This is a genomic window from Paraburkholderia sp. HC6.4b, assembly GCF_014200875.1.
Classification (GTDB): Bacteria; Pseudomonadota; Gammaproteobacteria; order Burkholderiales; family Burkholderiaceae; genus Paraburkholderia; species Paraburkholderia tuberum.
This window is the reverse complement of record NZ_JACHDC010000007.1, coordinates 1-87737: the sequence shown is the minus strand read 5'-3', so window position 1 is coordinate 87737 and position 87737 is coordinate 1. Positions and strand designations below refer to the sequence as shown.

At 62.5% G+C, this 87737-nt stretch carries 88 protein-coding genes and 5 pseudogenes; 29 read left to right on the top strand and 64 right to left on the bottom strand.

The features are described 5' to 3' along the window. The coding region (locus HDG34_RS12640; RefSeq protein WP_184060471.1) for a YadA family autotransporter adhesin at positions 1-1363 on the top strand (1363 nt) is incomplete at its 5' end. Between the two features lie 47 nt (positions 1364-1410). Here HDG34_RS12640 and HDG34_RS12635 read toward each other — a convergent pair. After that, positions 1411-1706, bottom strand: a pseudogene (locus tag HDG34_RS12635) (IS6 family transposase); the annotation flags it as partial. 373 nt (positions 1707-2079) lie between these two features. Between HDG34_RS12635 and HDG34_RS12630 the strand changes: the two are divergent. Next, positions 2080-3204: an acyltransferase gene (locus HDG34_RS12630; protein WP_184060469.1), complete on the top strand. Its 1125-nt coding sequence runs from the start codon at positions 2080-2082 to the stop codon at positions 3202-3204. Between the two features lie 200 nt (positions 3205-3404). Here HDG34_RS12630 and HDG34_RS12625 read toward each other — a convergent pair whose 3' ends face one another. Beyond that, complete coding sequence (locus HDG34_RS12625) at positions 3405-5303, bottom strand: ATP-dependent metallopeptidase FtsH/Yme1/Tma family protein (RefSeq protein WP_184060467.1); 1899 nt, start codon at positions 5301-5303, stop codon at positions 3405-3407. 604 nt (positions 5304-5907) lie between these two features. Between HDG34_RS12625 and HDG34_RS12620 the strand changes: the two genes are divergently transcribed. After that, positions 5908-6756: a shikimate dehydrogenase gene (locus HDG34_RS12620; protein WP_184060465.1), complete on the top strand. Its 849-nt coding sequence runs from the start codon at positions 5908-5910 to the stop codon at positions 6754-6756. 128 nt (positions 6757-6884) lie between these two features. Beyond that, positions 6885-7508, top strand: coding sequence for an ABC transporter ATP-binding protein (locus HDG34_RS12615; RefSeq protein ID WP_184060463.1), 624 nt, complete (start codon positions 6885-6887; stop codon positions 7506-7508). A gap of 232 nt (positions 7509-7740) precedes the next feature. Here the strand turns inward: HDG34_RS12615 and HDG34_RS12610 are convergent, their stop codons facing one another. Beyond that, entirely contained in the window at positions 7741-8748 is a 1008-nt protein-coding gene (locus HDG34_RS12610; RefSeq protein WP_184060461.1) for an NAD(P)-dependent alcohol dehydrogenase, read from the bottom strand. Positions 8749-8847: 99 nt separating this feature from the next. Beyond that, positions 8848-9162 (bottom strand): antibiotic biosynthesis monooxygenase, encoded by a 315-nt coding sequence (locus tag HDG34_RS12605; protein ID WP_184060459.1) that lies wholly within the window; start codon positions 9160-9162, stop codon positions 8848-8850. 190 nt (positions 9163-9352) lie between these two features. Here HDG34_RS12605 and HDG34_RS12600 point away from each other — a divergent pair, with 190 nt between their 5' ends. Next, positions 9353-9748 (top strand): DUF305 domain-containing protein, encoded by a 396-nt coding sequence (locus HDG34_RS12600; protein WP_184060457.1) that lies wholly within the window; start codon positions 9353-9355, stop codon positions 9746-9748. 13 nt (positions 9749-9761) lie between these two features. On the opposite strand, the gene HDG34_RS12595 is transcribed toward HDG34_RS12600, so the two are convergent. From HDG34_RS12595 to prpC, 4 genes are all read right to left on the bottom strand, one after another. After that, on the bottom strand, positions 9762-11003 hold the full coding sequence (locus HDG34_RS12595; protein ID WP_090809240.1) for an MFS transporter: 1242 nt from the start codon (positions 11001-11003) through the stop codon (positions 9762-9764). Between the two features lie 221 nt (positions 11004-11224). Continuing rightward, on the bottom strand, positions 11225-12412 hold the full coding sequence (gene prpF, locus HDG34_RS12590; protein WP_184060455.1) for a 2-methylaconitate cis-trans isomerase PrpF: 1188 nt from the start codon (positions 12410-12412) through the stop codon (positions 11225-11227). Between the two features lie 106 nt (positions 12413-12518). After that, the gene (gene acnD / locus HDG34_RS12585; protein ID WP_184060453.1) at positions 12519-15116 is read right to left on the bottom strand and encodes a Fe/S-dependent 2-methylisocitrate dehydratase AcnD; all 2598 of its coding nucleotides are present in this window, start codon (positions 15114-15116) and stop codon (positions 12519-12521) included. 112 nt (positions 15117-15228) lie between these two features. Beyond that, the gene (prpC, locus tag HDG34_RS12580) at positions 15229-16398 is read right to left on the bottom strand and encodes a 2-methylcitrate synthase (RefSeq protein ID WP_184060451.1); all 1170 of its coding nucleotides are present in this window, start codon (positions 16396-16398) and stop codon (positions 15229-15231) included. A 237-nt stretch (positions 16399-16635) separates the two neighbouring features. Between prpC and prpR the strand changes: the two genes are divergently transcribed. Continuing rightward, on the top strand, positions 16636-18594 hold the full coding sequence (gene prpR / locus HDG34_RS12575; RefSeq protein WP_184060449.1) for a propionate catabolism operon regulatory protein PrpR: 1959 nt from the start codon (positions 16636-16638) through the stop codon (positions 18592-18594). A gap of 495 nt (positions 18595-19089) precedes the next feature. Here prpR and HDG34_RS12570 read toward each other — a convergent pair whose 3' ends face one another. Continuing rightward, positions 19090-19440, bottom strand: a complete 351-nt coding sequence (locus tag HDG34_RS12570) for a hypothetical protein (protein WP_221309120.1) — start codon at positions 19438-19440, stop codon at positions 19090-19092. A 12-nt stretch (positions 19441-19452) separates the two neighbouring features. Continuing rightward, positions 19453-20283 (bottom strand): hypothetical protein, encoded by an 831-nt coding sequence (locus HDG34_RS39080; protein ID WP_260321141.1) that lies wholly within the window; start codon positions 20281-20283, stop codon positions 19453-19455. A gap of 139 nt (positions 20284-20422) precedes the next feature. On the opposite strand from HDG34_RS39080, the pseudogene HDG34_RS12560 reads away from it, so the two are divergent. Beyond that, positions 20423-21193, top strand: a pseudogene (locus HDG34_RS12560) (isocitrate/isopropylmalate dehydrogenase family protein); the annotation flags it as partial. Between the two features lie 96 nt (positions 21194-21289). Here HDG34_RS12560 and HDG34_RS12555 read toward each other — a convergent pair. Next, the gene (locus HDG34_RS12555; RefSeq protein WP_184060448.1) at positions 21290-22912 is read right to left on the bottom strand and encodes a hypothetical protein; all 1623 of its coding nucleotides are present in this window, start codon (positions 22910-22912) and stop codon (positions 21290-21292) included. Beyond that, entirely contained in the window at positions 22909-23844 is a 936-nt protein-coding gene (locus HDG34_RS12550; protein ID WP_184060446.1) for a glycosyltransferase family 2 protein, read from the bottom strand. The genes HDG34_RS12555 and HDG34_RS12550 overlap by 4 nt, the downstream gene beginning before the upstream one ends. A gap of 366 nt (positions 23845-24210) precedes the next feature. Here HDG34_RS12550 and HDG34_RS12545 point away from each other — a divergent pair, with 366 nt between their 5' ends. The 5 genes from HDG34_RS12545 (at position 24211) to HDG34_RS12520 (ending at position 28943) form a co-directional block, all read left to right on the top strand. Next, positions 24211-24906, top strand: coding sequence for a class I SAM-dependent methyltransferase (locus HDG34_RS12545; RefSeq protein WP_184060444.1), 696 nt, complete (start codon positions 24211-24213; stop codon positions 24904-24906). 13 nt (positions 24907-24919) lie between these two features. Beyond that, positions 24920-25327, top strand: a complete 408-nt coding sequence (locus HDG34_RS12540; RefSeq protein WP_184039660.1) for a GtrA family protein — start codon at positions 24920-24922, stop codon at positions 25325-25327. 168 nt (positions 25328-25495) lie between these two features. Further along, a complete protein-coding gene (locus HDG34_RS12535; RefSeq protein ID WP_184060442.1) occupies positions 25496-26482 on the top strand; it encodes a succinylglutamate desuccinylase/aspartoacylase family protein in 987 nt (328 codons plus the stop codon). Between the two features lie 384 nt (positions 26483-26866). Next, positions 26867-28225, top strand: a complete 1359-nt coding sequence (locus HDG34_RS12530; protein ID WP_184039656.1) for an MFS transporter — start codon at positions 26867-26869, stop codon at positions 28223-28225. Positions 28226-28610: 385 nt separating this feature from the next. After that, positions 28611-28943: a hypothetical protein gene (locus HDG34_RS12520; protein ID WP_184039654.1), complete on the top strand. Its 333-nt coding sequence runs from the start codon at positions 28611-28613 to the stop codon at positions 28941-28943. 24 nt (positions 28944-28967) lie between these two features. On the opposite strand, the pseudogene HDG34_RS12515 reads toward HDG34_RS12520, so the two are convergent. From HDG34_RS12515 to HDG34_RS39075, 4 genes and pseudogenes are all read right to left on the bottom strand, one after another. Further along, a pseudogene (locus HDG34_RS12515) lies at positions 28968-29090 on the bottom strand (glycosyl hydrolase 53 family protein); the annotation flags it as partial. Positions 29091-29127: 37 nt separating this feature from the next. Further along, the gene (locus HDG34_RS12510) at positions 29128-31092 is read right to left on the bottom strand and encodes a beta-galactosidase (RefSeq protein WP_184060440.1); all 1965 of its coding nucleotides are present in this window, start codon (positions 31090-31092) and stop codon (positions 29128-29130) included. Between the two features lie 60 nt (positions 31093-31152). Next, the gene (locus HDG34_RS12505; protein ID WP_018424689.1) at positions 31153-32004 is read right to left on the bottom strand and encodes a carbohydrate ABC transporter permease; all 852 of its coding nucleotides are present in this window, start codon (positions 32002-32004) and stop codon (positions 31153-31155) included. 27 nt (positions 32005-32031) lie between these two features. Next, a pseudogene (locus HDG34_RS39075) lies at positions 32032-32151 on the bottom strand (sugar ABC transporter permease); the annotation flags it as partial. A gap of 101 nt (positions 32152-32252) precedes the next feature. Here HDG34_RS39075 and HDG34_RS12500 point away from each other — a divergent pair. Further along, positions 32253-32669 carry a hypothetical protein gene (locus tag HDG34_RS12500; RefSeq protein WP_184060438.1) on the top strand — a complete coding sequence of 139 codons (417 nt, stop codon included), beginning with the start codon at positions 32253-32255 and terminating at the stop codon, positions 32667-32669. Positions 32670-32793: 124 nt separating this feature from the next. On the opposite strand, the gene HDG34_RS12495 is transcribed toward HDG34_RS12500, so the two are convergent. The 14 genes from HDG34_RS12495 to HDG34_RS12430 all read right to left on the bottom strand — a co-directional run bounded on the left by HDG34_RS12495 (position 32794) and on the right by HDG34_RS12430 (position 46369). Beyond that, entirely contained in the window at positions 32794-33393 is a 600-nt protein-coding gene (locus HDG34_RS12495; RefSeq protein WP_260321162.1) for a hypothetical protein, read from the bottom strand. Positions 33394-33509: 116 nt separating this feature from the next. Further along, positions 33510-34202 carry a hypothetical protein gene (locus HDG34_RS12490; RefSeq protein ID WP_184060434.1) on the bottom strand — a complete coding sequence of 231 codons (693 nt, stop codon included), beginning with the start codon at positions 34200-34202 and terminating at the stop codon, positions 33510-33512. Then, positions 34186-35619, bottom strand: coding sequence for an N-acetylmuramidase family protein (locus HDG34_RS12485; protein ID WP_184060432.1), 1434 nt, complete (start codon positions 35617-35619; stop codon positions 34186-34188). The genes HDG34_RS12490 and HDG34_RS12485 overlap by 17 nt, the downstream gene beginning before the upstream one ends. A 41-nt stretch (positions 35620-35660) precedes the next feature. Beyond that, positions 35661-38084 (bottom strand): type VI secretion system tip protein VgrG, encoded by a 2424-nt coding sequence (locus HDG34_RS12480; RefSeq protein ID WP_221309119.1) that lies wholly within the window; start codon positions 38082-38084, stop codon positions 35661-35663. 341 nt (positions 38085-38425) lie between these two features. Continuing rightward, positions 38426-38827 (bottom strand): hypothetical protein, encoded by a 402-nt coding sequence (locus HDG34_RS39070; RefSeq protein WP_260321140.1) that lies wholly within the window; start codon positions 38825-38827, stop codon positions 38426-38428. Positions 38828-39087: 260 nt separating this feature from the next. After that, a complete protein-coding gene (locus tag HDG34_RS12470; protein WP_184060430.1) occupies positions 39088-39261 on the bottom strand; it encodes a hypothetical protein in 174 nt (57 codons plus the stop codon). A 52-nt stretch (positions 39262-39313) separates the two neighbouring features. Beyond that, entirely contained in the window at positions 39314-41554 is a 2241-nt protein-coding gene (locus HDG34_RS12465) for a hypothetical protein (RefSeq protein WP_184060428.1), read from the bottom strand. A gap of 1 nt (position 41555) precedes the next feature. Then, the gene (locus tag HDG34_RS12460) at positions 41556-41765 is read right to left on the bottom strand and encodes a hypothetical protein (RefSeq protein WP_184060426.1); all 210 of its coding nucleotides are present in this window, start codon (positions 41763-41765) and stop codon (positions 41556-41558) included. After that, positions 41765-42478: a hypothetical protein gene (locus HDG34_RS12455; protein WP_184060424.1), complete on the bottom strand. Its 714-nt coding sequence runs from the start codon at positions 42476-42478 to the stop codon at positions 41765-41767. Before HDG34_RS12455 ends, HDG34_RS12460 begins: the two co-directional genes overlap by 1 nt. A gap of 12 nt (positions 42479-42490) precedes the next feature. Then, entirely contained in the window at positions 42491-43111 is a 621-nt protein-coding gene (locus HDG34_RS12450) for a YmfQ family protein (RefSeq protein WP_184060422.1), read from the bottom strand. Then, positions 43102-44214, bottom strand: coding sequence for a baseplate J/gp47 family protein (locus HDG34_RS12445; RefSeq protein WP_184060420.1), 1113 nt, complete (start codon positions 44212-44214; stop codon positions 43102-43104). Before HDG34_RS12445 ends, HDG34_RS12450 begins: the two co-directional genes overlap by 10 nt. A 17-nt stretch (positions 44215-44231) precedes the next feature. Next, positions 44232-44690: a phage GP46 family protein gene (locus HDG34_RS12440; RefSeq protein ID WP_184060418.1), complete on the bottom strand. Its 459-nt coding sequence runs from the start codon at positions 44688-44690 to the stop codon at positions 44232-44234. 10 nt (positions 44691-44700) lie between these two features. After that, positions 44701-45288: a phage baseplate assembly protein V gene (locus HDG34_RS12435; protein WP_311734756.1), complete on the bottom strand. Its 588-nt coding sequence runs from the start codon at positions 45286-45288 to the stop codon at positions 44701-44703. A gap of 19 nt (positions 45289-45307) precedes the next feature. After that, positions 45308-46369: a phage baseplate assembly protein gene (locus HDG34_RS12430; RefSeq protein WP_184060416.1), complete on the bottom strand. Its 1062-nt coding sequence runs from the start codon at positions 46367-46369 to the stop codon at positions 45308-45310. Between the two features lie 101 nt (positions 46370-46470). Between HDG34_RS12430 and HDG34_RS12425 the strand changes: the two genes are divergently transcribed. Beyond that, positions 46471-47409, top strand: a complete 939-nt coding sequence (locus tag HDG34_RS12425; RefSeq protein ID WP_184060414.1) for a helix-turn-helix domain-containing protein — start codon at positions 46471-46473, stop codon at positions 47407-47409. A gap of 22 nt (positions 47410-47431) precedes the next feature. Here HDG34_RS12425 and HDG34_RS12420 read toward each other — a convergent pair whose 3' ends face one another. The 12 genes from HDG34_RS12420 to HDG34_RS12365 form a co-directional block, all read right to left on the bottom strand. Beyond that, complete coding sequence (locus tag HDG34_RS12420) at positions 47432-48772, bottom strand: DNA circularization protein (RefSeq protein ID WP_184060412.1); 1341 nt, start codon at positions 48770-48772, stop codon at positions 47432-47434. A gap of 5 nt (positions 48773-48777) precedes the next feature. Continuing rightward, complete coding sequence (locus HDG34_RS12415; protein WP_184060410.1) at positions 48778-50835, bottom strand: lytic transglycosylase domain-containing protein; 2058 nt, start codon at positions 50833-50835, stop codon at positions 48778-48780. Between the two features lie 4 nt (positions 50836-50839). After that, a complete protein-coding gene (locus tag HDG34_RS12410; RefSeq protein WP_184060408.1) occupies positions 50840-51007 on the bottom strand; it encodes a GpE family phage tail protein in 168 nt (55 codons plus the stop codon). After that, positions 51007-51243 carry a phage tail assembly protein gene (locus tag HDG34_RS12405; protein ID WP_184060406.1) on the bottom strand — a complete coding sequence of 79 codons (237 nt, stop codon included), beginning with the start codon at positions 51241-51243 and terminating at the stop codon, positions 51007-51009. The genes HDG34_RS12410 and HDG34_RS12405 overlap by 1 nt, the downstream gene beginning before the upstream one ends. A gap of 21 nt (positions 51244-51264) precedes the next feature. Next, a complete protein-coding gene (locus HDG34_RS12400; protein ID WP_184060404.1) occupies positions 51265-51639 on the bottom strand; it encodes a phage tail tube protein in 375 nt (124 codons plus the stop codon). An 81-nt stretch (positions 51640-51720) separates the two neighbouring features. Then, complete coding sequence (locus HDG34_RS12395; protein WP_184060402.1) at positions 51721-53211, bottom strand: phage tail sheath subtilisin-like domain-containing protein; 1491 nt, start codon at positions 53209-53211, stop codon at positions 51721-51723. 149 nt (positions 53212-53360) lie between these two features. After that, positions 53361-53597, bottom strand: coding sequence for a DUF2635 domain-containing protein (locus HDG34_RS12390; protein WP_184060400.1), 237 nt, complete (start codon positions 53595-53597; stop codon positions 53361-53363). Position 53598: 1 nt separating this feature from the next. After that, a complete protein-coding gene (locus HDG34_RS12385; protein WP_184060398.1) occupies positions 53599-54285 on the bottom strand; it encodes a hypothetical protein in 687 nt (228 codons plus the stop codon). A 21-nt stretch (positions 54286-54306) separates the two neighbouring features. Then, the gene (locus tag HDG34_RS12380; protein WP_184060396.1) at positions 54307-54642 is read right to left on the bottom strand and encodes a hypothetical protein; all 336 of its coding nucleotides are present in this window, start codon (positions 54640-54642) and stop codon (positions 54307-54309) included. 12 nt (positions 54643-54654) lie between these two features. Then, entirely contained in the window at positions 54655-55806 is a 1152-nt protein-coding gene (locus HDG34_RS12375; RefSeq protein ID WP_184060394.1) for a major capsid protein, read from the bottom strand. Between the two features lie 73 nt (positions 55807-55879). Next, positions 55880-56605, bottom strand: a complete 726-nt coding sequence (locus tag HDG34_RS12370; RefSeq protein ID WP_184060392.1) for a head decoration protein — start codon at positions 56603-56605, stop codon at positions 55880-55882. A 46-nt stretch (positions 56606-56651) separates the two neighbouring features. Beyond that, the gene (locus HDG34_RS12365) at positions 56652-56960 is read right to left on the bottom strand and encodes a hypothetical protein (protein ID WP_184060390.1); all 309 of its coding nucleotides are present in this window, start codon (positions 56958-56960) and stop codon (positions 56652-56654) included. Between HDG34_RS12365 and HDG34_RS12360 the strand changes: the two genes are divergently transcribed. Beyond that, positions 56955-57260 (top strand): hypothetical protein, encoded by a 306-nt coding sequence (locus HDG34_RS12360; RefSeq protein ID WP_184060388.1) that lies wholly within the window; start codon positions 56955-56957, stop codon positions 57258-57260. The genes HDG34_RS12365 and HDG34_RS12360 overlap by 6 nt on opposite strands. Positions 57261-57376: 116 nt before the next feature. Here the strand turns inward: HDG34_RS12360 and HDG34_RS12355 are convergent, their stop codons facing one another. Further along, positions 57377-58258: a S49 family peptidase gene (locus tag HDG34_RS12355; protein ID WP_184060386.1), complete on the bottom strand. Its 882-nt coding sequence runs from the start codon at positions 58256-58258 to the stop codon at positions 57377-57379. 178 nt (positions 58259-58436) lie between these two features. Here HDG34_RS12355 and HDG34_RS12350 point away from each other — a divergent pair, with 178 nt between their 5' ends. Together HDG34_RS12350 and HDG34_RS12345 are read left to right on the top strand one after the other, a co-directional pair. Beyond that, entirely contained in the window at positions 58437-59456 is a 1020-nt protein-coding gene (locus HDG34_RS12350) for a hypothetical protein (RefSeq protein ID WP_184060384.1), read from the top strand. 648 nt (positions 59457-60104) lie between these two features. Then, complete coding sequence (locus tag HDG34_RS12345) at positions 60105-60242, top strand: hypothetical protein (protein WP_184060382.1); 138 nt, start codon at positions 60105-60107, stop codon at positions 60240-60242. A gap of 32 nt (positions 60243-60274) precedes the next feature. On the opposite strand, the gene HDG34_RS12340 is transcribed toward HDG34_RS12345, so the two are convergent. From HDG34_RS12340 to HDG34_RS12325, 4 genes are read right to left on the bottom strand one after another with little or no spacing between them, the layout of a single operon-like run. Next, positions 60275-61969, bottom strand: coding sequence for a phage portal protein (locus HDG34_RS12340; RefSeq protein WP_184060380.1), 1695 nt, complete (start codon positions 61967-61969; stop codon positions 60275-60277). 7 nt (positions 61970-61976) lie between these two features. Next, positions 61977-62249: a gpW family head-tail joining protein gene (gene gpW / locus HDG34_RS12335; RefSeq protein WP_184060378.1), complete on the bottom strand. Its 273-nt coding sequence runs from the start codon at positions 62247-62249 to the stop codon at positions 61977-61979. An 8-nt stretch (positions 62250-62257) separates the two neighbouring features. Continuing rightward, positions 62258-64375 carry a terminase gpA endonuclease subunit gene (locus HDG34_RS12330; RefSeq protein ID WP_184060376.1) on the bottom strand — a complete coding sequence of 706 codons (2118 nt, stop codon included), beginning with the start codon at positions 64373-64375 and terminating at the stop codon, positions 62258-62260. Next, positions 64308-64832, bottom strand: a complete 525-nt coding sequence (locus HDG34_RS12325; protein WP_184060375.1) for a hypothetical protein — start codon at positions 64830-64832, stop codon at positions 64308-64310. The genes HDG34_RS12330 and HDG34_RS12325 overlap by 68 nt, the downstream gene beginning before the upstream one ends. 179 nt (positions 64833-65011) lie before the next feature. On the opposite strand from HDG34_RS12325, the gene HDG34_RS12320 reads away from it, so the two are divergent. Then, the gene (locus HDG34_RS12320) at positions 65012-65782 is read left to right on the top strand and encodes a TIR domain-containing protein (RefSeq protein ID WP_184060373.1); all 771 of its coding nucleotides are present in this window, start codon (positions 65012-65014) and stop codon (positions 65780-65782) included. Positions 65783-65807: 25 nt separating this feature from the next. On the opposite strand, the gene HDG34_RS12315 is transcribed toward HDG34_RS12320, so the two are convergent. The 13 genes from HDG34_RS12315 to HDG34_RS12255 form a co-directional block, all read right to left on the bottom strand. Beyond that, positions 65808-66539, bottom strand: coding sequence for a hypothetical protein (locus HDG34_RS12315; protein WP_184060371.1), 732 nt, complete (start codon positions 66537-66539; stop codon positions 65808-65810). Then, positions 66524-67090: a ParB/RepB/Spo0J family partition protein gene (locus HDG34_RS12310; protein WP_184060369.1), complete on the bottom strand. Its 567-nt coding sequence runs from the start codon at positions 67088-67090 to the stop codon at positions 66524-66526. The genes HDG34_RS12315 and HDG34_RS12310 overlap by 16 nt, the downstream gene beginning before the upstream one ends. Next, complete coding sequence (locus tag HDG34_RS12305) at positions 67074-68276, bottom strand: phosphoadenosine phosphosulfate reductase family protein (RefSeq protein ID WP_184060367.1); 1203 nt, start codon at positions 68274-68276, stop codon at positions 67074-67076. The genes HDG34_RS12310 and HDG34_RS12305 overlap by 17 nt, the downstream gene beginning before the upstream one ends. Then, on the bottom strand, positions 68273-68935 hold the full coding sequence (locus HDG34_RS12300) for a cupin domain-containing protein (protein ID WP_221309118.1): 663 nt from the start codon (positions 68933-68935) through the stop codon (positions 68273-68275). The genes HDG34_RS12305 and HDG34_RS12300 overlap by 4 nt, the downstream gene beginning before the upstream one ends. A 77-nt stretch (positions 68936-69012) precedes the next feature. Continuing rightward, positions 69013-69762 carry a ParB/Srx family N-terminal domain-containing protein gene (locus HDG34_RS12295; protein WP_184060363.1) on the bottom strand — a complete coding sequence of 250 codons (750 nt, stop codon included), beginning with the start codon at positions 69760-69762 and terminating at the stop codon, positions 69013-69015. Beyond that, positions 69710-70351 carry a hypothetical protein gene (locus tag HDG34_RS12290; protein WP_184060361.1) on the bottom strand — a complete coding sequence of 214 codons (642 nt, stop codon included), beginning with the start codon at positions 70349-70351 and terminating at the stop codon, positions 69710-69712. The genes HDG34_RS12295 and HDG34_RS12290 overlap by 53 nt, the downstream gene beginning before the upstream one ends. Positions 70352-70556: 205 nt before the next feature. Continuing rightward, a complete protein-coding gene (locus HDG34_RS12285; protein WP_184060359.1) occupies positions 70557-70991 on the bottom strand; it encodes an antirestriction protein in 435 nt (144 codons plus the stop codon). A 1-nt stretch (position 70992) separates the two neighbouring features. Then, complete coding sequence (locus tag HDG34_RS39065) at positions 70993-71553, bottom strand: HigA family addiction module antitoxin (RefSeq protein ID WP_260321139.1); 561 nt, start codon at positions 71551-71553, stop codon at positions 70993-70995. A 684-nt stretch (positions 71554-72237) separates the two neighbouring features. Then, positions 72238-72438, bottom strand: a complete 201-nt coding sequence (locus HDG34_RS12275; RefSeq protein ID WP_184060356.1) for a hypothetical protein — start codon at positions 72436-72438, stop codon at positions 72238-72240. Next, the gene (locus HDG34_RS12270) at positions 72398-72880 is read right to left on the bottom strand and encodes a RusA family crossover junction endodeoxyribonuclease (protein WP_260321138.1); all 483 of its coding nucleotides are present in this window, start codon (positions 72878-72880) and stop codon (positions 72398-72400) included. The genes HDG34_RS12275 and HDG34_RS12270 overlap by 41 nt, the downstream gene beginning before the upstream one ends. Before the next feature lie 62 nt (positions 72881-72942). Next, positions 72943-73569 (bottom strand): hypothetical protein, encoded by a 627-nt coding sequence (locus HDG34_RS12265; protein WP_184060355.1) that lies wholly within the window; start codon positions 73567-73569, stop codon positions 72943-72945. Next, positions 73544-74431 carry a hypothetical protein gene (locus tag HDG34_RS12260; RefSeq protein ID WP_184060353.1) on the bottom strand — a complete coding sequence of 296 codons (888 nt, stop codon included), beginning with the start codon at positions 74429-74431 and terminating at the stop codon, positions 73544-73546. Before HDG34_RS12260 ends, HDG34_RS12265 begins: the two co-directional genes overlap by 26 nt. 85 nt (positions 74432-74516) lie before the next feature. Beyond that, a complete protein-coding gene (locus HDG34_RS12255; protein ID WP_184060350.1) occupies positions 74517-74837 on the bottom strand; it encodes a YdaS family helix-turn-helix protein in 321 nt (106 codons plus the stop codon). Positions 74838-75112: 275 nt separating this feature from the next. On the opposite strand from HDG34_RS12255, the gene HDG34_RS12250 reads away from it, so the two are divergent. The 10 genes from HDG34_RS12250 to HDG34_RS12205 all read left to right on the top strand — a co-directional run bounded on the left by HDG34_RS12250 (position 75113) and on the right by HDG34_RS12205 (position 81120). Then, positions 75113-75463, top strand: a complete 351-nt coding sequence (locus tag HDG34_RS12250; protein ID WP_184060348.1) for a hypothetical protein — start codon at positions 75113-75115, stop codon at positions 75461-75463. Next, positions 75438-76286: a ParB/RepB/Spo0J family partition protein gene (locus HDG34_RS12245; RefSeq protein ID WP_184060346.1), complete on the top strand. Its 849-nt coding sequence runs from the start codon at positions 75438-75440 to the stop codon at positions 76284-76286. The genes HDG34_RS12250 and HDG34_RS12245 overlap by 26 nt, the downstream gene beginning before the upstream one ends. Then, entirely contained in the window at positions 76283-76816 is a 534-nt protein-coding gene (locus tag HDG34_RS12240; RefSeq protein ID WP_184060344.1) for a hypothetical protein, read from the top strand. The genes HDG34_RS12245 and HDG34_RS12240 overlap by 4 nt, the downstream gene beginning before the upstream one ends. Next, the gene (locus tag HDG34_RS12235; protein WP_260321137.1) at positions 76782-77705 is read left to right on the top strand and encodes a YqaJ viral recombinase family protein; all 924 of its coding nucleotides are present in this window, start codon (positions 76782-76784) and stop codon (positions 77703-77705) included. Before HDG34_RS12240 ends, HDG34_RS12235 begins: the two co-directional genes overlap by 35 nt. After that, complete coding sequence (locus HDG34_RS12230) at positions 77702-78883, top strand: hypothetical protein (protein ID WP_184060342.1); 1182 nt, start codon at positions 77702-77704, stop codon at positions 78881-78883. Before HDG34_RS12235 ends, HDG34_RS12230 begins: the two co-directional genes overlap by 4 nt. Next, complete coding sequence (locus HDG34_RS12225; protein ID WP_184146047.1) at positions 78870-79130, top strand: hypothetical protein; 261 nt, start codon at positions 78870-78872, stop codon at positions 79128-79130. The genes HDG34_RS12230 and HDG34_RS12225 overlap by 14 nt, the downstream gene beginning before the upstream one ends. After that, the gene (locus HDG34_RS12220; RefSeq protein ID WP_184060338.1) at positions 79123-79629 is read left to right on the top strand and encodes a hypothetical protein; all 507 of its coding nucleotides are present in this window, start codon (positions 79123-79125) and stop codon (positions 79627-79629) included. The genes HDG34_RS12225 and HDG34_RS12220 overlap by 8 nt, the downstream gene beginning before the upstream one ends. Before the next feature lie 38 nt (positions 79630-79667). Beyond that, positions 79668-80363: a hypothetical protein gene (locus HDG34_RS12215; RefSeq protein ID WP_184060336.1), complete on the top strand. Its 696-nt coding sequence runs from the start codon at positions 79668-79670 to the stop codon at positions 80361-80363. A 197-nt stretch (positions 80364-80560) separates the two neighbouring features. Further along, entirely contained in the window at positions 80561-80815 is a 255-nt protein-coding gene (locus HDG34_RS12210; RefSeq protein WP_184060335.1) for a hypothetical protein, read from the top strand. Positions 80816-80817: 2 nt separating this feature from the next. After that, positions 80818-81120, top strand: a complete 303-nt coding sequence (locus HDG34_RS12205; protein WP_184146044.1) for a hypothetical protein — start codon at positions 80818-80820, stop codon at positions 81118-81120. A 4-nt stretch (positions 81121-81124) separates the two neighbouring features. Here the strand turns inward: HDG34_RS12205 and HDG34_RS12200 are convergent, their stop codons facing one another. The 4 genes and pseudogenes from HDG34_RS12200 to HDG34_RS12185 form a co-directional block, all read right to left on the bottom strand. Next, entirely contained in the window at positions 81125-82960 is a 1836-nt protein-coding gene (locus HDG34_RS12200; protein ID WP_184060331.1) for a recombinase family protein, read from the bottom strand. Between the two features lie 63 nt (positions 82961-83023). Continuing rightward, positions 83024-83815 (bottom strand): annotated as a pseudogene (locus HDG34_RS12195) (carbohydrate ABC transporter permease); the annotation flags it as partial. A gap of 90 nt (positions 83816-83905) precedes the next feature. Next, positions 83906-85105, bottom strand: coding sequence for an ABC transporter substrate-binding protein (locus HDG34_RS12190; protein WP_260321158.1), 1200 nt, complete (start codon positions 85103-85105; stop codon positions 83906-83908). Between the two features lie 171 nt (positions 85106-85276). Continuing rightward, positions 85277-86416: an ABC transporter ATP-binding protein gene (locus tag HDG34_RS12185; RefSeq protein ID WP_184060327.1), complete on the bottom strand. Its 1140-nt coding sequence runs from the start codon at positions 86414-86416 to the stop codon at positions 85277-85279. Between the two features lie 204 nt (positions 86417-86620). On the opposite strand from HDG34_RS12185, the gene HDG34_RS12180 reads away from it, so the two are divergent. Beyond that, positions 86621-87637, top strand: coding sequence for a LacI family DNA-binding transcriptional regulator (locus HDG34_RS12180; RefSeq protein WP_090809209.1), 1017 nt, complete (start codon positions 86621-86623; stop codon positions 87635-87637). The last annotated feature ends 100 nt before the right edge of the window (positions 87638-87737 follow it).

Sequence of the window (87737 nt, the reverse complement as noted above, 5' to 3'; positions counted from 1 at the left end):
CATTGCGGCCAACACGACGGCGATCACCACCATCGACGGCCGCGTGACCAACGTGGAAGGCTCGGTCACGAACCTGACGCAGCAGCTGGACGGCGGCAGCGTCGGCCTGGTGCAGCAGGACGCGACCAGCAAGGCCATCACGGTGGCCAGGGACCTGGACGGCACGACGGTGGACTTCGGTGGCACCGATGGCGCGCGCTCGCTGAGCGGCGTTGCCGACGGTGCGATTGCAGCGGGCAGCAAGGAAGCCGTCAACGGCAGCCAGCTGTATGCGAACTCGGCGAGCGTGGCCGCTGGTCTGGGTGGCGGCTCGACCGTGAACGCGGACGGCACGATCAGCGCACCGAGCTACAGCGTGGGCGGTACGACCGTGCATAGCGTAGGCGATGCCGTCACCAACCTGGATGACCGGGTCACGCAGAACACCACGGACATCACGAAGCTGCAGAACCAGGTGGGCGATGTCGGCACGCAACTGTCGGGCGCGGTGCAGTACGACCGTAACGGTGACGGTTCGGTGAACTTCGGTTCCGTGACGCTGGGTGGAGGCCAGAGCGCAGGTCCGGTGATCCTGACCAATGTGGCGAACGGCACGAGCCAGTATGACGCGGTAAACTACGGCCAGCTGTCGGCGTTGCAGGACCAGGTGACGGATCTCAACGGCCAGGTGAAGGATCTCGGTTCCCAGGTGTCGAACATCCAGCCGGTCACCCCGGATGTTTCGTCGTCGGACCGCAACAGTGAAGCAGTGGCTAACGCGGCGATGCCGGGTACCGGTGCGGGCAGCACGGTGGTTGGGGCAAACGCCAGCGCCGCAGCAGAGAACGCGGTGGCAGTGGGCACCAATGCGGCGGCGACCGGCGTCAACTCGACGGCGATCGGCACGGGCTCGCAGGCTGGCAATGCGAACTCGGTGGCGTTGGGTCAGGGCTCGGTGACGGATCGCGATAACTCGGTATCGGTGGGTTCAGCGGGTCACGAACGCCAGATCACCAACGTCGCAGCGGGTACGGCGGACACGGATGCAGTCAATGTCGGTCAGATGAACAGCTCGGTCGCACAAGGCGTTCAGCAGGCCAACAACTACACCGATCAGCGTATCAACGCGACCAACCAGGCGGTCAACAATCTCGCCAGGAACGCCTACTCGGGAATCGCCGCCGCTACCGCGCTGACGATGATTCCAGAAGTCGATCAAGGCAAGAAACTGTCGTTCGGTATCGCGGCAGCGACTTACAACGGTTATCAGGCGATCGCACTGGGCGGTACTGCTCGTATCAAGGACAACATCAAGGTGAAAGCGGGTGTTGGGATGTCCGCGGGTGGCACGACTGCCGGGATTGGTGCCTCGTATCAGTGGTAAGCGGTCGGCGGGAAAGGGTGCGTGTGCCCTCTCCCGCTTTTTCACGATTGATCAACAGCGCGCCACAGCAGGTAAGGCTCGCCGCGCAACGTCACAAATACTTCGTCAAGGTGCCATGTCGTGCCGGTCTTGCGACGCGCCGCTTTCACACGGTGGGCGAAACGGGCACCGAATTTATCGCACCAGCGTCGGACTGTTTCGTAGCTGACGATAACCCCCGCTCGAATAGCAGCTCTTCGATATCACGCAGGCTGAGCTGAAACCTGAAATACCAGCGGACCGCGGAACTGATGACCGCCGCTGGAAAGCGATGACCGTGGTAAAGCGATTTTTCATTCTTCATCACGCGATCTTACTCGGACATCTCAGCAACGTGACAGTGCCCATCAGCGTGCCGACCTGTGCGAACAACAAAAGACTCGATCGTTCAATGCATCACCTATGACGCAGGCGAAGGCGCTGACGATGCGCCTCTAATGTTCGCTTTCACAACGGCTTTCTGACATGGAGTCGTTGGCGACTGGTAATACTCGGCGCGTCTTTAGCGAACACGCGGAAAGTTTTGCGGCTTTTCATGCACGAAACAGGGACACCCGTCTTCATGGACGGAACGCGAGCCTCGAAAATAAATCATCGAACGCGCGCTGCGATTTTTTTCGCATTTTTTCCCCGTACGATGTTTTCGTGCTTTTCCGCCGCTTTGCGAATAGAGGTTTATGAAAAACAGAATTGCCGGATTCGATGGATTGCGCGCGATCGCTGTGCTGATGGTGTTTCTGCAGCATCGACTCTTCGGCGACATCGGCGAAATCGGGCATCTCGGCGTGTGGATCTTCTTCGCACTGAGCGGCTTTCTGATCATCGGCATCCTGTCGTCGCGGCGCGCGCGCATCGAAGAGGGCGACAGCTGTTTCCGCACCGAACTCGGGCGCTTTCTGTTTCGTCGCACGGTGCGCATCTTTCCGATCTATTACCTGATGCTCGTCGTGATGTGCGTGCTGATGGCATTCGGCCTCGCGAATCCGGAACTGGCGAGCGGCATGCCGTTTCACTTCGCGTATCTGTCCAACTTCTGGATCGGCTCGGTGCTGCGTTACTGGCCGGGCCGCTATTCGCACTTGTGGAGCCTCGCGATCGAGGAGCAGTTCTATCTCGTCGTTGCGCCGTTTTTGCTGCTGCTCGCGACGCGGCGACATCGAGCGGCATGTTGGGCGATCGTGGCGCTCGGCCTTGCCGCGCTGTTCGCGATGCGCGCCGCGCATTGGGATGAGATCACGATCTATACGCACCCGTTGAGCAATGTCTGGTTGCTCGCGTTGGGCGGCATCGGTGGTCTGGTGATCGAGGACGATCGCGGCCGCGTGCGTGCCTGGCTCGGTCATGGCCTGACGCTGTTCGCGCTGAGTCTGGTCGTGATCGGTTTGTGCGCGGCCGAGCCGAAGTGGAACATGCTCGACGATCCCTTGCTGTTTACCGCGATCAGCGCAACGTACGGGATCGGTATCGCGGCGCTGGTGGCTTCGATCGCGTGTTGCCGCAATGCTGCCGTGATGGGTCTGCTACAGACGCGTTGGCTCGCCGGTCTTGGGCGTATCAGTTACGGCTTCTATCTGTATCACAACCTGATCCCCGATCTGACGCGTAACCGTCACGCCGAGGCGTTGTTTGGCGGCAGCGTGCCGATGTGGGCACACATGCTTGGCATCGTCGCGTCGTTTGCGATTTCGCTTGGCATTGCGGTGCTGTCGTGGCGGTTGATCGAGGCGCCGATTTTGCGAGTGAAGACGCGCGGCGAATCGGTATTGAAAGCGGCGGAGAACGTCGCTTCCGACGTAGCCTGACAGATCGAACCAGGTCGCCGATCTATCCGGCTACGCGCCTCACGCTATCATTCGGCCTCACCACCCGACCGCCCTTCATCTGACGCACTCCACGGGACCGAACCGGCCAAACGAAAGAAGAACACGATGCGCGCGGCGCTTTCCCGCGATGCCGACCGACCCGGGATCGTCGGACTTCGCGTAGCGCATCATCAGGCCCGTCAAGCCGCCGCAGGCTCCTGCACGATCTTCAGCGTGCTCTTGTGCTCGGCGATGAACCGATAAACGGTGTCCCCGGGTACGGTCTCGTGCTCGAGCAACTGGTCCGAAATGTCGCGCAGTACCGGCTCGTACGCGTGCAGTAGCCCGTAGCAAAGTTCGTTGAGCTCCTTGAGCAGCACGTTCGCATGCTCGATTGCGCTCTTCATTTGCAGGCCCGCATACTGCGACGGCAGCGCCGCGAGACTGAACAGATCGCCGTCGCTGTTGAAGCCGAACTTCGACACCATGTCGAGGCTGATACGCGAGGCCTCCTGCAAGTCCGACGCGGCGCCGCTCGATGCTTCGGAGAACATCAGAATCTCCGCGTTGCGTCCGCCGAGCAGCACCTGGATCTCGTTGCGGATTTCCGTTTCGCGGTACAGGTGCTTGTCCTGCGCCTTCGTGATCAGCGCGACGCCAAGCGCGCCGCCACGCGGCAGAATCGTCACTTCCTCGAGCACGCCGGTGCCAAGCAGCGCCGCGACCAGACCATGACCCGCCTCATGCACCGCGATGCGCCTGCGCTCGTCCTCGGTGAGCGCGCGCTCGGCGCCGCTCACGTCGCCGATGCGCGCGATCTTGATCGCTTCCATGAAGTGCTTCGCGGCGATTTCGTTATCGCCCGCCTTGCGCGCGATCAGCCCCGCCTGATTCACGACCATCGCGACGGTGGCCGGCGACAGTCCAGTCGTCAAACGCGCGAGCTGGTCGTAGTCGATATCCGCCGCCTTCGATTTCAGCCGCTGCGCGTAGAAACGGAAAATCTTGGCGCGGTCTTCGCGATCCGGCAGACGCACCTGCACCGTGCGATCGAAACGGCCGGGACGGCGCAATGCTTCGTCGAGATTGTCGGGATGGTTGGTCGCGGCCACGACGATCACGCCCTCGTTCGACTCGAAGCCGTCCATCTCCGCGAGCAGCTGGTTGATGATCCGGTTGCTTTCGGCTTCGACCGGACCACCGCCGGTGTCGGTTCGTTTCGCGAGACCGTCCGCTTCGTCGATGAAGATGACCGTCGGCGCGTTCTTGCGCGCGAGTTCGAACAGGTGCCGCACCTTCTGGATACCGACACCGTAGTACTTCGCGCTGAAATAGCTGCCCGTGATCGAAATGAAGTTCGCACCGCATTCGCCGGCCAGCGCCTGAGCGAGCCGCGTCTTGCCGACGCCGGGCGCGCCGACCATCAGGATGCCGCACGGCGCGCGCACGCCCAGCGACGAGAACTGCTTCGGATCGGACAGGTAACCGCGAATGTCGGCGAGCGCGGCCTTCGCTTCGTTCGCGCCGATCACGTCGTCGAAACGCAGCGTCGGCGTTTCGCTGAGCAGCTTCGCGCCGCCCTTCATCTCGCGTCGCATGAACCACGCCATGCCGCCGATCAGCACGAGCGGCAGCAGCACGCTCAGCGCGTCGCGGAACTGGTCGAACAGCTGGGTCCAGCGTGCGCCGTCGCTGTGGATGTCGACGTCGGGCAGCCACACGAGCTGATACGCGGCGGCGTCGGAGCGCTCGCCCAGCAGCAGCGCGTGCGAGAAGGTTGCGTTGTGATCGGTGACGAAGTACTTCGAGCCGTCACGCAGCGACACCAGAATCGCGTTGGGACTCACGCCGATCGCCGCGACGTTGGTGTCGTGAATGTCGCGCAGCATCGTCGACGCATCCTTCTCCGCATGCGTCCACGCGGATGCATCGTGACGCATCTGGCTCGCAATGCCGCTCAGCGCCGGCGCCTGCGGCTCGGCGCGATGCTGGATATACCAGACGCCCCAACCGACCAACACCGCGATCAGCACCGCCACAGCCGCCACCGCAATTTTGCGTGCGCGCTTTTTCCCAAGCGAATTATTTCCCGGCTTCATGAGTCATTTCCAAAATGCGGACTTGAACAAGCCCTTACTTAATCAAGCTTTCTGTCAAACTTACCTGTCGAAATCGGAAGGCGGAGTCTGCGGAAAATCGGCTGGGGGCGAAGCGCCACACGGCGAGGCTCAAAGGACAATTCAGAAGGACGACGATCTGTGCGTCCCGGTGAGCCGCGTTAGCCGAAGGTAGTATGCCGGCGGTACGCGTCTGTCAAAGCCGCGGAAAGGGCCTATTTGTACCATCTATCCGGCCATCGACACGCCGGAAGGGGACGCGGCAAGCGTGCGTAGGGCGTCGCCGCCTTGGCTCCGCGCACAGTTTATCAGCGTAAAAAGCAGCGCGTGTTTTTAATGTCTATATCTAACCGCACCCCAATTAAAATCAGTCACAATCACTGACAAAGCGTAATTAGACGGACCTAAATGATCTGAAAATAGGCCACGATTAAGTCAGGATTTTGGAATCAGCTGGCAGGATGAGCAACGGCTCTCTACGGACCCGTTCCCGTCATCGCCACTTTTCTCTCAGGTTCTGCTTTTGGGTGCCGGCGCCGAGCGGCATCGACAGTTCTTTCCTACGCTGCACTCAGGAGGTTCGACTATGCAGCGGGCTGAAACCCCTTCCTTCGCGGCGTCGCTCGACGCGGGTCTGAGCGGCGCGACGCGCGTGTATTTCATCGTCGGCGATCCGATTGCGCAGGTGCGCTCGCCGTCCGGCGTGACCGCCGCGATGCGTTCGGCCGGCCGCGATGCGCTGGTGGTGCCCGCGCACGTCGCGCCAGCCGATCTGCCGGCTTTTTTCGCGGGCATCGCGCCGATGCGCAACGTCGACGGCGTGATCATCACGGTGCCGCACAAATTCACCGCGGCGAGCTATTGCGCGACGCTCGCCGAAGAAGCCGCGTTCCTTGGCGCGGTCAACACGCTGCGCCGCAACGCCGATGGCGGCTGGCATGGCGGCATGTTCGACGGCACCGGCTTCGTTGCGGCGCTCGTCGCGGCGGGCTGCGAACTACGGGGCAAGCGCGCGCTGCTGGTCGGCGCGGGCGGCGCGGGCTCGGCGATCGGCCATGCGCTGATTCAGCGCGGCGTCGGCTCGCTCGACGTGCGCGACAACGACGTCGAACGCACCGGCTCGCTGACCGCACGGCTCAATGCGCTCGGCCGAGGCAGGGCGCGCGGTGCGGCGGCCGACCTCGACCCGAGTCCGTATGACGTGGTCGTCAACGCGTCGCCGCTCGGCATGCGCGCGGGCGATTCGTTGCCGATCGACGTCGCGCGCTTGCCGGCCACGACTTTTGTCGGCGATGTCGTAACGAAACCGCCACTTACGCCGCTGATCGAAGCGGCACGCGCGCGCGGTTGCCCGACCGTGACGGGCACGCAGATGTTCGAACGCGTGTGTGATCGGATGGTGGAGTTCTTGCTGGAGACGCCGACGTCTGCGTAACGGCGCGAAGGAACCAGGCGCGCGCTGCTACACTGGCGCGAAATTGCCGTGGCGCAGATCCCGCACGGCATGCACGAGGCGTGGCGCAATCCTGCGCCGCGTTCACATCGCCCTCTGCGCGCCAACCCATGCTTCGATTCGACAACCTCAGCAAGCGCTATAGCGACCGCGTCCTGTTTGAAGGACTGCACTTCGACGCGACGTCCGGCTGCGTCGCGTTGAACGATGAATCCGGCAGCGGCAAATCGACGTTGCTCGCCATCCTCGCCGGCGCGCTCGAACCCGACACCGGCGACGTATGGCTCGGCGGTCATTCGCTGCGCGCCGCGCCGCATGCCGCGCAAGCGCTGCTCACGTATGTGCCGGAAGACAGCATGAGCTGGCCCGATCAGACCGGCCGCGATTATCTGCGGCAGGTTGCGGCGGCGCGGCATACCGCGCTGACCGACGACGTGCTCGCGCTCGCCGAACGCTTCGGCCTCGCGCCGCATCTGGACAAACGTTTCGAGCAGATGTCGTATGGCAGCCGCAAAAAGGTGTTTCTGACGGCGGCCGCGCTCGGCGAAACCCGCGTGCTGATCGCCGACGAACCGGCCGGCGGACTCGACGCGTCAGCGCGCGCGGTGCTCGCCGAGCTGTTCAGAACGCTCGGCACGACGCGCACGCTGTTTTTCACGAGTTACGACGAAGGGTTCACGCAGGCCTGCGAGGCGACGGGTGTCTGTTTCGCGGACCTCGCGAGGGGAATTTGAGCTAGGGCCTGTTCACGCTAATAACGGGCTTGCGCTGGCCGCCAGAAGGGCCGAGCGCAAGGATTGCGACGCAACGAATACTCGACGTATTCACAAGGAGCATGACGCGGCGATCGGCCCTTCTGGCGGCCAGCCCCTTGAAGGTTTTTTTAAAACAGGGGAACCCGTTATTAGCGTGAACAGGCCCTAGCGATCCCGCGGGTCATGCGGGCCGGGCGCGAGCGTTGAATCCTCAGATCGCCACACAAATCTTGCCGAAGTGCGCACCCGATGCCTCGTGCCGGAACGCGTCGGCGAGCTTGTCCAGCGCGAACGTGCTGTCGATCACCGGCTTGATGCCCGTGGTCTCCAGCGCGCGCACCATGTCGATCTGATCCTGCCGGCTGCCGACGATCAGCCCTTGCAGACGCTGTTGCCGCGCCATCAGATGCGCGGTCGGCACCGGACCCGCGCGGCCGGTCAGCACGCCGATCAGCGCGATGTGCCCGCCGATGCGGCATGCGGTGATCGACTGCGGCAGCGTGCCGGGACCACCCACTTCGATCACGTGATCGACGCCGCGCCCGTTGGTGATGTGACGCACTTCTTTGCCCCATTCGGGATTGTCGCGATAGTTGATCGTATGGTCGGCACCCAGTTCGCGCAGCTTCGCGAGCTTCGCATTCGACGACGACGTCGCAATCACCGATGCCCCCATCGCCCTCGCCATCTGCAAGCCGAAGATCGACACGCCGCCGGTGCCGAGCACGAGCACGCTGCTGCCTGCCTTCAACTGACCATCGACGACCAGCGCGCGCCACGCGGTCAGCCCCGCCGTGGTCAGCGTCGCCGCTTCGGCGTGGCTGTAGCCGGCCGGCGCGCGCGTGAAGTAGTGGCTCGGCAGCACGACGACTTCGCGCGCGTAGCCGTCGACGCCGTCGCCGGGGGTGGTCGCAAAATCGCCGATCGCGGGCGAACCGTTTTCCCAGTGTGGGAAGAAGCAGGACACGACGTGATCGCCGGCCGTGAATTCGCGCACGCCTGCGCCGACCGCTTCGACGACGCCCGCGCCATCGGCCATCGGGATGCGGCCCGCTTCGGCCGGCAGATTGCCGCTGACGACGCCGTAGTCGTGGTAGTTCAACGAACTAGCGCGAATGCGCACGCGAATCTGCCCGGCCTCGGGCTGACCGGGATCGGCGAGATCGACGACCTGCAGGCTATCGACTGTGGCGGGAGAACCGATTCTGACGGCTTTCATGTTTTCGATCCTTGGTGAGTGGTGCGCTGCCGTGAGCAGCTCGATGTCCACGCGCGATGCGCGTCGGATGTGCATGCGCCATGCCCGCGCGAGACCGCGTTATTTGACGGTCTGGATGACTTCGAAGCCTTCGAATTCCGGGTGGCCGAGATACAGCACGCGGCTTTCGTTACCGGCACTGCGATGCGCGGCACGAAACGCGTCGGACTTCGTCCATGTCTCGAACGATGCATGGTCGCGCCAGATCGTATGGCTCGAATAGAGGACGTGATCGTCCTTGCGCGGTCCCTTCAGCAAATGAAATTCGACGAAGCCCGGCACCTCTTTCAGATGGGTGTCGCGGGTGGTCCACAGATGTTCGAAGGCGTCCTCGGAGCCGGGCGCCACCTTGAAGCGGTTCATCGCGATGTACATGCTGTCAGCCTCGTTGAGTGAGTGATGCTGCCAATGATGCTGGCTTGGTCATCCAGTCGCGTTTCATTATAGGCGTGCGTTGCTTTGCCTCCGCTTGACCTTACCACGGTAGGAAGATCCACGATGTCCGACGTGACCGTTAGAATCGCGCGGATCACGTCGCCACACTCTTCAACAACGGAAAACCAATATGAAAAACCTTCGCGCGTTGCGCGCTCTCTGTGTGTTCGGCGGTTTGGCATTCGCGGCGGCGGCTCTGCCCGCTCACGCGCAACATCAGGGCATGCCCGGCATGGACATGCCGGATTCGGCGCATACCGACGCGGGCGCATCGACGCAAGCCTTCAAGGCCGCCGACGAACGCATGATGCATGACATGAGCGCCCCCGAATACACCGGCGACGCCGACCGGGATTTCGTCGCGCACATGATCCCGCATCACCAGGGCGCGATCGAGATGGCGCAGGCGGAGTTGAAATACGGCAAGGACCCGGAGATCAAGCGGCTCGCGCGCAACATCATCAAGGCGCAGCATGACGAGATCGCGTTCATGCGGCGCTGGCAGGAAAAGCACGGCGGCAAGTAACGCAGCGCGAGCATCACCAGCGTGGCTGCTTGCGCAACAGCGGCGTCATCGCGATCAGACCGATGATCGGCCCAGGCAGCAGCAGCCATGCGACGCGCACGTCGAGCGCGTGAAATACGCTGGTCGACCACAGGATCGAGCAGGCGGACAGGAAAAAGCCGAAGCTGTTCTGCAGCGTCAGCGCGCCGCCGATCTTGTCGGCGGGACAGGCCTTCACGGACAGCGCCGAAAACTGCGGCGAATCGGCGATCACGCTGATGCCCCACACGAGTAGTAACCCGAGCTGCGCGGCGGTGCCGAGCCCCGTGGTCAGCGGATAAATCGCGCACAGCGTGCCCGAGATCGTCAGCGCGAGAGCGGCGGTACGCGCGCTGCCGACCACCTGGCTGAGTCTGCCGCCGAACAGGCAGCCGAGCGCGCCGATCGCGATGATCAGGAACGACCACAACGCGACGGTGCCCGGCGCCGCCGGCGCCCCGCTCGCGAACGCGCGCTGCACGAGCAGCGGCGTCAGCGTCCAGAACGCGTACAACTCCCACATGTGACCGAAATAGCCGAGCGCGGCCGAGCGAAACTCGCTGATGCGCACGACCTGCCCGACGCCCGCCGACAAACCGAAGCGTCGGCTGCCCGAGCGCCGCGCGTGCGGCCCTTCTCCGAGCACGAACACCAGCAGTGCGCCGATCACCGCGAGTCCTGACGAAGTGAGCACCACGGTTTGCCACGGCACGCTCGACAGCAACGCACGAATCGCATGCACCGACGCCGTGCCGAGCGTCAGCATCGCAACGAGCAACGCGAGCGTCTGCGCGGCGCGGCGCGGGTCCCACGTAACGAGCAGCTTCATGCCGAGCGGATAGATGCCGGCAAGCGCGACGCCCACGCCGAAGCGAAACACGAGCGCCGACGCGAGCCCGCTGCTGCACAGCGCGAACAGCGCATTCAAGGTCGCGCCGAGCACGCCGCAGACGGCGAACACCTTGCTCGCCGACACGCGATCCGCGAGTCCGGTGGTCGCCGACAGCAAGGTCCCGACGATAAAGCCAGCCTGCACCGCATTCGTCAGCCAGCCGATACCGGACGCGCTCAGATGCCAGGCGATCTGCAGATCGCGCATCGCGCCGTTCGCGCTGAACCACAACGACGTACCGAGCAATTGCGCAATCGCGATCACGAGCACCGCGCGTCTCGCGCGCGCGATGTCGTGCGCCGCGTCGCCGGACTTCGTTGCGTCGGCGTCCAGCCTGTTCTGCATCGTGGCTCCTCTGCGTCGGGACTGAGTCGGCCGCTGGGGAGTGGTTATGGGAGCGCGGCCGAAGCGGCCATTGTAGACGACGCGAAGGTTTGCATCGGCCGCGTTGCGCAATGCGTCGTCCGGTTCGACCGCGAGCACCGTATGCCCCCATCGCCGCGAGCGCGACGGCCTGCCCTACGTAGCCTTCCGTGCCGCTGACGTTGGCCGACACCGGCGCCGCCTCAGCCCTGCTGCGGTACCCTGACCCACCCCTCCATCAACACGCGCGCGCTGCGGCTCATGATCGCCTTCGTGACGACCCACTCGCCGTCCTGCAGACTCGCCTGCGCGCCGACGCGCAACGTGCCCGACGGATGCCCGAAGCGCACCGACTCACGCTCGCCGCCGCCCGCCGCCTGATTGACGAGCGTGCCCGCGATCGCCGCCGCGGTGCCGATCGCGACCGCCGCCGTGCCCATCATCGCGTGATGCAGCTTGCCCATCGACATCGCGCGCACCAACAGGTCGACGTCGCCCGCGCGCACCGGCTTGCCGCTCGACGCCACGTAATCGACCGGCTTCGCGACGAATGCGACCTTCGGCGTGTGCTGCCGCGTCGCGATCTCGTCGAGATGCTTGATGAGCCCCATGCGCAGCGCGCCATGCGCGCGAATCGTCTCGAACATCGCGAGCGCCTTCGCGTCGCTGTTGATTGCGTCCTGCAACTCGGTGCCCTTGTAGCCGATCGCCTCGGCGTCGACGAAGATCGTCGGGATGCCCGCGTTGATCATCGTCGCCTTCAACGTGCCGACGCCCGGCACTTCCAGGTCGTCGACGAGGTTGCCGGTCGGGAACATCGCGCCGCCCGCGCCTTCTTCGTCGGCGGCCGGGTCCATGAATTCGAGCGGCACTTCGGCGGCCGGAAAGGTCACGCCGTCGAGTTCGAAGTCGCCGGTTTCCTGCACCGCGCCATCGCTCATCGGCACGTGCGCGATGATCGTCTTGCCGATATTGGCCTGCCAGATGCGCACGATCGCGACGCCGTCACGCGGCACGCGGCCCGCCTCGACGAGGCCCGCGCTGATCGCGAACGGTCCCACCGCGGCCGACAGGTTGCCGCAATTACCGCTCCAGTCGACGAACGCCTTGTCGATCGACACCTGCCCGAACAGATAGTCGACGTCGTGACCGGGCCGGCTGCTGCGCGAAATGATCACGGTCTTGCTGGTGCTCGACGTCGCGCCGCCCATGCCGTCGATCTGCTTGCTGTACGGATCGGGACTGCCGATCACGCGCATCAGCAGCGCGTCGCGCGCGGCGCCCGGTCGCTGCGCGGCCTCGGGCAGATCCTGCAGACGGAAAAACACGCCCTTGCTGGTGCCGCCGCGCATATAGGTGGCCGGAATCTTGATCTGGGGAAGGTGGGCCATGAAGGTGTCCTGAGGTGACATGTTCTTTGATGAAGGGCGATGCGGCTCGTCAAGCCGCATCGCCCTGGTCTGTTGCGACGTTCACTGCAAAACGCGCGTCTACCCGTCAAGCCGCCGCTCTGGTCGACTCGAGAAAGTCCTGCGCGAAACGCTGCAGCACGCCACCGGCTTCGTAGATCGACCCCTCTTCGGCCGTATCGAGCCGGCACGTCACCAGCACTTCGACGCGCTCGCCGTTGCGGCGATGAATCACCAGCGTCAGATCGGCGCGCGGCTTGCGCTCGCCGATCACATCGAACGTCTCCGTGCCGTCGATGCCGAGCGTCAGGCGATTCACGCCGGGCTTGAATTCGAGCGGGAGCACGCCCATGCCGACGAGGTTCGTGCGGTGAATCCGCTCGAAGCCTTCCGCGACGATCGCTTCGGTGCCGGCCAGCCGCACGCCCTTCGCGGCCCAGTCGCGCGACGACCCCTGGCCATAGTCGGCGCCCGCGATCACGATCAGCGGCTGCTTGCGCTCCATATACGTTTCGATCGCTTCCCACATGCGCGTGACCTTGCCCTCGGGCTCGATGCGCGCGAGCGAACCGGCCTTCACCTGGCCATTCTCCAGCACCATCTCGTTCTTCAGCGTCGGGTTCGCGAAGGTCGCGCGCTGCGCGGTCAAGTGATCGCCGCGGTGCGTCGCGTACGAATTGAAGTCCTCCTCGGGCAGGCCCATTTTCGTCAGGTATTCGCCGGCCGCGCTGTCGGGCAGAATCGCGTTCGACGGCGACAGGTGGTCCGTCGTGATGTTGTCGCCGAGCACGGCCAACGCTCGCATGCCCTTCAGCGTGCGCTCGCCGGCGAGCGCGCCTTCCCAGTACGGCGGACGGCGAATATAGGTGCTTTCTTCGCGCCAGTCGTACAGCGGGTCGGCCTTCGCGCCGGTGTCGGGGGAGACCGCGAACATCGGTTCATACACTTTGCGGAATTGCTCGGGCTTCACGCTCGCGGCGACGATCGCATCGATCTCCGCATCCGACGGCCACAGATCTTTCAGCGTGACCGCATGACCGTCCGCATCGACGCCGAGCACGTCCTTCTCGATGTCGAAGCGGATCGTGCCCGCGATCGCATAGGCGACGACCAGCGGCGGCGACGCGAGAAATGCCTGCTTCGCGTAGGGGTGGATCCGGCCGTCGAAGTTGCGGTTGCCCGACAGCACGGCGGTCGCATATAGATCGCGCTCGATCACTTCCTTCTGAATCACCGGGTCCAACGCGCCGGACATGCCGTTGCACGACGTGCACGCATACGCGACCACGCCGAAGCCGAGCTGTTCGAGTTCAGGCAAGAGGCCTGCCTCTTCCAGATACAGCGTGACCGCCTTCGAGCCCGGCGCGAGCGAGCTCTTGACCCACGGCTTGCGCACGAGTCCACGCCGGTTCGCGTTGCGTGCGACGAGGCCCGCCGCGATCATGTTGCGCGGATTGTTCGTGTTGGTACAGCTCGTGATCGCGGCGATGATCACCGCGCCGTCCGGCATCAGACCGGGCTCGTTCTCGACCTTGCCGCTGACGCCGCGCGCGGCCAGCTCCGACACCGGCAAGCGGCGATGCGGATTCGACGGCCCCGCGAGCGTGCGCACCACGCTCGACAGATCGAACTCGAGCACGCGCTCGTAGTCGGCGTGCTTCAGCGTATCGGCCCACAAGCCGGTTTGCTTCGCATACGTTTCCACGAGTTTGACGAGTTCGTCGTCGCGGCCGGTCAGCTTCAGATAGCGGATCGTCTGCTCGTCGATGTAGAACATCGCGGCAGTCGCGCCGAACTCGGGCGCCATGTTCGCGATCGTCGCGCGATCGCCCAAGGTCAAATTCGCCGCGCCCTCGCCGTAAAACTCGAGGTACGCGCCGACCACCTTCTCTTTGCGCAAGAACTCGGTCAACGACAGAACCACGTCGGTCGCGGTGATGCCCTCGCCCGGCTTGCCGCTCAGCTCCACGCCGACGATATCGGGCAGCCGCATGTACGACGCGCGGCCGAGCATCACGCTCTCCGCTTCGAGGCCGCCGACGCCGATCGCGATCACGCCGAGCGCATCGACCATCGGCGTATGCGAGTCGGTGCCGACCAGCGTGTCGGGAAACGCTACACCGTCCTTCACCTGCACGACCGGGCTCATGCGTTCGAGGTTGATCTGATGCAGGATGCCGTTGCCCGGCGGAATCACGTCGACGTTGCGGAACGCGCGCTTGGTCCAGTTGATGAAATGGAAGCGGTCTTCGTTGCGGCGATCTTCGATCGCGCGATTCTTCGCGAACGCGTCCGGATCGAAACCGCCGCACTCAACGGCCAGCGAGTGATCGACGACCAGTTGCGTCGGCACCACCGGATTCACGAGCGCCGGATCGCCGCCTTGCGCGGCGATCGCATCGCGCAGACCCGCCAGATCGACGAGCGCGGTCTGGCCGAGAATGTCGTGGCACACGACGCGCGCCGGGAACCACGGAAAATCGAGCTCGCGCTTGCGTTCGATGATCTGTTTCAGCGAAGCGGTCAGCGTCACCGGATCGCAGCGGCGCACCAGGTTTTCGGCGAGCACGCGCGACGTGTACGGCAGCTTGTCGTAGGCGCCGGATTTGATTGCGTCGACCGCGGCACGCGTATCGAAGAAGTCGAGCTTGGTGCCCGGAAGGCGTTTGCGGTTGGCAGTATTCATGGCGTAGGGACAGGACGGTTATCGGCCGCCGGACAGGATGCCGGCGGCGTCCGGCGGCGCTTCTCGCGCGCGGCCGGTTGGACAGTGCAGGCAGTTTAGCTCGCTGCTCGCGTCAAACGCGCTTCGCCAGCGGCACGAACGGCAGATCGTCCGGACCGGTGTAATTCGCGCTTGGGCGGATGATCTTGTTGTCGACGCGCTGCTCGATGATGTGCGCGCTCCATCCTGCCGTACGCGAGATCACGAACAGCGGCGTGAACATCGCGGTCGGCACGCCCATCATGTGATACGACACCGCGCTGAACCAGTCGAGATTCGGGAACATCTTCTTCGCGTCCCACATCACCGATTCGAGCCGTTCGGCGATCGAGAACAGTTTCGTGTTGCCCGCTTCCTTCGACAGCTTCTTCGCGACTTCCTTGATGATCTTGTTGCGCGGGTCCGAGATCGTGTACACCGGATGGCCAAAGCCGATCACGACTTCCTTGTTCTCGACGCGGCGGCGGATGTCGGCTTCGGCTTCGTCAGGCGTCTGGTAGCGCGACTGGATTTCGAACGCGGCTTCATTGGCGCCGCCGTGTTTCGGGCCGCGCAGCGCGCCGATCGCGCCGGTGACCGCCGAGTACATGTCCGAGCCCGTGCCCGCGATCACGCGGCCGGTGAACGTCGACGCGTTGAACTCGTGCTCCGCGTACAGGTTCAGCGACACGTGCATCGCATCGACCCACGCCTTCGACGGCTCGACGCCATGCAGCAGATGCAGGAAATGCCCGCCGATCGAATCGTCGTCGGTTTCGACCTCGATGCGCTTGCCGTTGTGCGAGTAGTGATACCAGTACAGCAGCATCGAGCCGAGCGAGGCCATCAGCTTGTCGGCGATATCGCGCGCGCCGGGCAGGTTGTGATCGTCTTTCTCGGGCAGCACGGTGCCGAGCACCGACACGCCGGTGCGCATCACGTCCATCGGATGCGCGGCGGCCGGAATCCATTCGAGCGCGGCTTTCACGTTGGCGGGCAGGCCGCGCATCGACTTCAGCCTGGTCTTGTACGCGGTCAGTTCGGCCTGGGTCGGCAGCTTGCCGTGGACCAGCAGATACGCGATCTCCTCGAATTCGCACGCCTCGGCGATGTCGAGAATGTCATAGCCGCGATAGTGCAGATCGTTGCCGGTCTTGCCGACCGTGCACAGCGCGGTGTTGCCCGCGGTCACGCCCGACAGCGCGACGGATTTTTTCGGTTTGAAAGCGCCTGCGTTCGGCGTGCTGTTGTCTGCTTCGCTCATCGATTGTCTCCAGAAAGGGTTGGAATTTGGCCATTGCTTCGACTGGGCTGCCTTGTACGCAAAGAACGGGCCAGCCCGCTCACCACCAGCTAAGTACCTGATTTGGCGGGAGTCCGGCGAAGCGATGACGCGACCCCGTCCGACGCTCGATTTCATTAATGAAACTCCGGATTTCAAATCGGCAATGAATGCTCGCATAATGGAGGTCCCGAACCATCCCGTTGCGAGCCGTCCGCCTTGAGCACGCCTCTTTATGAACCGCCGCAGCGTCCGCGCGTCTGGGCGCTCAGCATTAGCCGCCTGCGCGATCTGTTCTTCGACATCGCCGGCGAATACGTGGAACGCGCGGATGTTCGCATCGTGTCGCACGCCTTCGAAGACGCGGTGCGCGAAATCGAGGCCGCGGGCGCCGCGCGGCCCGACGTCGTGCTCGCGGGCGGCTCGAACGGCGCGTATCTGAAGACGCGCGTGTCGGTGCCGGTCGTGCGGATCAGTCCGACCGGCTACGACGTCATGCATGCGCTCGCCCGCGCGCGTCGGGAAGGCGCGCGCGTCGCGCTCGTCACGCACGGCGACACGCCCGACGAAGTGCGGCGGTTCGCCGCCGCGTACGCGCTCGATGTCACGTTCGCGTCGTATCAGTCGGCGCAGGACGCGGAGAGCGTCGTGCTCGATCTCAGCGATCGTGGCATCGACGTCGTGGTCGGCCCAGGCATGGTCACCGACCTCGCCGCGAACGCCGGCATGGGCGCGGTGTTTCTTTACTCGCGCGCGTCGGTGCGGGCCGGTTTCGACACCGCGCTCGAAGTCGCGCAGGCGACGCGCCGCGAAACCGTGCGACGTCAGCGGCTCGACACGCTGCTGCAGCACCTGCGCGACGGCGTGGTCGCGCTCGATGCGCAAGGCCGCGTCGAACTGATGAACCAGCGGCTCGCGAGCGTGCTCGGTATCGATGCCGCGAAGGCCGTCGGCCGCGCGCTGCTCGAACTCGCGCCCGACCTCGCGGGCAGTCTGCCGGACGCGGAGGGCGACAGCTTCTGCACGGTGCGCGGCGCCAGCTATGTCGTGCATCGCGGGCCGCTCGCAAGCAGCGGCGCGGCGCCGGGCACCGTACTGACGTTTCAGGAATCGCGCGCGGTCGAACGGCTCGATCGGACGCTGCGCGCGCGTCAACGCGTGCAGCAGTTCACCGCGCGCTACCGGCTCGACGATATCGTCGGCGCGTCGGAATCGATCGAACGGGTGCGCGCGCTCGTCGTGCGTTATGCGAGGTCGGACGCGACCGTGCTGATTCTCGGCGAAAGCGGCACCGGCAAGGAAATGGTCGCGCAGAGCATGCATCAACTGAGCGCGCGACGCGACTTCGCGTTCGTCGCGATCAATTGCGGCGCGTTTCCGGAGGCGCTGCTCGAAAGCGAACTGTTCGGCTACGAGGAAGGCGCGTTCACCGGCGCGCGCAAGGGCGGCAAGGCGGGGCTGATCGAGGTCGCGCATCGCGGCACGCTGTTTCTCGACGAGATCGGCGAGATGCCGTTGCCGTTGCAGAGCCGCCTGTTGCGCGTGTTGCAGGAGCGCGAGGTGGTGCGGCTCGGATCGACGGAGCCGATGCGCGTCGATATCCGCATCGTCGCGGCGACGCATCGCGCGCTGACCGACGCCGTCGCAGAGGGCAGTTTCCGTGCCGATCTGTACTACCGGCTCAACATCCTCAGCATCGCGCTACCGCCGCTGCGCGAGCGGCCGAACGACCTGCTGCCGCTCGCCGCCGAACTGTTGCGCCAGGCGGCCGCGCGCGAGCCGAGGCTGGCGGCGCGCGTGCCCGACGCGCCGACCGCCGCTCGCATGCTGGAGGGTTTGGGCGCGGCGTTGCGGCGCTATGCGTGGCCGGGCAATGTGCGCGAGTTGCAGAACGTGATCGAGCGGATCGCGGTTGAACTCGCCGATGGCGATGCGGACACGGATGCGAGTGCGGCGCTCGTCACGCGCGACATGCTGCGCGCGATCGCGCCGGAAGTCGTCGAGCCCATCGCGCGCGCGAAGCCGGCGGCGCTGACGCTGCGCGAGCGCAGCCGTCATGTCGAGGCCGATGAAATCCGCGCGGTGCTCGCGGTTCACGACGGTGATCGCGATGCGGCTTGCGCCGCGTTGGGCATCAGCAAGACGACGCTGTGGCGCAAGCTGAATTCGGGGCGGTAGAGATGGTTACGGTTTCACTGCCCGCACGATCACGCCGTTCCAACCGAATACGACGCGATGCGCATCCATGCGGAATACGGCCGCGCAATTGTCGCTGTCCAGCAGTAGGGTCTTCGGCGGCAAGCCCGTATCTTCGAGGTTGATACCGTAATAGTCCTTGAGCTTCGGCGCGGTCTCGACGGTTCGGACGTTGAAACCGCCGTGCGGACGACAGCGCTCGCCTGCGAATTCGATCTGCCCCAGTCGATATGCTCAGCACCTTGCCGAGCAGTCGTTTTGCCTCAGGTATTCCGCCCGAAACATCGCTGTATCCGACCACCTCGGTGACGGTCCATTTTCCGTTGAATGATGGCGGGGTGGCCGTGAGCCCGGCGGCAGAGCAGGTGGTCGCAATCAGGCAAATTACTAGCGCCGGGTACAGTGGTTTTAGCATCACGGCGACTGCTTCCCGAAAGGCGCCGATTCCCGTAGTCGCAGATTCACGAGTCGAATCGCCTACTCAGCGTCGATCTCGAGCGTCTCAAATTCCACAGCTAGCTCCGCGCCGGCCGTTGCGAGGACTAGCGCTACTTGAGGCCCCGGCGTCTTCGAAAACCGCTCGCTTTTAGAGAGCATGGCACGGGCGAGATCGTAATTCGTGTCCCCCGGCGTGAGGATCTTCATCTCAAAGACGATGTTATTGGACACGCTGAAATGTTCAACGGTGCAGCGACTGGTTCCGCTAAAAGTTGCCGCTGCTCGCTTCCCTTCATCCTCCAACATGACAATAAGTTTATGCTTATCCCGAACCACGAGAGCGTTGATATACCAGTCGTGGAAGTAACCAAATTCCTTGAGTTTGTCCATCAAACAAATCCTTTACCAAGGTAGCAGCGAAAATGCATTTCCCTTATCTCTAACGCCATTTTCCCAATTATGGGAGTGTGGAACGCCAAACCCGTGATCGTGACCGAAATCAATATCGACGGCCGCGTTACCGTCTCCGTCATATAAGCGCCATTGTTTCTTGCCCGATGTGTTTTCGACCCATTGGTTAGGTAACCCTCCTTCTGAGGGAAGCCATGCCGTTTGCATTTCACCGCCCGTGGGAATGTCCTCGCTGTACTCAAACGGCTGAGCTTCGCCTAACGAACCAACACGGGGAGAATACGACGGCGTACCGGCATTCTGCGGCACCCGGGGGCTGTTGCCAAAGAGGGACCAGAGCCTGTCTGCGTCGTTCGGTTGCCGCGCGCACACGGGGCTTGACCGGGACGCCTTTTCCCGCTGCTCCCGTATCGCCTGCACGCACTTGAGCATCTCGTCCCGCTCAGGGACGAAGATCAGGCTACCGTCTTTCACTTCGTTGTACAGGGCTTTGGCAACCTCTTCGTCTTTCATTCTGTACATATGAAAGCGGTTGTCACTCCGGCCGAGCATATCGCGTAACTCGTATGGCTGGTGCGACAGCAGCATGGATGGGCTATATCGCAGCCACGCTGCGCGCGCTTCCTCCATGCCCTGCACAATGTCGTCGTGTGACTCGCGCGGCACGCTCGCCGGCCATGCAAAATGGAACCACCGATCCACGTCAAACAGCCAGCGAGACCTGATGTGAAGGTTGAACGATCTGTAAAGGCTGACCGAGAACAGATGTCCGTGCCGCCTTTCACGGACCTCATGGTAAGAACCCAGGGAAAGTGAAGTCATCGTGCCTCACAGTCAATAAAGGAGGCCCGATTGTGCATCAAGGTACCATCCCAAAAAACCCCTGGTTAAGCCTTGCAGGAGGGGCACGCCGCGCCTGGCACGGCATGAACGAATGCACCACGAATAAAATAACCACCACCATCTGCGGCCCGCACGGCTCTTTGCGGGCGTTCCCTCGCCGCTCGCGGGACGCAAGGCCGGCGACATCGACTTCTGGATCGTGCGCGAGAACACCGAGGGCGAGTATTCGTCGGTGGGCGGCGTGATGTTCGAAGGCACCGAGCGCGAGTTCGTGCTGCAGGAGTCGGTGTTTACGCGGCATGGCAGCGAGCGCGTGCTGAAGTTCGCGTTCGATCTCGCGCAGCGCCGCGCGCGCAAGAAAATCACCGTCGCAACGAAGAGCAACGGCATCGCGATCAGCATGCCGCGGTGGGACAAATGCGCGGCCGGCGTCGCCGCGCAGTATCCGGACGTCACGTGGGACAAGCAGCACATCGACATCCTGTGCGCGCGTTTCGTCCTGAACCCGGACCGTTTCGACGTGGTCGTCGCGACCAATCTGTTCGGCGACATCCTGTCCGATCTCGGCCCCGCGTGCACGGGTACGATCGGCCTCGCGCCGTCGGGCAACCTGAATCCGGACCGCAAGTTTCCGTCGCTGTTCGAGCCGGTGCACGGCTCGGCACCCGATATCGCCGGCAAGCACATCGCGAATCCGATCGCGATGATCTGGTCGGCCGCGATGATGCTCGACTTCCTCGGTCATTCGAGCGGCAAGGAGCGCGAAGCGCACGACGCGATCCTGAAGGCGATCGAGGCGACGCTGATCGAGGGTCCGCACACCGGCGACCTCGGCGGCAAAGCAAGCACGAGCGAAGTCGGCGAGGCGATCGCGGCAAAACTAGCCTGATATGAACGACGCGCCAGGCCCATCAAAGCGCGCTGCGAATGCCTGGCCGCCGATCGTTCCACATGAAGGGATGACGGCGCAACGCCGGACGCGCCGTTATCGACAGTTGCGCCGCTCGTAGAGCGACCATTCGCCCTCGTGCGTCACCAGGGCGACATCGCATTCGCCATTGGCGAAGAAATCTTTCGGCAACGGCCCCTCCTTGCGAACGAAGAAATAGCGGTACAGACGGCCATTGTCCTTATTCCATTCGAAACCCGCCGGATCGTGTTCGAGCGTCAGCGGGGCCATAGGCATCATGCCCGGCCTGAAGCGCGCGATCTGCGGCACGTAAGTCGCGAAGTTCGGATCGACGAAACCGTGTTTCTCCGCCTGATACCACAGCGACTGGTGCTCGTACGCGGCCGGGCTCCTGTACGCAGGACTCGCGCGATCGAATATCAGACTTAGCGCGCGTTGATCCGGTTCGGTCCGTGACAGCAGCGCGTCCAGCGGCGCGTTCTCGACGGCGAAACGATGCAGACGAACCGTCTGGTCAGCAAAGAAGATCCAGCATCCGGCGATGATCAACGCTTGTACGGCGACGCCGGGCAGCGCACCCCGGTTCGAACCGGACGACGCACGGCGAGCGCCGTTCGCCGGCGTTTGCGGCGCGCAGAACATCAACGCGTACGCGGGCAACAGAAATAGCGCGAAACGGTGATACAGGTACGCAGTCTTCAGCGCCGTGCCGGGCACGACGAACCACACGAACGCCACGGCGAGCATCGGCACGATGACCGAGCGATCGGGATTGATCCTGTTGCGCCACAGCCACGGCGCGGCGAACATCAGCGCGACGAGCGGCAAATACACGGCCGCGCTTTTGTTCATGCCCCACACGTAGACGGGCAGCGAGAGCACCCGCTGCAAGTCGAAGCCCCATTTGAATACGTCTACGCCGGGCACCGTCTGCCCGAGCAGCGGATCGGTCGCGCGGCTCCACAACATATACGCGATGCACAGCACACCGAGCGGCACGAACGGCGCGAGCGCGAGGATCTTGCGGACGAACGTCTTCTGTTTGAACAGCACGAAGCCGACGCCTACCGCCATCGCAAGCAGAAACACGAGCCCGTGACAGAAGAACAGCGCCGTGCCCGCAACCAACATCCATACCCCCTTCCTGACGGAAGTCGCCTTCGCATAGTCGTGCGAGAGCCACATGAACAGAATGCCCAACGGGGTCGCGACCAGAAACGTATAGAAGCCCCACATGAAGGCGAAGCCGAAAAATCCCGGCACGAACAGCCAGTCGAGCCGTGGATCGCCGCCCAGATACCTGCGAAAGCCCACGCATGACGCCACGAACGCGAAATACGCGAGCATCAGCACGCAATTGAGCGCGGCGCCGATCGGCATCAGATACGTGAGCGGCAGCGCGAGGCCGTAGCCGACGAGATACGGCGTCAGCAGATTGAGCTGCACGAGGTTTTGCCACGGCGACGTATGCTCGAGCAGATCGCGCAGCAACATCACCTGTCCCGCGTGTTGCGGCAAGTCCACCAAGGGCGGACGCGGCGCGATCCAGAACAACGCTCCGCCATACAGCACGGTGACGATGAAAAGCACGCGCGGAAGAATGGTGGCGAGCCGGCCGAAGCGCGAAAACAGCGCGTCTGCGGACACCACGTCGGCGCCCGGGGTCGCCGGCGCCGAACGATCGACGGGAAAATTCATAACGTTTGCTCAATGATGAAACGAGGACGCTGCTTGGTTTCGGCGTACGTCTTCGAGATGTAGCCGCCGATCACACCGAGGAAGAGCAACTGGATACCGCCGAGAAAGTACATTGGGATTACCGTCGAAGCCCAGCCGGGCACCGTGAGGTTGGTGAAGATGCGCGCATAGGCGGCCCATGCGCCGAAGCACAGCGAGCCGATCGCCAGCAATGCGCCGATGCGCGTACTCCATTGCAAGGGAACGGCGGAGAACGACGTGATGCCGTCCAGCGCGAGGACGATCATTTTGCTGAGCGGGTATTTGCTCTCGCCCGCAAAGCGCGCGGCGCGCTCGTACTCGACGATCGCAGTCTTGAACCCGAGCAGCGGAATGATGCCGCGCAGGAAAAGATTGACCTCCTGAAACTGACGCAACGCTTCCACTGTCTTGCGGCTCATCAGGCGAAAATCCGCGTGGCCCGGCAGGATATCGACGCCGAACGTCCGGAGCAACTTGTAGTAGTTGCGAGCGGTGAAGCGCTTGAAGAATGTGTCCGTCGTACGTTTGTGACGCACGCCGAAGACGATTTCCGCACCCGACTGATATTCCGCGAGCATGCGTGGAATGGCTTCGATATCGTCCTGAAGATCCGCGTCGAGGCTCACGAGTACATCGCCTTGAGCCGTCATCAGACCGGCGAGCAGCGCATTCTGATGACCGCGATTGCGCGAGAGTTTGATGCCGCCGCAGCGGGCATTCTGCGCGTGCAGCACTTCGATGATCGACCAGGTACGGTCGCGGGAACCATCGTCAATGAAAGTGATGCGGCTTTCGTTGCTCACCTCGCCGGCTTCGATCAATCGCTCCAGAAGTGCGAGCAGCCGCTTGCTTGTCTCGGTGATAACCTCTTCTTCGTTGTAGCACGGTACGACGAGATTCATCGTCGTCATAGGCAACTCCCCATTCTGAAGCTGGCTCGACCCAGAGTCAGGCACAGAGTCCGGCGTTTAACCTAGTTGGACATTAGTACGCATCGCCGACCACAGGCAAGCATACGGACCTCTTTGTCCGAAATGTACTAAGGCATCGGAAAAAACGTCGAATTAGAGCCGCAACGGAATTACCACATCGGAATACGAACAACCACTTTTTACTGGCACTGGTCTGCATCAGCATGCCGATACGCGCAAGGCCATGCGATTGTTCGCGTGGTCCCGTATGATTGGGTCTGGAGACAATGGAGAATGCATGAACCGTCACGCCAGATCGCTTTCCAATTGCCTTTGGAACGGATGTTCACGGAAAGGATGAATAGCATGGACAAGGCCGAGTTCGACAGCTTTGCTGACGAGTATCTTTCGCTGCACGCCCGTAACATCGCGGCATCGGGAGAAGGTCCGGAGTTTTTCGCCGAGTACAAGATCCGCGACATCGCCGAGGAGATGACGCGACGCGATGCGCTGCCCGCGCGCATGCTCGATTTCGGATCGGGCGTGGGCACGTCGATTCCATGGGTGAAGCGCTATTTGCCGGACGCACAGCTCACGTGCGCGGATGTATCGGAGCGTTCACTGGAAGTCGCGCACAGCCGCTTTCCCGATTCCTCGCGCTTCGTCCACTTCGATGGTCACACGCTGCCTTTCGAGCAGGGCGAATTCAATCTCGCCTATGCGATGTGCGTGTTCCATCATATCGATCACGCCGAGCATGTTCATTTGTTGGGCGAACTGAAACGCGTCGTGGGTCCGCGGGGCACGGTCGTCATCTTCGAGCATAATCCGCTGAACCCGCTGACCGTCAGGGCGGTCAACACCTGCGAGTTCGATGTGAACGCCAAACTGATCACCGCGCGCAACATGAAGCGGGCGTGCCTCGATGCGGGCTTTTCCGACGTTGTCGTGCGCTTCCGGATTTTCTTTCCTCACATGCTGGCCAAACTGCGTCCACTCGAAAAATATCTGACCCATGTTCCGCTCGGCGCCCAATATGCCGTCTACGCGAGCGCCGCATGAAGGCGGCCATTCGATGAACAGTCTACGCACGACAGCATCGCGTACCGAACCTCTTCGCCAGTTCATCAAGTATCTTCTGGTTGGCGGCCTCAATACGGTGATCTCGGCCGCCATCATCTTTATCGTGCAGGCGGCGGGCGCGATTCCTGTAGTTGCGAACATAGTCGGCTACGCGATGGGTGTGGGACTGAGCTTCGCGCTCAACAGCAGGTTCACGTTCAGGACGGAGGCCACGCGGCACACCGCCATCCGCTTTCTGATCGTCGTGCTGATCTCGTACCTGGCCAATCTCGCGACGATGGTTTCGGTGTTGCATCTCACGCACGCGCCCTATCTCGCGCAACTGTGCGGCATTCCCGTCTACGTGATCGTGGGCTTTCTCGGCAACCGGTATTGGGCGATGCGCGGGCGCGCACGCTGAAGATGCGCCTCGCATCCGCACGTCATTGATATCCGTTCACGATTTTGTCGACGTGGCGGGATACGGTAAGCACATGTCGGAAGAACATTTACTATCTTTTGCGGAAGGCGCCAGGAATAACAACGTCTTACGAAAAGATTACCAATGCCATTCACCGAGGACACCGCCATGAGCCGAGAAGCCTATCCGATCGAAGTCGAATTCCCCGATATCGCGCCGCACGAGCCATCGTCATCGCGCATTGCATACGTCCACACGTTCGATTCGGGCGTGCCCGGCCCGCACGTGATGATCAACGCGCTCACGCACGGCAACGAAGTGTGCGGCGCGATCGTCGTCGACGAACTGCTGCGTCGCGCGTTGCGGCCGCGACGCGGACAGCTCACGCTGTCGTTCGCGAACGTCGCCGCGTACCGGCGCTTCGATCCGGCGAATCCGGACGCCGCGCGCTTCGTCGATCAGGACTTCAACCGCGTGTGGACGGCGGCGGTGCTCGACGACACGTCGCGCAGGTCGAGCGAACTGCAGCGCGCGCGTGCGATGCGCCCGGTGATCGATACGGTCGACGTGCTGCTCGACCTGCATTCGATGCACGAGCGGTGCAAGCCGCTGATCGTCGCGGGACCGCTGCAAAAAGGCATCGACCTCGCGGTGCGGCTCGGTACGCCCGCCGCGGTGATCTGCGACGAAGGGCATCCCGAAGGCCGCCGCATGCGCGACTACGAAGGGTTCGGCGATGCCGCGAGCCCGAAGAACGCGCTGCTGATCGAATGCGGCCAGCATTGGGAGCGCCGTGCGGTGGCGGTCGCGCGCGATACGACCGCGCGCTTCCTGCTGCTGGCCGGCGTGATCGACGAAGCGGATCTGCCGCCTGGATGGCTCGCGCCATTGCCGCCCGAGCAGAACATCGTGCGCGTGACACAGCCGGTCGTCGCGACCAGCATGGACTTCAGCTTCGCCGCGGCGTACACCGGCCTCGAAGTTTTCGCCGAGGCGGGCGCCGTGATCGGCTGGTCGAACGGCGAAGAGGTGCGCACCCCCTACGACAACTGCATGCTCGTGATGCCGTCGCTGCGGCAGTTACGCCCCGGTGTGACGGTGGTCCGGCTGGGGCGAATCGAGCGGACGGTGGCCAATCCCGGGGTGACGGCCTGACGGGCAGATGTCTCGACGCCGTTCGCCGGTTGCTTTGGCGCGTTGAGCTTGGCGCGCCTCGTCCTTTCTGCGGCCCGATTGCAGCGCGCCGCCTGCCACGCATCGGCGGGCACGTCCGCCACTGCGAAGCTCGGGTATTCCCCCGTTGACCGCATCGAATTCATTCCTTACAGTGGCGCGCGTTCGCATAGAGAATCACAGTTCTTTATTCGAACAAATTCCCTCGCCCGGCGCGATTCCGTCAAACCGATCCGTCCGGGATGATTCATTGCCGATGAACGGCCAGTTGGCCCGCCGCAGGCATCGTACGCCGTTGCCAGACGGCGTACAGTCTTAGAGAAGAATAGCTCGTCGTGTCGGGCCTTTCGCTGCCAGGAGACCATCATGAACCGCAGCCCCGCTGTGAACGTTCAAACCTTCATCAACGAGCATCCGTTTTCGCCGTTCCAATGGCTGATCTTTTTCATGTGCTTCATCATCGTCCTGCTGGACGGTTTTGACACTGCTGCAATCGGCTTCATCGCGCCTTCACTGATCACCGAATGGGGTATCGACAAGCCCGCGCTCGCGCCGGTGCTGAGCGCCGCGCTGTTCGGCCTCGCGTGCGGCGCGCTCGGCTCGGGTCCGTTGTCCGACCGCCTCGGGCGTCGCTCGATGCTGGTCGGCTCGGTGCTGCTGTTCGGCGTCGCCTGCCTCGCGTCGGCGTTCTCGACCGGCATCGACCAACTGACCGTGCTGCGCTTCGTCACCGGCGTCGGCCTCGGCGCCGCGATGCCGAACGCGGTCACGATGATGGGCGAGTACTGCCCGGACAACCGCCGCGCCACCATGATCAACCTGATGTTCTGTGGCTTCCCGCTCGGCGCCGCGTTCGGCGGCTTCCTCGCCGCGTGGATGATTCCGCATCTGGGCTGGCGCAGTGTGCTGATCCTCGGCGGCGTCACGCCGCTGCTGCTGTTGCTGCTGGTGCTCGCGAAGATGCCGGAGTCGGTCCGCTACATGGTCGCGAATAACAAGCCGGCCGAGCGGATTCGCGCGGCTCTCGCGCGCATTTCCGGCGACGCGGTGCAGGCCGCCGGTTTCACGATGACCGAAACCGCGCCGCAAACCGGCGGCAAGGGTCTCGGCGTCGTGCTGTCGCGCTCGTACATCGTCGGTTCGGTGATGCTGTGGGTCGCGTACTTCATGGGCCTCGTGATCTTCTACGCATCGATCAACTGGATGCCGATCCTGCTGAAGGACGCCGGCCTCACGCCGCAACGCGCGACGCTGATCTCCGCGCTGTTCCCGCTCGGCGGCGTCGGCGCGGTACTGGCCGGCGTGCTGATGGACCGCTTCAACGCGAACCGCGTCATTGCGGTGTGCTATGCACTAACCGCCGTCAGCGTGTACTTCATCGGTCAGGCGGCCGGCAACGTCGGCGCGCTCGTGCTGATCGTGTTCATCGCCGGCGTGCTGATGAACACCGCGCAATCGTCGATGCCGGCGCTCGCCGCCGCGTTCTACCCGACCGTGGGCCGCGGCACGGGCGTCGCGTGGATGCTTGGCGTCGGCCGCTTCGGCGGCATTGCGGGTTCGTTCCTCGTAGCCGAGCTGGCGCGCCGCCACTTCTCGTTCGGCGGCATCTTCGCGACGATCGCGGTGGCGGGTCTGCTATCGTGCGTCGCGCTGCTGATCAAGCAGGCGGCACGGCCGCAGGCGGCGGAAGCGGGTGCGTCGAAGACGGAGTCGTTCGGCCATTGAGCCTGCAATGAAATGTGCGCGCCGGCGGACCGGTGACGGTTCGATCGAGTGGTGACCCAGAAGCCGCCCTGCGAATCGCAGGGCGGCTTTTTATTTCGCTGAACGCCTGGAATCTCTCGCTTACCTGAACGCGAGCAGTTGCTCGACACACAGCAGCACGGCAATCAGAACCATCGCCGCGCCTGAAACCTGGCTAAAGGATCGGCCGCTGCCGCTGTGATGCATCGACGTCACGCCCGTTCGCCTGCGGCATTGCGATCCACGGCGGCGAAAAGCGCCCCGGCCTACTTCCCGATACACTACGCAACAATTTTTCCGCGCGCGGCCAGGCGCGGCGATCACCGCCGCTGCCGCGCCGCCGCCGTCTCATGTCAGGACTCCAGTAATGAAACGCGTAGTCGTATCCGCGCTCGTCGCGCTGTGCATCGCGCAGCCGGCCGCTCAGGCCGTCGCGCAGACCGTCAGCGATCAATGTTTCGCGCTCGGCGATATCGCCGGCCAGGTCGCGTCGTGGCGCGCACACAAAAAGACCAAAGCTCAGGCGCTCGAGCAGGCCGCCCACTACTACAAAGACCCGTCCGACCGCGCGGCCGTCGACGCGATCATCGAAAAGATCTACAGCCCCGACGCGCCACACATGACGCCCGATCAGGCGAGCATGGCGATCACGTCGGAGTGTGTGAACCAGCACAAGGGGCAGGCATCGCCGGCACAGTGATGCCGGCGTGTCACCCGCGATGCGCTAGCGCCGCCGGAACGCATCCAGCGACGACAGTGCGTTGCCGTGGAAATCGAACAGCGTGTTGTTGTCCCACTGGTCGCCGGCGCCGACTTTCCACCCGACGTTCGGCGTCGGAATCCACTCGGTTGACTTCCTGCCGTGACGTGACAACCACACCACGTCACGCGTCTTTCCACGCGCAGACGTCGCCGGTATTCAGGCGCGGCTCGCCGAGCACGAACGTCGCATTGCGCGGTGCTGGCGCCTGCACCGGTTGCGCGCCGAAATTGAATGCGAAGGTCAAGCCGCCGCGGCGGCGCAGCCTCAGTCCATCGGCGAGTATCTGCGTATCGAGGCCCGCATCGCGCGCCGCCTGCCGCAACAGCGTGCGATGCAGTTCATGCGACAGCCAGCCGGCCACATAGCGCACGTTGCCGTGCGTCAGCAGCGCGGGCCAGGCATCGTCGAAGCGCGCGGCAATGCGTGTCTCGCCATTGGCGCGCACATGCTCGCGCCAGTGCAGCGCGTAACCCTCGGTGCCGTCGATCGACAGCGCGGGCGCCAGCGTCGAGCGCAGCGTTTCGACTTCGAGCACCTGGATCGGCAGCGCGCGCTGCAACGCGCCGGGCGGCAGATTGCCGGGAATCGCGAACGCGTCGGTTTTCGAGCCGCTGCGTGGGCCGAACACCCATTGCGCGTTCGAACGCGCGATCTGCTCGACGAGCGCGGCGTCGATCACCGCGAGACTCGGCAACACGACTAGCTGGTAGCGCGAAAGATCTGCCCGGCTCGACACGATATCGACATCGAGCCCGAGTTCGCGCAGCGACTCGTAGTAGTCGAACGCGAGCGTCTGGTAGTCGAAGCCCTTGCCGTGACGTTGGATTTCGAACATCCACTGCGTCTCGTAGTCGAATACCAGCGCGGTGGCCGCGCGCGCGGGCGCGGCGAGCGTCGACAGCGCCGTACTGCCCGCGATCTCACGCGCGGCCCGTTGCACCTCGAGACCGCCCGGCGACAGTTCGTCGTTCGGCAGATTGAGCCCGGAATGCATCTGCTCCTGCGCATACGGGCACTGACGCCAACGGAAATACGACACCAGCTCCGCGCCATGCGCGAACGCCTCGTACGCCCATAGCCGCACCATGCCCGGCGCCGGAATCGGATTGCACGACGCCCAGTTCACCGGACCGGCCTGCTGCTCCATCACCCAGAAGCGCCCGCCGCCAATGCCCCGGTAGCGGTCGTGATCGAACGCGGACACATCGGGATGTCCGGTACGCGCGAAGCGCGCCTTCTGCTCCTGCGGCAACGCGATTGACTCAGTGCGCGCAATCGGATAGCTGTCCCATGCGGCGACGTCGATCGCGTTGTCGGCGGCGAAGCGATAGTGATCGAAGGTCGTGAAAAAGCCCATGAAGTTGTGCAGCAGATCCGCGTTCGGCGCATGCTCGCGCAACACCTCGATCTGCTCGCGATGGAAGCTCGCCACCTCGTCGGACATGAAGCGGCGGAAGTCGAGCAGATGGATCGGATTGGCGTCGGTGGGTGTCAGCGTCGGCAGCCCGATCGCGTCGAACGACGGGTACGCCATGCTCCAGAACACGTTGCCCCACGCGTCGTTCAACGCGCCGATCGTTGCGTAGCGCCGCTGCAGCCACGCGTGAAAGCGCTGCAACGCCGCGGCCGAATAGCTCGGCACCGTGTCGTGGCAGCCGAGTTCGTTATCGGTCTGCCATGCGACGATCGACGGATGCCGGCCATAGCGCTTCGCCATGGCGGTGACGATGCGCACGCATTCGCGCCGGTACGTGTCGCTCGAAATATCGTAGTGACGCCGCGAGCCGAAACTCCAGCGCGCGCCGTCCGCGCGCACCGGCAACACGTCCGGGTGGGCGTCGACGAGCCACTTCGGCGGCGAAGCGGTCGGCGTGCCGAGCACGAGTTTCAGGCCCGCTTTCGCGAGCGTTTCGACCGCTTCGTCGAGCCATTGCCAGTCGAATTCGCCGGCGCGCGGCTCCATACGGCTCCACGCGAATTCAGCGATCCGCACATGCGTGATGCCGAGTTCGACCATACGTTGCGCGTCGTCGGCCCACATCGCGCGCGGCCATTGTTCCGGGTAGTAGCAGACACCAAGTTGCATGTGAAAGTCTCGTGGTGAGTTGACGTCGAGCCGTCGTTTCAATCGTGTTTCAAGCGCCCTTTATCCCTTGCTCGCCCCGAAGGTCAGTCCGGCGACGAAGTGCCTTTGCATGCCGAAGAACATCAGCACCGAGGGCAACGCGGCCAGCACCGAGCCCGCCGCGACGAGGTTCCACGCGGTCGTCCACTGCCCTTTCAGCGCGGCGACGCCCACCGTGATCGGCGCGGCGTCGTCGCCTTGCGTGAGGCACAGCGCCCAGAAGTAGTCGTTCCACACGAACGTGAACACGAGGATCGCGAGCGCGGCGAGCGCGGGGCGGATCAGCGGCAGCACGATGCGCAGATAGATCGTCCACTCGCCCGCGCCTTCGACGCGCGCGGCCTCGATCATCTCGAACGGCAGTTGCTTGATGAAGTTGCGCAGAAACAAGGTGCAGAAGCCGGTCTGAAACGACACATGAAAGATCACCAGCGCCCACACGGTGTTGAACAGGCCGAACTTCAGCGCCATGTCGCGCACTGGAATCATCAGGATCTGGATCGGCACGAAATTGCCGGCGACGAACGCGAACAGCACGGCCGTGTTGCCCGGAAAGCGATACGTCGCCAATGCGAAGCCCGCCATCGACGCGAGCACGATCGCGCCGATCACCGACGGCACCGTGATCAGCACGCTATTGGCGAAGTAATGCAGCATCGGCGTTTGCGTGAGCGCGGTGCCGTAGTTCTCGAGCAACGCGAAGTGTTTCGGCCACGTCCAGTAGTCGCCTTGCGACAACTCGTCCGTCGAGCGGATCGAGGTCAGCAGCACGGCGAGCATCGGCAGCAGCCAGATAAACAGCGCCAGCGGCAGCGAGGCCTTGTAAAGCGTGCGATTCAGCGGTTTCCAGCGTTCGACGGGAAGCGGATACATGACCGGGTACTCCTGAGGTTCAGAGAATCAGCGTTCCTCGCGCAACATGCGGCGCAGATGGAACACGATATAGACGAGCATGATCGCGAACAGCACGACCGCAATCGCGGCGGAATAGCCTTCGCGGTAGTACTTGATCGCTTGGGCGAAACATTTACAACTTAAACTGATGCTTTGCCCTGATGCTGCTCGAAGAGGTTAATAATGACATGGAGACACCACCATCGGCACTCAGGCCATGAACACTTATGCCAGGCACACCCTTGTTCATCGGTGAGCACGAGCGCACCGAGCTGCAGCGCATCCGCCTGCTCGCCAATGCGCGCCCGGTCGATATGCGCACGCTGCCCGATCTGCTGCTCACACCCGAGGGCAAGGCCGCGCATCGTGATCGCATGACGGGGCAAACGATTGCGATACCTGCGGCCTATCTTGTCACGTTCAGCGTCGAGACAAATCAGCCACATGGCACCGCGCGGCACATGAGCATGAGCGTGCAGCGTGAGGGCCGTTTGCCCAATGGGTACGCGGCGTGGCTGGTGGCGCAGGAACTGGGCTTTACGGGCTCACTCGATGAATGCACTACGTGGCTCGAAGATTTGCACGGCCACGGCAAGGCCGTGAATGTGGTGCAGTACATCACCGGCAGTGAGGCACGCGCATGAACACGCGCGAAGTGACACAGATCGATATTGCTTTTTGCAGCGAGGGATTCAATGCCGAATTTCAACGGGGTCTACGACCTCGGCCCCGAGGAAGCGCCCGCGCTGCCCGAGGCAGCGTAACGGGTCAGGACGGCAGGCAGTGCGCCATCACGTCAAGCGCGGACACGAAGTGCCACTGCCTCGCCTCCGGGTCATACACGGCGAACTGGTCGAAATCTGGCTCGGGACCATCCGAGTCCATCACCGGCACGCTTTGCCATGCCTGTTCTGCCAACGCCCGTAGCTCATACCCGCGCCACGTGTCGAAAGTCCGCGCGGTTTCCCTCCACGCATACAGCCCCGCCCGCTCATGAACTTCGTCAACCACACGGGCAAGCACAGCGGGCAGTTCCAGCACGGTATTACCAGACTCCAGTTCGGGAGTCGTGGACAGGACCGCATCGGGCGAACCGTCCGGGCGAATCAGCACCCTTCCCGAACGCGCGCGCCACGCGAGATGGACGCAGGCGACCATCGGCTGATTGCCTGGCGTCGTCACTGTCCCCGGCCTGAGCGCATCGACCGGATACACGCGGGCTGATTCCCCCGGCTCCACGAACGCTGCCGGATTGCGGGATACATCGATCAGCGCATCGAAAGGCGTCATGTAATAACGCAGCGCCGCTTTTCCGTCGTACATCGAACTGCCGTGGTAGGTGCGCGTGCCGTCGTCCTTCTCGAACATGATCACGTAGGCAACCGGGTCCCGCGTGCGGAATGCGCCCATTCACTGCCCCCTCAGCATCGACACTCTTCTCGGCTTTGTTATGTCGGTGGTGTCACCGAGACGGATGAGATCGATCATGGTTTGCTCGCTGGCGGGAACGGGTTAACAAGATCAGAGGTATGAACCCACCCGGTTGTCACACGTCCGTAGGATTCAACGTTCAATCTTGGATCAGCAAAGCGGACCAACGAAAACTGGTTATGTGTCTCTAGAATAACAACCACGTTCCACTTCGTCAGATAACTTTTTTTGGCGAGAAATTTCCCATCACGATAATCATATAGAGATGACTTGCCATTTACAAGGCGAATACCAATTGCGGGAATTTTCTTTACTGCATAATACTTAGCCGCCTCCATACTCCCAAGATCAAAAATAAATCCGCCCGTTGCATTTTCACAACCAGCTTGGCCACTTGATGTTTTAATAACCCACTCATTTCCGTTTCGATATAAATCCCCTCTTATGTCGAACGATTTATCTCTATTTGAAAATTTGAAGGAACCATTACCCGGAACGAATGTTAGTAATTTTGTATCTGTGTATCCGTCAATGTCCAAGGAATGACTCCCTTTATCATCTTGGAAGAAAAGAAACGAACATGAAAATTTTTCGTTCTCCGCATCGTAAAATCCATAAATACGCCCACCTTCACGATACCCAACCAAGCTTGGATCATCAAATAGGATTGCCTCACCCGCAAATCCAGGTGCAGCCCCCCCCAGTATGATCGCCACACCTATAAGGAACTTACTTAAATTGATCATAAAATTTGCCCAAATTACTGGCATAATCGGGATTGTGGGTTTGCCAATTTTTGCCATTATATCCAGCGGCCACTTTTTCCCAATCATGGTTTTTTAGGCCAACAACCGCAACCGCCTTCATATTTTTCATAAAAGAAACAAAAATTTTCGCCTGTCCGTCCGTGCCCGACATGAATTTGTTGGCGAATTCGAACACCGTAGAACAGTCACAACCTGCATAATATTCCCCGAGTATTTGAAAGCCGCCCCAAGAACAGGCTTTCAACGCAATTTCGAAATCCAACGCTGCCGCACGCACAAGCTTCTCGTATTGATGCAGACCATCCGGACCATAATCATCTGCACCTTTAAAGCATAAATCTGGATAAGCGGGATACGGATTCTTCGGCCGCGCCTTCTTTTTAGGCGGTGCCTTAGCTCCTTTTACATTGGTGTTCGATTCCTTTTCGGCAACAGACTGCTTCTCTACTGCGAGATCAAAAAAATGCCGCCTCTCGTACAGAATGGGAGGAAGTCCGTTCTTCAGAAACGGATGCCCCTGCGATTCCTGCTGGACAATCGCCTTGATAGCCGCGACCTCCACGCCGAGCTGCGCCGCCATATACGTGTACTGGTCCTCTGAGAACGTCTCAGGTTTCGGATAATTCAGACGCGAACCAAGGACATTCAACACAATTGTCCGTGGCTTCCCATTGTCCACTACCTTGTAGTGATGTTCGATTGTGATATTGGGTTTCTTCTTGTGGGTCCGTTCATCTTCCGTCACCTCCTTCTTGCGCGTCGGAAAATCTTTTTTGACCTGCCCCTGCTCTGTAACCTTCTGCGACCAGCCAATGTATGGGCCAAAATCCTTAACCAGGCGTTCGATGGTCATGACCTCGCCTTCTTTCACAACAGGTAAATCCAGCTCCTGCTCAAGTTCATCCTTCGGCGTCAGCTTCGTCGTCGCTTCCAGGTGATACTCGGGACTGACAATGGTGAACGCGCTGATATCCTTTTTTGGCGTCACTGTCGCCTTCAACACGTACTTCCCACTCCGGTTCTTTACCCAGACAGCAATCGGCTGGTTACGCGCGGCGTTCTGGATTGTGACGGCATATCCGTTAGCGTCTGTAACCACTTCCGTCCTGTTGCTTACCGTTGGCGCCGAAGCCGATGCTCCACCAGAGGCCGACGCTGGCCCCGCTGCAGATGCTCCACCCGGTGCAGATGCCGGATTCACGGCTGGCGGATCGTCACTGTCCTGTCCACATTTCCATTCAGGCGCTTGCGGTGCGCCCGCGCCTGCCTTAACCAGTACCGAGAGGCCTTCAATCGGCTTTTGCAGGGTATCCCTGAACACGATTGTCACTTCCACAAAGGGCGACGGTGCAGCCTTAGCAGGGGCAGAAGCGGGAGCGTGATGCGGATGTGCCATTTATTCGCCTTGACAAGTCACTTTAAAAGAAAAGGTAGATATCAAACCTGCGCCGGATCGTTTTCAGGTTCTTCATGGTCATAGTCGTCTTCGACCACCCTCCAATCCCCGGCTCCAATTTCACACCTGACCTTGACCGGTTCCGTCGTGCTGACGCTAAACGTTGAACCTTCGACCAACACGCCTTGCTGCTGGATCGTGCCGTCTGGCAGATAGACCCGGTACGGCCGGCTATCGACGGCCAGTCCGTCCCCCTGGTTTGCGGCCACCGTATTGACATCAAACGTCTGCATGTATAACGCGCCAGGGTCCTGCTCAATCGGCACAGGTGGAAGCGAGGCGGGAATGCGCATCGATGCCTTGCCCTGCTTTTGGACCGTAATGGTCTTGATGAACAGGTCAAACGGACCGCCAAGCGTGATGCTCCCGTCCTTCATGTGGATAAACGCGCCGCCCGATTCAAGGATAATTTCCTTCGCTGCGGAAAGAGTGACCTTCCCGTTGACGCTCGCAACTGTTACGTCCTTGTCCGCAGTGAGCGACATCGGACCACTCTGGGCCTGAAAGTCAACCGGACCTTTGGCCGCAAAAATCCTGATGCCGAACTTCTGCGCGAACAGCGAAATCCTTTCACCCGCCGCGACCGTGAACCGTTTCAGCACGCTCCAGTCCGCGTTCTTCCCGGCAACAGTCGAGATGCTGTCCTGCGCCGCGAACTGCACGCCGCCGCCCGCGACAAGCGCCGCCGAGGCGGGGGTGCTCATCAGCAGCCCCGGCTTTTTCAGGCCGTCCAGATCGTCCTTGATCTGCTGCTGCGCGTCGGTGTCGGCAGGCTCCGCCTTCGCGCTGCTGGCGGACGCGGCGAGCGCCTTCGCGGTCGCCAGCGCGCTTTCAAGCTGCGCAATGGTCTCCTGCATGTCGAGCTGCTTGCCAGTGGCGCCGGGACGGTCATACGCCGTGACCATCATGCCCTTACCCGCGCGATTCACCCCGTAACCGGATGTGCGAAGCTCATGCCCTTCGCCCCGGTATTCGAGCTTGTTATTGACGAGGTAGCCGAGATTCAGTTGCGACTTGCCCGAGTGTTCGGTGCTGAGCTTGACGCCTTCCTGGCCCTCCCAATCCTCCATGCGCAGCTTGTTGTTCTTCTGCGTACGGATCATGTTGCGCGAGAGCCAGCGACGGTCGTTCGTCACCAGGTCGCGTGCCTGGCTGTGGTGATGAAACGCGACAATCTCAGGCTTGTCCGGGTCGCCGTCCCGGAAGGAAATGACCGCCTCGTCATTGTCCAGCGCGACGAAATGCATGCCAGTCTGAAGCTTGCCCGCGAACGGCTTGGCCAGGCGCAACGGCACGCTCTCGCCGCCCTTGGGCCAGGTGCCAAAGTCGGCATCGAGCCGAACCACGTAGTAGCCCGCCGCGCTCAGGTAGCCATAGGTGTACTTGTCCGGACTGCAAATGCGAGCGGAGAGCGTGCCCGGAATTTTTGCCCAGGTTTCGGGCTTCAGTTCCAGCCGGAAACGCCGGTCGGCAGGGATCGCCTTGTAGCTGTTGGTGTAAGACGCGTCGCGCGCGCCGCTGTGCGTGACCCCGATCACGACCTGACCTTTGGGCGCATCGGGCAGCACGATATCCGTTTCGAGTACGCTCGCGCACTGCAACGCCAGCACATTGCTCTCGCCCTCGTACACGACCTGGCGGGCGATGGCCGCTTCGTGGCGGAGCTGCGCCTCCCACTTCGCGCCCGCCTGGTCGAGGTGGTTCGTGCCATAGAGGTAGGGCTGGCCGTAGGTGGTCGGATCGGCAGGCGCGACATTCGCCGTGTCGCGCAAACGCTCCCAGGCGGCGTCCGGGTTGTAGTCCGCCACGATGAACGATTGCGGCACCGTCACGGTATGGGTCCTGATGGCCGTGACGGCTTCCACCCCGTCCGCTTCGAGTCCCGCCGACTCGCGGTAAGGCACAATGCGTTGCGGCTCGTCGTAGAGGTAGTGGTCGATGTCATCGGCAAAAACGGTCATGTCGCCATGTTCCGTTTCCATGATGTAGCTGTAGATGCCGGCCTTCTGCATCAGCATCTGGACATAGGCCAGATCATTCACCTGGTACTGGAAGCGCCACGCATGAACCGGATACTGGCGGCGCAGACGGAACGCCACCAGGTGATCCGGGATACCGTGCCGGCGCAGGATCGCCTGGATGATCTGCGGTGTCGTGAGGTGCTGGTACGGCTGAGTGTTCGTGACGGCGGCGAGCCGCCCGAAGTGCGACCTCAGCGTGATCGCATACTTCGTAAAATCCTTCGTTGTCTGAATGGTCGAGAAGCGCTCGATATAGCCCGAGAACTTCCGTACGGTCCCGTCCACGGCCACGATGGTGAACACCGCGTCGAGGTTGAGATAGTCCGAGCGCAGCAGTTGCTGCGGGTGGGTCAACTCGATATGGACGACGTTGGGTTCGCCCATCGTCTCGGTGGCCGTGAACGAAACGACCGATAAGGCTGACGCGCTGTCTGTGCCTGGCACTGACAGGTGGCACGCCTGGCGCCCCGTGATACCCCGGCTTAACGGATCAAACTCTGCCACTCCCTGCTCCCTGAAAAGGCCAGCGACGCAGCGTTATAGCTGCCAAATCTGTTAACTGACCATTTAAATTTCAGCCGGTCAACGAAATTAAATCGAGATAACCTAGAATTAACAATCGTTAACAGATGCACGATGCAATCGATTCATGATGCATGGTTCTGCATCGACACCCAGAAAAAAGGCGGCATTGAGCCGCCTTCTCCGTAAGTGATCGACGCCGGTTAGTGCTTTGTCCATGAGGCGTCTATAGCCGCCAGTTTCCCGTTCGCGCCCTGCGCAGCGTCAGCGAGAATCGCTGCCGCGTCCGCAGGTGTCAGTTGGCGGTTAGGAAGCCCCTTGGCGTCGAGTGCAAGCACCGTGAACAGTTCCTGATCGCAGCGGTTGGTCGCGTGGTAGTTCTCGCCGATCTGGATCATCAGCTCCAGCAGGTTGCGGTGTTCGTGTCTTTCCTCGACAGTCACAGCAGGACTCCTGAACATCGAAGTCGCAAGTGTAATCAGATGGCGGAGTTGCTGCCCCTGCCGGTCGCAAAGATGGAAGGCGGCAAGCGCGAGGCGCTCATACTGGAGAGCGTCTACGGGGGGACGGGTGGGAGATTGCTGCTTTCTGGTGGGTTTGGTCATGCGCGGTCCTGGTTATCGTGAAGGATCGCCCGGACACATAGGGAGGTGGTGAGCGGGCACGATGACAAGGTTGGAAGACCGGAGTTCTGACGAACCGGCGAGCCGAGCGGCTCCCTCGCCACGGCCCGCCCATAGGCGTGCAGAAGCAAGCGCACGACCTGCCGAGGCAGGCTGTGCGGTCAGAACTAGCGGGCTTCCAAACCCGGCCGTCATTGTCTCGACGGCATTCCGATTATAAGCGGATGCTGGAGAATTCGCGATTATTGGGATTGTGCGCTGTCGCGAAGGCTCGATGGGACTTTCACCGTGCCCGTATGACCTTCAATGCCGCTCACAGTGTTTGCGTTGCCTTCGATGTAAATCACCGTGCAGGATGCAAGCAGGCAGGCGACCAGCGCGCACAGCGCCGCTCTCAGGACGGTCTGGATACCCATGACATTCCCCGGAATCGCGATCAGGATTGAACCGGCCGGTGCGACTGCGGATTCACGTCTGCACAGGCGCATCCGTTGAAAACACCCGCCATTGACCACCGGAGTAATAGACGGGAACGCCCGTTCCTGCGCCTGCTGCCTGTCCGACCTTGCGGCCGTCGCTGGCGTAGGCGAATGGAATACCCGAGGGCGAGACGGGCAGCGTGGCAACGGTGTAGGCGCGCAGGCCAATTGCGCCCTCCATCTGCAACGCGTTGCCGTCATCGGTCGCATTCGAGCCGATGCGGACATGTCCGGACGCGAACAGCGTCATGGCGCGCGAGCCACCTGGACGCATGATGAGCGGCCCGCCGGAAGCCGTCACGAACAGGCCGCCCGTGTTCGCGCCACTGGCATGCACGAAGGCCGACAACGGTACGCCGAGCGCGCCGGAATAGAGGCTGCTGGTCGTGCCGGCAAGGAGCTGGTTACCGCCATTCGATTGCGCCTGGAAGCCCGCGACCGCATTGGCACCGATATAGGTGTTTCTTACCTGTCGGTAGAAGGTCGCATCCTGGCTGTGAAAAACCATGTCCGACGTGGCGTTCACATTGCCCGGTCCGTCCGAGAAGGTCACGTTCACGGGCGGAAACGCCACGTTGTTCAGGTTGCCATTGAACACGATGACGGGCTTTCCCCCATCGACCGTGCAGTTCAGGGCAAAAATGTTCGTCGGCACGCCACCCGTATCCGGTCCATACCGGGCAAGCTGGATCGGGCCGCCTGCCACGGCGAGGTCCTGATTCTGGTTGGTGTGGATAATGGTGCAGCTGTTCGCTGACGAGTCATGGATGCACACGGGCGGAAGCTCGAAGCTGTTGAAATTCGTGCCGTAGATGCCATCCTGATCCGTACCATCGATGAACGAGAAGTCGGCACTGACGTTCGATGAAATCCGCAGACCGCGATTCAGCAGCCCCGGCACGGGTTGCCCGTTCGCATCTTTTGCCGAAGTCATCCGGGCTCCGCGCACGTCGAGCGTGTAATTGCCGACAAAGGGAAAGAGCGCCGATGCGTCGCCCGTCATCGCATAGGCCACCATACCGTCGGGCTGCGCGTCACCCGGCCGTACACGATCCTGATAACCGATATTGCCCCGGTTGTGGCCTTCACAGATTTCAAACCAGATATGCGCCGGATAGAACGGCCCGTTCGTGTCGCGTCCATAGCCTACGTTGTATGAACGGTTGCTGCCCCCCGAGAGGCCCATGATGGCGCGCCCGAAAATTGTCTCGACGCCGCATTCTTCACCGTAGTTTTCCGTGAAACCCACAAAGCGGTTGATGCCGCCATGAGCAAACTCCCCCGAGGTCATGCAAGGAATACCCTCGGAGTCCGTGGTAAAGGTGTTCGCGAATTCCCGCACCTGGATCAGCGCGCGGTCGCCGGTCTGCTGCATCGAGCCGAACATCGACGTATCGCCGCACCGGTAGCCATTGTTCCGGAAGAACTGGACATTGCGCAGACCGGCACCGCAGGCGCCGTTCCATGTGCTGTCGCGAAACGTATTGCCCGCAATCCACGCATCGCGAACCTGCCATAACACCAGCCCATTGAGGTAGGCATTCAGGAAGGCCGAATTGTGCACATATACGTGCTGTGATGGCCGGGTGCCGGTTGCATCCGGACAGACTTCGACAAGCCCGTTATGGCGGAACGGATTGCTGCCGCGTCCTGGCCGGCTTGCTGTCGCCGGATAGACCTGACCCTCACGGTTGCCATCGAAGGTGCATTCACTGATATCAATCCATGACATACCCTGCAACCGGAAAAGTGGCGTGAAATGGGTTTCATCGTCGTCCGTATTGACGATCTGGTTATCCGTCAGCCTGAACGTTCCATGACCGCGCAGGATGAAGACACCTCCCTCAACGACAGCAGTCTGACGCATCAGATAAACGGCATTCGTGCGTGTAATGATCGGCCTGCCCGTTGCCACCGCCCTGGCTATCGCATCGTCATCGGGCGTCACGCCATCACCGGCGGCGCCAAACGTCTCCAGCGAAACGCCTGCGGCATAGGCGGCTGCGGTGATCGCGTTCGCAAGCTGGTCCGTCTGGGTGTAGTCCGGTGATACGCCGAGCGCGACGATCGCGTTGCGCAATTCTTCGGTAATCGCGTGGTACCACCATTCGCCAGGCACGGTGCCGGTAATGCCCGCAGCCGGATTGCCATTGGCCGGAAAGCCCGCCGGATTATCAGCGGGTATTTCGGGCGCGTCCCCGACCGCATTAGCCTGCCAATAACGGTCCATATCATTCCCCGTCGCCCGGTACAAAGTCAGCGATATCGCCGAAGTCCCCCGCGAGGCACGCCTCGTATATGCCGCGGCCGTGCTCGTGCGGATCGTCGGGCATGGCGATAAACGGCAGGAAGTAGTCGAAGCGCTCGAAGTGGACCTCGCAACGAATGCCGGTGTGTTCCGCGTCGGCCCATGCGGGATTCCTGACAGCAATAATGTCCATCACGCAATCCTCGTCCAGACGCCCCAATAATCGGATGCAGCGGACGCATTGCCGCTGCTAAGCCACGTTCCGGGGCGCCCCGGCAGCGCTGCGACCGTGCCTTCCGGCGCGGACTGGCTGCTATCGCCTGCACGCACAATGAACGCTACCCACCCGATTCCATTTCCGCTGAGCGGTTGCAGGTTGGCCGGTGTCCATGCGCCGCCCACCTGGCCCCGCAGATCGTTCACCGCGTTGTTCACGTTGTTGATGTTGTTCTGCAGGTTATTGACGGTGCCCTGCAGTTCAGCCTCGAAGACCACGTTGCCCTCGTCGGTCTGGTCAACTGTCACACCCAGCCCGCTCCCGTTGGTTCGCCATCCGATATGTACCTTGTTCACGCCCTGGCTCACGCCGCCGCCCTGCTCGACAGGCGTAAATCCGAGCGGTACAGGCGTGCCGATGACGTCTTCATAGCGGATCGATACGGCGAGATGCGCGAGCGCCGCGAGCAGCGCCTGCGCGAGTTGATCGACCTGCGTATAGTCCGGCGACGCGCCGAGCGCCACGATGGCATGGCGTAGTTCCTCGGTGATCGAATGAAACCACCACGCACCTGGCGTCGTCGGCGCGATTGCCGCAGGCAGACTGCCGTCTGTCGGAAAGCCGCCCGCGTTATCAACGGGCACGGCTGGCGCCTGAGCGGCGCTATTCGCTTCCCAATAGCGATCCACGTTGATTCCCTCTCAGTGATGGGAGAACGCCACAACCGACTGTGCGGGCGCGTAGCGACGCAGCAGACATTCGATCATCGTCAGCGTCGGCGACGTACCCCAATCGGAGAGGGGATTGTCTACGGTGTCGGCAACCGTGTTCCACCGAGGCGGCGGCGCGCTGATGACATCGACCAGCCAGCCATGCGCCCAGTCGGTATCGGCAAGCGGTGCGGTGACGGTGCGCATGACATGGTGAACGGCAAATTCCGTAATCGTGATCGTGTAGCCGAGCGTCGCGGCGAGCGAGACGAAGTACGCGATGGACTGGCCGCCTGTGCCGATCAGGCGGGCGACGATCTGTAGCCGGTTCTCGTCGTCCGAGTCGAACGGCCCGAAGCACGGATCAGGCAGAGCCAGCGAAGCGTTCCATTCCGGCAGCAGCGCGTCCGCTGTCGCCGGGAACGATCCCGCGATCAGCGTCAGTGCGTTACTGTCAAGCGTCGCGGGTGTGTTCGCGAGCGCATCGAGGACGGCGGCCTGCGTGCCGCTGTCCTCGCGCGTCCAGACACGTCCACGCGGCAGCAGTCGCCGCAACACGCCTGCGTAGTCCGCGCGGCTGTAGCGCCCCGGGATCATGCCAGCTACGACCACGTAACCTCACCGGGCACCGCGAGCGTACCGGCCGGCAGCATCACATCGTCAACCGGCGACAGGATAAGAAAGTCATTGATGCCCGAGACGGCGGCAATGGCGGACCACAGGTGCGCGAGAATCAGGAATCCGCCCGGTTCGCCCTCGCTTTTCATCAGGGCGTCTATGGCCGCGAGCGCTTCGTCCTGCCTGCCGGGCGCGACGCCCCGTATGCTGATATCGACCGGATACGGCACTGGCGCGACGACATACACGAGCGCCGTCACCGGCCGGAGCGGATAGATGGCGTTCGCGACGGTGAGCTGGTCGCCAGTCGCGGGCGTGTCGCGTGTCTCGGCTGAGGCGACACCGTCTGTTCCCTGCGGGAAGCCGTCATGCTGCGCGTTCGCCTCATCGAGCATCACGAACACAATCACCGTACCAGGGCCGTAGCCGGTCCCCGCGCACCACGCCCGCGTGACGCCCGGAACGGCAAGCGCCCATGCGACATAATCGCTCGCCGCGCCGCCCTGCGGCGGGTTCTGGTAGACGAACAGGACACGCGCACGGTAGGCATCGTTCGATTCAATGTCCGCGCCGCCTCGGAATGCCGTTGCGGCAACGCCAGTCGAATCGATACCCGGAATCGCGCTGGCAAGCGTGAACTGTGTGCCCGCAGCACAATCTCCATTCGCGCCCGCGAGTCCTTCGGGATCGGGATTCGCGGTCGCGGCAACCGTGACCCTACCGCCTTCGACGGCGGCCGATGCGGTGACGGTGTATGGGAGCCCGTCGCTACGCTTGAGCGCCGTTCCTGCATCGATGGCTACGCCTTCGGAGCCGGTGAACGTGACGAAGCCCGAGGACTGCGCCGCGCCCTTGCGCAGTACGCCCTTGAGTGCGCCCCACGCTTCCAGAAATTCATCCGTCGCGGTGAACGGCGTAGCCTGCAATGCGATCCAGTCGAGATACCCGTACTGCATGTGTGCGAGCCCGGCCTGAACGTCGCCGAGCACGCGCAGATTCGAGAAGCGCAACAGGGCATCGGCACCCGGCAGGTTCGCATTCAGTTCCTGCGCAACCTGATTGCGCAGGGCCGTCAGCGTCGGTCGTGAGAAAGGCATGCGCCTTAAGAAAGGGACTACCGGTCGGGGCTAGGTTCCGTCCACACCCTGGGGAAGCTCATCGCGACGCGCGTGCCGTCGCGGCGGTCCGCGACAATCGCCAGATCGAGCCGGCTCGGTGTAACCCACTGCGGCGTAACGTCGAAGCGCGCCACCACGCCGTCATCGAGCATCCATTGCAGCGCCTCGCTCGCGTAGTCGCCGGCGCGCTGCGCCACGTCGCGCGGTCCCTTGACGCGCGAGAGCAGCCACAGGCGCGAGCCAATCGGATAGTCGGCGGGCGTGTCTCCTGAATCACCCCACCAGCCGCGACGGTCGCCGTCCGGTGTTTCGTCGCTCGGCAATGCGAGCCGGTCGCTAAAGAGGCTGATAAGCACGGCGGTCTGTAAATCGTCGCCGGATCGCAGGGACGCGCCCGCAAGCAGCCAGTCGCCGCGCATGTCCGGGACATTCCAGACGGTCGAGATATCGCTCACGGCGAGTAGATCAAAGCTGCGGTACAGGTGGATCGCTCGTTACCGTATCGCCGCCGCCCTGCACTTCGGGGACCGGGTGATGGTGCGAGTTGTAGACGATGCGCGAGTTGGCGGCGGTGTGCGGGTTGGTCGCGCTGTTGTCGCGCATGTCGCCCGCACAGGTGATATCGCCGTCGCCCACGATATTTCCCGTGCAGCGGAACAGCGGCGAATCGGCCGTGATCTGCGGTGTATTGGTGATCGTGACAGGTTGCCCGCCGCCGTTGACGACGATTCCGGCAGCGGACAGATAGACGGATTGCCCCTTGTCATCACTGATGCAGACCTCGCCCGGTGCGAGATTGCGGAAGCGGTATTGCTGGTTACCGCACGCGATGACAACGCCGTTTGTACGGTCGCCACCGAGAAACACCGCGAGCGCATCGCTCCCTGCTGGCGGATTGGACTGAAAGCCGTATTCCGCGAGTCGCGGCGTGCGGTCGCGTGTCTCGCCTGAGGATAGCTGCATCTGCACGAGCTGGGCCGCGCCGCCATCATCGACGCGCGTCAGCCGCCCGCGTCCGAGTGAGCGAACGAGACTCCAGAACAGGTGTTCCACTGCGGGTATCCCTGCGGCACTAGCCTCGCGCCATTGCGGCTGCGTCCTGCGGTAACAGGTAATAGAGGATTGGTTCAGGCCGGAACGCTTCAGGTGGCATCAGCGTAAGTTCACAGCCGGTCCCGCTCGTATCGCGCCGATAGGTCACTTCGCCAATGGTCCACTTCGCGCCGTCAATCACCTTCAGTTGTGGCAGCGACAGGGCCGCCAGTGTGTTCGGCATGTATAGCACGCCGTCGCTGTCGCGCCATGACGTGGCCGTGATGCTCACTACGTTGCCGCGCCCGATGCGCCGGTTGCATTCCCATAGCGCGTGGGCGTTCGACACGTCCGCGCCCGCGTCCCCGTTCTGCGCGATGAACGCCTTGGGCCGGAAACGCGGCATCGTGTCATCCATCACGGTGTACTCGTCAAGCGGCTGCTGACCCGCATCCGTGAAAATGCCGGTGCCGACCAGATAGACCCGGTATTCGCTGAAGCGCTGCGAGATATCGCGCGTATAGCTCGCCTGTTCAACATTGACGCCCATCGCGAAGCCGCCCGCCGCTTCAAGCGTCGCAAGCGGTCCGATAACGAGGTCGCCGTCCGCATCTTCATAGCACAGCACCTGGGCGAGCTTGCACAGACGGTCGATCACCGAGTAAGGCGATTCACCGACATTCAGGCAGACCTGAGGGTGCAGCATGCCGGGCGTGAGCGCCTTGACATGGATTCCGAACGGCTGCGCGAGCTGCGCCGCGATATCGGCGGTCGCCATGTTCACGAACTGGAACGAATCGAACTGCGCGGCGCAATCCACGAGGTCTTCGCACTTGCCGCGCCCCGATATCGACAGCGTATGCATGGTGGCGCTGACGGACTCCGCTACACGGTCAACGTAGCCGGTAATGACCGGGTCCGCGCCGATCTTCACAATGCATGGATCGCCCTCCATGACCACAACGCTGGTCGTGTCCGGAAAGCGCTCGGTCATCGAGATATCAAAATCAGCCGGGATACGCTCCATGCCGCGTGTAATGCGTACGCTTTTCCAGCCGGATACGGTAGAGGCGTTGACGGTCAGTAATACGTCATCGGACATGATCCGGCCATCTCAAAAAAACAGAGGCCACACGTGATAGATTGTCTAGGCTTCAGCATTTCAAGCAAACCCGTCCAATCAAAAAATAGGGATGACCATATATGTACGAGACGTTGGAAGAAGTAAAAGAGTTGTTCAATGAAGCAGAAGAGTCGATATCACTTGAATTCAAATCGGGACTCGTCTTCAATTCTCTTTCGAGCGATACTCGACGTGAACTGGTCAAGGATGTGACGGCGTTTGCCAATTCAGGTGGTGGGACGATTCTTGTTGGCGTAGCCGAATCGAAGACAGCCCAGCGCAACATTGCGACAGATTTTGAGCCAGTTACAAATGGAAAAATATCTGTCGATCAGATTACTGCAATCATTAAATCAAACACAGACCCCGTCTTCAAGAATTTTCATGTTAGCGAAATCGCGAACGGAAACTCGGGGCGTTTGTTCGTAATTCGAATCGAACAAGCTGATACGGCTCACCAAAATCGGCTCGATCACAAGTATTACCACCGCGTCGGAGCAATTTCGGAGCCGATGTATGACTTTGCGATTCGCGATGTCATGAACCGAAGAACGTGCCCGAAACTAATGACTCAAATCGACCTTAAGCGTGTCGTGCAAAACCAGGACTTGCATCACTATCAGTTGGCGCCAACGCTAATAAACGAAGGGAACATGACGGCTCATCACTGGTGTCTTCACATCGACGTGCCTATTTTCGAGCTAGCTCGGAGCGGCGGTGACCTTGACAGTATTGCCACGAGCACGTTCTATCGCCACGAATGCTACTTTGTGCGAACGGAGTACAGTTCCGAAAGAGTGCCGACTCGAAGCCAGAATCAGAGTCTTCGAATTCTTCCAGGCGAAACACGAGAACTTGTCACCGATTTCGGCTTTCCAAGGCTTGATTTATTCGTTAAAGACGATCATTTCCGCCGCGTGCTGGCCCCCAAGGAACCACCAATATTCTGGGCGCTTTTTGTCGATAATGCTGCGCGTCTCGAAGGATTCCTGTCCTTCGACGAATGGTGTCGTTTCTAGAGCACTCCATTTGGAGAAGCGTCTAGTCAAGCGAAGCACGGAAACTCTTTGGCGCGAACGCCGGATGAACCGGTGCGGCCTGCTGTAGCAGCGTGTCGTATCGCGCCACGTCCTGATAGAGCCGTTGCGCCAGCACCAGCAGGGGCATCGGATCAGGCGTATTCACCGTCTGCATGGTGGCAAGCGATGCGCCGCGCGTGGTCACGTCCTGTACCACGGCGACTTCCAGCGCGCGCAGTGCCTCAAAGGTCGCGTCGTCGCCCAGGTCGCCCGCCGTGGTGATTTCCAGATCGAGCGCATCGCACACCGTCGAGCGCAACGTGTCAGCGTCCGCGATCGACGCGAGCGCGTAACCGGTCGTGCTCTGCGCGAGCGCGACAACGGCGTTACGGCGGTATAGGAGCGTCGTGAACAGGTTCGCCGCGGCGAGCGCGGCGGTCGCGCGCTGCTGCGGGCTCACCGACGCCTGAAGCGCGACCAGCGACTGCACCGCCTGATGCGGATCAGGGTTGGCGTTCTGCACGGCCCCGACCAGCGACTGCGCAGCACCGGACATACCGGGCCAGTCGGAGACGGCAGCGGAGGTCGCCAGCGCTGCGCCTGCCACGCCTACGGCGGTTCGGGCCTGCGCACCCGCGCCAATCAGGTCTGCAATCGTTGTTGACGGCTGCCGCACGGCGGCGGTGAACTGCCCCACGAACCGGCCATACCGGCCCTTGAGCGTCGCGACCATCGCAACCAGGCTCGTCGCGCGCTGCGTGATCGCCTGCGCCTCCACGACGAAATTTCGCGCGGTACGCTCGATTTCCCCGACCACGGCGGGCGCGGACAGCACGGCGGAAACCGTATTGAAGAAATCCTGCGCCACGGCCGCGAATGCGGCGACAGCTGACAGGCCGGTCTGCGCCTGCGTGGCAATCGCCAGCGTCGGAAACTGCTGTGCGCCCGACTCGATGAACGAGAAGCGCAGTTCGAAATACCGGCCGCGTTCCGATCGTTCTTCGCACTCGAAGTCAATCAGCGCGACATTCAGCCGTCCCAGCGAGGGATGCACCAGTTCGCCATCGCTGCTGTCACTGTCGCCCGGCTGCTCGCAGACGCGGATCATCGCCGCGCGCTGCGCGATCACGTCACCGCCGCCGGGGGTACCCAGATAGGCGGCATCCTGAAGCAGAAAGCCACTCAGACTGATACGCCGCCCTGTGCGCCCGAGGTCTTCGACCCAGACCTCATCCCGGTACGGATATTCGTGCGTGACGTTGCGGCGTCCGACCTTGAGCGTCGAACCCGTCACCGCGAAAGGCACACCGCGCCATGAGGCGACCTGCAAGGCACGGAAGAACGGGAAGTCGGTCGGGCTCATGCTGGCTACGCCATGCCTTCCATCGGCCGCGCGATCTTCAGGCCGGCCGGCGTGCGGGTCTTTACGGTCACGCTGCCGTCGCGCGCGACGTGGACGTGGTTGTCAACATGAACGACAGGCGCGGGCGCATTCTGCATGCCCGCTGCCGCGCCGGGTGCATTGAGCGAAGCGAGCTCAGCGCCCGGATCGAGTGACGGCATGTTGGCGAGTACACCCGGTGCGTAGTTGCGCGTTTCGGCGGGTGCCCGCGCGAGCCCGTGCTGGTCCAGGTTGCCCTCACCCCAGTTGTAGGCCGAGAGCGCGTAGGTCAGGTTGCCCTTGTAGCGCGTAAGCAGCCCGGACATCTTGCGCGCCGCCGCATCGGCGGCCTGCGCCGGATTGAATGCGTCGATGCCATATTCGCGCGCCGTCGCAGGCATGAACTGGAACAGGCCGCGTGCGCCTGCGGGACTGACCGCCCTGGCGTTACCGCTCGATTCCTTCTGTGCCATGGCCGAGAGCAGACCGGCAGGCAGACCGTAACGCGCCTCCGTACCGGCGAAGTTGAGCTTCTGGGCCCACTGCGTAACGGTTGCGCCGACGCCTCTGGCACCGGGGGTGCGGGGTGCCGTCTGCGCGGACTGGGCGTTTGCCGCACCGGGCCATACGCCGCCCGTCGCAGCTTCGGCATCACGGATGCGTTTTAGCTGTTCATCTTCTCCCGTGTTGAGGTGTTCGCTATGCAGGCCGAGATAGGCGCCAACGGTCACCGGGTTGACGAAGCGCAGCAGACCGCCCGCCATGCGCGCGAGCAGACCACGGCCCGCGACCGCTCCCGCTGCGGCTGCACCCGCTCCGGCTGTGCCACCGCCAGCCGCGGCACCCGCGCCCGCGATGGCTTCTGCGGCCGTACTCGCTGTCGCGCCAGCACCCGACCACGCGCGCACCAGCATGAACACCTGCGCTCCAAGCATCCCGATGCTGCCGATTGCTGATGCAATCGAAGCGACGAAACCACCCGCCATGTAAGTCGCGACCGCGAACGCGGCGACCTTCCAGCCGCCGATTGCATCGACCACGCTACTGACACACGACGCGAAGCCAATCAGGCCCGTTACCGCGTCCGTGACGCCCTGCGCAAACCTGTCCCAATCGACCGAAGCGAGCCAGCGCGCGATCCGCTCCACCAGCTCCGCGACGCGCTGTGAGATCAGTTCGCGGTTCTTCGCGATCCACTCGGTGAAGCGCTCGATCATCGGGCCGAGTACTGGCGCGAGACTGTCCGCAATCGATGCCTTCAGGCCGTCCGCTGCCGTACTCATCCGGTCAAGCGACAGGGCGAACGCCTGCGCACGCGCGGCCATCTGCGGGGTAAAGTCACCGCGTAGCCGCCGCGCTTCGGCCTCATACGCCTGCATGCCCCGACGCCCGCGAACGAGTACCGGCAGAAGCTGCTCGACGCCGAGCGAGCGCGCCAGATTGCGCGCCGCTGCCGGATCCGTGTTCTGGATTGTCTGGATGCGGTCGGCCAGATCATAAAGCGCGGCCTGTGTATCGACTGCGCCGGTCTCCGTCTTGCGCAGGTTGATGCCAAGCGCCTGGATGGTCGCGAAGGCGGCCTGATTGCGGCCCCAGCGCGCATCCTGCAAGGTGTCCGCGAAGCCACGAAAGCCCGATGTCATCGTGTCGGCGGAGATGCCCATCAACCGCGCGGCGCTGCGCATCTGCGTCAGTTCGCCCGCCGTGATGCCGAGCAGTCGCGCGGTGCGCTCCGTTTCCGCGCCCATGCGCTCCCACTGCACCACGAGGTCAGTCAGACCCGCGAGCGTGCCGCCACCGACCAGCGCGAGCAGCGGCGCACCCATGCGCGTGAGGCTCGATGCCGCACTGCCGGCCTTCTGTGCGACGACATGCAGCTTCTGGCCGACCTGTGTCAGCCCCGATGCACGCGAAAACCGTTGCGCGCTGCGCGCAAGGTTCTGATACGGGCGCGTCATCCTCGATATCGAATCGTTGACCTTGTTGATTGTCTTCGTCGCCTTGTCAACGGTCGAGATGGTGAACTGGATAGCCTGGGCTGCCATCGCTTCACCTCACGCGGCTCTTTTCTGCGGCCTGCTGGGCGGCGTGCTGGATGCGTCGTGCCTGCGCGAGCCATTGCGCCAGCTCGGTCCACGTCAGCCCGCCCGCGTCGCGCGGTCCCCATCCATAGAAGTGCGTCACATCGGCCACGATATCGCGCACGTTGGCGGGCACTACTCGAAAAAACCGGACAGGTATTTGTTGCACGCGTTGAAGTCGCGCGCACCCATGCGGCCCACGGTGGCCACGTCAATCTTCGCCATCGTCGCAATCAGGTTCTTCATGGCGCGCACGTTGCCGAACTTCGCTGCGTCGTCGTTGACCTTCGCGATTTCATCGACGGTAGGTTCGCGCAGCGTAATCTCGGTCAGCCCGTCGATGGGGCTCAGTAGCGTAATGACCTCGTACATGGTGCGCTCCTTACTGTTCGCTTATTGCTCCGTGACGCTGCCGGAGAAGCCTTCGAAGCGGATTTCAAACGTCGCTTCCGGCGTTCTCACTTCCTGCGCTTCGGTGGCCCACATATTGCGGCCGACGACCGTCTTGCCGTTCGCCAGTTCGAGCGTGACCGTGACATTGGTCATCGCGTTAAAGTCCTTGACTGTCAGCGTGCCCGCGTCGCGCAGCGTGGCGGAAATGAACGGCGCGCGCGGCTTCTCCGCATAGCCGTGTACGCGGTCCTGTCCGACCATCGACTCGCGTTCGTAGTCGGCGGGCGAATACGCCAGTTCGCCGGACAGCATGTAGTTCTGGCCGTCCATCGATATCCACGCGACACCGGCCAGGCGGTTTGTGTCATCTGACATGGCGGGCTCCAGAAATGAAAAAGCCGCCGGGGCGGTTCGCCGGGGCGGCTTGGTGCGGTTCAGTGCTGCGGTTCGGAATGACTAGCTGAGCCTGAATTGCGCGAGCAGGGCAAAAATCCGGAGCTGGTCGATCAGCGTTCCGGGCCACAGACAGTCAACGCGATTCGGGTTGTTCGCGTTCTGCTCGACAATGAGTTGCCGCGCGAACAGTGCGCTGTTCTGCACGTAGCCATCGAATTCGAGTTCCTGATACCGGGCGATCACGTCTGCGCGTATCAGCAGCGGTGTGACGATGGCGCTACCGGATGCGAAGCGCGTGCCGTCCGCGGCGAGCTTCATGCGTGAATACTTCGATGTGACCATCGAGCGCAGCGCACGCAGCACGTACACCAGCAGAAACATCGTTTCGACTTCGAGGTAACTGTCATCGGGATCGCCCCACGGATTCTTCTGGTAGGTCGTCGTGATGTTCTCGGCATAGCAGGTGCCGTCATCGCCAACATTGAACGTGCTGATACCGTCATAGAGCAGCGTGTTGCGCTCGGTGAGCAGGAAGCGCGAGGCAACCGGCGGCGCGAGCATGCCGCGAATCGGTAGCGTCTGGACCGGGCGCCCCGGATCATTGCGCAGCGCGGGCGCGACCGAGCCGGCAAGCTGCGCGGCGACGATCCATGCGGGTGTGGGCGAATCATGGAACCCAAGCACCGATTCATGCTGGTTGTTGCGGCCCGCGCCGAATGTCGTACACGCCGCGAGCGTCCCCCGGTACGCGGCAAAGGCATGGCCGTAAATCTGCTGGGCCCACGACCAGCGCCCGGTCTGATCGTTCAGGAACGTATGCAGTGCATCGAGGCTGACGCTATCGGTGTACGGGCAGACGATGAAGTCGAATGGCATGTCGCCGCAGTTATCGAGCGCGGCCTGTAGCGTGTCGGTCGGATTGATCGCGCCGCCCGCCATTGGCGCGATGGCAACATGCAGATTGAGCGGCGTCGATTCGCCCGCGCGTGAGCCGCCGTAATTCAGGCGCACGTCAATTTCATTGCCCACCATGCCCGCATTGATGGCAGTCAGCGTGACTACGTTGTCCTGAGCCGATGCGCTCACCAGCCCGAACGCATCTGCAGCAACGAGTGTGGCGAGCGCTTCCGCGATGTCAGCCGCGCTCTGCGTGGCCTGCACCGGCAACTGGTAGCGCCGACCGGCGATATAAAGCGAGATGACGCCCGAGACGCCGGCGTCGCCTTCGATGTTGAGCGTGACCGTTCCACTTGCGGCTACCGCGCCGGTTGCGTCCTCGAGCGGCAGATACCACACTTCGCCGAAGCTATCGGCCGCGCGATAGGCAGCGGTCATCGCGGCGAGCATCGAATTGCTGCCCCACCGTGCGCGCGCGTCGCCCACGCCCGCGCTGATAACCGGCGTGCCCGGTTCGCCGGTTCCCGTGTCGGTCATCTGCCCGATAATCAGCGTGCGCTGGTTGAGTTGGGCGCTGTTGGCCTGCGACGCGTCGAGCTCCGCGTAGAACAGCGGCACTCGGATGTTCTCAGGCAGGTTGGTAAAGGGAATCATGGGAGCAACCTCCCGGGATGGTGGGCGCGAATCGGAGACGGAATCGGACGCAGGACGGTTGGGGCGGGCCGGGGCGGGGCCCGCGCGATTGTCTTGAGGGGATCGAGGGAAGCGCGCGCAGCGGCAGGCAGAGGCGCAGAAAGCGCGTGTTATGTCGGGTCGGTGGCTTTGGGTTCGCGCGTGCGGTGTGATGCGCGCCGCGTCGCGTCGGGCTCGTCTGGCGTGTCCGGGATGGGGGGCGGCTCATCCGCGACGGGCACCACGTCGCCATCGCGCAGACGGCGACGCCAGTACACCGAATCGGGTACGACGCGCCCGGCGTCGGGCAGGAAGTCGCGCAGGTCGGGATCGCGCACCCGCACGCCCGTTGCTGGCCTGATGTGCATGTCAGTCTCCCTCTAGCGGAATGTCGAGCCGCCCCTCGTCACGTCCGTCCGGCCCATGCGTGCGCGGTGCGGGAACAACGCTCTGCGGGAACGGCGGGGCGGGGTACGTGCCGGTCGGGTCGGCGCGATTGGTCAGGTCCGCGTGCAGGCCGACGCGTTCGAGCGGGACCGGTGCAGGCGGATCGATCGGCCACGGCGCGGGCTGCGGCCTGTCTGCGGTGGGGTCGTACATTTCGGGGTACTCACAGCGGAATGAGCCCGCGATACCGGCGAGATGCCGCGCACCCTCGGCGCGAATGTCGAGCACGCTTTCAATGCTCGGGAACTGCTGAAGCATGCGCACGAGCGACCAGTCGAGCAGCAGCGCGTTCTCGACCGCGTACCACAGCCATTCAATTGCGTCCTGTGCCTCGGCGGCCGTCGCGCCTTCGACCACCGCCTTGACTTCGAGGCTGCATGTCGTCGTGAACTGCGGCATGCCGCGATTGAATGACGTCTTCGCTTCGTGCGCGGTGCGCACGATGACAGCGGGCAACACGTCAGACGGCGCGGACCAGTCGCCAGGCGAACGGATCAGCACCGCCCGGCCGGCGACCTGAAGTTCTGCGCGCTCCAGTGCGCCAAGCGCGGCGAGACGCACCTGACGACGCCCGAGCATCGGCAAAGGGCGGATACGTGCGCGGTCCACGGCTGGGGCGAGGAAAACTGGTCAGGTCGCGAGATTGAGCAGCAGGAAACACCACCCATGTCCATCCGTACGGACTTCGCGGACGACATAGGTCGTGTCACTGAGCGGCGCACCGGGCGCGGCCGGAATGAACAGCGTGTCGCCCTGGTGTGCAGTAACGGGAAGTGTTGCCACGCGAAAGCCGTAGCATGGGCGTGTCGTGGTGACGGGTACGCCGTCGACCACATCCACGTTCGTAAAGGCTTCGTCAAACACGCCGTTAAGCGCATGCGCGTTACCGCTTCCCGCGTAGAGCGTCGCGGGCTGGCCGAAGATGCCTTCGACGGGCGCGAGCACCAGGCTATCCCAGTCAATCATGGTGGGGACCGCTCAGGCGATTGGCGCGGCGCTGGCTGCGTCTGCCGGTTGTGCAGCCGTCGCGGATGGTTCTTCCGGCGTGATGCGCGTAGCGCCTGCCGTGGTCGCTTCGAACATGCGACCGGACAGCAGTACTTCGGGCCGCGTGCAGACGTAGAGCGGGTACGCATACGCTTCCATCTTCCACCACATGCGCCGCAGCACGTCGAAGATCGGCAGCACGTACACGGGCCGTCCCGGCGTGTTGACCCAATCGACGGTTTCGCCCGGCGCCATCGCTTCGCGGAATACACCGGGCGCGCCGACCGGGAAAAACTTCACCACGTCATCAGGAACCTTGATGGTCACGTTGTCGTCCGAGCCGCGATAGTTGAACCACGTAATGCCGGAGAACACGAACGCATCAAACGCGGCACCCTGCGAGTTGTCGCGCAGTGCGCGCGCATCGGACCAGTTCACGAACGTACGGATCACGTCCGGGTGATTGACGAACGCGTCATAGAAAGCATCGCCGCACATCGCGTAGACGCGCGTGGTCGGCGTGAATGCGCCCTGCGACTTGCGCGCCATCGTACGGATGATCGCGTTGCAGATCGGCCGCAAGGGTGTGTTCGCCTTGCCTGCCTCGGTCGCGCCCAGATCGAACGGCGTTTCGGTGGCCTGCGGAATCTGGAATTCATCGAACCAGTTGTAGAGCACGCTGCCGTCCTTCGGATCGAGCACCAGTCCCTGCAACGCGGCGAGCCTCAGGAATTCCTTCGTGTATTCGACACTCGCGAGCAGCCCGGTCGGTCCCGAGAGCCGCCGCGCAACTTCGGCCTCGACCTGCATCAGGACGGATTCCGTACCGAACTCGCGGATGCCCTGTACTTCCTCGGCGTACACCGTGTCCGAGTGCATCAGGCGCGGCACGTCGAAATAGCGCATCTTGCGACGTTCGGTCGTGCGCTGCGTGCCTTCCTCGCCGCGCTGGGAGAACGGGATCAGGATCAGCTTGCCGGTGCGTTCCTCGACTGCCAGCGCTTTCGTGCGGATCGGGTTGGGATCGAATACGCCCAGCTCACCGAGGCCGACAGGCTGGTACGGGTTGCGCTGAACGGCGTCCGAGAGCGCAATTGCCGTGAACGGGTCCTGATGGAATACATCGAGAATTTCGCCAGCCATGATGACGGCTCCCCAAAAGAAAAGACCGCCCCGGACCAGCGTCCGTGCGGCCTTGCGAGGAAGGAAAGGGGTACTAGCGCAGCAGGATGCCTGCGGCGCGCAACTGGTCGCCCGCGATCTGCATCTGGTACGGCGTCACGTCCGACGGCCAGACAAGCTCCGATGCGTTCACTTCCGCGTCGCGCACGATCGCGACGGCGGCGCGATCCATCCGCGTCGTATCGCGCGAGCCGAACAGCAGACCCGCCACGACTTCGGAGCCATCAGTCGCGGCGGGATTCCAGGGCATCCAGATACCGGGTGTGCCGATATCGAACGGATCGGCAGCATCGAACGTGATCGCAAAGGTATCGCCCGCAGCGAAGCGCTTTGCGCCCTGTTCGATGACGAAGCTCAGGCCGTCGACGACGACCGGCGCCCCGGTCTGCTGCGCAGTCGCGCCCAGTTCATCGGGTCCGCTCACGTCGAACGTGTTGCGGCTCGTGAAGGTGCAGACGTAGCGACCAGACGGCGACGAGCTGGCACGCGGCGGATCGGTGAGCCGCAGGACACCGTCGCCGGTGTTCTCGCGCTCCGGCGTGCCTGCGACGACCGACGCGGCCCCCGCGTCGCCCCTTGCGTCATTGCCTGGCGGGGGTGTCGGAGGCAAGGCAAGGCGGCTGAGAATGGTCCCGGCCATGACATACACACCGCCCGTCAGGACGATGCCGTCGCGCGAGCGGTGGCCGTTCGCTTCGGAGACGAGAAAGCCGCCGTCATGCCAGTTCTCAAAGAGCGGCGGGACAGTAGGAGCGCCCATGATCGTGATCCCCTGTAATGGAACGGATGAAAAACCGGCACGCGCACTAGCGTTTGCGCGCATTCACCTTCGCGAATGCGTGGTCCCATGCCGACGCGATGGCCTGACGTGAGTTCATGCCCGGTGTACCTCCCGGGCCGACGCGCGGATTGCGCTCGACGCGTCCGCTATTGGCGGTCGGCGGGGCGGGTGTGCTTTCGAGTACCGCGAGCGCGGCACCGCGTGCGAGGCGTGTTCTGAACGCGAGATTGGCGGCCAGTACCGGATTGCGCGCGGCCGCGTGACTTGAAAAGATCGCGGCGCAGCGCGCCTGCTCGCGGCGGCGCGCGCGCGCCTCGACGGAACTGCCGTGCATTTCTTCCTCGTCGTCACCGTCCTGCGCCTGACCACCGCCTCGGCCCTTTGCCTTGCCGCGCCGGCTGTCCCGTTCATCAGCGTCGTCGGCGTCATCGCGGCTGTCGTCGTCCCCGAGCTGGACGTCATCGCCTTCGTCGTTGTCCCCGTCCTCGTCTTCTTCGTTGTCGTCCTCCTGTGCATCGTCGCCGTTGCGCGGCTCGTCGTCCTGTGCACGCCGTGTGCGCGCATCGTTGTGTGCGCCATCCTCGCGGTCGCGCTCGGCAGGCGGCTCGCGTTCGTCATTCTCGACAAGCGGTGAGTCGTCCTCAGCGCGCGTACGCGTCCCCGCGCGCCCGAGGTGCGCGAATGGCAGTGAGCGGGTCATGGCTGAAAGAGAGAATCCCATTTTTAAGACCTCCTGCATGGTCCTGGTGGTTACTGCGGCACGGATGACAGCGCGAGCGAATCGAGTAGCGCAAGAAACGCCGCATCGGGCGACATGACTGCATCGGCAAAGCCGGTATCGACGCTCGCCGCCCCGAGGAAGGTTGCGGCCTGCGTGTCGCGAACCTGCGCCACGGTCAGCCCGCGATTGCGTGCGACCGTCGCCACGAACAGTTCGCCTACGCTGTCCACGTCTGCCTTGATACGTGCATAAGCTTCGTCAGAGAGTGGCCGGTATTCGCTGCCGTCTGCCTTGCGCTCGCCATAGGTAATGAGCGTGACCGTCAGGCCCGCATCGGTGAGCGCTTTCGAAAAATCAACATGCGCGACGATCACGCCGACGCTACCGGTTCCGCCCGTGCGCGGCACGATCACGCGATCACAGGCCGAAGCGAGCGCATACGCGGCGGAAAACGCGCACTCGGTGAGGATCGCGTACAGCGGCTTGATGCCCCGCGCACCGTAAATGGCGTCGGTCAGATCGAAACACCCGGCGACCTCGCCGCCGGGGCTGTCGATATCGAGCACGATTGCACGCACAGAGTCATCGGCCAGCGCCGTCGCGAGGTTCGCGCGGATGCCGTCATAACCGGTCATGCCCGAGTACGGACGCAGCGTGCCGAGCTTCTGCACCAGCGTTCCCTGCACCGGAATGACCGCGATACCCTGGACGACCTCATACGCAAGCTCGTCCGCAGGCTCGCCCGCTTCAAGCCCGGCATCGAATGCGCGCAGTTCACCGTTCGGGCGGAACAGCCGCGCGAGACCAAACCGGTCCGCGAGCGCGGCCATGATGATTTCGATCTTGCCCGGCGCAATGACGAGCGGCACATTAAAAAGGCGCGTCGCCAGGTGCGGATAGTTCACGACCATCGTGCGCGCCTCGGCATTTCGGAGTTGTCTGAGGTCTGCGCTCGGCATACACGCCTAGCATTGCCCCCGTCACTGCCAGCAATTCCCCTTGCGCGCAGTTTCTGCGGGTTGCAGATTTTTACACCCTCACGCTGGCACGCTAAGTGAATTGCACCCCCGTATGCCAAAAAGGAAAACGATGGAAGAAAACGAAGCCAGCCCTATAGACGAGTCTCCTATACCACCGCAAACTGCCCCCGAGAGTTTTTCTGTCAGCCTTAGAGGATTTGATACTACGGATAGGGCCGAGCGGTATGCTGAATGCCTTGGTCACTTAGTCCGTGAGTTGAGTTCTTACTTTGATTTAAGTGGACTTGATGGAATTACAGTTGCGTTTGACTATCGGCAAGCCCTGTGTGATCTCGATCTTGGAATACCTACAACCTATCAACTTACACCAAGTGAAGGAAACGTAGTCGGTGTCGCAATGACACCTTCGGTCTTGCGCGGAGGGAAAGTCAAGAGCCACATAGTTTTCAACGCCGAATACGTCATTGCGCTGGAGGATCCCGCCGAGGAGCATTTCGATTTTGCGCTGCACTTGTTGGCGCACGAGTGCGCCCATGTCGATGCAACCCATCAGTTTGACAAGGCATTTCCGGGGATTTTGCTACAGAGTAGGGCCAGCAACGTACATCAAACCCTTAGATGGAGAATTATTCAATCCTGCTGGGACGAATACGCAGCAACGCGTCTTAGTAGAGACATTGGCCGCAATCCTGTCCACGAATACGAAGAGACGTTTATCCAAGCACTCGGGGAGACACGGGAAACGGCCAACAACGCGATACGCGCGTATCGGCTGCATGCCGACGTGAGGCGGGTTTTAGATGATGTCTACGGCGCATATGGACGCTTGATGAAGTTCGCGTGCTATCTCCTAGGGAACATGGCTGGAACCGGGGTTGGACTGGACGATCTACCAAACACCCGTACAGCGCTCGCTTGCCATTGGTTTGCGCCGTATTTCGAACGTCTAGGTGATATTTGCCAGCGCCTCGCTGAGGAATACGGCGCATGGCGTAATCAGAAGATCTTCGAAGAGTTGGGCGATTGCGCTGACGCTATCGCCGTCGCGGGCGGCGTCAACGTCACACCTAGCACCAACGGCGGGGTTAACGTGAGCATTCCATTCTCGTTGGAAACCATGCCGATGTAGGTAGTGCCTAGCTTCCGGGGGCGAAATTTTTGCAGCAGCACGAGCGGTCCGATTGGCCGGCGGCAGCGAATTACGCTTTGACGCACACCGCTATGTCCAATTTTCGTGAGCATCCCAGTTTGAAGACAGTCGAGCGGACTTCTTCCTGATCGGGTGTGAGTAGACATCCAGCGTCGAATTTTCAGTGGACTCCGGCCATTCGATTGCTCACATCGTACGACTCTTCTTGGCCGACTCGAGCCAGTAACCCATCCTCCACGTAAATCCGCGAAGAACCTTTTTTTGCGCTGCGCCACCATCGAGCGCCCGGCATTTCGGAGTTGTCCGAGGTCTGCGTCCGGTATATACGCCTAGCATTGAAGCGTCGCCCCTCAGTACGTCCTCCGCTTTCCGGGGGCGATAGGGTTGGCATGTAGTAGAAAACCCTTTTCATGGCGCGTCCTTGTGGCGCGCTATTTTTTTTGCGTCCCTTCATAGCGGCGTCGCGGCACCGTTGGGCATATCGCCATTCCGAAACCTGCAATTCAACAAAGCTGGCTTCTCTTTCCACCGACCTCGATATCCGGGGGCATCTATCTTTCGGACTGAACCTATTCAAATTTGAGACAGGGAGACCTATCCTGTATTCGAATTTATACGGAGAAAGTCATGAGCCCGATTACCCTGATTGAAGCTACGCACCTCTACAGCCGCGCAGGCGTTGCACGCCATAGCCATTTCCGCCTGAATCCCCTGCGCCTGATTGCGTTCGTACGCAAGCTGTTCGCCGCGCGTCGCCAGTCCTGAACACAGCGCCCGGCTATCAACGCGGCCGGATACTATTGCGGTACAGGGGCTGCCTCGGGTTTCGCCGCTTCTGCCGCAGCGATACTGCCAGCCCAGGCAGGCAAATCAAGCCCAAGTTCCTTCATCAGCCGGATTTCATTCGCGCGCTGGTGCAGTACTTCCTCATAATCGAGTCCCTGTTCCGCGCATTCACGCTTGAGCGTCGAGAGCGCCGCGTCCATGCCCATCACCGCACCGGCCTTTTCCTTGGTCGGATCGATCCAGCCGCGCGCCACCCCCATCCATGAACAGCGCGCGTACGCGGCGCGCGCCTCGATATACGGCGGCGCACCAGCCGGCAGCGGCAGTTCACCCCGGTCCATTGCTTCCCACAGCCACGCACCGTAGAACGGTGACGCGAAGTTCAGGCAGAACTCGTCGCGCCGCCGCGTGAGCGTTTTCCACGCTTCGAGCAGTGCCGCCCGCGCACTGCTGTAATTCGTCCTGCTCCAGTCCTGCGAAAGCTGCTCGGCGCTGAGCCCCAGCACCGCCGCAATCACGCGCTGCATCTCGTGCGCGAATGTCTCGAAGTTGCCGTGCGGGTGCGCGGCCGAAACGCTTTCGAGTGATTCGCCAGGTGCGAGCGTGGGAATACGCGCGCCGTTGAGCATCGCGGGACGCTCGTCGGCCCACCGCGCACGCAATGCCTGATACAGCGGCAATTCCTCGCCTTCGCCCGCGCCAAGCGCATCCTGCACCAGCGCCGGATCATAGGGCGACGTAACGTAGGTGCCGAATGTCGCGGCGATGGTCGCGGCCTGTAGCTCGACGCCGTAATACCGCGCGAGCATGCGCGCGTGCAGCAGGACCGGCGTGAACACCCCGAGGCCCCGATGCTGGCCCGCCCGGTCGCGGTCATAGTCGTGCAGTACGCGCAGCCAGCCGTCCTCGTCGCAGCGCTCGATACGCTCCCAGGTGTTCGCCTCGACGGCGAGATACCAGTCGTTCTGATGCGCTTCGCGGATGTGATACGCGAGCGGCACGCCGTAATCGTCAATCTCAACGCCGCCGCGCAGGTAGCGTGAGTCGATGGCCTGATACGGGTTGCTCAGACGATCGGGATCGAGCAGCAGCAACGCGGTCGCGTAGTCCGCGCCGCCATAGCCCACGCGTTCAGGTAGCCAGTAGATGAGCCCGAGCCCTTCGCCGTCGATCAGCTTGTGACGCATCGCAACCCGGAATTGCTGTCCGAGCGTCAGTTGCCGCGCCACGTCGTTATAGTGGCCGGGGTTCTCTGCATACCCGCGCCAGAGTGCTTCAGCAGTGCGCCGGAATTCGTCGGCCCACGAAGCATCAAAGCCGCTGATACCGGTACGCAGTGCGAGCGCCCGGTAATCGGGATTCGCTGACAGCAGCAGGTTCGTCCCGATGGTGTTATCGAGAATGCGGGTAACGCCGCCATTGATCCAGCCGTCATTGCGAAAGAGGTCGCGCGAGCGCGCAACCATCCAGTCACGGAATAGGTTGATCTCCGAATCGGGCGACCGTATCCACGGCAACCAGTTGCCCATCTCCTGGGCAAACCAGTCCGCGGCGTCATACGGAAACTGGTAGCCCGGCAACCCGAGGCCGCTGCCTGGCGAGGCCAGCACGCGTCCCGGTTCCGACATGTGCGCGCCGACCGTGCCGCCGCGTCCCGCGACCGGTTCGGGGATCGGCTGGCCGCTTTCGTCAACGATGACGCCCATTGCTGGCTCAGAAGTACGGCGTGACCGGGCGGCGGCGATTGCGGCAGAGTCCGCGCAGTGCATCGATCTGTGTCTGCACGCCGATGATGGCCTGCACCAGATCGGCGATATTGGCCTGCGTGTATGCGATCGAACGGCTACCGTCTGCCTGCGTGTACGACGCGGACTGCGCCCGGGTGCCCGATACCAGCGCGAGATACGCCTGCTGCATGCCTGCAAGCTGCGATTCGAGCGCGCCGAGCGTCATCCCGTCCAGGATGCTCAGGCGGTGGCAGGGCATAACGGTTCTCAGGCAAGGCGCTGAACGAGCGAGGTCCGCGTGCGTGCGGTGGCCGGGTATGGTCGGTGCGGCGTCGGCGGTACGGCAGGCGGTGGCGTCCACGCCTTCACCGCGTCCGCGCGCCGGTTCAGTTGCAGCCCGAAAAACAGCAGGCCGCACAGCGCGCCGTACGCATACACGCGACAGTCGAGCGCTTCATTGGCGCGGCCCGGTGGCAGTTCCCACACCCGGTAACGTCTGCCGCCCGATTCCCGGATCACGATACGCTCGGCGGTCAGTTGCGCGTAATAGCCAATGTCACGGTCTGCGGGGAAGTGCATGTAACCCGGTCCCGGCGTATCGAGCAGCAGCCGCTGACGGATCGTGTCTTTCGCCGCGTTCACGCCGAGAAGGATTGGGCGATAGGTTCTCTTCGTGCGCGACGTGGGCCGCTTCGACGGCCATACCGGATTGCGCTCGCCGCCGCGTGCCGATTCGCCCTTGACTGCCCAGATGCGACGCCCGATGCGCGCCGCGCAGAACTGGTACACCGCCTGCGTGTGATGTCCGCCCGAATCGATGCATGCGGCCATAATCTCGAAGGGGCGACCATCGGCGCGATGCCACAGGCGTCTGAGATACGTGTCGATGCGCGCCTGTGTACGCGCGTCTGAAAACTCGCCCTCGATGATTTCGTAGTCGATTGACCAGCTTTCCTCGTTGCGGCCCCAGCCGACGACTTCGAGCTCAACGCGATAATCCTGCACGTCCGCGCCCACGACCAGCACGGCGACACCATCGGGCACTTCAGCCGCCCATATCTCACCGCGAGCGACGACCGCTTCAGCGGAGAGCGCGCGACCGGTGCGCGGACGGTACGGGAGTCCCATCTGTGTATTCCACCAGGCTTGCAGCCGTTCCTCGTCGCCCTGCGCGTCGATCCAGCGCGCCGCGATGTCGGCGGGCCGGTCGCGCGTCCACGGGCTCAGGAGCTTCGACGCCTGGAATCCGGCATGCGCGTTATCGACGCTCCACGCGCCGCAGGTCGGACACTTCGCGCGATAGACAGCATGACGCTCCGATTCCCACCAGTCCCATACGGCACGCACACAGGCAGACTCGCCGCCGGGCTCCTGGATTTGCTCACCGTTGCGCCACGCACGCTCATAGGCGTCAAGCGGCGCGTGGCGCGCGCCGCAGCATTCGAATACCCGCGTCTGATGCCACCGTATGGACTGCAAGGCGGTAAGCCGTTCGGACTCGGACCAGCCCGCGCCGCACGACTCGCAGTACACGCGCGCGGTCTTTGTGCGATGGCCGGTCACGTTGCCCTTGTCGTCCTTGCGCTTCTCCCACTCGACATGGCGGAAAAAGTCCAGGAACTGACGGTGCCCGCAATGCGGACAGGCTACGCTCGCGCGACGCTGGTCCGACTCGCCGTAACTGGCTTCGATGCGGCTTTCCTCGGTGACGGTTGGTGAACAGGTCCGCACCGACAGCCAGTTCGCGAACGTGGCGACGCGCTCCTCGGCGAGCGCGATAGGGTCGCCCTCGCGCGTGACCGGGTACTTGTCGATTTCGTCCGCGAGAACGAGCCGGATCGGGCGGCGCGCGAGGTTATCGGGACTGCCCGCGCCCGCGAGCGCGAGGAAGCCGCCCGGAAACGACTTGAACAGCAGCGTTTCCTCGGCGTTGCGCGTTTTGGTCGTGCCGACCCGTTCACGCAGTACGGGCGTGACCCGCACCAGTGGCGTAATGCGTTCCTTGCTGAACTGTTCGGCCGCTGCTTCCTTGGGTTCGAGCAGCAGCATCGGGCACGGATCGAGATGCGCAAAGTAGCCGAAGACGTTCTCGATCAGCGACGTCTTGAACAACTGCGTGTTCACCATCGCGGTGATGACATGCACGCCCGGCTCGGTCACGGCAAGCATCGGCCCGCGTGCGGCTTCCACGGTCCCGGTCGCCCAGCGACCCGCCAGGCTGCCCGATTCCTTCGCGAGTCTCCTGTAGCGGTCAGCCCATGCCGGAACGCTCAGACGTGGCGGCGGGGTCCACCCGCCGCGGCCGACACGTCGAAGATCATCGGCCTTGTTCCGCGTCGAAGCGCGGTTCAGGCTCCCCGAGGTCGGCAAGCTGCTGATGAACATGCGCCGCCAGTGTGTTCGTTAGCCGGTCAATGTCGTCTATACCGAAAGCCATTGCAATGAACGGTGCGACCTTCGCGGGCCATGCAAGCCACGCGTCGCGCTGCTCGCGGCATAACTCGAACACGACGCCTCGCGCGACGGCCAGCTCAACCAGTGCGCCGGATTTCTGTTCGTATTCGAGGCGGCGCAGCAGCGCGGTCCAGTTCTCCTTGATGCGCAGGGCTTCGCCGTACGCCAGCCCCTTTGCAGTTCCGCCCGGCTGCAAAGTGTCCTTTGCGGGCCCGTTTGCAGCCTCGCCCCGCCTTTCGCTCGCGCGCCAGCGAGTGCCAAGAAGCGCCGGGTCCATCAGGCCGTCTGCGCGCTTCGCAAGCCGTCCCTGCTTGAGCGCCTGATGAACGAGCGTGTCCGAAACGTGCTCACGTCGCGCGAATTCGCGGATGGAGATGCCGTCCGGCATGGTGCAAAGACTTTTGGAAGCCTGTAGCTACAGACAGAACGGGCTCGCGCAATTTGCCCCCATTTTTCGAGAGGGGACCAGGACCCGCTCCGGGCGGTCGACCGCGCGCGGCATGTTAGGCTTCCGACCTCACCGGGGCAGCGCGCGCTGGACTCAAGTCAAAACAAGCTGGAGGGCATATGGCATCGGTAGCAACCACAATGGCGAAACTTGCCGGTCTGAAGAAGGCAATCGACAGAACGCTCACGGACAGCGGCTCACATAAGGTGCCCATCAGAATTTTTTCGCCAGACGATGTCGAAGCGTACTTCGTCGGGGTAGCAAACGCGGTTGAAGAGTTACGCGAAGCGCTACCGGATCTGTACGGTGATTTTCCAGACGTGAAGGAGGCGCCGGAATGCGCCATGACGTCGGGCTCCGACGGCCAATCGCGCCCAAACTGGTATTACCGTAGACAGCTTGAACGGCTTTCGAGGAACGTGGACCAAGTAATCGAAATTCGGTCCAACAGCGAACTCGCAGCACCGGCCACGGCGGCTCCTCGCAGGGTGTTTATTAGCCACGGGCGGGCAAAAGATTGGTACGAGGTGCAGTCGTTTATCGAGCGCGACCTTAAGCTTGCGACGCTCGAACTTGCTCAAGAACCCAATAAGGGGTTGACCGTTCTCGGAAAATTGGAGGAAGCAGCAAATCAGTGCGATTCAGCCGTTATTGTCATGACCGGGGACGACAAGGACGAAAGTGGCCAATTACGTGCTAGAGAAAACGTTATGCACGAAATTGGATATTTCCAAGGAAAGTATGGGCTCGCGCGGGTGGTGGTGCTGCACGAGGAAGGGGTGAACATCCCGTCAAATATCCAGGGGCTCGTCTATATCCCCTTTCCACAAGGGTTCATCGAAGCGGCAAAGGCCGTCCTCATGCGTGAACTGAATACCATCTACGGGTAGTGTGCCTGCGCAGTAACACTCAACACTACCCTTGCGCGCTCGCGACAGCCCGCGCAAGTTCCCGCCCGAAAACCCGGTCGAAGTTCGCCTCGACGACCGCCTCGGCGCGTTCGCCGAATTCGAGCCGCTTCTTCGTCTCGACCGGCGGCCGGAACGCGATCAGCAAACGAAGCCTGCCTGTCGTGTTGACGTCTGCTCCCAGCGTATGCCTTCCCCGCAGCTTTTTACGCTGCCGGACGTTCCCTGAAATATCGGTCGCACGCTCGCGCAGAAACGGGCGCTGCCATACACCGTAGATCGTGCCGTGCTTCGTTTTGATCGGCCCCATGAACACGTCAGATCGCCCCATGTACTTGCGGATGGCGTTGCGTGGCAGGTTGCCATACTGGTTCGCCGATACGCCGGCCGGAACGAGGTTCGCCGGCTTCGCGCCAAGATACTGCACGCCGCCGAATTCATAAGGGGCAAGATACTGCGCGGCGCGGTCACGGATATAGACGCGCGCAACGGGACTTCCCTTTCGGGCAGCCTGAACTGCAACGGAGTTGACGGTAAAGGGCGTCGGGTTGTCGAAAACTTGCGGTAGTGCGTTCTTTTCGGCGTCGGCGGCGAGCTTCGCCAGTTCGGTCACAGTGCGTGCTTCGGCAAAGGGCAATTGCCGATAAGCCAGCGCTGAGAGCTTGCGCGACACGGCCTCAATGTTCGAGCTGATCGACAGTTCAAGCATCGATACACGCAGCGTCAGGACGGAATCCACGCGCGGCCGAACTCCGCTTTTGCGAGGCGCTTGCCAACGCGTTCAGGCATGCCGGAACGGTCTGCAAGTCTGTCTACTTCCTCCGGTTCCATGCCAAGGCCGCGCTCGATCTCAGGTACCGGTACGCCTGCCTCGATGATCGTGCGGACAATCCCGGCCATCGGCAGCACAGCGTGCGTGCCACGGGCGCGGTTGTGCCTGATCGTGGACATCATGCGATGCACCGGATCGGCTTCAATCTCCGCGATGGGCACGAATCCGCCATAGCGCGCGACGAGGCGCGGCTCATCGGCGACGAGCCAGCGGTGATAACCGTCGACCAGGACGTAACCGCTACTGTCTTTCAGCACGACAAGCGGCTGCGTGAAGCCATCCTCGAGGATCGAGAGAACCAGCAGTTCAAGCTCCAGCGGAGCGACGCGGTTCGGGTTGTAGTCGTTCGCCCGCACGCAATCGCGATGTACCCATTTCACGCGAGAGACGGCAGCGTGTTCAATAGCGCCGCGCACCTCATCCGGCAGCGGAGAAGCTGACTCAATAGCGGGTGCCATCGTTGTCGATTTCCATTGCAAGCAGTTCTTCGAGCGTCACCCCCCGTCGCTTCTGCTCCGCTCCGGCAAGCGTGACCAGCCCACCAGCCTTGCGGTTCTTGAAGTCACCTTTCAGCGCGATCTGTGCCAGCGCCCGCCAGGATACGCCGCTCATCGGATCGGCTCGGGTGTCGTCAATCGGCCGCCTGGTTTTGCGCTGATGTACTTCTATCGCGCGCTTCAGGGACAGCGCGACGCGCGAGCGCCAGGGCTCATCGTAGAGATCGATAATCCGCCAGGTCCATTGCCGCCACGTCAGACCTTGTGGCGGCTCGCGCAGGTGCGTACCGTAAAGCTCGGTCAGCGCATAGCGCGCGGCTGTTGCGGCACCCGGTACGCGCGCCGTCATCCGGTGCCACAGGTCGGGGTAGCAGATCGCCCAGGTATGCAGCAGGTTGAGCGGTTCTTCGCCAAACGGCGGGCAGACGCGCTGCTGGGCATGCGCCAGTCCCATCGCTTCAAAGCGGTCATAGGTGTGGTTGTAGTCCCATCCGAAGCACGACGGCGCGACCCAAACATCCTCGAACCGCCAGTCGTATATCGGATCGCACAACCAGACGTTGCGCGCGTTGGGGCTCTGATGAATGTAGTTATCGACGCGCGTCCGCATTGTCATCCGTAACCGGCGCAACGATTCCTGAGTACGGATGCCGCGCAGCATCGCGACTGTCTGCGACTGGCCCGCGAATGGCAGATGGCTACAATCGGGGATCATCATTCCCCTGGCAAAACCCGGCATCGTCGCCTCAGCGCACGCCGGCATCGGGCGCACCCACAGGTCGCGCTCATCGGGATTCCAGCAGTACCAGTACGGCTGCTGCCGCGAGCAGGCGTTGCGGTGTTTGACCGGCACGCAATACCAGGTGAGCGCGATATGAGGCTGGGCGCGCACGCGCCCTACATAGTCGTCCGTGTCGGGCGAAATGCACTCCTCGTCATAGAAGTGAACCTCGAGCGGCAGGCGTCCGGTTTCGCTCGCGACCGAGAGCGCGAGATGCAACACGACGGTCGAATCCTTCCCGCCGGAGAACGAGACGACGATCCGGTCGAACCGGCTGTACAGATGCCGGATACGTTCCAGCGCCGCATCGTGAACAGTATCGTCCACATAGTGCCGGTCCAGCGTCAGACGCGCCTTGCCGCTCATGAGCGTTCCAGTGTCGCATCGCCGGTCGTGCGGATCGCAGCAAGATTGCGGGCCGACACGCCATCCACGATAGTGCGGTTAATCATCGGGTGATCATCGTCAGTCGGGCCGCAATCGGAATCCGGGTGATAGGCGAGCACGCGCATTTCGTCGCCCCGGTCGGTGGCGAAGTGATGCCGGCCGTTCGCATGGATGCAGAAGACCATTCCCGCTTCGAGCGCGATGCGGGCATCAGCGCCCGCATTACGTGCAACGCACGTCCCGCGCCCTGAGAGAACGAGTCCAAGCCGGTCCGATGGATGCGTGTGTGCGGTCTGAAAAACGCCTGCGGGGAAGTACAGCAGGTTCAGACAGGGATCGCCGCGGCGAACAGGCTGCACAAGCGTGGTATCACTGCACTGGTCGATATAGCGCAACCGGCCCTTGTGCTCGACGGGGCCACCGATCATGAACAGGCCGCGCCAGCCGATACGACGCATGATGACTCCGCGGCTACTGCGTGCGGACAGCGTGAAGCGGCCGGGGACGCAGAAGTATTGGCCGGCGTGCAACATCCACGCATGGCCGTTGTGCTGCAGGCGCGCTGCGCCCTCATACACGTAGCCGAAGTGAGTCGCCTTCGGCTCGGTGACGGTAAGGTCGTCCGTCCACGCCTGCAATGCGTCGCCCAGACAGCCATGCTGCCAGTCATAGGCCGTGAACGCGTGCGAGGGCGCGCCGATGTGAGCGGATCGATTCATTGGATACTTTGGCTTGCATCAAGCCATTCGCGGGCGATCAGCAGGAGCGCGGCGCCGCTGTCGGCCGCGCCGCGCGTTCGCGCGTGAGCAATGGCATCGAACAGGGTCTGACGGTCAGCAACCCGGACCATGCAGGAAAAGACTGCGAGAGAAGCATCTGCATCGCTCACAGCAGAAAAACCATTCTGGCTGGCGACAGCGTCGGCAGCTGTACTGACTGGAGCCCGCTCGTGCGTATTGGCGTTCGCGCTTGCGAAACCAAATTCCGTAGGGTCTGCAACTTCGGCAATCTGCGCGGCGTGATCGAGCCGGAGCCTGTCTGTATCGTCAGTCAGCCGCGCCAGATCAGCGTCAGAGAAACCAAGCAGATCGGGCTCGAAGCCCTCAGCGGTGAGTGCCTGAAGCTCCTGCGCGAGCAGTTCCGTATCCCATGAGGCATTAAGCGCGAGCTTGTTGTCCGCAATCCGGTAGGCGCGCTTCTGTGCCCCGCTCCATCCCCGCGCCACGATCACGGGAGCATCGGCGAGACCGATCTGGCGCGCGGCGAGCAGACGCCCGTGTCCGGCGATGACCTCCCCGGCTTCGTCTACGAGTACGGGAATCGTCCAGCCAAATTCACGCAGCGAGCCTGCAAGGCTCTCCACCTGCTCCGGTGGATGACTACGCGCGTTGTGCGTCGCAAGCTGCAGCCGCTCAAGCGGCCAGCGCTCCACGCTGTCGGCAGGCCACGGCGGCTGTTTCTTCATTCGTGACGTCTGATGCGGATTCGTCGCGCACAATCCCAGCTTCGCGCAGGAGCGCGTCAACGCGTCCGAACGCTGCGTCGAACTCACCGCTTTTCTGCCGGGTGCCACTCAGCGCAGCACTGAGGATCGCGGTATGTTCGGCAACGGTCTGCCGGTGCACGCCGCAGCGCTGCGCGAGGCTGACCTGTGTTTCGCTGGTATGTGTGAGGATGTTGGCGACAAGCGCGGAACGCAAACGGATATTCGGGACGTGTCCGGTAAACAGCGGCGCAGTGTCTGCGACGACCAGCGCGAGCGCGCCCGACCATTCGGGATTGGGGTAATGCCCCGCGCAGCAGGGACGATGACACGCGCAGGTCAGGTTTCGGGGTGCATAGCTGACCACGAGCAGCGCGCGTTGCAGGACCGTCAAGCGGTCCAGCCGATAGCGGATACGAGCGGCCTGCGCGGTGGCATCGGTGCCGGTCAGTACGTCATCGCCTGGCGCCGACTGGTGTAGCGCCTTGAGAGAGGACGCGCCTCCACGCAGAACCGCGTGCGAAAGCGCGTCACGCAGCGCCGCTGCTGTGCCGCAATAGGTGTCTTTCATGGGCAAGCCGTGTGGGGAAACCAGGCGCGTACACGAAAAAACCCGCTCGAGGCGGGTTCCGGGTGCAGTTCGGCGACTACTAATCTTTGCGTATATTCGACTGTTTTTGCCGGTTGTCAAGAAATTTCAATCCGACCCACCAGCGTGCTAGCGTCAGAAACGCTCAGGCCTGCGCTCGGCGCGCCTGGACTGGTGCGCCAGATCGCTAGTCGATAGCCCGCAAAATCAGCCCGCCCTCGGCGTGCTGTTTCGCGTACTCCCTCAGCGCGTAGTACTGCTCGACCTGCGGATCGTAGTTACCGCCCTGTTCATGAATCGTCCATATCAGCCGGTTCAGGACGAACAGGCTGATGGTGATTCCGGCTGCGTCCGCGCTCATGGTGCTATCGAACTGATTGCCCTCTATCCTCAGTGTCATCCGTTCCGGCGCGCGGGGTGCAAGATAGAAACTGCCGTTCGACAGTTCGTAAAAATTCCACGCCCCGTGCGCATACTCCGGCGAGAGCTTGGCCGCGCAGGAATACACCAAATTCTCTGCAACCGGCCATAAAAATTTGCCCAGCATTTTCGGGAGAAACCTCAGGCGACGACTCTCAGGGACCAGCTTCGCAACGATTCCGGCCGGCTTTTTCCTCGCCATCTCACGCTCCCCTGGAAGCGACGACAGGGGTCTGCGCGACGCGCGCCAGGGGAACGATCGACGCGAGTACGCCGGAGAGCTCCTGAGTCTCCTGCGCGATCTCGTACGCAAGCTGGTAGCCCATCCAGGTCATCGGATCGTCGCCGAAGAACACAGCAAGGCGAACGGCCGTATCAGCCGTCAACCGGCGCTTGCCTTCAATAATCTCGCGGATGCGGCGCGGCGCCACGCTGATCGATTTCGCCAGCCTGACTTCAGTCACGCGCGCCTCGGCGATTCGCGCAGCGAGCGCCGCGCCGGCTGTTTGAGGAAGCGCCGTTGCGCTGCTGGACTGGCTCGACGCGGGCGGCGTCGATGCGACCTTCGCGGGAGCCTTGGCGGGGGCCGTCGGCGCGACCTTCGCTGTCGGTGTCTTGACGGCGGGCTTCGGCGCCACCGTCGCTTTTGCCTTCGGCTGAACCACGCTCTCAGCCATCGTTTTTTTTACCAGCGCTTTCGTCAAGGCCTGTTTTGCAGGTGTTTTCGTTGCTGCGCGGGTCGTGGTGGTCTTCGTCGATTTCATCTGGAATCCTATTTAATAAGTGGGTGATTACAAACGACTGCATACCCACCTTAAGGCGACCGCGCAGGCCTGTCCAGAGGCAAACGGCGGCCATCCGTCGATTTCTCCCGAAGCGGCGAAGATGCCCCGTTAGCGGGCGAGGATCGCAACCGCGGCGGCAAGGATCGATCGTCGCCGGGCGAGGATTGCACCTGAAGCGGGAAGGATTTAGTGTCCGCTGGCAAGGTTTGATACGCGGCTGAGCGCGCCTCCCTGGTCTGCTCCCGAATCCATTCGAGGGCGGCGCGGTGCGCGTCCCGGTACGAGCGCGAAGGATGGTCGCCGCGCTCGATTCCCTGACGGTAGGCGCGGCCGATCCACGCCCTCAGATCGTTCGACAGCGCGTACCAGTGTCTCCGGCATCCCCACGTATTGCGCGGGACGATCTGTTCGCAACCGGGCCACGGACAACGGTGCATGGTTATGTCCCGTCCGTTCGAAAAATTTCATCAAACACGGTACGCAGGTCCTCTCCCTTGCACGGCCTGTGTCCAAACCATCTCACCGCGAGCGCCGCACACCTGTCAGCGCGCCCTTTCCACTCGCCGCCGCGGCGGATCGCTTCTGCGCGCACCTGGTCAGCCAGCGTGACGCTCACAAGCGGCGCGCATTCGGCTACCGGGAATCTGTTCATGTTTTCCCCCCTCAGTGCGTCGCCGCGCCGGATTGCTGACGCGGGTCGGGCGGTTCGGGACCGACCAGCGCGGCACGCGCGATCCTCGCAATGTCCGGTAGCGTCATTGCACTATGCGTGCCTTCCGCAAGGTCGGCGATCAGCGCAAGCGCGTCACGCAGACGTGCCGCGTCATGCAGTGCGCGGGCGCGTATCTGGTCGGAGCGGATCATCCTTACCTCTCGTTGTCGCGGGTTCATGTTCAACCTCCTGCAACGCGCCGAACCCGAGTGCGCATTGCTGCGCGGCCAGCGGTTCGACAATCACCTCGGTGCGCGGGTTGGTGCGGTCGATACCGTGATAAACGTGTTTCTCGCGCACCTGCCGGTCGTTCACATACACGCCGGCATGAACCAGTTCACGGACCTTCGCGCCGTGCCTTTTCACCTTCGCATAGCGGCTTTGCAGCACATCGAGCACGACCGATTCGTCCAGGTCCGGGCGTTCGCTCGCATAGAAAATCCGCAGCGTGACGCGTACCGGGCCAGTGAGCTGCACACGGCAATTGGCCGGAATCTGGGGCAGTGCATAGCGCTCGTAGGCGCGCGCCTTGTCGGATTTGATCGACATGGGCCGCGACCTGAGCGCGCCGGTATCGTCGCGCTTGCGGCGCATGACGATTTCGCGGCTGTTGGCCTTGCTGGCGGGTTGGCCGAGGATCGTGAAGGCGATAGCGGTCACAGTGTCGCCTCCTGCGGTTCCTCGTCGTCCTCCCCTGGCACGCGCGACGGCGGCACACCACCGCGCGCGCGATACGCCGCTTCGAAGACAGCGCGATACCGCGCACGCACTGCGGTGGGTGCGTCGGCGACACAGGCGCGACCCGCCGCCGACACCACCGCATCGGTCGCGATGCGTCGCGCTTCGGCACCAAGCGGCCGGCCGTTGTGCGCCGTGCCACGTAGCAGCATGTCGAACGCCCACTGCGGCGAAGGACTCACCCCCGCGAGCGGTGCGAGCCCATCGCGCATGCGCGTCATGCAGGTATCGACCGTTGCCGCGTCGGCCCGCTCGAAGAGCGGCAGTCGGGCAGGCCCGAAGCTCGCGCGCTGCGCGACCGGCACGGGTTCGCAGAGTTCGAGAAAGCGTGGCAGATCAGGCGGCCGCTTCTCGCGAGGCAGCAGCATCACGGCGCGGCGCATGTCGTCGGGCTGCACCTGCGCAAGCGCTTCGCCCCACACGCGTTTGACGAGGTCCAGGTCCGCATCGGCCCACAGCGCAGAAAAGCGCGCGCCGAAAATCGCCTGCATGCGTGCGAACAGGCTGACGACCCAGGCCTCAGGGATTGCCGCTTTGGGCTCCACGATGCACCTCGGACACTGCCCCTTCGATGACGTCATCCGCTGACCCGCTCATGCGGGTCAGCCCCTGCGCGACGCGGCGGTGTTCCGCTTCGCGCTGCTGCAGCGGGGTAAGCGCGAACGGTGGCCCCTGCGCGCCGTGCGCGCGGTCTTCGAGCCATGCGGCCTGAAAGCTCCCCCAGCCGCGCGTGCAGCAGGTTCGCAGCGCGTCACTGAGCGGCAGCCCGGCCTTCTGCGCCTCGCGCAGTACGCCCGCAAAGGCGGTTTCGGTTGGCTTCAGACGCTTGCCACTGCGCAGCGTGAGCCAGTCGTCGGCAATCTGCGGATCGACCCCCAGCGACACCAGCCATGCATGCGCGTTGAAACGCGAAGTGCGTATGTTTTTATTCTTAGGCTTAAGAGATATAGAAGGTTTTAGGTTTACTACATATACGCACTTTTCATCATCGTGCGTTACTGATGCGTTACCTTCTGCGTTAGCAGCAGCGTTACTCTCTGCGTTACCTTCTGCGTTACTTTGACCGTTCGTGCTTTTATGCCGTGACACGCGTGTTGCCGTACAGGCCCGCCGGTTGGCGCTTGCGCCAGTATGCCAGTCAAAATGCGGCATCGACAGTCCGCCGTTCTCAATCGACAGCCAGTGAACGGTAATCATCGCGTCGGCAAATCCGCTCACATTCACTAACGCATCGACTAACGCTGTGGTAACGCTTGGAGCGTTACCGTTGTGCGAGTACTGCTCGAACCATAGCCACACGCGCACGAGTTTGCCTACCACGGCGTCCCGGTCGAGCGACAGCGCAGCGGCAATGGCCCAGACTTCGCGCTTGTCTGGGGTGGCCGCGTCGATCTTCAGCCAGCTCATGGCGTGCCCCCTGTGGGTCTGCTTTCGATCGCTTCGGGAAGCATGCGAGCATCGTTGCGAGATTGCATGTCGGCACTCCCCTGCTTCAGTGGTTCAGCGCGTCCAGTTCGTCATCAGGGGAAATAAGCGGCGACATGCACGTGCCAAGCTGGCGCGCGAGCAGCGACCAGCCGAGACCGTAGTCGGGGCGCAGCGAACGCGGTGTGACTTTGTCATGCTGCGCAGCTGCCACGATGAACGGGACACGGTCGAGGGGCACGAGATGATCGCGGTTCAGCCAGTTCCATACATTGACTGTCGATACTCCGATGCGACGGGCGAGCGCCGTCTGACTGCCCGCCGCTTCGATTGCAATCACGAGCGCAGGCATGCCGGGGAATAGCAGATCGTCTTTTTCGACACGCATTTTCCCTTCTCCGAATAGTTGAATCATTGGGGTCCGCGATTCGGAAAATAGGTCGCACAGCACTTGTCGTCAACAGCCGGAATCTGTGCAATGCACGGCTAACGCCTAATTTTTCACAATTGAAGATTTATTCCACGATTCCGCAAAATATTTTTTTGACAAAATCGAAAAGCGTGCTCTACCCCATGAATCAAGGTGACCAGTTTTCGCCATCCGTTCCATGTAATTCGTCTGTCAGCACGACGAATCAGGATCGTCGGAAAACGAACGCAGAAATGCGGACCATAGATGCCGGAATAAAACCGGCCCTTTTTCAATGGTTAATTATTTGGGGTGAAGAAAATATTCTTCACTTGCTTTCGAAGATGTCACTTTATATCTTTCGATCCACATTGAGGCGTCGAGTAAAAATCGTGAACAAATTCGCATTCGATCACCGCGCGCCGCTGACGTACCGGGCAGCGCTGCGCACGATCCCGCGGGCGCTGCGCCGCGCATGGTGGCGGCAGCGCTATGCCTATTCCGATCCACGCGTGCCGATCTCGCGCATGTATGGCGTGCGCGGTGTTCCGATCAACAGGATCAGCCATGAAGCGAGCAATGAACACCGAAGCGGACAAGGTTGACGTATCCACGTTACCGGTGCATCCGTGGGCGGCAAGGTTCCCGATGCGCAGCGACGACGATCTCGATGCGATGGCGGCAAGCATCAAGGCGAACGGTCTGCGCATGCCGGTGGTGCTCGGCATGGCTGCAACCGCCGAAGGCTTTCCGCCGCAATTATGCCTGATTGATGGACGCAACCGGATCGCAGCATGCAAACGCGCGGGTGTGACACCGCACACCATCATGCTCGACGGTCAGGATACCGATGCGTTCATTGCCGATGCGAACCTTGAACGGCGCGATCTGACGAAAGGGCAAAAGGCGATGCTGATTGCCGTCCGGTTTCCGAACAAGCAACAAGGCAAGAAAGGCACTTCTTTGGAAACCAAAGAAGTGCGGCAGGAACGCATCTCACTGGCTCGCACGGTCGTGAAGTTCTGCCCCGATATGGTCGATCAGGTGATTGGCGGCTCGCTCGGTCTCGATGAGGCCTACGCAGAAGCTCAGCGCCGCAGTCAGGTTGGACAAGCGAACGATGCGCGCTATGAGGTATTGCGCGAATCCGATTCCGACCTTGCAGACCTTGTGAACGAAGAACGGATGAACTTAAGCGAAGCGGAAGCCGCGGCGCGGGATCGTCGCGAAAGGGAGGCTAACGCGCTTCGCAGTCACGCGCAGACGATGAAGGAGATTAATACCCGCGTCACCTGTTACGAGGGGCCGCTGGCCGATGAACTTGCGCTCATGTATAGCCAGAAACGGGAGCATTTCGCAACCGACCTCCACTCAGACATTACGGTCTGGATCAATATCTTGCAGGCGCTACAGGAGAAATTGTCATGAGCCGTTCGCCAAAAGACCCGGTAAGGATGGCGCTTGTTGAACTATCCCATCGTTGCACGCCATTTCTCGATTCGCTTATCGCAGACGATCAGCATCATGATCCCGCATCGCTTTCTCTCCGGGTCGAAAGCTATCTTCGTGACGACGACGTTTTGCATACCTATGCAAACGGACTTGCGGCGAACCAGATCGTCAGCGAATTTATCAAGAGAACTTCTGACAGACGCATCGACAGGCACCAGCAAGACCTCTTCAATAGCGCCGAGGAAGTGCGGGATTTCATGCGGCACTCAACATTCGAAGTAGGCGACGGGACGATCGTGCGTCTGACGGCGGTCAGCTATCTGGACCTGGAGCGCAGACACGAGCGCATGGAAAAAAACAGGAAAGCCGTTTCCGAGCGCTGCGACGATGACGCGCAAATGCTCGCACTGCTTCGACCGCACATGATCGATAAGGGACTGTCGCACGAAGAAGCCCAGGTTGCTGTCTGGTATGACCTTCACGGTGGCAATGATGTCTGCACGTGACGAATGGCTTGAAAACCGCCGCAAGGGTATCGGCGGCAGTGATGCAGCGGCGGCGCTCGGGCAGAGCATGCACAAAACGCCATTGCAGCTTTTTCAGGAAAAGACTGGCGCGCTCAATACGCAGATTACCGCGCTCGATGCCGTCGAGCGCATGGAGTTCGGCAAGCTGCTCGAGGAGCCGATAGCCGTGATGTACGCGCGCCGCTACGGCGTGAAGCTACGCAGGCACAACCGCATCGCGCAGCACCGCCGCCACCGCTTCATGCTGGCGAGCTTCGACCGCACCATCGATGGCAGGCGTGAAGGGCTCGAATGCAAAAACGTCGATTCGCTCGCCTTCCGCTTCGGTGAATGGGGCGAAGAACACTCCGACCAGGTGCCCCCCGACTACCTGCTTCAGGTGCATCACTATCTGACCGTGAGCGGCTATGACCGCTGGCATCTGGCGGCCTGCGTGGGTGGCAACCGGCTGGTCGTCTATCACATCGAGCGCGATGAAGAAATGAGCCAGATACTCATTGAAGGTGAGGCCGAGTTCTGGCGGCACGTCGAGCACAACGAAGCGCCGCCGCTCGATTACGCACACCCCACCGCTATCGCGCTGCTCAGGCGGATGTATCCCGGCACGGACGGCACCACGATTCACCTGCCCGCCGAAGCCGAAGCGATGCACTACGCGCGGCTCGATTTCGAAGAACAGGCCAAGCTGATGCAGGCGGGTGCCGACGCCGCGCGTGCGCGTCTGATGCACCTGATGGGCTCCTCGTCAGTGGGTCTGCTGCCCAACGGCGGCGGCTATCGCCGAAAGGTCATCGAGCGCAAGGGCTATGAAGTTGAGCCGGTCACATACGTTGACTTCCGTTACACCAAAAAGGGAGAGCCACAATGAATGAAGTTGTCGATTCACCTTTTGCCAGTGGCAAGGCGCTCGCAGAATCAACCGGTGGCCGTCACGAGTTTTCACGCGAGCTATCACGCGAACTGATAAAGCGCGAGGCGGCCCATCGCTATCCGCGTGATCGCGTGGTCGCCACCGATCGTATCCTCATGGCCTTCACGAGCGTGACGCTCGCTGAAAAGAGCCAGTACCAGTACGCGAAAGGCGGCAACGATATTCGCGGGCCAAGCATCAAGGGTATGCAGGCCATCGCGGTCGAATGGGGCAATCTCGATTACGGCTGGCGCATTGTCTCGCGCGGCGCTGATGTGAGCGGTGTGCCCTTCTCACAGATTGAGTGCCGCTGCATCGATCTGGAAACGGGCACCGGTGAGGAAATTGGTTTTATCGTGCCGCACTGGCGCGACCGTAGCGAGCGCAAGGGAGGCGGTTATGTGCTTTCCGATGAGCGCGAGATTTACGAACTGTGCGCGAACATGGCGATGCGCCGCGTGCGCGCCTGTATTCAGGCGTGCATACCAGTTGACGTGGTGGAGCGCGGCATGCTGCAGGCCGACACCACCGTGAATGCCGAAGCCGATACGAGCACCGAAGCAATGGCAAAGATGGTGGCGGCCTTCGAGCCGTGGGGCGTCACGAAAGAACACATCGAGCATCTGATTCAACGTCGCCTCAATGCAATTCAGGCCGCGCAGGTGGTCACGCTCAAGCGCATTTACGTGAGCCTGCGCGATGGCATGAGCGAGCCGGGTGAGTGGTTCGATATGGGCGACGCAGTGGGCACCGGTGAGAGTGATGAGTCGCAGACCGAAGGCACCGGGACTGCCGCAGTGAAGTCCCGCATGAAGAAAAAAACCGGCGGCGCGAAGGCCGCGCCGAAGCCCGCATCAAAACCCACGCCGAAGCCTGCGGCGAAAACCGGTGGCGCGGGCGATGCGAAAGCCGAGCCCAAGGCAGACCCGAAGGCGGCACCGAAGGCAGCAGGCAGGCGCGATGATGCGCCGCTGTCCTATGCGTTCGTGGCATCGGCGCTCAATGATGCAACCGATACTGCCGCGCTCGACGTCGCCTCTGCGCTCATCGCCCGTGTGGCCGATGCCAAGCAGCGCATTGAGCTTGAGCAGATGTACAGCGCACGCATGGGGGAGTTCGATGATGAGCAGGGTTAAGACGCTCGAGGAGCACTGGCAGTGTTATCGCGAGTCCGCGGTCGATCCCGATGCGTGCGCACATGAACTGGTCACGCTTCGCCTGGCGTTCTATGCGGGCATTGGCGTGGTGCTTGACTACACCAACTTGATGGCCGGTCTCGACGAGAGCGGCGCCATGATGCTGCTCGAACTGCTGCACCGACAAATGAACCGTTTCCGGCGTGCTGCGAATATCGCCGTCTCCAGGGAGAACGATGATGCTTGAACTGACGCACCACCCCATGAAAATCGCGCATCTCAATCTTCGTAGCGAGATGCACGGTGACGACGAAGTTTCGTGCGTGGATATCCGCCTGTCGTTCGACGTGCCTAACGGCGCGCTCGATGCGCTCGCGGCAGGTCTGCGCGCAACGCTCTATGAGGTCAGCGATGACCCGGACATGCTGGACCCCGATGCCGACCACCTCACACACGTGCGATATCCGCAACTGGGAATCCTGCGTTGGGCGGGCGAGCATTCCGGCGTGGGCATGCGCCTGCATTCGGGTAACGGCAGGGGTAAAGGCGATCTGGTCTTTCCCGATGCCGTGTTCGGAAAACTGACGGTCAGGCCGCTCGAAGGCGGCACCTGTACGTGCATCGCTCGCGCGCAGGTTCAGCCGAGCACCGATGAGGCGGCAAAACTCTTCGGCCTGCTCAAACATGAAGTACCGGTATCGCTCGATATGACCAATGCCGCCGATACCGACAGCGATGAAGAGTAGTTTTCAGTAGTCCAACATCTTTGGAAACGAGGGAAACCGTGAAACTCACGACACAAATGCTCGAAGGACTGACCGAACAGGATGTGTTCGATATCGCAGCCTGGCACCTGCTCGACCAGGGCGAGCGCGCGATAACAATGACCGCCAAAGGGATATCAGGGATATCCGGTATCTGCCACCTGTGCAGCTATCGCGCGCCCGATGGCAGGCGCTGCCCGGTCGGCTGGCTGATCCCCGATGAAGAGTATCGCGAATGCTTCGAGGGCAAACGCGCGGCGATACTGCCAATGTTCGCGCGTGATGCCGGATGCTCACCCACGTTCGTGGCCTTTCTCGAAGGGCACGAACGGCTGCTCACCCACCTGCAGTACATTCACGATAATCACGCGGCGTTCATGTGGTGGACCCTGCTGCGCGAGCTTGCCCATAAGCGTGATCTAGATGACAGCGTGATTGACCACATGAAGGCGCAACTTCGTGAGCGGGCCGAACGTGACCAGGCCGAAGCAGCGCGCCACGCGCCGGATGAGGTCCCGTTCCTGGCTTTCGATCCGTCAGTCATGCCCGCTTGCCAGGCCGCCGGTTCAATCAGTCTGGCAACCATTGCCATCATGCAGGTCATCACCGATGCCATCACCAATGCCATCGCCCTGCCCGCACCGTTACTCACCGATGGGAGTCCAGGCCATGTCATCACGCAGCCGGAAGAGACGCGCGAAGCTGCGCCCGCCTGATGTGGGTGACGGGCTCGATACCGCCACGGTCGACCGGTATGAGCCGGATTATGCGCAGTCATGCGAAGCGTGCGGCGAGGGCCCCACCGTCACCGGCCTGCGTGATGGCGCGGTGGTGCTCGATACCTGCCTGTGCGGCCCGTGCTGCTTTGGGGATGCCCGCATGGTTGACCCATGCACGTGGAACGGATAGCACCATGGCCCGGTCACGCTGCCGCCGCTGCGGTGAACCCTTCACCGATGCGAACGTGTACAGCGAAGCCGGATGGCTTGAGGCGCGCATCAGCGGGCTGTGTGAAACCTGCTTTGATGCACTGGCGGCGTATGGCATCACCGAGCCGTTTGAGGGACTTGTCGTAGGTTGCAGCGATCACGCGGCAGGTATCAGGGAGAGCGGCGAGCGCGCGGATGAGGATGACCCGCGCGCCGGCCGCGAAACGAAAGGAGAGTGATGGTGAACGAACCCCGCAGGATTCCCAAATTTCCGCCGCCGCCCACGGTCACGGCGGCAGTGCTGTTCTCGAAGGTGTGGGAAGGTGTCTACGCCGTGGGGCATGATGGCAGGCCGCTCACGCTTGCCATCGTTGATTCGGCGGGCAAGGTGATCGAGAGTGGTGAGGCAGTCTCACGCGACGCGTGGATGCGCGCGCTCGATTCGTACTGGCTGCACCTGAAAGAGATCGGCGTATTGCACGACTATGGCAGTACGCCACCGCTGCAGCCATGGCACAAGAAAAAGGCCGCTCGCGCGGCCTGATGGTTCATGCTTCTACGGGTAAGGCGAGCATGTCGATATCGTGCCCCTGTACCCATTCCCCCGTGCTTCGATCCACACGAAGCCACCGCAACACCCCCTGTCGTGACTTGAGTTCGATATCGACATAACCCGGTGCGCCGTGCCCAAATCCGTCGATGAAAATGATGACGCTCTCGAAGGTATCGGCCACGAGTCCGCGCACCTGCATGCGGGCATCGTAATCAAGCGCCGTGGCGCTCCCGATGAGCGCGAGCCATGCGTCAGCATTGGCCGCCGCATCGGACTGGCTCAGGGCCGTGTATTCGCGCTGCATCGCCATGATTTCGCCGTTGAGGGCGTCAAGCCTCTTTTCCAGCTTCTCAAGTTCGGCCATCACAAAGCGTGAGCTTTTGCCGCCCGCGAGCGCGGCGGTGAGATTGCCCGCCTGCGCTTCGAGCTTCGTGCGCTCGGTGCGCGCCTTCGCGATGCGCGCCGAGATCGTGGATTTACCCGCGCCCGATGCGCGCATCGCATCAAGATTTCCCTGATCGGAACAATAGGCCATGATCGCGTGCTCGATAGGCACCACGCTCGTACTCAGTGACGTGCGGCACCCGTCCGGTTTGCTTGAGCCGCTGCAGTTGATGCGCCGTGCAAAGTCAGGATAGCTGCCATCATCGAACCGCTTGTCGGCCATGTTCTGCCCCGCCATCGCCCACTTGCAATGCCCGCACATGCACATGCGCATGCCCGTGAATAGCGGCGGAATCTCGCCCTTCACACCGCCGCCGCGCCTGCTACGTCCCGAGAGCATTAACTGCAGGTGGTCGAACTGCTCGACCGTGAGCACGGCTGGGTAGTAACCGGGCAGCACGAACGTTTCACCCATTACCTCGAGCGCGCGCTCACCGAGTAGCGTGCGGTTGCGCATGATTTCGTAAAAGCGGGTTTGCTGCGAGAGGCCCCACGGCAATGTGATGCCCTGGTCATCGAGCATTTCAGTGATGCGGCGCGGCCCATAACCCTGCCCGTATAGCTGGATCATCGCGCGCAATGCCTGCACGCTTGCCTCCTTGAGTTCGAAGCCGCTGCCGGTCCACGTGACCCATGAAGGATCACGGCCCGCCCGGATGTTGCCGCGCCACTTGCCCGCTATCCACTGCTGGCAACGTGTGCGCAGTGCCCGTTGCACGCGGTCACTTTTCGTACTCGATTCCTCATTAGCCCGGATCATGATTGTCAGGCTGATGATGAGTTCAATGCCGCCATTGCTACCACCGATAGATTCGGCGCTGTATTCCTTGTTATCGCTTGCCGTGACGATACAGACACCCGCATTGATGATGCGCAGAAACAGTTCCTGCGCCTTGTTCACCTTGTCCCGCGAAAGACGGTCGAGCGATTCAACGATGAGCACCGAACCCGGTGCAATACGGCCCTTCTCTATGGCCTTGATGAAGCCACCAAGTGCGCCTTTCTCAAGGTGCTCACCTTTCCAAGCGGACAGCCCGAGGTCATACATCGTGAGCGTGGTGTCGAGCGTGAGCCCCTTGGCCGCTGCCCATTCGGCGGCGTATTCCGATTGGCGTTCGATGCTCGTGCCGCTCGCCTGCTTCTCACTCGAAAACCGGATGTACGAATACACGCGTGGGCCGGTCACGTCACCCACGATGGTGCGCTTGCCTGATGCCAGGCGGCTGCGGATCGTGTGCGGCATGGCCTTGGCGGTGTCCGCTTTTGCGGCGGGTTTTCGCGTGGGCGTGGCGGTGGCCCTGGTCGCTTTGGTGGCCTTGGCGATGGCCTGCGGCGCGCTCTTTGCGGCCTTCGTGGTGCGCGTGCGCGCTGCCGTGTCGGTGGTCATTTTCGGGGTTCCGGTGCAACTGAAAAACCCACCTTAGCATAGTTTAAGTTGTGTATGTTTGGTCTGGTCGTACATGAAATAGGCGAGCACGGTGGAACTGTCGAACGGACCGCCGCCACTCATCACCGCGATCAGATCGAAGCTGCGCAGTGCGCCGATCACGGTCAGCACCACCGCCATGAAGGTGGCGGGCCGCAATTGCGGCAGGATCACGTGCCACAGCAGTCGCAGCCCCTGCGCGCCTTCCATGCGCGCAGCCTCGACCACTTCGGGATTGATACCGGTGAGCCCGGTCAGATACAGAATCATGCAGAACGGCGCCTGCGGCCACAGCGCGGCGAAGATGATGCCGAGCGTGACCGTATGCGGATCGCCGAGCACCGGAATGCCACGGCCGACGATCAGCCGCAGCAGCCCGAACGTCGGATCGTAGAACCAGCTGAATACGAGGCCGACCACGACGCCCGACAGCACGAACGGCGCGAAAAACAGCGACTTCACGACGCGCATGCCGCGCACCTGCTGGTTCAGATACAGCGCGAACAGCAGACCGAGAGGCGGCGCGAGCAGAAACAGCGCGAGCCAGATCAGGTTGTTCTTCAGCGCCGTATAGAACGTATCGGACTGAAACAGCTCGACGTAATTGGCGAGACCGGCGAAGGTCTTCGGCGTCATGCCGTCCCAGTGGTAGAAGCTCAGCGAAATGCTGCTGATGATCGGATAGATCACGCACAGCGCGAATAATGCGCAGCCCGGCAGCAGAAAGAAAAACGCGGCGCGATGCTGATGACGGCGCGTCGTCGAGACGCGACGGTGCCGCGCCGCGGGCAGGCGGCGCGCTGCGGTATGAGACATGGAACGGCCTCGTCGGAAATCGAAGGCGGAATTGGGACCCGCAAGGGGACCCGCAAGCCGGCCGCGCTCAGGCGGCCGGCGCGGCGGGACTTACTTCTGGTAGATGCGCTTGCGCGTCGCTTCGAGATGAGCGAGCACGCTGTCGAGTTGCGACGGATCGCTGTAGAACTGCTGCATGGCCTTCATGCCTTCGTCGGCCATTTCCTTCTGCATATCGCGATCGTAGAACTGCGCGATACCGCCCTTCGTGTTCGCGAGCGTCTGGAAGCCGACCTTCGAGATCGCGTCCTCAGGCGGCGCCGCCTGGCTGTTCGACGGCAACTGTCCCCAGCCCTTCGCGAGTTCGGCGTTGATCTTCGGCGTCTCCATGAACGCGAGCAGCTTGCGCGCGTCGGCCTTGTTCTTCGCCTTCGCCGGAATCAGCAGCACGTTGACGGGGCCGTCCTCGGCCATCGGCACGTTCGCGTCGAGCACCGGGAAACGGAAGAAGCCGATCTGGTCCTTGATCGACGGCGGGAAGCTCGCCGAGAAGAACGTGCCCATCAGCATCATCGCGGCTTTGCCGTTGTTGAGGATCGGGCCGATCGAATCGACGTCGTACGACAGCGCATTGTCGATAAAGTCGTGATTGTCGAGCAGTGTCTTCCACGTCGTGTAGACCTTCTTCACGCGCGGATCGGTGTACGGAATTTCGCCGGCCATCAGCTTCTGATGGAACTCGTTGCCGTTGATGCGCAGATCGAGATAGTCGAACCAGGCGGCCAGCGTCCAGCTGTCGCGAGCAGCCACCGCGATCGGCGCGACGCCGATCGCCTTCAGCTTCCTGTTGGCTTCGAGCAGTTCGTCCCACGTTTTCGGCGCGCTCCTGATGCCGGCCTTCTCGAACAGATCCTTGCGATAGAAGAAGCCGTACGCGTCATAGCCGAGCGGTGCCGCATACTGCTTGCCCTTGTACGTCGACGCGTCCTTGACCGACGCATACTGCTGCGACCAGCCGTTCTTCGCCCAGTCCGAGCTCAGATCTTCGAGCAGACCACGTTGCGCGTAATAGGCCATCCGCTCGCCGTCGTGCCACGAGACGACGTCGGGTGGATCGGTGGCGAGCCAGCCGCCCATCTGCACCTTGTAGGCTTCCTCGGTCACGTAGGTGATTTTCAGGTCGATGTCGGGATTGGCTTTCTTGAACTGGTCGAACGCATCCTGCCAGGTCGAGCGCTGATTACCGCGCGCCGATACGTTGACGTTCAGCGTGGCCGCGTCGACCGCGGCGCTGCCGAGCGCGCCGGCCATCACGGCGGCGGCGATCGACACCTGTGCGAAACGGCGAAGGCGAAGAGCAATCATCTATGTCTCCTTGTCTACCTTGTTGACCGGCTACGCAGCGTGGCCGGCGATGTAACCCGCTCTATGGCGGAATTCAGTCTGACGAACCGTTCAAGCAGGTCCGCCGTCGACGATCGTTCAGGCGGCCGCGCGTTCCGGCTCGAACGTGCTACGCCGCAGCGCGAGTCCCTGTTCGTCGAACAGATGACAGGCAGCGGGCGGAACATGGACGCGGATGCGCTCGCCCGCGCCGAGCGGCGTATCGCCGGGCGCTTTCGCGATCAGCGTGCCTCCCGCGTGGTCCGCGTGGATATAGCTGTGCTCGCCGAGCCGTTCCGATAGCACGGTCGCGCACTGAATGAACTGTTCGTCGCCATCGAGCCGCAGATGCTCGGGGCGCACGCCGAGCGTGACGCGCTGGCCGCGTTGCAGCCGTTTACCGTCGACGTGCGCGACCAGCTTTTCCGCGCCGGCCACGAGCGCCACCGTCACACGCCCCGGTTCGATCGACTCGACGGTCGCATCGACGAAGTTCATACGCGGCGAGCCGATAAAGCCCGCGACGAAGCGCGACTTCGGGTGGTGATACAGCTCGAGTGGCGCACCGCTCTGCGCGATGCTGCCGAAGCGCTCGGCATCCGCGCCCGCATGCAGCAGCACGATGCGATCGGCAAGCGTCATCGCTTCGACCTGATCGTGCGTGACGTACACGACGCTCGCATTCGCGAAGCGCTGATGCAGACGCGCGATCTCGACGCGCGTCTGGCCGCGCAGCGCGGCATCGAGATTCGATAGCGGCTCGTCGAACAGAAACACGCCCGGCTCGCGCACGATCGCGCGGCCGATCGCGACGCGCTGCCGCTGGCCGCCTGACAGCGCTTTCGGATGTCGTGCGAGCAAGCTTTCCAGTTGCAGAATCCGCGCGGCTTCGCCCACCTTGCGCTCGATCACGTCCTTCGGCTGCTTCGCGAGCTTCAATCCGAACGCCATGTTGTCGAACACGGTCATGTGCGGAAACAGCGCGTAGCTTTGGAACACCATCGCGACGCCGCGCTCGGCAGCCGGCACGTCGTTGACGAGGCGGCCGCCGATATGCAGCTCGCCTTCGCTGAGGTCTTCGAGACCGGCGATCATCCGTAATAAGGTCGACTTGCCGCAGCCCGACGGGCCGAGAAACACGCAGAATTCATGCTGCGCGATCTCGAGATTCACGCGCCGGATCACCGGCGGATGGTCGCCGTAGGCCTTTTGCACATCGCTCAAACGAATCGTCGCCATGCTGTCTCCGCCTTGATTTAACCGCTTAAATTTTGGCCGAAATAAAACACCCTGGCCTTGTGCCGGCGGCATTTAATCGCTTAAATTCGAGTTCGACGGGTAAAGTCATGGTGGATGTCTCCGTTACGTTTTTGAGAAAGTTAGCAATGTCGCAGGCCGTTTGCAACATTTGAATTGACCTCCCTAAATATGGGATAACTCGACATGGTCACGTTGTCCGAAGTCGCGAAACGCGCGCAGGTTACCGCCGCCACGGTCTCCAACGTGCTGCGCAATCGCGAGAAAGTCCGCCCTGAAACGGCTGAGCGCGTGCTGCAGGCGATCGCCGAACTCGGCTACCGGCCGAACCTGAATGCGCGCGCGCTCGCCGAAGGCCGTTCGTCGACGCTCGCGCTCATGCTGTCGAACATCTCGAACCCGTTTTACCCGGAGTTCGTGCTCGCCGCCGAGCGCGCGGCGCGCAAGACCGGCCACTTCCTGATGGTCTGCAATACCGACGACGATGCCGAAATCGGCCGCGCATATCTGAACCAGATTGCCGGCACGCTCGCCGACGGCGTGCTCGTGATGAACACGGACATCACGATCAACGACCTGTGCGCGTCTGCGACGCATAGCGCGCCGATTCTGCTCGCCATGTGGGAGCACCCCGAGTCGCCGCCCGAGCTACCGTGCATCGCAGTCGACTTCGCGCGTGCCGGCGAGCTGGCCGCGGGGCATCTGCTCGGACTCGGCCATCGCGAGATCGGCTTGCTGATCGGCGACGGCTGCGGCGGTTTGCAGGACGCGCGCTCGAACGGCTTTCGCGCCGCGATGCGCATGGCCGGCATCGAAGCCGATGCGGCCGCCGTGCTGCAGATTCGCGACTCGATCGACGCCGGCTTCGCCGCCTGCATGGAACTGATGGCGAACCGCCCGCAACTGAGCGCGATCTTCGCGACCAACGACCTGCTCGCGATCGGCGCGATCCAGGCGTTGATCACGCTCGGCCGCTCGGTGCCCGACGACGTGTCGGTGATCGGCATCACCGACATTCAGCTCGCGCATCAGGTGCATCCGGCGCTGACCACGGTCGCGATTCAAACCGCGGCCGTCGCGGAGTTGTCGATCAAGAGCCTGATCCGTTTGATCCAGACGCCGGAGCGGCAGCCGTCGATGGTGCTCGGGCCACCGCCCGAGCTCGTGGTGCGCGCCTCGACCGGGCCGCGCAGGAAACGCTGACGCGTTAGGGCCTGTTCACGCTAATAACGGGCTTGCGAACGTGCCTTTGCGCGCGTAGTGCAAGGAGAGAGGAGCGCCGTTTGGCCGAGCCAAACAAGCG

Bases quoted from the DNA above. Each gene is read 5' to 3' on its own strand.
- HDG34_RS12630 (WP_184060469.1), top strand. From the start codon at position 2,080: ATGAAAAACAGAATTGCCGGATTCGATGGATTGCGCGCGATCGCTGTG.
- HDG34_RS12625 (WP_184060467.1), bottom strand. From the start codon at position 5,303: ATGAAGCCGGGAAATAATTCGCTTGGGAAAAAGCGCGCACGCAAAATT.
- HDG34_RS12620 (WP_184060465.1), top strand. From the start codon at position 5,908: ATGCAGCGGGCTGAAACCCCTTCCTTCGCGGCGTCGCTCGACGCGGGT.
- HDG34_RS12615 (WP_184060463.1), top strand. From the start codon at position 6,885: ATGCTTCGATTCGACAACCTCAGCAAGCGCTATAGCGACCGCGTCCTG.
- HDG34_RS12610 (WP_184060461.1), bottom strand. From the start codon at position 8,748: ATGAAAGCCGTCAGAATCGGTTCTCCCGCCACAGTCGATAGCCTGCAG.
- HDG34_RS12605 (WP_184060459.1), bottom strand. From the start codon at position 9,162: ATGTACATCGCGATGAACCGCTTCAAGGTGGCGCCCGGCTCCGAGGAC.
- HDG34_RS12600 (WP_184060457.1), top strand. From the start codon at position 9,353: ATGAAAAACCTTCGCGCGTTGCGCGCTCTCTGTGTGTTCGGCGGTTTG.
- HDG34_RS12595 (WP_090809240.1), bottom strand. From the start codon at position 11,003: ATGCAGAACAGGCTGGACGCCGACGCAACGAAGTCCGGCGACGCGGCG.
- prpF (WP_184060455.1), bottom strand. From the start codon at position 12,412: ATGGCCCACCTTCCCCAGATCAAGATTCCGGCCACCTATATGCGCGGC.
- acnD (WP_184060453.1), bottom strand. From the start codon at position 15,116: ATGAATACTGCCAACCGCAAACGCCTTCCGGGCACCAAGCTCGACTTC.
- prpC (WP_184060451.1), bottom strand. From the start codon at position 16,398: ATGAGCGAAGCAGACAACAGCACGCCGAACGCAGGCGCTTTCAAACCG.
- HDG34_RS12570 (WP_221309120.1), bottom strand. From the start codon at position 19,440: ATGGACAAACTCAAGGAATTTGGTTACTTCCACGACTGGTATATCAAC.
- HDG34_RS39080 (WP_260321141.1), bottom strand. From the start codon at position 20,283: ATGACTTCACTTTCCCTGGGTTCTTACCATGAGGTCCGTGAAAGGCGG.
- HDG34_RS12555 (WP_184060448.1), bottom strand. From the start codon at position 22,912: ATGAATTTTCCCGTCGATCGTTCGGCGCCGGCGACCCCGGGCGCCGAC.
- HDG34_RS12550 (WP_184060446.1), bottom strand. From the start codon at position 23,844: ATGACGACGATGAATCTCGTCGTACCGTGCTACAACGAAGAAGAGGTT.
- HDG34_RS12545 (WP_184060444.1), top strand. From the start codon at position 24,211: ATGGACAAGGCCGAGTTCGACAGCTTTGCTGACGAGTATCTTTCGCTG.
- HDG34_RS12540 (WP_184039660.1), top strand. From the start codon at position 24,920: ATGAACAGTCTACGCACGACAGCATCGCGTACCGAACCTCTTCGCCAG.
- HDG34_RS12535 (WP_184060442.1), top strand. From the start codon at position 25,496: ATGAGCCGAGAAGCCTATCCGATCGAAGTCGAATTCCCCGATATCGCG.
- HDG34_RS12530 (WP_184039656.1), top strand. From the start codon at position 26,867: ATGAACCGCAGCCCCGCTGTGAACGTTCAAACCTTCATCAACGAGCAT.
- HDG34_RS12520 (WP_184039654.1), top strand. From the start codon at position 28,611: ATGAAACGCGTAGTCGTATCCGCGCTCGTCGCGCTGTGCATCGCGCAG.
- HDG34_RS12510 (WP_184060440.1), bottom strand. From the start codon at position 31,092: ATGCAACTTGGTGTCTGCTACTACCCGGAACAATGGCCGCGCGCGATG.
- HDG34_RS12505 (WP_018424689.1), bottom strand. From the start codon at position 32,004: ATGTATCCGCTTCCCGTCGAACGCTGGAAACCGCTGAATCGCACGCTT.
- HDG34_RS12500 (WP_184060438.1), top strand. From the start codon at position 32,253: ATGCCAGGCACACCCTTGTTCATCGGTGAGCACGAGCGCACCGAGCTG.
- HDG34_RS12495 (WP_260321162.1), bottom strand. From the start codon at position 33,393: ATGTTCGAGAAGGACGACGGCACGCGCACCTACCACGGCAGTTCGATG.
- HDG34_RS12490 (WP_184060434.1), bottom strand. From the start codon at position 34,202: ATGATCAATTTAAGTAAGTTCCTTATAGGTGTGGCGATCATACTGGGG.
- HDG34_RS12485 (WP_184060432.1), bottom strand. From the start codon at position 35,619: ATGGCACATCCGCATCACGCTCCCGCTTCTGCCCCTGCTAAGGCTGCA.
- HDG34_RS12480 (WP_221309119.1), bottom strand. From the start codon at position 38,084: ATGGGCGAACCCAACGTCGTCCATATCGAGTTGACCCACCCGCAGCAA.
- HDG34_RS39070 (WP_260321140.1), bottom strand. From the start codon at position 38,827: ATGACCAAACCCACCAGAAAGCAGCAATCTCCCACCCGTCCCCCCGTA.
- HDG34_RS12470 (WP_184060430.1), bottom strand. From the start codon at position 39,261: ATGGGTATCCAGACCGTCCTGAGAGCGGCGCTGTGCGCGCTGGTCGCC.
- HDG34_RS12465 (WP_184060428.1), bottom strand. From the start codon at position 41,554: ATGGACCGTTATTGGCAGGCTAATGCGGTCGGGGACGCGCCCGAAATA.
- HDG34_RS12460 (WP_184060426.1), bottom strand. From the start codon at position 41,765: ATGGACATTATTGCTGTCAGGAATCCCGCATGGGCCGACGCGGAACAC.
- HDG34_RS12445 (WP_184060420.1), bottom strand. From the start codon at position 44,214: ATGCCTTTCTCACGACCGACGCTGACGGCCCTGCGCAATCAGGTTGCG.
- HDG34_RS12430 (WP_184060416.1), bottom strand. From the start codon at position 46,369: ATGTCCGATGACGTATTACTGACCGTCAACGCCTCTACCGTATCCGGC.
- HDG34_RS12425 (WP_184060414.1), top strand. From the start codon at position 46,471: ATGTACGAGACGTTGGAAGAAGTAAAAGAGTTGTTCAATGAAGCAGAA.
- HDG34_RS12420 (WP_184060412.1), bottom strand. From the start codon at position 48,772: ATGAGCCCGACCGACTTCCCGTTCTTCCGTGCCTTGCAGGTCGCCTCA.
- HDG34_RS12415 (WP_184060410.1), bottom strand. From the start codon at position 50,835: ATGGCAGCCCAGGCTATCCAGTTCACCATCTCGACCGTTGACAAGGCG.
- HDG34_RS12405 (WP_184060406.1), bottom strand. From the start codon at position 51,243: ATGTACGAGGTCATTACGCTACTGAGCCCCATCGACGGGCTGACCGAG.
- HDG34_RS12400 (WP_184060404.1), bottom strand. From the start codon at position 51,639: ATGTCAGATGACACAAACCGCCTGGCCGGTGTCGCGTGGATATCGATG.
- HDG34_RS12395 (WP_184060402.1), bottom strand. From the start codon at position 53,211: ATGATTCCCTTTACCAACCTGCCTGAGAACATCCGAGTGCCGCTGTTC.
- HDG34_RS12390 (WP_184060400.1), bottom strand. From the start codon at position 53,597: ATGCACATCAGGCCAGCAACGGGCGTGCGGGTGCGCGATCCCGACCTG.
- HDG34_RS12380 (WP_184060396.1), bottom strand. From the start codon at position 54,642: ATGATTGACTGGGATAGCCTGGTGCTCGCGCCCGTCGAAGGCATCTTC.
- HDG34_RS12375 (WP_184060394.1), bottom strand. From the start codon at position 55,806: ATGGCTGGCGAAATTCTCGATGTATTCCATCAGGACCCGTTCACGGCA.
- HDG34_RS12370 (WP_184060392.1), bottom strand. From the start codon at position 56,605: ATGGGCGCTCCTACTGTCCCGCCGCTCTTTGAGAACTGGCATGACGGC.
- HDG34_RS12365 (WP_184060390.1), bottom strand. From the start codon at position 56,960: ATGCACGGCAGTTCCGTCGAGGCGCGCGCGCGCCGCCGCGAGCAGGCG.
- HDG34_RS12355 (WP_184060386.1), bottom strand. From the start codon at position 58,258: ATGGTCGTGAACTATCCGCACCTGGCGACGCGCCTTTTTAATGTGCCG.
- HDG34_RS12350 (WP_184060384.1), top strand. From the start codon at position 58,437: ATGGAAGAAAACGAAGCCAGCCCTATAGACGAGTCTCCTATACCACCG.
- HDG34_RS12345 (WP_184060382.1), top strand. From the start codon at position 60,105: ATGAGCCCGATTACCCTGATTGAAGCTACGCACCTCTACAGCCGCGCA.
- HDG34_RS12340 (WP_184060380.1), bottom strand. From the start codon at position 61,969: ATGGGCGTCATCGTTGACGAAAGCGGCCAGCCGATCCCCGAACCGGTC.
- gpW (WP_184060378.1), bottom strand. From the start codon at position 62,249: ATGCCCTGCCACCGCCTGAGCATCCTGGACGGGATGACGCTCGGCGCG.
- HDG34_RS12330 (WP_184060376.1), bottom strand. From the start codon at position 64,375: ATGTTCATCAGCAGCTTGCCGACCTCGGGGAGCCTGAACCGCGCTTCG.
- HDG34_RS12325 (WP_184060375.1), bottom strand. From the start codon at position 64,832: ATGCCGGACGGCATCTCCATCCGCGAATTCGCGCGACGTGAGCACGTT.
- HDG34_RS12320 (WP_184060373.1), top strand. From the start codon at position 65,012: ATGGCATCGGTAGCAACCACAATGGCGAAACTTGCCGGTCTGAAGAAG.
- HDG34_RS12310 (WP_184060369.1), bottom strand. From the start codon at position 67,090: ATGGCACCCGCTATTGAGTCAGCTTCTCCGCTGCCGGATGAGGTGCGC.
- HDG34_RS12305 (WP_184060367.1), bottom strand. From the start codon at position 68,276: ATGAGCGGCAAGGCGCGTCTGACGCTGGACCGGCACTATGTGGACGAT.
- HDG34_RS12295 (WP_184060363.1), bottom strand. From the start codon at position 69,762: ATGAAGAAACAGCCGCCGTGGCCTGCCGACAGCGTGGAGCGCTGGCCG.
- HDG34_RS12290 (WP_184060361.1), bottom strand. From the start codon at position 70,351: ATGAAAGACACCTATTGCGGCACAGCAGCGGCGCTGCGTGACGCGCTT.
- HDG34_RS12285 (WP_184060359.1), bottom strand. From the start codon at position 70,991: ATGGCGAGGAAAAAGCCGGCCGGAATCGTTGCGAAGCTGGTCCCTGAG.
- HDG34_RS39065 (WP_260321139.1), bottom strand. From the start codon at position 71,553: ATGAAATCGACGAAGACCACCACGACCCGCGCAGCAACGAAAACACCT.
- HDG34_RS12275 (WP_184060356.1), bottom strand. From the start codon at position 72,438: ATGATCCGCTCCGACCAGATACGCGCCCGCGCACTGCATGACGCGGCA.
- HDG34_RS12270 (WP_260321138.1), bottom strand. From the start codon at position 72,880: ATGCGCCGCAAGCGCGACGATACCGGCGCGCTCAGGTCGCGGCCCATG.
- HDG34_RS12260 (WP_184060353.1), bottom strand. From the start codon at position 74,431: ATGAGCTGGCTGAAGATCGACGCGGCCACCCCAGACAAGCGCGAAGTC.
- HDG34_RS12255 (WP_184060350.1), bottom strand. From the start codon at position 74,837: ATGCGTGTCGAAAAAGACGATCTGCTATTCCCCGGCATGCCTGCGCTC.
- HDG34_RS12250 (WP_184060348.1), top strand. From the start codon at position 75,113: ATGCGGACCATAGATGCCGGAATAAAACCGGCCCTTTTTCAATGGTTA.
- HDG34_RS12245 (WP_184060346.1), top strand. From the start codon at position 75,438: ATGAACACCGAAGCGGACAAGGTTGACGTATCCACGTTACCGGTGCAT.
- HDG34_RS12240 (WP_184060344.1), top strand. From the start codon at position 76,283: ATGAGCCGTTCGCCAAAAGACCCGGTAAGGATGGCGCTTGTTGAACTA.
- HDG34_RS12235 (WP_260321137.1), top strand. From the start codon at position 76,782: ATGACCTTCACGGTGGCAATGATGTCTGCACGTGACGAATGGCTTGAA.
- HDG34_RS12230 (WP_184060342.1), top strand. From the start codon at position 77,702: ATGAATGAAGTTGTCGATTCACCTTTTGCCAGTGGCAAGGCGCTCGCA.
- HDG34_RS12225 (WP_184146047.1), top strand. From the start codon at position 78,870: ATGAGCAGGGTTAAGACGCTCGAGGAGCACTGGCAGTGTTATCGCGAG.
- HDG34_RS12220 (WP_184060338.1), top strand. From the start codon at position 79,123: ATGCTTGAACTGACGCACCACCCCATGAAAATCGCGCATCTCAATCTT.
- HDG34_RS12210 (WP_184060335.1), top strand. From the start codon at position 80,561: ATGGCCCGGTCACGCTGCCGCCGCTGCGGTGAACCCTTCACCGATGCG.
- HDG34_RS12200 (WP_184060331.1), bottom strand. From the start codon at position 82,960: ATGACCACCGACACGGCAGCGCGCACGCGCACCACGAAGGCCGCAAAG.
- HDG34_RS12190 (WP_260321158.1), bottom strand. From the start codon at position 85,105: ATGGCCGGCGCGCTCGGCAGCGCCGCGGTCGACGCGGCCACGCTGAAC.
- HDG34_RS12185 (WP_184060327.1), bottom strand. From the start codon at position 86,416: ATGGCGACGATTCGTTTGAGCGATGTGCAAAAGGCCTACGGCGACCAT.
- HDG34_RS12180 (WP_090809209.1), top strand. From the start codon at position 86,621: ATGGTCACGTTGTCCGAAGTCGCGAAACGCGCGCAGGTTACCGCCGCC.